112 protein-coding genes, 1 tRNA gene and 1 pseudogene (2 of these 114 cut by a window edge) are annotated in these 114,048 nt (G+C 56.2%); 31 read left to right on the plus strand and 83 right to left on the minus strand.

All coding sequences use genetic code 11. From position 1 onward, the window contains the following. The 3 genes in view from Q1B21_RS01960 to Q1B21_RS01970 are tightly spaced (at most 39 nt apart) and all read left to right on the plus strand, a layout consistent with a single transcriptional unit that may run on beyond the window. Positions 1–30, plus strand: the 3' portion of a protein-coding gene (locus tag Q1B21_RS01960; protein ID WP_299885236.1) for a glycosyltransferase. The gene continues 1,059 nt to the left of window position 1, outside the view; 30 of the gene's 1,089 nt are visible here — the last part of the coding sequence; the start codon falls outside the window, past its left edge; the stop codon is at positions 28–30. Positions 31–62: 32 nt separating this feature from the next. Further along, on the plus strand, positions 63–1,253 hold the full coding sequence (locus tag Q1B21_RS01965) for a glycosyltransferase (RefSeq protein WP_299885239.1): 1,191 nt from the start codon (positions 63–65) through the stop codon (positions 1,251–1,253). 39 nt (positions 1,254–1,292) lie between these two features. Further along, a complete protein-coding gene (locus Q1B21_RS01970) occupies positions 1,293–2,234 on the plus strand; it encodes a sulfotransferase (protein ID WP_299885242.1) in 942 nt (313 codons plus the stop codon). Positions 2,235–2,391: 157 nt separating this feature from the next. Here the strand turns inward: Q1B21_RS01970 and Q1B21_RS01975 are convergent, their stop codons facing one another. Genes Q1B21_RS01975 through Q1B21_RS01985 form a run of 3 tightly spaced genes read right to left on the minus strand, consistent with a single transcriptional unit; the run spans position 2,392 to position 4,486 of the window. Beyond that, complete coding sequence (locus Q1B21_RS01975; RefSeq protein WP_299885245.1) at positions 2,392–3,105, minus strand: hypothetical protein; 714 nt, start codon at positions 3,103–3,105, stop codon at positions 2,392–2,394. Between the two features lie 33 nt (positions 3,106–3,138). Continuing rightward, positions 3,139–3,921, minus strand: coding sequence for a hypothetical protein (locus Q1B21_RS01980; protein ID WP_299885248.1), 783 nt, complete (start codon positions 3,919–3,921; stop codon positions 3,139–3,141). Between the two features lie 7 nt (positions 3,922–3,928). Beyond that, positions 3,929–4,486, minus strand: a complete 558-nt coding sequence (locus Q1B21_RS01985) for a hypothetical protein (protein ID WP_299885251.1) — start codon at positions 4,484–4,486, stop codon at positions 3,929–3,931. A gap of 244 nt (positions 4,487–4,730) precedes the next feature. Here Q1B21_RS01985 and Q1B21_RS01990 point away from each other — a divergent pair, with 244 nt between their 5' ends. Then, a complete protein-coding gene (locus Q1B21_RS01990; protein ID WP_299885254.1) occupies positions 4,731–5,513 on the plus strand; it encodes an alpha/beta fold hydrolase in 783 nt (260 codons plus the stop codon). After that, entirely contained in the window at positions 5,479–10,770 is a 5,292-nt protein-coding gene (locus Q1B21_RS01995; RefSeq protein WP_299885257.1) for a type I polyketide synthase, read from the plus strand. The genes Q1B21_RS01990 and Q1B21_RS01995 overlap by 35 nt, the downstream gene beginning before the upstream one ends. Here the strand turns inward: Q1B21_RS01995 and Q1B21_RS02000 are convergent. The 7 genes from Q1B21_RS02000 to Q1B21_RS02030 all read right to left on the minus strand — a co-directional run bounded on the left by Q1B21_RS02000 (position 10,763) and on the right by Q1B21_RS02030 (position 18,507). Next, entirely contained in the window at positions 10,763–11,389 is a 627-nt protein-coding gene (locus Q1B21_RS02000; protein WP_298932815.1) for a hypothetical protein, read from the minus strand. The two genes, Q1B21_RS01995 and Q1B21_RS02000, sit on opposite strands and share 8 nt — an antisense overlap. A 219-nt stretch (positions 11,390–11,608) precedes the next feature. Further along, a complete protein-coding gene (locus Q1B21_RS02005) occupies positions 11,609–12,730 on the minus strand; it encodes a radical SAM protein (RefSeq protein WP_299885262.1) in 1,122 nt (373 codons plus the stop codon). 446 nt (positions 12,731–13,176) lie between these two features. Next, positions 13,177–14,490, minus strand: a complete 1,314-nt coding sequence (locus tag Q1B21_RS02010) for a TRAP transporter large permease (RefSeq protein ID WP_299885265.1) — start codon at positions 14,488–14,490, stop codon at positions 13,177–13,179. 4 nt (positions 14,491–14,494) lie between these two features. Further along, positions 14,495–15,028 (minus strand): TRAP transporter small permease, encoded by a 534-nt coding sequence (locus tag Q1B21_RS02015; RefSeq protein WP_299885268.1) that lies wholly within the window; start codon positions 15,026–15,028, stop codon positions 14,495–14,497. Positions 15,029–15,097: 69 nt separating this feature from the next. Continuing rightward, complete coding sequence (locus Q1B21_RS02020; RefSeq protein WP_299885271.1) at positions 15,098–16,075, minus strand: TRAP transporter substrate-binding protein; 978 nt, start codon at positions 16,073–16,075, stop codon at positions 15,098–15,100. A 51-nt stretch (positions 16,076–16,126) separates the two neighbouring features. Next, positions 16,127–17,377: an FAD-binding oxidoreductase gene (locus tag Q1B21_RS02025; protein WP_299885275.1), complete on the minus strand. Its 1,251-nt coding sequence runs from the start codon at positions 17,375–17,377 to the stop codon at positions 16,127–16,129. Further along, entirely contained in the window at positions 17,374–18,507 is a 1,134-nt protein-coding gene (locus Q1B21_RS02030; RefSeq protein WP_299885278.1) for an enolase C-terminal domain-like protein, read from the minus strand. Before Q1B21_RS02030 ends, Q1B21_RS02025 begins: the two co-directional genes overlap by 4 nt. A 98-nt stretch (positions 18,508–18,605) precedes the next feature. Here Q1B21_RS02030 and Q1B21_RS02035 point away from each other — a divergent pair, with 98 nt between their 5' ends. Next, entirely contained in the window at positions 18,606–19,526 is a 921-nt protein-coding gene (locus tag Q1B21_RS02035; RefSeq protein ID WP_299885281.1) for a LysR family transcriptional regulator, read from the plus strand. On the opposite strand, the gene Q1B21_RS02040 is transcribed toward Q1B21_RS02035, so the two are convergent. Beyond that, positions 19,487–21,181, minus strand: a complete 1,695-nt coding sequence (locus tag Q1B21_RS02040) for a thiamine pyrophosphate-binding protein (protein WP_299885284.1) — start codon at positions 21,179–21,181, stop codon at positions 19,487–19,489. The genes Q1B21_RS02035 and Q1B21_RS02040 overlap by 40 nt on opposite strands. 110 nt (positions 21,182–21,291) lie before the next feature. Between Q1B21_RS02040 and Q1B21_RS02045 the strand changes: the two genes are divergently transcribed. The 4 genes from Q1B21_RS02045 to Q1B21_RS02060 all read left to right on the plus strand — a co-directional run bounded on the left by Q1B21_RS02045 (position 21,292) and on the right by Q1B21_RS02060 (position 26,450). Then, positions 21,292–21,990, plus strand: coding sequence for a GntR family transcriptional regulator (locus tag Q1B21_RS02045; RefSeq protein WP_299885287.1), 699 nt, complete (start codon positions 21,292–21,294; stop codon positions 21,988–21,990). 3 nt (positions 21,991–21,993) lie between these two features. Further along, positions 21,994–22,704, plus strand: coding sequence for an aspartate/glutamate racemase family protein (locus tag Q1B21_RS02050; protein ID WP_299885290.1), 711 nt, complete (start codon positions 21,994–21,996; stop codon positions 22,702–22,704). A 419-nt stretch (positions 22,705–23,123) separates the two neighbouring features. Then, positions 23,124–24,905 carry a tetratricopeptide repeat protein gene (locus Q1B21_RS02055; RefSeq protein ID WP_298932836.1) on the plus strand — a complete coding sequence of 594 codons (1,782 nt, stop codon included), beginning with the start codon at positions 23,124–23,126 and terminating at the stop codon, positions 24,903–24,905. Between the two features lie 99 nt (positions 24,906–25,004). Then, on the plus strand, positions 25,005–26,450 hold the full coding sequence (locus Q1B21_RS02060; RefSeq protein WP_299885293.1) for a phosphatidic acid phosphatase: 1,446 nt from the start codon (positions 25,005–25,007) through the stop codon (positions 26,448–26,450). Here the strand turns inward: Q1B21_RS02060 and Q1B21_RS02065 are convergent. The 5 genes from Q1B21_RS02065 to xylF all read right to left on the minus strand — a co-directional run bounded on the left by Q1B21_RS02065 (position 26,447) and on the right by xylF (position 34,528). Beyond that, positions 26,447–29,272, minus strand: coding sequence for a hypothetical protein (locus tag Q1B21_RS02065; protein ID WP_299885296.1), 2,826 nt, complete (start codon positions 29,270–29,272; stop codon positions 26,447–26,449). The genes Q1B21_RS02060 and Q1B21_RS02065 overlap by 4 nt on opposite strands. Before the next feature lie 755 nt (positions 29,273–30,027). After that, entirely contained in the window at positions 30,028–31,335 is a 1,308-nt protein-coding gene (gene xylA, locus Q1B21_RS02070) for a xylose isomerase (RefSeq protein ID WP_299885299.1), read from the minus strand. Between the two features lie 9 nt (positions 31,336–31,344). Further along, positions 31,345–32,148: an ATP-binding cassette domain-containing protein gene (locus tag Q1B21_RS02075; RefSeq protein WP_298932844.1), complete on the minus strand. Its 804-nt coding sequence runs from the start codon at positions 32,146–32,148 to the stop codon at positions 31,345–31,347. Continuing rightward, complete coding sequence (locus tag Q1B21_RS02080; RefSeq protein WP_299885303.1) at positions 32,148–33,446, minus strand: sugar ABC transporter permease; 1,299 nt, start codon at positions 33,444–33,446, stop codon at positions 32,148–32,150. Before Q1B21_RS02080 ends, Q1B21_RS02075 begins: the two co-directional genes overlap by 1 nt. 62 nt (positions 33,447–33,508) lie before the next feature. Continuing rightward, a complete protein-coding gene (gene xylF, locus Q1B21_RS02085; protein ID WP_298932848.1) occupies positions 33,509–34,528 on the minus strand; it encodes a D-xylose ABC transporter substrate-binding protein in 1,020 nt (339 codons plus the stop codon). A gap of 152 nt (positions 34,529–34,680) precedes the next feature. Between xylF and Q1B21_RS02090 the strand changes: the two genes are divergently transcribed. After that, positions 34,681–35,898: an ROK family transcriptional regulator gene (locus tag Q1B21_RS02090; protein WP_299885306.1), complete on the plus strand. Its 1,218-nt coding sequence runs from the start codon at positions 34,681–34,683 to the stop codon at positions 35,896–35,898. Continuing rightward, the gene (locus Q1B21_RS02095) at positions 35,888–37,399 is read left to right on the plus strand and encodes a CRTAC1 family protein (protein ID WP_299885309.1); all 1,512 of its coding nucleotides are present in this window, start codon (positions 35,888–35,890) and stop codon (positions 37,397–37,399) included. Before Q1B21_RS02090 ends, Q1B21_RS02095 begins: the two co-directional genes overlap by 11 nt. Here the strand turns inward: Q1B21_RS02095 and Q1B21_RS02100 are convergent, their stop codons facing one another. The 13 genes from Q1B21_RS02100 to Q1B21_RS02160 all read right to left on the minus strand — a co-directional run bounded on the left by Q1B21_RS02100 (position 37,400) and on the right by Q1B21_RS02160 (position 51,686). Beyond that, positions 37,400–38,698: a cytochrome c peroxidase gene (locus Q1B21_RS02100; protein WP_299885311.1), complete on the minus strand. Its 1,299-nt coding sequence runs from the start codon at positions 38,696–38,698 to the stop codon at positions 37,400–37,402. It abuts the gene before it with no gap. After that, positions 38,695–39,624, minus strand: a complete 930-nt coding sequence (locus tag Q1B21_RS02105; RefSeq protein WP_299885314.1) for an aldose epimerase family protein — start codon at positions 39,622–39,624, stop codon at positions 38,695–38,697. The genes Q1B21_RS02100 and Q1B21_RS02105 overlap by 4 nt, the downstream gene beginning before the upstream one ends. Positions 39,625–39,644: 20 nt before the next feature. Further along, positions 39,645–41,102: a xylulokinase gene (gene xylB / locus Q1B21_RS02110; protein WP_299885316.1), complete on the minus strand. Its 1,458-nt coding sequence runs from the start codon at positions 41,100–41,102 to the stop codon at positions 39,645–39,647. 93 nt (positions 41,103–41,195) lie between these two features. Continuing rightward, on the minus strand, positions 41,196–42,350 hold the full coding sequence (locus Q1B21_RS02115; protein WP_299885319.1) for a Gfo/Idh/MocA family oxidoreductase: 1,155 nt from the start codon (positions 42,348–42,350) through the stop codon (positions 41,196–41,198). After that, positions 42,350–43,405, minus strand: a complete 1,056-nt coding sequence (locus tag Q1B21_RS02120; protein WP_299885322.1) for a sugar phosphate isomerase/epimerase — start codon at positions 43,403–43,405, stop codon at positions 42,350–42,352. The genes Q1B21_RS02115 and Q1B21_RS02120 overlap by 1 nt, the downstream gene beginning before the upstream one ends. Before the next feature lie 27 nt (positions 43,406–43,432). Beyond that, complete coding sequence (locus Q1B21_RS02125; protein WP_298932863.1) at positions 43,433–44,491, minus strand: LacI family DNA-binding transcriptional regulator; 1,059 nt, start codon at positions 44,489–44,491, stop codon at positions 43,433–43,435. Between the two features lie 7 nt (positions 44,492–44,498). Beyond that, positions 44,499–46,121, minus strand: a complete 1,623-nt coding sequence (locus Q1B21_RS02130; protein ID WP_299885325.1) for a dihydroxyacetone kinase subunit DhaK — start codon at positions 46,119–46,121, stop codon at positions 44,499–44,501. A gap of 11 nt (positions 46,122–46,132) precedes the next feature. Continuing rightward, entirely contained in the window at positions 46,133–47,125 is a 993-nt protein-coding gene (locus Q1B21_RS02135) for an ABC transporter ATP-binding protein (RefSeq protein ID WP_299885328.1), read from the minus strand. Further along, positions 47,118–48,215 (minus strand): ABC transporter ATP-binding protein, encoded by a 1,098-nt coding sequence (locus tag Q1B21_RS02140; protein ID WP_299885331.1) that lies wholly within the window; start codon positions 48,213–48,215, stop codon positions 47,118–47,120. Before Q1B21_RS02140 ends, Q1B21_RS02135 begins: the two co-directional genes overlap by 8 nt. Before the next feature lie 2 nt (positions 48,216–48,217). Continuing rightward, entirely contained in the window at positions 48,218–48,406 is a 189-nt protein-coding gene (locus Q1B21_RS02145; protein WP_298932870.1) for a hypothetical protein, read from the minus strand. After that, the gene (locus Q1B21_RS02150) at positions 48,403–49,341 is read right to left on the minus strand and encodes a carbohydrate ABC transporter permease (RefSeq protein ID WP_299885335.1); all 939 of its coding nucleotides are present in this window, start codon (positions 49,339–49,341) and stop codon (positions 48,403–48,405) included. Before Q1B21_RS02150 ends, Q1B21_RS02145 begins: the two co-directional genes overlap by 4 nt. Beyond that, on the minus strand, positions 49,338–50,285 hold the full coding sequence (locus Q1B21_RS02155; RefSeq protein WP_298932874.1) for a carbohydrate ABC transporter permease: 948 nt from the start codon (positions 50,283–50,285) through the stop codon (positions 49,338–49,340). The genes Q1B21_RS02150 and Q1B21_RS02155 overlap by 4 nt, the downstream gene beginning before the upstream one ends. Before the next feature lie 81 nt (positions 50,286–50,366). After that, positions 50,367–51,686 carry an ABC transporter substrate-binding protein gene (locus tag Q1B21_RS02160; RefSeq protein WP_299885340.1) on the minus strand — a complete coding sequence of 440 codons (1,320 nt, stop codon included), beginning with the start codon at positions 51,684–51,686 and terminating at the stop codon, positions 50,367–50,369. A 358-nt stretch (positions 51,687–52,044) separates the two neighbouring features. Here Q1B21_RS02160 and Q1B21_RS02165 point away from each other — a divergent pair, with 358 nt between their 5' ends. Both Q1B21_RS02165 and Q1B21_RS02170 read left to right on the plus strand, forming a co-directional pair. Beyond that, on the plus strand, positions 52,045–52,824 hold the full coding sequence (locus Q1B21_RS02165) for an MOSC domain-containing protein (protein ID WP_299885343.1): 780 nt from the start codon (positions 52,045–52,047) through the stop codon (positions 52,822–52,824). 165 nt (positions 52,825–52,989) lie between these two features. Continuing rightward, positions 52,990–53,271 (plus strand): annotated as a pseudogene (locus Q1B21_RS02170) (IS3 family transposase); the annotation flags it as partial. Between the two features lie 206 nt (positions 53,272–53,477). On the opposite strand, the gene ureG reads toward Q1B21_RS02170, so the two are convergent. From ureG to Q1B21_RS02210, 8 genes are all read right to left on the minus strand, one after another. Beyond that, the gene (ureG, locus tag Q1B21_RS02175; protein WP_299077956.1) at positions 53,478–54,149 is read right to left on the minus strand and encodes an urease accessory protein UreG; all 672 of its coding nucleotides are present in this window, start codon (positions 54,147–54,149) and stop codon (positions 53,478–53,480) included. After that, entirely contained in the window at positions 54,146–54,793 is a 648-nt protein-coding gene (locus Q1B21_RS02180) for an urease accessory protein UreF (RefSeq protein WP_299885346.1), read from the minus strand. The genes ureG and Q1B21_RS02180 overlap by 4 nt, the downstream gene beginning before the upstream one ends. After that, a complete protein-coding gene (ureE, locus tag Q1B21_RS02185; RefSeq protein WP_299077951.1) occupies positions 54,783–55,235 on the minus strand; it encodes an urease accessory protein UreE in 453 nt (150 codons plus the stop codon). Before ureE ends, Q1B21_RS02180 begins: the two co-directional genes overlap by 11 nt. A gap of 355 nt (positions 55,236–55,590) precedes the next feature. Further along, a complete protein-coding gene (ureC, locus tag Q1B21_RS02190) occupies positions 55,591–57,351 on the minus strand; it encodes an urease subunit alpha (protein WP_299885351.1) in 1,761 nt (586 codons plus the stop codon). Next, a complete protein-coding gene (locus Q1B21_RS02195; protein ID WP_299078795.1) occupies positions 57,351–57,656 on the minus strand; it encodes an urease subunit beta in 306 nt (101 codons plus the stop codon). Before Q1B21_RS02195 ends, ureC begins: the two co-directional genes overlap by 1 nt. Continuing rightward, positions 57,653–57,814, minus strand: a complete 162-nt coding sequence (locus tag Q1B21_RS02200; protein WP_299077945.1) for a hypothetical protein — start codon at positions 57,812–57,814, stop codon at positions 57,653–57,655. The genes Q1B21_RS02195 and Q1B21_RS02200 overlap by 4 nt, the downstream gene beginning before the upstream one ends. A 17-nt stretch (positions 57,815–57,831) precedes the next feature. Then, positions 57,832–58,134, minus strand: a complete 303-nt coding sequence (locus Q1B21_RS02205) for an urease subunit gamma (RefSeq protein ID WP_298932890.1) — start codon at positions 58,132–58,134, stop codon at positions 57,832–57,834. Position 58,135: 1 nt separating this feature from the next. Beyond that, positions 58,136–59,002: an urease accessory protein UreD gene (locus Q1B21_RS02210; RefSeq protein ID WP_299885356.1), complete on the minus strand. Its 867-nt coding sequence runs from the start codon at positions 59,000–59,002 to the stop codon at positions 58,136–58,138. Positions 59,003–59,348: 346 nt separating this feature from the next. On the opposite strand from Q1B21_RS02210, the gene urtA reads away from it, so the two are divergent. Genes urtA through urtE form a run of 5 tightly spaced genes read left to right on the plus strand, consistent with a single transcriptional unit; the run spans position 59,349 to position 65,314 of the window. After that, positions 59,349–60,629 (plus strand): urea ABC transporter substrate-binding protein, encoded by a 1,281-nt coding sequence (gene urtA / locus Q1B21_RS02215; RefSeq protein WP_299885359.1) that lies wholly within the window; start codon positions 59,349–59,351, stop codon positions 60,627–60,629. A gap of 60 nt (positions 60,630–60,689) precedes the next feature. Next, entirely contained in the window at positions 60,690–62,642 is a 1,953-nt protein-coding gene (gene urtB / locus Q1B21_RS02220; RefSeq protein ID WP_299885361.1) for an urea ABC transporter permease subunit UrtB, read from the plus strand. A 3-nt stretch (positions 62,643–62,645) separates the two neighbouring features. Continuing rightward, on the plus strand, positions 62,646–63,875 hold the full coding sequence (urtC, locus tag Q1B21_RS02225) for an urea ABC transporter permease subunit UrtC (protein ID WP_299885363.1): 1,230 nt from the start codon (positions 62,646–62,648) through the stop codon (positions 63,873–63,875). Beyond that, positions 63,872–64,612: an urea ABC transporter ATP-binding protein UrtD gene (gene urtD / locus Q1B21_RS02230; protein ID WP_299885366.1), complete on the plus strand. Its 741-nt coding sequence runs from the start codon at positions 63,872–63,874 to the stop codon at positions 64,610–64,612. Before urtC ends, urtD begins: the two co-directional genes overlap by 4 nt. 3 nt (positions 64,613–64,615) lie before the next feature. After that, positions 64,616–65,314: an urea ABC transporter ATP-binding subunit UrtE gene (gene urtE, locus Q1B21_RS02235; protein WP_299885368.1), complete on the plus strand. Its 699-nt coding sequence runs from the start codon at positions 64,616–64,618 to the stop codon at positions 65,312–65,314. 296 nt (positions 65,315–65,610) lie between these two features. On the opposite strand, the gene Q1B21_RS02240 is transcribed toward urtE, so the two are convergent. Then, positions 65,611–65,700: transfer RNA gene (locus tag Q1B21_RS02240), tRNA-Ser, on the minus strand. Between the two features lie 202 nt (positions 65,701–65,902). Between Q1B21_RS02240 and Q1B21_RS02245 the strand changes: the two genes are divergently transcribed. From Q1B21_RS02245 to Q1B21_RS02280, 8 genes are all read left to right on the plus strand, one after another. Next, the gene (locus Q1B21_RS02245; protein WP_299080083.1) at positions 65,903–67,018 is read left to right on the plus strand and encodes an SPOR domain-containing protein; all 1,116 of its coding nucleotides are present in this window, start codon (positions 65,903–65,905) and stop codon (positions 67,016–67,018) included. Positions 67,019–67,033: 15 nt separating this feature from the next. Continuing rightward, the gene (locus Q1B21_RS02250) at positions 67,034–68,200 is read left to right on the plus strand and encodes a D-alanyl-D-alanine carboxypeptidase family protein (protein WP_299885371.1); all 1,167 of its coding nucleotides are present in this window, start codon (positions 67,034–67,036) and stop codon (positions 68,198–68,200) included. After that, complete coding sequence (tmk, locus tag Q1B21_RS02255) at positions 68,197–68,823, plus strand: dTMP kinase (RefSeq protein ID WP_299885374.1); 627 nt, start codon at positions 68,197–68,199, stop codon at positions 68,821–68,823. The genes Q1B21_RS02250 and tmk overlap by 4 nt, the downstream gene beginning before the upstream one ends. Positions 68,824–68,826: 3 nt before the next feature. Continuing rightward, positions 68,827–69,948, plus strand: a complete 1,122-nt coding sequence (locus tag Q1B21_RS02260; protein WP_299885379.1) for a DNA polymerase III subunit delta' — start codon at positions 68,827–68,829, stop codon at positions 69,946–69,948. Beyond that, positions 69,945–70,751, plus strand: coding sequence for a TatD family hydrolase (locus Q1B21_RS02265; RefSeq protein WP_299885382.1), 807 nt, complete (start codon positions 69,945–69,947; stop codon positions 70,749–70,751). The genes Q1B21_RS02260 and Q1B21_RS02265 overlap by 4 nt, the downstream gene beginning before the upstream one ends. After that, on the plus strand, positions 70,748–71,545 hold the full coding sequence (locus tag Q1B21_RS02270; protein WP_299885384.1) for an MBL fold metallo-hydrolase: 798 nt from the start codon (positions 70,748–70,750) through the stop codon (positions 71,543–71,545). Before Q1B21_RS02265 ends, Q1B21_RS02270 begins: the two co-directional genes overlap by 4 nt. Positions 71,546–71,602: 57 nt before the next feature. Continuing rightward, positions 71,603–72,535: an AEC family transporter gene (locus Q1B21_RS02275; protein ID WP_299885387.1), complete on the plus strand. Its 933-nt coding sequence runs from the start codon at positions 71,603–71,605 to the stop codon at positions 72,533–72,535. 72 nt (positions 72,536–72,607) lie between these two features. After that, on the plus strand, positions 72,608–73,306 hold the full coding sequence (locus Q1B21_RS02280; protein ID WP_299885390.1) for a CbiX/SirB N-terminal domain-containing protein: 699 nt from the start codon (positions 72,608–72,610) through the stop codon (positions 73,304–73,306). Positions 73,307–73,349: 43 nt separating this feature from the next. On the opposite strand, the gene Q1B21_RS02285 is transcribed toward Q1B21_RS02280, so the two are convergent. The 5 genes from Q1B21_RS02285 to Q1B21_RS02305 all read right to left on the minus strand — a co-directional run bounded on the left by Q1B21_RS02285 (position 73,350) and on the right by Q1B21_RS02305 (position 77,734). Next, positions 73,350–74,339, minus strand: a complete 990-nt coding sequence (locus Q1B21_RS02285; protein ID WP_299885393.1) for a diguanylate cyclase — start codon at positions 74,337–74,339, stop codon at positions 73,350–73,352. After that, entirely contained in the window at positions 74,339–74,926 is a 588-nt protein-coding gene (locus tag Q1B21_RS02290; RefSeq protein ID WP_299885397.1) for a heme NO-binding domain-containing protein, read from the minus strand. Before Q1B21_RS02290 ends, Q1B21_RS02285 begins: the two co-directional genes overlap by 1 nt. Before the next feature lie 121 nt (positions 74,927–75,047). Further along, a complete protein-coding gene (locus tag Q1B21_RS02295) occupies positions 75,048–76,607 on the minus strand; it encodes a trimethylamine methyltransferase family protein (protein ID WP_299885400.1) in 1,560 nt (519 codons plus the stop codon). A gap of 105 nt (positions 76,608–76,712) precedes the next feature. After that, positions 76,713–77,420 (minus strand): HAD family hydrolase, encoded by a 708-nt coding sequence (locus Q1B21_RS02300; RefSeq protein ID WP_299885403.1) that lies wholly within the window; start codon positions 77,418–77,420, stop codon positions 76,713–76,715. Positions 77,421–77,449: 29 nt separating this feature from the next. Then, positions 77,450–77,734 (minus strand): DUF3572 domain-containing protein, encoded by a 285-nt coding sequence (locus Q1B21_RS02305; protein ID WP_299885406.1) that lies wholly within the window; start codon positions 77,732–77,734, stop codon positions 77,450–77,452. A gap of 88 nt (positions 77,735–77,822) precedes the next feature. On the opposite strand from Q1B21_RS02305, the gene Q1B21_RS02310 reads away from it, so the two are divergent. Beyond that, positions 77,823–79,226 carry a diguanylate cyclase gene (locus Q1B21_RS02310; protein ID WP_299885408.1) on the plus strand — a complete coding sequence of 468 codons (1,404 nt, stop codon included), beginning with the start codon at positions 77,823–77,825 and terminating at the stop codon, positions 79,224–79,226. Here the strand turns inward: Q1B21_RS02310 and Q1B21_RS02315 are convergent. The 4 genes from Q1B21_RS02315 to Q1B21_RS02330 are packed head-to-tail and all read right to left on the minus strand — an operon-like array spanning position 79,223 to position 81,127. Beyond that, positions 79,223–79,696 (minus strand): periplasmic heavy metal sensor, encoded by a 474-nt coding sequence (locus Q1B21_RS02315; RefSeq protein WP_299885410.1) that lies wholly within the window; start codon positions 79,694–79,696, stop codon positions 79,223–79,225. The genes Q1B21_RS02310 and Q1B21_RS02315 overlap by 4 nt on opposite strands. Continuing rightward, entirely contained in the window at positions 79,693–80,046 is a 354-nt protein-coding gene (locus Q1B21_RS02320; RefSeq protein WP_299885412.1) for a hypothetical protein, read from the minus strand. Before Q1B21_RS02320 ends, Q1B21_RS02315 begins: the two co-directional genes overlap by 4 nt. After that, entirely contained in the window at positions 80,039–80,653 is a 615-nt protein-coding gene (locus Q1B21_RS02325) for an RNA polymerase sigma factor (protein WP_299885415.1), read from the minus strand. Before Q1B21_RS02325 ends, Q1B21_RS02320 begins: the two co-directional genes overlap by 8 nt. Positions 80,654–80,659: 6 nt before the next feature. Further along, positions 80,660–81,127 (minus strand): EF-hand domain-containing protein, encoded by a 468-nt coding sequence (locus Q1B21_RS02330; RefSeq protein ID WP_298932941.1) that lies wholly within the window; start codon positions 81,125–81,127, stop codon positions 80,660–80,662. Positions 81,128–81,352: 225 nt separating this feature from the next. On the opposite strand from Q1B21_RS02330, the gene Q1B21_RS02335 reads away from it, so the two are divergent. Next, entirely contained in the window at positions 81,353–81,748 is a 396-nt protein-coding gene (locus Q1B21_RS02335) for a DUF983 domain-containing protein (RefSeq protein ID WP_299885418.1), read from the plus strand. 25 nt (positions 81,749–81,773) lie between these two features. Next, a complete protein-coding gene (locus Q1B21_RS02340) occupies positions 81,774–82,475 on the plus strand; it encodes an NUDIX hydrolase (protein ID WP_298932945.1) in 702 nt (233 codons plus the stop codon). Between the two features lie 10 nt (positions 82,476–82,485). Here Q1B21_RS02340 and Q1B21_RS02345 read toward each other — a convergent pair whose 3' ends face one another. The 36 genes from Q1B21_RS02345 to Q1B21_RS02520 all read right to left on the minus strand — a co-directional run bounded on the left by Q1B21_RS02345 (position 82,486) and on the right by Q1B21_RS02520 (position 113,738). Then, positions 82,486–84,153, minus strand: coding sequence for a ribonuclease J (locus Q1B21_RS02345; RefSeq protein ID WP_299885422.1), 1,668 nt, complete (start codon positions 84,151–84,153; stop codon positions 82,486–82,488). Continuing rightward, complete coding sequence (locus Q1B21_RS02350; protein ID WP_298932948.1) at positions 84,150–84,929, minus strand: type III pantothenate kinase; 780 nt, start codon at positions 84,927–84,929, stop codon at positions 84,150–84,152. Before Q1B21_RS02350 ends, Q1B21_RS02345 begins: the two co-directional genes overlap by 4 nt. Before the next feature lie 11 nt (positions 84,930–84,940). Continuing rightward, positions 84,941–85,690 (minus strand): biotin--[acetyl-CoA-carboxylase] ligase, encoded by a 750-nt coding sequence (locus tag Q1B21_RS02355; RefSeq protein ID WP_299885426.1) that lies wholly within the window; start codon positions 85,688–85,690, stop codon positions 84,941–84,943. A 54-nt stretch (positions 85,691–85,744) separates the two neighbouring features. Then, entirely contained in the window at positions 85,745–87,187 is a 1,443-nt protein-coding gene (gene nuoN, locus Q1B21_RS02360; protein WP_299885429.1) for an NADH-quinone oxidoreductase subunit NuoN, read from the minus strand. A gap of 15 nt (positions 87,188–87,202) precedes the next feature. Beyond that, positions 87,203–88,747: an NADH-quinone oxidoreductase subunit M gene (locus Q1B21_RS02365; RefSeq protein ID WP_299885432.1), complete on the minus strand. Its 1,545-nt coding sequence runs from the start codon at positions 88,745–88,747 to the stop codon at positions 87,203–87,205. After that, complete coding sequence (nuoL, locus tag Q1B21_RS02370) at positions 88,747–90,900, minus strand: NADH-quinone oxidoreductase subunit L (RefSeq protein ID WP_299885435.1); 2,154 nt, start codon at positions 90,898–90,900, stop codon at positions 88,747–88,749. The genes Q1B21_RS02365 and nuoL overlap by 1 nt, the downstream gene beginning before the upstream one ends. A 7-nt stretch (positions 90,901–90,907) precedes the next feature. Next, a complete protein-coding gene (gene nuoK / locus Q1B21_RS02375) occupies positions 90,908–91,213 on the minus strand; it encodes an NADH-quinone oxidoreductase subunit NuoK (RefSeq protein ID WP_005984024.1) in 306 nt (101 codons plus the stop codon). 250 nt (positions 91,214–91,463) lie between these two features. After that, complete coding sequence (locus Q1B21_RS02380) at positions 91,464–92,066, minus strand: NADH-quinone oxidoreductase subunit J (protein WP_299885439.1); 603 nt, start codon at positions 92,064–92,066, stop codon at positions 91,464–91,466. Next, complete coding sequence (locus tag Q1B21_RS02385) at positions 92,063–92,473, minus strand: carboxymuconolactone decarboxylase family protein (protein ID WP_299885442.1); 411 nt, start codon at positions 92,471–92,473, stop codon at positions 92,063–92,065. The genes Q1B21_RS02380 and Q1B21_RS02385 overlap by 4 nt, the downstream gene beginning before the upstream one ends. After that, positions 92,470–92,964 (minus strand): NADH-quinone oxidoreductase subunit NuoI, encoded by a 495-nt coding sequence (gene nuoI, locus Q1B21_RS02390; RefSeq protein ID WP_050602762.1) that lies wholly within the window; start codon positions 92,962–92,964, stop codon positions 92,470–92,472. Before nuoI ends, Q1B21_RS02385 begins: the two co-directional genes overlap by 4 nt. A 1-nt stretch (position 92,965) precedes the next feature. Next, complete coding sequence (nuoH, locus tag Q1B21_RS02395; protein ID WP_298932966.1) at positions 92,966–94,003, minus strand: NADH-quinone oxidoreductase subunit NuoH; 1,038 nt, start codon at positions 94,001–94,003, stop codon at positions 92,966–92,968. Further along, a complete protein-coding gene (locus tag Q1B21_RS02400; RefSeq protein ID WP_299885447.1) occupies positions 93,996–94,220 on the minus strand; it encodes a hypothetical protein in 225 nt (74 codons plus the stop codon). The genes nuoH and Q1B21_RS02400 overlap by 8 nt, the downstream gene beginning before the upstream one ends. After that, positions 94,217–96,238 carry an NADH-quinone oxidoreductase subunit NuoG gene (gene nuoG, locus Q1B21_RS02405; protein WP_299885449.1) on the minus strand — a complete coding sequence of 674 codons (2,022 nt, stop codon included), beginning with the start codon at positions 96,236–96,238 and terminating at the stop codon, positions 94,217–94,219. Before nuoG ends, Q1B21_RS02400 begins: the two co-directional genes overlap by 4 nt. A 3-nt stretch (positions 96,239–96,241) precedes the next feature. Next, positions 96,242–96,646, minus strand: a complete 405-nt coding sequence (locus Q1B21_RS02410; protein ID WP_298932972.1) for a DUF5333 domain-containing protein — start codon at positions 96,644–96,646, stop codon at positions 96,242–96,244. Positions 96,647–96,744: 98 nt separating this feature from the next. Further along, a complete protein-coding gene (locus Q1B21_RS02415; RefSeq protein WP_299080004.1) occupies positions 96,745–97,101 on the minus strand; it encodes a hypothetical protein in 357 nt (118 codons plus the stop codon). Positions 97,102–97,180: 79 nt separating this feature from the next. Next, positions 97,181–97,684, minus strand: coding sequence for a DUF3291 domain-containing protein (locus Q1B21_RS02420; RefSeq protein ID WP_299885453.1), 504 nt, complete (start codon positions 97,682–97,684; stop codon positions 97,181–97,183). Further along, a complete protein-coding gene (locus tag Q1B21_RS02425) occupies positions 97,681–98,100 on the minus strand; it encodes an MAPEG family protein (RefSeq protein WP_299885456.1) in 420 nt (139 codons plus the stop codon). Before Q1B21_RS02425 ends, Q1B21_RS02420 begins: the two co-directional genes overlap by 4 nt. A gap of 12 nt (positions 98,101–98,112) precedes the next feature. Continuing rightward, positions 98,113–98,610 carry a DUF3291 domain-containing protein gene (locus Q1B21_RS02430; RefSeq protein ID WP_299886735.1) on the minus strand — a complete coding sequence of 166 codons (498 nt, stop codon included), beginning with the start codon at positions 98,608–98,610 and terminating at the stop codon, positions 98,113–98,115. Between the two features lie 2 nt (positions 98,611–98,612). Continuing rightward, positions 98,613–99,911 carry an NADH-quinone oxidoreductase subunit NuoF gene (gene nuoF, locus Q1B21_RS02435; protein ID WP_299885459.1) on the minus strand — a complete coding sequence of 433 codons (1,299 nt, stop codon included), beginning with the start codon at positions 99,909–99,911 and terminating at the stop codon, positions 98,613–98,615. Between the two features lie 7 nt (positions 99,912–99,918). After that, entirely contained in the window at positions 99,919–100,143 is a 225-nt protein-coding gene (locus tag Q1B21_RS02440) for a DUF5337 domain-containing protein (protein ID WP_298932980.1), read from the minus strand. Positions 100,144–100,184: 41 nt separating this feature from the next. Then, positions 100,185–101,327 carry an NADH-quinone oxidoreductase subunit E gene (locus tag Q1B21_RS02445; protein WP_299885463.1) on the minus strand — a complete coding sequence of 381 codons (1,143 nt, stop codon included), beginning with the start codon at positions 101,325–101,327 and terminating at the stop codon, positions 100,185–100,187. Positions 101,328–101,654: 327 nt separating this feature from the next. Further along, positions 101,655–102,878 (minus strand): NADH-quinone oxidoreductase subunit D, encoded by a 1,224-nt coding sequence (locus Q1B21_RS02450; RefSeq protein ID WP_299885466.1) that lies wholly within the window; start codon positions 102,876–102,878, stop codon positions 101,655–101,657. Beyond that, on the minus strand, positions 102,878–103,009 hold the full coding sequence (locus Q1B21_RS02455) for a hypothetical protein (RefSeq protein ID WP_299885469.1): 132 nt from the start codon (positions 103,007–103,009) through the stop codon (positions 102,878–102,880). The genes Q1B21_RS02450 and Q1B21_RS02455 overlap by 1 nt, the downstream gene beginning before the upstream one ends. A gap of 7 nt (positions 103,010–103,016) precedes the next feature. Further along, entirely contained in the window at positions 103,017–103,190 is a 174-nt protein-coding gene (locus Q1B21_RS02460; RefSeq protein WP_010442775.1) for a hypothetical protein, read from the minus strand. Beyond that, complete coding sequence (locus tag Q1B21_RS02465) at positions 103,190–103,795, minus strand: NADH-quinone oxidoreductase subunit C (protein WP_298933012.1); 606 nt, start codon at positions 103,793–103,795, stop codon at positions 103,190–103,192. Before Q1B21_RS02465 ends, Q1B21_RS02460 begins: the two co-directional genes overlap by 1 nt. After that, the gene (locus Q1B21_RS02470) at positions 103,792–104,217 is read right to left on the minus strand and encodes a ribonuclease E inhibitor RraB (RefSeq protein WP_299079977.1); all 426 of its coding nucleotides are present in this window, start codon (positions 104,215–104,217) and stop codon (positions 103,792–103,794) included. Before Q1B21_RS02470 ends, Q1B21_RS02465 begins: the two co-directional genes overlap by 4 nt. Beyond that, positions 104,214–104,747 carry an NADH-quinone oxidoreductase subunit B family protein gene (locus Q1B21_RS02475; protein ID WP_037307875.1) on the minus strand — a complete coding sequence of 178 codons (534 nt, stop codon included), beginning with the start codon at positions 104,745–104,747 and terminating at the stop codon, positions 104,214–104,216. Before Q1B21_RS02475 ends, Q1B21_RS02470 begins: the two co-directional genes overlap by 4 nt. Beyond that, a complete protein-coding gene (locus Q1B21_RS02480) occupies positions 104,738–105,103 on the minus strand; it encodes an NADH-quinone oxidoreductase subunit A (protein WP_120635912.1) in 366 nt (121 codons plus the stop codon). The genes Q1B21_RS02475 and Q1B21_RS02480 overlap by 10 nt, the downstream gene beginning before the upstream one ends. 187 nt (positions 105,104–105,290) lie before the next feature. Beyond that, complete coding sequence (locus tag Q1B21_RS02485) at positions 105,291–106,079, minus strand: crotonase/enoyl-CoA hydratase family protein (RefSeq protein ID WP_299885475.1); 789 nt, start codon at positions 106,077–106,079, stop codon at positions 105,291–105,293. Between the two features lies 1 nt (position 106,080). Next, positions 106,081–106,932, minus strand: coding sequence for a hydroxymethylglutaryl-CoA lyase (locus tag Q1B21_RS02490; RefSeq protein WP_299885478.1), 852 nt, complete (start codon positions 106,930–106,932; stop codon positions 106,081–106,083). 48 nt (positions 106,933–106,980) lie between these two features. Continuing rightward, entirely contained in the window at positions 106,981–107,604 is a 624-nt protein-coding gene (locus Q1B21_RS02495; RefSeq protein WP_299885481.1) for a glutathione S-transferase family protein, read from the minus strand. Next, on the minus strand, positions 107,601–109,535 hold the full coding sequence (locus tag Q1B21_RS02500) for an acetyl/propionyl/methylcrotonyl-CoA carboxylase subunit alpha (protein ID WP_299885484.1): 1,935 nt from the start codon (positions 109,533–109,535) through the stop codon (positions 107,601–107,603). The genes Q1B21_RS02495 and Q1B21_RS02500 overlap by 4 nt, the downstream gene beginning before the upstream one ends. A gap of 4 nt (positions 109,536–109,539) precedes the next feature. Beyond that, positions 109,540–109,965 (minus strand): ASCH domain-containing protein, encoded by a 426-nt coding sequence (locus Q1B21_RS02505; RefSeq protein ID WP_298933056.1) that lies wholly within the window; start codon positions 109,963–109,965, stop codon positions 109,540–109,542. Position 109,966: 1 nt separating this feature from the next. Continuing rightward, positions 109,967–111,571 (minus strand): carboxyl transferase domain-containing protein, encoded by a 1,605-nt coding sequence (locus Q1B21_RS02510; RefSeq protein WP_299885488.1) that lies wholly within the window; start codon positions 111,569–111,571, stop codon positions 109,967–109,969. Beyond that, entirely contained in the window at positions 111,568–112,218 is a 651-nt protein-coding gene (locus Q1B21_RS02515; RefSeq protein ID WP_299885492.1) for a lysozyme inhibitor LprI family protein, read from the minus strand. The genes Q1B21_RS02510 and Q1B21_RS02515 overlap by 4 nt, the downstream gene beginning before the upstream one ends. Further along, positions 112,215–113,738, minus strand: coding sequence for an AMP-binding protein (locus tag Q1B21_RS02520; RefSeq protein ID WP_299885496.1), 1,524 nt, complete (start codon positions 113,736–113,738; stop codon positions 112,215–112,217). Before Q1B21_RS02520 ends, Q1B21_RS02515 begins: the two co-directional genes overlap by 4 nt. A gap of 136 nt (positions 113,739–113,874) precedes the next feature. On the opposite strand from Q1B21_RS02520, the gene Q1B21_RS02525 reads away from it, so the two are divergent. Next, on the plus strand, positions 113,875–114,048 hold the beginning of the coding sequence (locus Q1B21_RS02525) for an OmpW family outer membrane protein (protein ID WP_298933064.1). 432 nt of this gene lie beyond the right edge of the window; the window shows 174 of its 606 coding nt (coding positions 1–174); the start codon lies at positions 113,875–113,877; the stop codon falls past the right edge of the window.

Raw genomic sequence — 114,048 nt, forward strand, 5'->3', positions numbered from 1 at the left:
TCGCAACAAAGTGTCCGCTGCTCAGCCTGAATTGGCAAATCCAACGAAATCGGAGCCGACCCGTGAACATCTGCTTTTGTGTCTCGAGCTTTCCAACGGTGTCACAGACGTTTGTCACCTCACAGGTGATGTATGCCGTGGCACGGGGACATCAAGTGACGGTGGCCTGCAAAACGTTCGAAGCCGAGACACCACTTTCGGATGAAGAAAAGGCGTTGCTGACCGATGTTCGAATTGTTGTTTGGCCCCCGACAAGACCAAGCCTGTTGCAGGCCATCCCAAGACATTTGGCGGACCGAATGGCCGCGCGGTTGGATCGATCTGCATGGCGGCGACAGATTGATGCAGAAGTTGTCATTGCACATTTCGGGTATCGCGGCGCTGCGGTGGCACGCGCGCAAAAGGGCTGGAAACATCGCCCACCCTTGGTGACGGTTTTTCACGGTCGGGATGTGAGTGTCGAGCATCAGCGCGATAGGTTGGCGCGATACCGGGATCTCTTCACGCAGGGCGATCTCCATGTCACCGTCAACGAACAATTCGCAAAGCGTCTCGTTGAGTGTGGCGCCCCCGACGCGCGCGTCGAAACCCGGCACCTTGGCATTCCAGTGGCTCGATACGCTTATTCGGCACCCAAAGTCGACACGACTTTGCGCCTGTTTAGCCTGTGCCGGTTGGTGGAGAAAAAGGGGTTGAAGACCGCAATTGACGCATTGGTGTTGCTGCACCAGCACCACCCCGAGATCGGCTGGCGTTACGACATTGGCGGCGACGGCCCGCTGACATCGGAACTGCAAGATCAGGTGACGCGTAACGGATTGCAAGATCGCGTTCGTTTTCTCGGTGCCCTGCCTCATCAAGATGCCCTGAAACGGATTACTAATGCGGATGTCTTGCTCGCCCCAAGCTGCACGGCAAAGGATGGTGACCAGGAAGGCATACCAGTTACCTTGATGGAGGCGATGGCGCTTGGAACCCCGGTATGCACAACGCGCCATTCCGGCATACCCGAACTGGTCACCCATCATGAGACCGGGCTACTGTCTGATGAACACAACGCAGAAGAGCTGTGTCAGAATATCCTGTTCCTTGCGCAAAACCCCCAAAACGTAGGGGCTTTGGCCACGGCCGCCCGCAAGAAAGTCGAGCATGACTACAACGAAGATTTGCAAAACGCCGAGTTTCTGGAGCGGTGTCGAGCCCTGCAATCAGCGCCCCGAACCGAATTGGTAAGCCAGATTGCTGCGTTTTAGCTTTCAACCCTCTTCCGCCCGATGATCGAATAGGAGGCAATGACCTTGGCAATACCGGACTTCATCATCGGAGGAGCTCCGAAATGCGGCACAACCTCACTGCATCAAGTTTTGGATCAACACCCCGACGTCTGGATGGCCAAAAACGAGTTGTACTTCTTTGATGCCGACGATCCCATTGCACACGGTGATTTCCTGGGGATCGAGGGTGACGATCTGGTTGCACGTTCTCCCGACGACCCGGCGCTGAAGGACTGGTATCAAAACCGCTTTTCTGATGCGCCCGATGGATGCCTTACGGGCGAGGATTCAACAACCTACCTGATGTCCGATGTCGCAGCGTTTCGCATCAAAGCAATGAACCCGGGTGCAAAAGTAGTTTTCATGCTGCGAGATCCGGTCCGGCGCGCTTTTTCGCAATACTGGCATCTTCTGCGCAGCGGACGCACCTGTGTGTCTTTTGAAAAAGCGCTCAGCAGCGAACCTTCAATCGTGTTGGGTTCAACCTATGCCCCCTCCCTACGGCAATTCCATGCGGCGCTTGGGAAGGACGGGGTGCATGTTGTCTTGTTCGAGGAATTCAAGGACGATCAGCAGGCCGCGATGGATGCTGTTACCACATTTCTCGGGCTTTCACCGATGCCGGTCGCAAAGGTGGAAACCTGGCACAATCGAACAAAGTATCCGACCCGAACAAGTACGCTGCTTCGCCTGAATCGCGTGGGCAAGATTTTGGTGCGCTATCGCTACGCCCGCCATTTCGATGGCTTCGGTGGCGCCATGTCTGCCATCGGTCACAAAGCGTACCGTCGTTGGTATCATTTCGTCGAAAAGCGGGTTCTAACGCAGGATCGACCGCCGTCGGACATGCGGCCCAAAACGTGCGACTACCTGCGCCAGCATCTATCGGACCGAAATGCCGGGCTTTCAGATCTTTTGGGCAAAAGCCTGGGCGATTATTGGCCGGGATTCTCCCAATAGCCAACGACGGCCTTGGTTCGCACGCACCTTCCTGGCCACCTGGACCTTGCTCGCACCAGCAACAATATCACGCGGGGTGACACACGTTTCTAGTAGGATACCGCCTATCGAAAATGGGGCGCAAATACGGGCTCCGATCTGTTAGCTTGGTCTCAGGTCAGCAGCAATCGCACTTACAGGTGGAAATATGGCTGTCGCACTGATTTGGCAGAACGGCGACTGCGACAAGAACGGGCCGGTTGATGCACCCATCCGCGTTAATGCGCGCATAAGCGACTTCACAGCGGTCCACATCGTGACGACGTTGATCGTCTTTCTCTTCGCGATCTTTCGAGGATTTGCCCGTGCCATGGTCTTTGTGGAACACAGAACAATCGATATTGACAGCGAGCGAAATAACTTTTTCCTCGCAAGGCCCCAATGTGAATTTGGTTTCAGACAAAGAAGCATTCCACCCAAGATCGCGCCCGCTTGCCGTTGTGAAACTGCTTAGTGAAAGTGTCACGTCGCGTGTTCGCCGGCCGTCGTTGGAAAACGTAATCGAGATGACGCGCCGTTCAGAACACCTAGCCTCGATCAATACGTCTCCATCACAAATACAGCACTCGCAGCAGCTGTCGTAAACGCTCGGGCTGTCACAGCAATCACACCCGTAGTCGCATCCACACTGTTTTGGAGAATACTGCACGCCCGGCACCCCATAAAGTGCGGTGGAGTAGTAGGCCTGCAGCTGCGTGTACCCTTCCCGGAGACTGCAGAGGTAGTCGTCAATATCCATCATCCGCATGCTCTGCGTGCGATAGCAATATGCATAGAACACCTCGGGTTTTCGGGCATAGCTGCCACCGGGGGGTGTCATCGTTTTTTGCATGTTCTTGCCTCCTAAGCGCGGATAGAGGAACCTTCAGACAGCCAAAATGCGTGCCGTCACAGTTTCCGAAAGAATCCGTATGAATGCAGTGGTCTCGACGCGGACTGGAATCTTGCTCGGGATCTGAAAGGTCCAGATTTGTGATGCTGCCTGACCCGCTTCCAGTGTAATGGCTTCGTTGGTGACCTTAAGCGGCGCGAAACTCGCCAGCTCAGCCTCATAACTGAGCGACATGGCGCGCATCACATCGTCCAGCGTACGTTCCGTATCTTCGAGCTTTTTTAGCGTTGCCCGCTGTGCCCGGCAGTGTATCTCGTCAAGATCAAGTTGCACGGCTCCGATTGCCGGAATGGTGACAGGAACGTTGCCATGGTTTTGAAAGGCCATCAGCTTTTCGACCTTTGCACCTTTCTTTCCCACCACAAACACTTCGGGGGGTGAAACCTCAAAATCGACGACCTCGGTTACGATGACTTGGGCCTGATGGTCCGCGCCGTCTAAGGGAAATGACATCGTGTATATGCCGGGTGGCGTCGACGGTTTCAGGGCAACCGTCAAAGGGACAGCTTTTCTGGTGCCGGCTCGAATTTTGACGCGTGGCAAATCAACGGCCAAGGCCGGTTCAGATACCTTGGCTTTTGTACCCCTTCCCCCCTTTGCTGGCACTTGGGTCAACTTAAGATCGCGCAGTGCCTTTCGTTCAGCACCCGCGTTCTCAAGGCTCAGAGTGCCGCACAACGCACCCGGTTCGCCAATCAAAACAAGCGGCTCAGCAAGTTTGACGTCTGAGGTTGTTTTCTTTGATGCCGTTGCCATGTCGCGCCTACTTGATATGGATTTTCACACCACCAGAACTGGGTTGCTTACCGGCAGTAGCATGCCCCGACGACGGTGCCGAACTTTGCGCCGGTAACTGGACCGAAGGACGGAAAGGCAACTCTTCGTAGATCTGCTTGCTTTCACCGCTATAGGTCACGCCGTAATACTCGACACCCATATAGGTCACGCCGATATGGTGGTGGTACGGTTGGCAGATGATGCCGGTGGGCAGCTTGCCGTAGTTAACCGTGGTGCAGAAATCCAATGCCACCGGTTTCACATCGATCGACAGCGGCTTAATCTCGAGCGTCAGATCGCTTGAGCTTTCGGTGACTATCGGCTCAGAAATCTTGATGTCCTGAAGGCTTTCCGTTTTGATCGGATCCCCGCCCTCAAGCTTGGTCTCAGACTTGACCGGGTTCGCTCCACCATTGAGCGTAACACCTATATCATCGAGACCGTTTACCGTGACATCCGCATCGGTATCTGAATCGATTGAAATAGGTCCGTTGTTGACGTTTACGGTGCTTCTGCCACCTCCGCCTTTGCCGCCGCCTGGCATCGTCACCTCCGAATGCAATCGGTGCAGTGCCTATGACATGCACCTCAATATGAATAAGTGTTTGGCACGTAAAACATGCAAATGGTGAGCTAAGAGTAGCATATTTGGCGTCTTTGATCACGTTTGATGATCAGCCGCACACGAGCTGGCGCGCCAAAAGGACCAATTTGTGTTATGGTACAGGCAGATCAGTGGTTGGGTGCGCAGCGCGTGCCGATAATCATCGCCAGAGGTGACAGACGCTGTGAGTGTTGAAATCGCATTGAATCCGCATGACGCTACCTGTGCAGGTCTGTCCGGTCGCCTGCTCTGTTTTCCGCATGCAGGCGGCGCGGGAGAGCGCTTTCAAGATTGGATAAGCGGTTTTGCGCCGGTTTTGGACGTCAGATCCATAACATTGCCAGGTCGAGGAGCGCTATTGAACCACAACCCTGTTGAATCGTGGCCGTCCCTCCTCGCTGCCGTCGTCACAAAAATACTGCCGCTCACGGATCGGCCCTACGCCCTGTTTGGGCACAGTTTCGGGGCACTTTTGGCCTATGAAACAGCCCGAGCATTGGGGGCAAAGGGTCGCGTGCCCAATTTGCTCGTCGTCGCGGGGCGCGCGCCACAAATGGCCACCCATGAGGTCGCGATATCCGGCTTGCCGCGCATCGCGTTTCTGAAAGAGCTGGAAGCGATTGATGGGACGCCGGCGGACGTTCTCGCCAACGCTAACTTGATGGACCGGGTGTTGCCTGCTGTGCGCGCCGATTTCACCTTGCTGGAACGTTACGACGCGGATGACGCAGAAAACCATCCGCCGCTTGATTGCCCGATCCTCGCCGTAGGCTCTGATAACGACCCGCGGGTTCCATTTGATGCCGTTCTCGGCTGGCGCCATCGGACGCGCCTTCGGTTCGAGTGTCGTCTTTTTGCGGGCGATCACTTCTTTCCCTTTTCTAACCCGGATTTCGCCGACTCATTGTTTGACTATGTTGATGGCTCTCTGAATGAACACTCAAAGGACTTCCATCGCGCCGGATGAAAACTCCATCGCGATCATCGGAATGCAGGGCCGCTTTCCCGGCGCTGCGACTGTCGACGAGCTGTGGCAAAACCTTATGGCCGGGCGCGAAGCTGTAACAACGCTGACAACCGAACAAATGGAAGGAGCAAGTGTTCCCAAAGACATCCATGAACTGCCCAACTACGTCAACAAAGCCACCCTACTCGAGGATGTCGACAAGTTCGACGCCGAGTTCTTTGGGTTCAGCCCCCGTGACGCCGAACTGACCGATCCTCAACACCGCCTGTTTCTGGAATGCGCCTGGCACAGTCTGGAAGATGCCGGGTACGTCCCCAACCGCTACAAGGGTGATATCGGCGTGTTTGGCGGGTGCGAATTGTCCGGATACCTCTATCTGATCAATCGCAATCTTGATCGTCTGGGATTTTTGGACGGCATGCAATTGATGATAACAAACGATAAAGACTACATGGCCACTCAGGTGGCTTATAAGCTGAACCTGACCGGTCCAGCTATCACCGTTCAGACGTCGTGTTCGACATCGCTGGTTGCTACGTGTCTTGCCTGCCAAAGCCTACTGGAAGAGAGCTGCGATATTGCCTTGGCCGGCGGAGTGACGGTGAAAGTTCCCCAGCGGCGCGGTTATCTGTTTGCAGCGGGTGGAATCTTGTCACCCGACGGGCAATGCCGCCCGTTCGATGCCGCCGCTCAGGGCACTATCGTCGGCAGCGGCGTCGGGCTTGTTGTTTTAAAGCGCCTGGACAAGGCGATCCGCGACGGAGACCGCATACGGGCCGTGATCAGAGGTTTCGGGCATAACAACGATGGAGCAAACAAGGTCAGCTATGCCGCGCCAAGTGCAGAAGGACAGGCGCGCGCGATTGAGACTGCCTTTGAGATGGCAGGCATTGCACCGCGTTCTGTCGGATACATCGAGGCCCATGGAACAGCGACGATGCTCGGCGACCCCATCGAGGTTTCGGCCCTGACGCGTGTCTTTCGCAAATCAACGGATGACACGCAGTTCTGTTCAATTGGTTCGGTCAAAGCCAATCTGGGACATCTCAGCTGCGCCGCTGGGGTCACCGGTCTGATCAAGGCTGCACTGGTGACCGAAACCGGCAAAGTGCCACCCAACCCCCATTTCAGTGTTCCCGCCCCGGGGATCGATTTTCCGACAAGCCCGTTCTACGTGAATCGCGACGCTGCCACGATACAGGCAAAAGACGGGCCTCGGCGCGCGGGTGTCAGTTCATTTGGGGTGGGCGGAACAAATGCGCATGTCCTTCTGGAAGAACCGCCAAAGCAGACCAGCTCAGGACCAGGACGCAAGCGGCAGTTGGTGGTCATGTCCGCCCGAAGTGAGACAGCGCTGAATCGGCTGGCTTTGGCACAGGCCCGCCAAATCATGACGGCAACTTCATCTGAACTCGCCGACATTGCCTATACCGCAAAAACCGGCCGGACCCGTTTCGTGCATCGGCGCTATGTGCGTGTTGACTCCGACAATCCGGCCGGCAGCGCGCTCGCGCTTCTGTCTCACAATACCGAAAAAGTGCGCACGTTTCAGTCCAACGGCGAAGACCGCCCCGTCGTGTTCATGTTTTCCGGCCAAGGCTCACAATATCCGGATATGGGCAGAGGTCTGCACCGGGCCGAACCCGTTTTTCGCCGCGCATTCGACCGGTGTTGCCGCGCGTTCCGGGCAGCAACCGATCTGGATCTGAAACCTATTGTGTTTCCAAAGAAAGAGGATCGAAAACGCGCAGCTGATAAGTTGAAGCAGACCCAGTTCACACAACCCGCTTTGTTTGCGGTCGAATATGCGCTCGCCCAGCTTTGGATGTCGTGGGGCGTTCGCCCACGCGCCATGATTGGTCACAGCATTGGCGAATACGTGGCGGCGACACTCGCAGGGGTCATGACCTTGAGGGATGCGGCGAAGCTTGTGGCGCGGCGCGGTGCTTTGATGGCGTCCTGCAAACCCGGCGCAATGCTGTCGATCCCGAAAGACGAGAGTTACGTACGGCCTATGTTACCGGACGATATTGCGGTGGCGACCGTCAATGCGCCTAGCATGACAGTGGTGGCGGGTCCGACACCAGCTATAAAACGACTGGCCAAACGGCTTGAAAACCAGAAGATCACTCCGACGTTGCTGCGAACGTCTCATGCGTTCCATTCCGCCATGATGGATCCGATCCTCGATGCATTCATTGAGGCGTTCAAGGATGTACGTTTGCGGCCGCCAAGTGTCGACACCTACTCGAACCTCACTGGCAACGTGCTGACGGCAACGGCCGCAACTGACCCCGCCTATTGGGCCATGCATATCAGAAGCACGGTTCGTTTTGCCAACTGTGTGCAAGGTGGTCTGGCGTTGCAAGATGCGATCTTCCTTGAGATCGGACCGGGCCGCTCGCTGACCAACCTTGCCGGACTTCAGCTTGTGGGCAACAACTCTGTTGCACTGTCGTCGATGGACAGCAAGGCGGGGCCTTCGGAAGAGGTCGATCTTGTGACGGACGCGCTCGGTCAGTTGTGGGCGCAAGGTGCGGATATTGACTGGCATACATATTACAGGGGCGAAGTTCGGCGAAAGGTGGCGCTGCCACCCTACCCGTTCGAACGCGACAGTTACTGGGTCGGTGGCGGCGAAGACCCAAGCATGCAGGCTGCCGCCTCACGCAAGGCCATGGTTGATTGGGCCTATGTGCCTGACTGGATTGAAACATCAATCGAGAACTTATCCACCTTTCCCGATGAAGCACGCGTGCTGATCTTCAGCGACAAACGCAGCGCTGCGAACAGCTTACAGAACTCACTACAAGAGCAAGGCGTAACAACCATCAAGGCCAGGGCGGGGAAACGGTTCATGCAGCGAAAAGACGGATCTTTTGTTGTGAATCCCCATGACCCGGAACACATGAGACAACTGGCCGCCAAACTCAATCTTGAGGCCAGCCCGATCACCCATGTCGTTTCCTTTTGGCCTCTGATGCTTAAAGATGCTGAAACCTGCATAAGCACAATGCAAAATGCGGCCATCGAACTTGCCAAAACGAATGGGATGGCGAAGTTTCAGATGATTTCGCTGACAGCGCAGGCACAATCAGCCCGGCCCGATGGAACATGTTCCATTGCAGCGTCAGCCACCCTCGCCTTGGCGAAGACATTGGGGCAGGAAGTTTCATCACTGCAGATCACAACTGTGGATGTCGCTAAAGACGATCAATCTACGGCCGCCGCGGACCAGCTTGCGCGCTGGGTGCTGGACGAACTACAGGCGTCTGAATTCACGCCCAGCGTCGCGTATATTGGCGGCAAAAGACACGTTCTGAGCTGCACTGCGCAGCCGTTGGAGCCCATTGATCCCTCGCCGCTTTTCAAAACAAACGGCGTCTATGTGATTACTGGAGGTCTCGGAAATATCGGATTGTCGATCGCACGGATGCTAGCCGAAAAATATCAGGCGAAACTGGTTCTCATTTCTCGAAACGGCGCACCACCCAAGGCCAATTGGAAGGCCTTGACCGCCGGGTCGGACGAATTTGACAAGACCGCGACCCTTGCACGCACGCTGATGAATTTGGACCGCAAGGGCCATGTACTTGCTCTGAAGGCTGATGCGACAGACCAAAAGGCGCTTGAACAAGCCCTGTCCGATGGCCGAGAACTGTTTGGCGAAATTGATGGTGTTTTTCATATGGCGGGAAACGTGAAAGACGGGTTCGGAAAGCTGAAGAAGCTGAAATCCTACGATCTGGCGCGCCAGCTTAATCCGAAGATCGGCGGTGCACAAACGCTGGCCAAGGCACTACAAGGTCATACCCCGGATTTTGTTATTCTTGGATCGTCGCTTTCTGCGGTTCTTGGCGGAGTTAATCTGGGGTATTATGCGGCTGCCAATCAGATGCTCGACAGCTTTGCCGCGTCCCGGCCCACGGACGCCCGGTGGATTTCGGTCAATTGGGATCAATGGGCTTTTGCAGATCAGATCCACGGAGAAGATGCCATTTCGCCCGAAGATGGGGCCGAGGCGCTTTTGCGGCTGGCAGCGCTTGATGCCAACCAGATTGCCATTTCCACTACACCATTGAAGACGAGACTAGCCGAATGGGTCGACTTCACCGCCGCGCCACACACGGCGGAAGCTTCAACAGGTGGCCATAACCGTCCGAACCTGACCAATCCCTTTGAGGCACCAAAGACCGACATGGAGACTATCCTCGCGGGGATTTGGGAAGAACTTCTCGGGTTAAGCCCCGTCGGTATCCACGATAAGTTCTTTGAATTGGGCGGCCATTCGCTGCTTGCCATTGAGATGACAATGCGGATCGAAGAGCGGTTTGGTTACACCCCAGAGGTCGGTCAGATTTTTGACGCGCCAACGATTGCAGGGCTAGCCCCGTTAATTGAGCAAAACATAGGGAAGGAACGGGAGCCGCCCCAACCAGCCGAGGCCAATCACACTTCTGCGACAACCGATCCGGACCTAAGCTTGGAGGGTGCTAAGAAAAGCTTTCAGGACATGTATGACGGTGTGACCAAACAACTGGATGGGTCCGCTTTCGGTTCCTTCGCACATTTTCTGAACTATGGCTACGTATCAAACGGTGCGACAGAGGCATCAAAAGCAGAACTTGGCGCCAAGATGATGAACCGAAACTCGGTCAAACTGGCGCTGGAAGTGATCGGAACCTACCCTGTTGATGGCAAAACCCTATTGGATGTGGGATGCGGACGGGGTGGAACAGCCAGAACCTTGGTTGAGTTCTTCGAACCTGCCGCGGTCACCGGCGTGGATCTCTCAGGCGCGGCGATCGATTTTTGCCGAAAGACACACACTGACGGCAGGCTGACATTTCTGCAGGGCGACGCCGAGGACTTGCCTTTCAAGGATGCGCAGTTCGACGCTGTGACCAACATCGAAAGCTCTCATACCTACCCTGCCATACAGCGCTTCTACGCATCGGTCATGCGGGTTCTGAGACCGGGTGGTGCGTTTCTGTACACCGATCTCTTGCCGGTCGGAAAACTGCATCAATGCCTCGAACTACTGAAAGATCTGGGCTTTGTGATTGAAGATGAACGAGACATCACACCTAATGTGCTGCTGTCATGTGACGAAATCGCGGCGTCGCGCCTTGGTGCCTTTGGAGGCGATCAGGACATGAGCAACTTTCTGGCCGCCCCTGGATCGGCTGTCTATGAATCGATGAAGTCGGGTGAGTGGAGTTACCGTATCTGGCGATTGATGCGGCCAATTACGTGACGTCTATCTGACAAGAAATCAATTGGTTGCGCGCCTGACCTAATCCAACAATCACAAGGGCAGTCGAATAGCATACCCCTTCGCGGTAGAGGTCAGCATCAAGCGGTATCATAACCTTTACCGTTTGCTTTTGACCGGGCGCGAGGTTGATAAGCTCTGGGACGACATCGATCATCGCACCTTCAAGAGCCGTACCAGAGTCATCCAGAACCGGCGTCGTTGAAACACGGGGGCTGACACTGGTGGCTGTGCTATTCTCAACATCAAAACTAGCGGACAGGGTTGTGCCCGCAGCACCAGACAGCGAAATCGATGCCGCCTGAGGGTCTGGTGCCGGGTCGGTCAAATAGCCGTTCATTCCGCGTGTATTCAGGAAATGAAAAAGTTCATCAGTATATCGTTTGGACAAAACTTGCGCCGATGCAGCATATCGAATGGCAAGCTGAAGACCCTCCTGCGCGATCTCAGCACCGCGCGTTTCGGTGAATTCTTTGTAAAGGTCAGCCAACTCAGGCGCATATCCTTGTTCCGACAGCTTTTGATACTGTGTCCCAGCGTCGGTGTATTGCTGGGTGAAGGCCGTATAGATCGACTGTAGCTGACGGTAGCTTTCCTCCATCGCGGCCTGCAGGTCGGCTTGCCCATCTTTCCGCGAGCGGGCCGGCTGCAGGCTCGGATTGTCATTCTCAATTTCCGTTGGTTTCTTAGAAGACTCCGTTGGCGCGGGCTTAGGTTTGGGCGCGCTCCGCTTTGCCTTCCTCGTTGGTTTTTTTGCTGGTTGTTTTCTGGTAGTTTTGGCCATTTCAGCCCCTATCGTAGCCGTGCTGACCCGCCCAACTTACACCAAAGCAGCGTTTTGCGCCAATTTGCCCTCGGTCTCGCGCCGAATTGCAGCCTGATACCATGTGCTCAAAAGCGCGACGTAGCCCGCCAAATTGGTCGAGGTCAGCGTTGCTGCAGCGTGCGTTGGGCCACGGAGGCCACGTTCAACCGCAAGCGTGCCATAAAGCTCAATCACTCTCTGGATCAATGTTGGCGCGGCATAAGCAAGCGACAGATGCTCCGGCTCCCAGACCGTATTGAAGTATAGGACCGCGCCAAGTTCATCGGCAAACTCCAACAGATCAACCAGCTCCTGCCAGTTGACGGTCATAATGCAGGCCGAAATCCCGATTGGTCGGTTGTTTTGGTGCGAATAGTCGGCTAGCCAGCGTGTGTTTGCCATCACAGTGTCAAAGTCGGCATTGCGACGGATCGAGCAATAAGTGTCGCGCCGAACACTGTCGAGCGAGATGCCGATATGCACGTTGCCGCGTTCCAAAACTGAACGGGCTTGATCCGGAAGGATTGACGCATTGGTCTGTATAGTGATTTCGCAATCCGGGTTCAGGGCGATGAGCCGTTCCCAGATCAGGTAATACAGCCGCATGACGAAAGGTTCGCCGCCATAAAATGTCGTGCCCTCAAGATGGGGGATGAACTCTTCCAGTTCGTCGACAAAAGACTGGCCATAAGCTTGCGGCAAGGCGGGGCGTCTTTCGCGGAACCGGCGGATCCGCGAAGAAAGCTCTCCGTTGCACATGATGCATTCCAGATTGCAGGCATTATGCAACTCGAAAGACAGCGAAGTTGGATGATCCGGATTTGGCGTCCAGCGGTCGAAATGCTGTGCGACAACGGCTCCGAAATTTCCGGTTTCGATTTGCGACCCGCACCCGTTGCACGCGCCGCCAAGATCGTCCGCCGCGATGCGTTTGCACAGGGTTTGGCGCGCACGGCCCTCCCAAATCTCGCGGATTGATTGGGTCGGGTAATACCCTAGAGATTCGCGATTGTAGCAGCAGCTTGATACGTTGCCGTCAGTGCCGAAATACAGGCTTGTTGACGGGCTGTAACACAGCAGAGGCCGAGGTCCAGAGCGGCGCTGCTGGTTATAAAGATAGTTCTGGATCGGGTTCACGACGTCCCCCCGCAAAACTCTTTCTTGGTCATATCTTATCACAAATCTTGTTCGGTGAGTCTGAAATGAGCGAAAGCTCGCGGCGTCTGCATTTCTGCTTGGGCGCTACGCCCACCCCGTATGACGACCTTTAGCCCTGACACATCCGTCCCAACGACAAGAACACCGGCATCTGATGTTTTTTTTCGTATGTTTTCGTGAGAACTAGTTCGTACGCCACTCCTTGCCATTCGTTGGGTTCTATTTGCGCCGAATTTGAACTCCGATTTATGCTCTTTCGGCTTTTACAGATATGTCACGCCCAGATACTCCAACGCGCAGCAAATGTCGGAAAGCAACGAGTTCGCGTTGACATCTGTTCGCTCTAAAACAACAGCAGCAGAACTTTTTACCCTAGTTCAATGCGCTCTTTGTCTGTTTGCGGAACAAGTGCCAGGCGTGTGACGTCAACCTCCGGGCCCCTGACGTAAGTTGTCAGGCAACCACGTGGCCAGTTCCGGGAACCAGATCAGCACGAATACCATCAAAACCATGATCAGGAACATCGGGATGGCAGCGCGCGCGATGTAACTCATTTCGTGGTTCGTCATACCTTGCATCACGAACAGGTTGAACCCGATCGGCGGCGTGATCTGCGCCATCTCGACGACAACCACGATGAAGATGCCAAACCATATCAGGTCAATCCCGGCGTCACGGATCATCGGCTCGACAACTGCCATGGTCAGCACAACCGAGGATATCCCGTCAAGAAAACAGCCCAGAATGATGTAGAAGACCAGAAGCACCATCAACAGTTCGAACCGGGTCAACTCCCAGCCAGCGATCAGATCCGCCAGCCCGCGTGGCAGACCGGTAAATCCCATGGACAACGACAAGAACGCGGCCCCGGCCAAGATCAATGCAATCATGGCGCTGGTGCGTGTCGCTCCCATCAGGCTTTCGGTGAACGTTTTCCAGTTCAACGATCCTTGACCTGTCGCCAGTAACAACCCCCCGATCACACCAAAAGCAGCCGCTTCGGTTGCGGTGGCATAGCCCAGGTACATCGATCCAATAACCACTGTGATCAGCAAAATCACAGGCAACAGAAAACGGGAATTCCTGACCTTTTCTGAAAAACTTAGTTTGCTTTCATCGTTCGGGTTCCAGTCTTTACCCACCTTCGAATAGATCGCGACATAGCCCATGAACATGGTTGCCAGCACAAGCCCCGGCAGAATGCCTGCAAAGAACAGTTTGGTGATCGATTCATTGATCGTCACACCATAAACGATCAGCGTCAGCGAAGGCGGGATCATAAGCCCCAAAGTCGCCGCCCCAGTCAGCGTCCCGATGATCATCTTCTCGGGGTAATTGCGCTTTCTCAGCTCTGGGATCGACATTTTCCCAACTGTGGTCAAAGTGGCAGCAGAGGACCCCGAAACAGCGGCAAAGACCGTACAGCCCACGATATTGGTGTGCACCAACCCACCGGGCATAGGGGCCATCCAAGGGGACAGCCCTTTGAACATATCTTCGGATAATCGTGTTCGGTACAGGATCTCGCCCATCCAGATGAACATTGGCAGCGCTGTCAGCGTCCACGAGGACGAGGCGGACCAAATGGTGGTGATCATCACGTCACCAACCGGTCGGGTAGTGAACAGCTCCATTCCGACCCACGCGACGCCCATCAGAGCAAGTCCAACCCATACGCCGGACCCAAGCAGCGTAAAAAGGACAAAAAGAAACAGGATGATGACAGATACGTTCTCCATATCCCTATTCTCCGTGGCTTTGATCGGCCAGATCACGGACGATGCGGTGATCGCCCCGGAACAGCACATGGATCAGATGATCTGTCAGGGCGATGGCGAGGATGATCGCCCCGATCAGCATGGTTGACTGCGGTATCCACAGCGCAGTTTTGTCCTGACCCTGACTGATATCGTTGAACTTCCAGCTCCAGTAGACAAAGCGATAGGCGTACCAGCAAAAGTACCACATCACTGCTGCGCCGATGGTAAAGCACCAGATTTCAAGGAGACGGCGCACCCCGTCCGGGACAGAGTTCAACAGGATTGACACCCGAATATGGCTGCCGCGATTCAACGCATTGGCGAAGGCAAGGAACGACGCCGCCGCCATCGCATATCCGGCATAATCCGGAGCGCCTGGAAATACTTCCCCGGTCCAGCGGGCTAACATCTGAACGACGATGAGCAACAATATGGCAATCAGGCTGAGCGCTGCCAGCACACCCGCCGCCAAATAGATGAAATCCAGTACGGACCGAAGCCCTCGCAATACCGCCATACCGTCCCCGCTGTGGTTCGTTTTGAGTGACAGCGGGCAGAGGGTTGGCCCCCGCCCGCCTTATGATGATTACTGCGACGAGCTGAATGCATCGACGATGGCTTTGCCCTCGTCCCCTGCCGCTTCAAGCCATTCGTTTGTCATCGTCACGCCGATTTCTTTCAGCTCTCCCACCATCTGGTCAGAAGCCGGACCAACGGTCATTCCGCCATCGCGTAGACCTTGCAGAGTAAACCCTGTGTATTCTTTGGCACGCCAGTTACCGGCGTATTCAGCCAGCGACGCACAAGCCTGAATGACGTTTTTATTGGCGTCAGACACGCCGGCCCAAACTTCCGAGTTAACCATGACGTAGTTTCGCGGCAACCACGCGTCTACTTCATAAAAATAACTCAGGCTCTCCCAAACCTTACGGTCATAACCGGTCGATCCGGATGACACCATGGACTCAGCAACGCCAGTCGCAAAAGCCTGACTGATTTCGGCAGCTTCGATGGTAACCGGCAGCATTCCCGTCAGTTCGGCCAGTCGGGATGTGGCGTTGTTGTACGAGCGGAATTTGATGCCTGCCATATCCGCGACCGAGTTTACCTCGTTCTTGAAATACAGACCCTGTGGTGGCCACGGCACGGCGTAAAGCAGTGTCAGGTTCTGCTCGGCCAAAAGCTTTTCGATAGACGGCTTGGCAGCGTCCCAGAGTTTCGCGCTGTCGTCAAACGAAGTGGCGAGGAACGGAATAGAATCGAACCCAAACAGCGCATTTTCATTTTGGTGGCCGGAAAGAAGACGTTCGCCGATTGGCGCCTGCCCGGTTTGGATTGCGCGCTTGATGTCACCACCTTTGAACAGCGATCCCGAGGGGTGGGTGACGATTTCGATCTCACCGCCTGTCCCGGTAGTGACGCATTTGGCGAATTCCGCACCTGTTGCCGAATGGAAATTCGATGCCGAATAAGCCATCGGCATGTCCCATTTCTCGGCCAGTGCTGGTGCCACGGTGGCGGCGGTCAAAGCAGTCGCTGCCAGTAGGTTGGTTAGATTTTTCATCGTTTTCTCCCTATTGAGTACTAAAGTGTCGGTGTTTTTCACCGGTCTGTCTTATGTTGTGAAACGCGAAGGCGCATAGACGCTCATATCCGTGTTCGGGGTTCTGCCCGCAATCATTTGCGCCAACAGGCGTCCAGTCTTTGGCCCGCCCGTCAGGCCAACATGATGATGTCCAAAGCCCATATAGGCCCCTTTGATACCCGGTACGTCGCCAATGATCGGGATCGAGTCAGCCGGAGCGGGTCTGTGCCCCATCCATTCCACTTCCTCCTTCCATGTCACGCCGGGAAACGCGGCCCGGGCATTTTTTCGCATCAGGTCAAACGGTGCGCGTGATGGCGCCGCATCTAGACCGCCGAATTCAACGATTCCTGCCAGCCGAATGCGTCCGTCCATTGGCGTCGCCACAAACTTGCCCGCGGCCACCATAACCGGACTACGCGGCATGGCAGAAGGCTCTACCAATTCAATATGATAACCGCGTTCGCTTTCCAGAGGAACTGAAACTCCTAGTCGCTTGGCCAGTGGGCCAGACCAGACCCCCGCCGTCACGATGGCCGTGTCACACGCGATCGTTTCCCCACCGGCTCGCACGCCAGCGACTTGTCCGTTTTCACGAACGACGTCTTCGACATTGGCCCGCATGATCTTGCCACCGTTTGCTTCCACATGCGCGGCGAGATCTTTAACGTAGCGCCCCGGATCGGTGATGTGTCCGTGATCCGCCAGCTTTGCGGCGAAACCGATATCTTCGCTAAAGACAGGATCGTAGGCTTGAAAGGCCTTGCCCTCCAGCTCTTCCCAGTGGAAGCCATGCTTGCGCCGGATTTCCCATCCAAAGGCATCGCCTTCGAAATGGGCCCGGTTTTCATACAAGAACAGATAGTCCGACGGAACGATCCACCTTTCGGCGATCGTGCCTTCGGCCAGCGCTTTGTGGTCGTTCAGGCTGTCTCCGATGATGGGCGTCAGGGCGGATGCGATGCGGTCAACGTCTGAAGCGTTGGCATGGCGCAGGTAGCGCATTAACCAAGGGACCAGCTTCGGCAAATACCCCCATTTCAGAAACAATGGCTGCGACGGGCTGAGGAGCATTTTCGGGGCTTTCTTCAAAAGACCCGGAACAGTCACCGGCACGATCGAACACGACGCCAACACCCCGCCATTCCCGTGCGAGGTACCCTCGCCCGGGCCTTCCTTGTCGATCAGGACTACATCATGGCCATCCCGTTGCAGCCAAACGGCAGCAGAAACACCGACAATTCCTGCGCCGATGATAGCGATTGTTTTGGATTCACTCATGCCGCCACCGCCTTGGCCACGGCATAGTGGTCAAGCTTTGTGACGTCTGGCTTGCCCCCCAGCCCTGGCCCATCAGGGACAACGACATGACCATTTCTTACATCGAATGGTTCCTCCAGAATATCCTCTCTCAGAAAGTACGAAGCCTGATAGAACTCACAGCCCAGTGTGATTTCAGGCGTTGCGGCGATCATGTGAGTGCCGGCCAAATGCGCCAATCCAGCCTCGAACATATCGCCACCATAGGCGCTAAGACCATGCGCCGCGGCGATGCGGGCAACTGTTTGACCACGTGTCAGACCTGCGGATTTCATTATCTTGACAGAGACACCGTCACAAATGCCGTCTCGGGATGCACGTTCCATGTCTTCAGGACCAAAGACGCTTTCGTCAGCCAACAGAGGCACGTCGATCATCTGACGTAGCTTTGCCATCAGGTCATAGTGATGAGCCCGTACAGGTTGCTCGATGAAATCGGGATGGAACTGCGCAACGTCCCGCACTTGTGCTGGTGCGTCTTCAATGGCAAGCCCTTGGTTATAGTCCACGCGGACAGAAAAATCAGGATAGTTTCGGGCCAGGTTTTCTAGGCGCATGATGTCAAAGGCATGATCTTTGAACCCGGTCTTTAGCTTGACGATCCGGACGCCATCGTCCCGCAACCGTGCCAACAGTTCGATGTCCTGAGTAAAGTCAGGATTGGCGATCGAACAGCTTAGCGGGATGGTTCCACGGTACTTGCCACCCAGAAGCGACCAGACCGGCACCGCGCTGATCCTACCAGCTAAATCCAGCAAAGCAGTTTCCAAAGCGGCTTTGGCCTCGGTGCAATGGGCGACCACATAGGCGGCACGCGCCATGATCGCCGCCCGATCCCCGACTTTCGCACCGACGACAAAAGGCCGCAGATACCGGTCGAGTGCGGCATAAGTTGCTTCTGGCGTGCCTGTGAACACCGACCAGGGCGAGGCCTCGCCAAATCCTTCACTGCCATCTTCCGACCTCAGGCGCAGGATCACGACCTCACAAACACCTTCGACAGACCCGATACCGTGATCTCGGCGGGACGTTACTGGAAGTTCCAGATGCCACAGGTCGTATCCGGTTATTGTTTGCGTCAGATCGCCCATTCTTCCTCCCAGCGGTAGAAAGCAGCCTGCCTTGACGTCCATATCATTTCAAATACTATATTTTTGATACTTCATCAGAAAAAGTGATGGGATAAACAGTGTCTCTAAGGTTTCGGCAGCTGCAGGCTTTTCACGCGATCATGGAAACCGGAACCGTGACCGGTGCGGCGTCTGTGCTGGGCATCTCGCAGCCGGGCATCAGCAACCTGCTTGCACAGCTGGAACGCGAAGCCCGCCTGCCCTTGTTTGAGCGGAACAAGGGGCGTCTATTGCCGACCCCCGAGGCAGAACTATTATACCGGGAAGTAGATACGGTCGTTCGGGGTCTCGATCATGTGGCACAAGCCGTGTCAGACTTGCAGAACAAACACCCCGGACAGTTGCAGGTCGCCTCACCACATCTTCTGTCCTTCGGTTTCATGCCGCGAGAGATTGCCCGCTTTGCCAAATCACGGCCGAACCTGTCCGTCAGTTTCCAATCTCAGTATTCCTCGAAAATTCAGGAATGGGTGACCTCTGGTCTGTTCGAGATCGGCATAATCGAAATGCCTGTTCTTCACGACACCCTGAACTATCAGGTTTTTCAATTCGAAACCCTTGCGACCTTTCCGGAAGACAGTCCCTTGGCCGCCTATGATATCCTGACCCCTGAAACACTCGAGGACGAGCCCTTTATCGTCATGGGTCCCGAACATCAGACCCACCTCAAAACACGCGACATCTTTACGACGGCAGGGCGCACGTGGCGGACACAGATACACACGCATCTGTCCGAAAACCTCCTGAGCTTTGTCAAGCAAGGCATGGGTGTCGCGATGATTGATCCATTTACCGTCGCGTTCGACGGCGAAAGCGGGTATCAAACCCGACCGTTCCGACCGGCCGTGATGCTGGATCTGGCGATAATCACGGCAAAAGGACGCCCGTTGTCCGCCATCGCTCAGGAATTTCTGGCACAGTTGGTCCCGTCAATCGAGTCTTATGCTACCCATTCCGAAACCGGCGCCGCCGCTTCGTGAAGCGGTTGAGAATGGATGTCGACCAGTGTCGGCCCGTCATGTTCCAGCGCCTGCTTCAGAACACCGCGTAAGTCTTCGGGGTCTTTCACCGTCCAGGATTTGACACCAAAGGCCGATGCAACTGCCGCATGATCGGTTCGATTGAAATCAACGTTGTAATAGCGCTGACCAAAGCCGGCATTCTGACCGGCCTTGATCCAGCCAAACACCGAGTTTGAGAAGACGATCGAGGTGATTGGCATGTTGTGCCGCACCATCGTTTCAAACTCACCGCAGGCGAAGCCAAAGGATCCATCACCCATCACCGCCAACGTTTTGACCGAAGGCCGTCCGACATGCGCGCCCATCGCAGCCCCCAACGAATAGCCTAGCGCGCCATGCGCGCGATTGGTGATGAAATGCCTCCCCGGCCTCTGCCAGCGATAATGCGCACTGAAGTAAGGGCACGGTGTTCCGGGATCGGCGACGACAATCGCATCATCATCCAATACTTCCATTAGATCCGCCATTACGCGTTCGGGCCGGATGGGTGTATCCCGACTGGCTGCGAGTGGGGCAAAAGCCGCCATCTTGGCCTTCCACGCAGCAGAGGCTTTGGCTGCTCCGCCCAAACCGGACAGATCCTTGCGCACTTCCAAAGCGCGTGCCAAAGCCTCCAACGCCAGTCGTGCGTCGGCGCAGATCGCAACCTCGGTCTGATAATTCGCCCCGATCACCATCGGATCGCTATCTATATGAATGATTGTGGCGCCCCGCCCCGGGCTTCTCCAACGCTCGGTGGTGACAGATCCGGCGCGGCAGCCGATGAACAACACGACATCGGCTTGATCAACAACTTCGCGGGTTGCGGCCACGCCACCGTTTGATCCAACGACGCCCAAGGCCAGTGGATCGGTTTCGGCAATTGACCCCTGCCCCGACACCGTCGTGGCAACAGGCATGTCTAACAGGCTCGCAACACGGCGCAGTGCGTCCTCCGCACCGGACAGAACCGGCCCGCCGCCGCATATCGCGACCGCAGATTTGGCCCGCGCCAGGATATCAGCTGCCGCCTCAACAGCGTCTGGGTCAGGCCCCGCACGCTCGGCTGGGTAGCTGCGATGGCGCGCATCTGCCCAGATATCGGCCTCGTCCACTGGGGCTTTCTGTGTGTCAAACGGCAAAGCCAAATGTGTCGCGCCAGGTGTTCCGGTTGTCATCGCCCGAAATGCAGTCCGCACCATCGCAGGCAGACGCGCGGCATCGTCCAATGACGCATTCCACTTTGCCAGCGGCTTGAATAGCGCGGCCTGGTCAAGTTCGGTCAAAGGGTATTTCCCGCGGCTGGTTGTCGCCACATCAGAGGTAATCGCAAGAATTGGCACCGAGCTTTCATTGGCTTCGATAACCCCCGGAAGGATATAAGTCGCCCCACCTCCTGACGGCCCTTCGCAAACGCCTGGCTTGCCGGTAACGCGGGCATATCCATCTGCCATATAGGCAGCATGGCGTTCATCCCGGGTCAGAATGTGTTGAATTCCATGATCAATCTGTGCCAGCGCATCATAGAACGGCAATGTCGTATCACCGCAAAGACCAAACATATGTTCCACGCCGTGCGCTTCCAGCATGCGCACCAAAGCCTCAGCACCCGTCAGATAGTTGGTCCCCGTCATAGCCTGCGATTCCCTTTGCAATAATTGCACGCAGATCTGTATACAGTTTTGTATATTGATTTCAAGCTTGAGCTGTGGCACCTGTACTTTGACTGAAACAGGCGGGTTCTATGGCAGGTCCACGAGTTGATGATATCTATGATCAGGTAAAGGCGATGGCGGTTTCATTTCGTCTGCGACCAGGTGATCGCCTAAACGAAGTTGCCTTATCAAAAGAACTGGGCGTTAGCAGAACGCCGCTGCGTGAAGCGCTGAACCGATTGGTTGCGGAGCGACTGTTCGACTTTCGCCCCGGACAGGGTTTTTTCTGCCGCCCGTTGAATGCCCAAACCGTTTTCGATCTATTCGAGCTGCGCGAAATCATCGAAACGGCCGCTGTTCGCGCAGCCTGCTTGAAAGCCACCGATGATCAACTGACGGACCTGAGAGATGAGCTTTATGCGACCGGTATCGACATCACAGGCCTGACGGTTCAAGAGGCCGTCAGCCGGGACGAAGCATTTCACCTTGGGATCGCCCGGTTGTCTGGCAATGCCGAGCTATTGCAGACCCTGACGCGGATCAACGAACGCATCCGCTATATCCGCTGGATCTCGATGAGCCTTGATAGGGTCCAGCGTTCGAAGGACGAACATAAGCGGGTGATGCAGGCCCTTCTGGACCGCAATGCTGAAGAAGCCGCACACGTCTTGGGGGCGCATATCACCAAGCGAATGGATCAAGTACAGGAGGCCGTGCGGTACGGTATCTCTAGCATCTACATGGAAGGGTCCGACGACATCTCGGGCCGTATCATCGAGGAAGCATAGGATATGATCGCAAAAGGTGGCAAATCGATCTATGGAGCGTCTGTTGGCATTCTTATGCTCGACGCCCAGTTTCCACGCATTCCCGGGGACATGGGCAATGCGCTGACATGGCCGTTTCCGGTGCTGTATCGTATCGTTCGAGATGCCTCGCCCGATTTGGTGGTCCGTCACCGGGCCGAAGGCATGCTGGACGCTTTCATCGAAGCGGCTCAGGATCTGGTCAAGGATGGCGTGGACGGTATCACCACCAATTGCGGCTTCCTGTCTCTGTTCCAGAACGAGCTGGCCGAGGCAGTGCCTGTGCCTGTTGCCACGTCATCGCTTATGCAGGTTGAAACGGTGAACCGCGTCCTTCCAGCCGGAAAACGCGCCGGAATTCTTACCATTTCAGCCAGTGCGCTGACCAAGGATCATCTCCAAATCGCTCGGGTCCCCGACAACACACCAATTGGGTCAACCGAAGGCGGATACGAATTCACCCGTGCGATCCTAGGCAACGAATTCGCACTAGACGTGGACAAGGCGCGCGCTGACAATGTCGACGCTGCGCTGGCCCTGAAATCAGACAATCCAGACCTTGGCGCGATAGTTTTGGAATGCACAAATATGTGCCCCTATGCTGCAGATATTCAACACGCAACGGGGTTGCCGGTGTTTTCCATTGTGACATTCGTAACCTGGTTTCAGGCCGGGCTTGTTCCGATCAAGTACTGAATCTCTTCGCCCTTGCCGATACTAAGCAATGTATTCCAAGAAGTTGGGTGAATTGAGTTTCAAAATACGATTTCGTGCCCGTTTTGAATGGTCATGAGTTGCTTCTAGAAGCCCACTGTTTTCCGACGGGAACACCCTCATCTGTTCAGAAATACTCGGAGTTTGGCGCGCTCTGGGACTGTTTCTGAGCAGAACCGCAGCTCAGATTTCTCATTGAAAAGTGGCGGACGACTTGATTCTGTCAATCAAGGCTGCTTTGGTACAGCCTTAATTTTATATTTATTTATTAACTTCAATGCCGCCTTATCGTTCACGCCTCCAGCACGGGCAAAAACCCCAACATGGTTGGGACTCAGCCACTATGCTAGTCTGAGCGCGCAGTTATGGTAAACCGGAAGTCTCAAAAGGTTATTTTTTGAATGGTAGGGTCTAAAGACAACGAACTCAGATTGCGAATTGCCGTTATTGCCTTTGCCGATGTGGCCAACTACTCGCGTCGCATTCGCGAAGATTTGGAGGGGACTGTGCACGCGTGGACGACGCTTCGCCAACAAGTCATTTACCCTACCGTGGCAACCGCCTCCGGCCGCGTTATCAACGAAGCTGGAGACGCGGCGCTGATTGAATTCCCAAGTGTGCGCACCGCAATCAACTGGGCGCTTGATGTTCAACGCTCAATGCGGGGCAAACGCAAATCCCACGCTGGTATGCGGTTGCGTATAAGCATCAATGTCGACGATGTATTGGATGACGGTGAAACAATCCAGTCAGACGGGGTTGTTGTCACGTCACGAATTCACCAATTGGCGGCACCGGGTTCGGTTGTGGTTACGCAATCGGTGCGCGATATTATCCGAACCCAACCCGGCCTGACTTTCCGTGGGCTCGGCGCGCCTCAACTGAAGAACATCGACTTTCCTATTCGTGTCTACGCGGTGGAAGAACAGGCCGACAAACGCGGCTTGGTGCGCCCGCATGCGAATTGGTCAACTAGGCCTACTCTGGCTGTTCTCCCGTTTGAAGTGTCCGGCGATGATAACCAACGTTATTTTGGCGAAGGCATTACCGAGGATATAATCACCGGTGTGTCACGCAGCCGTGCCATGTTTGTTGTCGCTCGCAATTCTACCCTACAGTTTTCCAAAGGTGATAAAAACTCCAAAGAAATCGCATCGGCACTCGGAGTGAAATATCTACTCAACGGCTCAATTCGTCGACAGGGCGCGGTATTGCGCATCAACACCGAACTGGTTGACGTTGACCGCGACCGCGCCATTTGGCGCGAACGATTTGACGGCGTTTCCGAAGATATTTTTTCGTTCCAGGATCAAATCGTGTCCAGCATTGTCGCGACGCTGGAACCCAAGGTGCTCAACGCAGAAACGTCTAATCTGGGCACGCGCGCTACAGAAAACCTCGATGCGTATGACTGTGTACTTCGTGCATTGTCAGAGCTCTATCTGGCGAACGGCGAAAGCTATTTGCGTGCCCGAGATTATCTATCGCAGGCAGTGCAGCTTGATCCCGGATATGCCCAGGCGCATGCTTATCTAGCCTGGTGCCTTAACTTTATCATGGCAGAAGGTGCGTCCAAGAACATTGCCGACGATCGGAACCTAGCCATCCAATGCGCCCGCCAGGCGCTCAACCTTGATCCGGAGGATGCGCTTAATCTTGCGGTTCGTGCACACATACTTGGCCTCCATGAACAATCCCCAAAAGACGCCGTGGAATTGCTGGATGAGGCGTTGCAGTTGAACGAGAACTTGCCTGTTGCCTGGGGTCTCAGCGCTACAAATCTTGCGTATTTGGGAAATTGCGAAGAAGCGCGGGATCGATTGTTGAATGTCTGGCGGCTGACACCCTACGATCCCCTGAACTTTTTCTATCAGACGGCAGCAGGCCTAATTGAGTTTGTTGCCGGAGACTACGAACAGGCGATTACGCAGCTCAAGCGGGCCAATAGAAGAAAACCAAATTTTGTGGCTGGATTGCGCTTACTCGCCGCCTCGTTGGGAAACAACGGGAACCTGGTCGAAGCGCGAGAGGTCGCTCAGAAACTTATAGAACAGGATCCTGGTTTCTCGGTTCGGGATTTTGTGGCATGGTATCCCATACAAGCACCGGCCGCATTGGAGCAATTGGAACACGGTTTGATAGCAGCCGGATTACCACCGGCCCATGTTCGAGAAGGCTGCTAATTGGTGCGACTCAATACAAGCTATCGTTTCTAAGAAGGGGTTTGATTTAACAATTTATCGGCTGACATGCCGAAAAGCCGACAGAGGGGGTTACTGATCATGACATCTAGTGGTTCGCGTTCAGGTGCTGCAAACGGCCTTGGGGCCAGCCAAGGGCTGGGCCTGGGTTTGGGCTCGTCTCAAGGTCTGGGACTTGGGCTTGGCCTTGGACTTGGTAACGGACTGGGTCTCGGCAATGGTCTAGGACTGGGCAATGGGCTTGGTCTCGGCAATGGTTTGGGATTGGGCAACGGGCTTGGTTTAGGTAACGGGCTCGGGCTTGGCTTGGGTAATGGGCTTGGCTTGGGTAATGGGCTTGGCTTGGGACTGGGGAATGGCGAAGGGGCAATACCCGTCGGAGCAGATGGCGGCATAGGCTTTGTAAGAAGCTACTACGCCACGCCAATTGAGCTGGCATTGCTGCCCTGGTCGCTGAACTTCACGCCCGATAACGCGGGCGTCCCGCCCTTCCCGCTGGATTTCATGATTAGCCCCTATCAGGACGAGGGCAAGGCACCCGTTCTGGCCTGGACCACCGAGGACTGGGATCCTGCGCTACGGTTCTGGACGCTACCCTTTGATGACCACCTGAATGAATGGCTTCGCGCGGCGGACCGGTCTGAACCAGCCACACTTGCAGCGCTTGAATTCGCCGGGCAATGGGAAAAATGGCATCCTGACTTCTTCAATGATCAGGCTGGAGGCGGAGAAGGCCCTGGCGCTGAGACATGGGTAACAAGCGCTGATCTGGCCTGGCGTTACGTCTTGAATAGCGGCGATACGAATGCAGAGAAAAAAGCAAAGTCCGAAGCCGCTTTTGCAGCCATTCAAGTCGAACTTGAAACGCTTAAATACTACATGGAGGATGATCGCGCGAGCTACCTCGTGGAATGCGATGTGCAGGCTGATGGTCTGCCCGCCTATCTGATACATTTCCTTGGCGCGAACTCTTTCGATCACCCCTATACCCTCAAACTGATCGATCTTGGACTGGCGGTCGGGAACGTCGCCTATATGTCCTACAAAGCTTACTATAAACGTGTGCGCCCATCTATATTGATGCCTGGCCTGACAGTTCCGTTTGGGCCGCCAGCGCATCCGGCATTCCCCAGCGGACACTCTTTCCTGGCATACTTCATCTCATTACTTTTGCTTGAGATCCCGGGAATTGCATTCCGCTACGGTGTGCAGGTCGGCCCTAATCCGGGCAATGGAGATCTGCTTGGCAAGCCAGATCTTAGCTACATGATGCAAGCGGTAAATGACATTCACTCTCCGTTGCTTCAAATTGCGAACAGAATTGCGGTCAACCGCGAACGCATCGGCGTGCACTATCCCACTGACTCGTCTGCCTCGCGCCACCTTGCGTCTAATATCTGGTCGGACATCATGGCGAATGACATCATCTGTCCGACGGTTCACACGATCCTGTCGCACGCAAAAAGCGAGTGGCCAGCTGGTTGGGCCGATGCCGATGTTCAGGTCGTTCCAGCGCCCGGGCCCTAGCCGCGCCACAGACCTAGATTGTTGTCCGTGGCCACCAGATCGGTCAGCGCTCGGGGCGTCCCTGGCAAGTTGGGTGTGACGTCACCCGCCTCCACCTCAAGCGCGACCGGAAGTGCTTTCGCAGGGTCGGTGTTGGCATGATCATCTGCGCAGCTGATTTCGAACAACAATACCGCGTTGTTTGTGGCCATCGCATCTTGCACTTCTTGGTCCAAGTCGCCAGCGTCCGTTTGAGTTGATACTCCGGAAGCGATGTCTCCCAGTGGCAGCGAAAACACCCGATCTTCCCATTTCAAGCTACTCGGATCCTCATCCCAACCTGGTGTTGACGGATCGCCGCTCAGCTTGCCAATCCAAATCCTCAGCTCGACGTTTTCGGCAGCCACACTGCCGCGATTGCCAAAAACCACAGCATTGGTCATCAACCACAACGGATCGACGCCCCAATCCAACGAAACCGGACGATAGCTGCCTGGCCCGTATTCAACCGGTCCAACAGAGGTGTCTTCCGTTTCGGGACGCCTATCGGCGACATAGATGTCCACCTCGGGTGGCACGCCTATACCATTATGTGGTTTGGCAGGATCGGGCGGAAACATGCCTTGTGCTTCAAACGACCAGCGCACAACCTTATTTGCCAACCCGCCGTGCCATTCCACAGGCTGAATGCCGCCAAAGCGGTAGTCGACGATTGGCAACGGTGACAGCGTTCCCACATCAGATTCTTGCATACCTGTTTGGAGGAATTCCGCCATCGACGGCGATTGAGCAAATCCATCAATCGCCCGAACCAGCAGGTACAACGTTACGAACGAGGCGCGTTCACGCACCTTCTGGTCCGTCCCCTGCTCTGGGTTCCCCATTACATAGGTGTCGCCGCCCAAGGCGCGATACAGGCGAAACAGCGTCGATGACAAGATTTGCTCTGTCAAATAAGACTTAAACCGAAATCCTACTGAAGGCTCCGTCTCTAGCACGGAACGATTTAAGGTCCCATACCATGCCCACCCCAACAGCGGTGTTCGATCATGGCGGCGTGTCGAAAACACAAAGGGATAAGTCACGCCACGAAACGAACTTGCAACGCCGTCGCGTGTATCGGCAAGGCGAGAGATAGGATCGAAAGCGACCGCAGCCATGCCATCGCCTGGGCTGTGGCAAAAATCAAATTCCAGTTGCCCTATTCGAGCGGCCAACAGGTAATGTGAAAACTCGTGGAGCATCCAACGTCCGCTTGACGCTATACCAAGTGGTTCTGCCCATTTTCGGCGGCCATCAGGCTGTACCGGCCTGTCCCAACGGTTCAGGTTGGCCAACGCCAGATTCATCTCGATTGCTGGTTTCTCTGCCCCAATTTCAGGCTGTTGCGGCGGATCATATTTGACTTGAGCGTTTATCGTACGACCGCCGCCTCCTGGTCCGGGCGTAATGCCTGCTCGATAGAATATCCCGATATCCTTTTGTGCATGAATAACGAAACTGTCTGGAACAATGCCAAAGGCAGACAACATGCGAAAGAAATCAGCGGCGTTGCAGTAGGCGTTGAGTGCCGCAAATTCGTTACTGCGAGGTGGGATGTCACCCAATTTGGCTGACGGTATCGTTTTGACGGTTTCTCCGTTTGAAGCTGCGGGCCTGTCCTCGGGGACAAGTTTCGGACATAGGCGAATTTCAAACCCATCACCTTCCAGTTTAGCAGGCACTGGGCGATCAACGAAATACTCTACCAGCATTGCGTCATCACGCGGCGGGCGTCGCAGTGTCCAGTCGTACTGCGCCGGCGGATCACTTGCGTCATACCAACCCGACGGTGTTTGTACAAAAACACTGGCATTGTGCACGGCATGCGTTACCAACTCGTGTTTTGTTGTGCCGCTAATGATCAACTTGAGATCGGGACCCGTTGTGTCGACGCCAGAGATTTCTGATTGCACCTGAAAACCCAAAGAGGTGCCTGCCCTGGGTTTGCTTGCCCGAGCCTTTGATCGCAATGAAAACAAAGGACCCTCCCGGATCAAGGATTCCTCTGACACGATGCGGGGCCAGATTTCTTCGACAACAACAGTCTCCGCGCTTGTCCCTGACGAGGATGCAATGTCCGCGTCGAACCGCCCCAGCTTTGCGGCGCTGGTGAAACCATGGACTACTCTCGAATAGATTTCGCGATTGTCCTCTTTCAACAAAAAGAACTGTTCCGAAAAGCTTGTGTATCCCGGCAGTGGCAGTTCTGCCGTCATTGTACGTATGGTTACTTTCAGACCGTCAGGGGAGCGCTCAACCGCCATCGGTATACGAAGACCCACATTGTAGGAAAAAACGTCGAGCCTGTTTTCGTTCTGCTGTCCTTCGGCGGCAGTGAGAATAATCGTAGCGGGGAGTTCGTGCGTTTTGGTGTCGCGAGATAAGTTCCATGACCCAATGAACTCTGGCTTTTGCCCATAGTTTTTTCCAACCGCTGGCCAAACAGGCAGCCATTGAATGTAGTTTTCCAGAAATAACGAAGGGCGTGACGGGAACAGCGCGCGTTCCCACGACTCTGGAAGATCCAACCCCTTGTCGACGTGATTATAATCTTCCAAAAATTTTTGCAGATGGCGCAAATAGTTGGCCGCCACTTCGCCAAGGAGTTCCGCCGTAACCTCGGACGCTCCTTCAATAACTGCCGAATATGGAACACCGATATGCGAAGCACGTCGCGATGGGCGGCCAGTTTGCGGAAACTGTTTTTCAAACGTGAGCCAGCGCTTGTATTGGCCTTCGGGATATTTGTTGTAAGGGCCAGGTGGCCAAGCGGGATTTTCGACATCAGGATTTTTTGACAATATGGTTCTCCAGAAAATTGCAGGTATTAAAAGAACACATTGACCTCATTGTAGCTGAAATTCCTCTCGCTCGATAGAAGGCGAAGCTCTGGTCAACGTGTGACCAACCACGGCTATGGCGGAATGACAGCGTAATTGAGCCTCCGCATCGTGATTTAGGTCTCTTTAACATTCTGGAATTATTAAAAATTAGTACTCTCGCATGTGGAGCCCCGGATATCAGACCTGCTTTCCGAATTTACCCGCAGATTGCCGGTTGCCAGTCCCCAAAACGATCTCACCGAATCTCGACACTTAGACTTTCCGATCGATCTTGGCTTAAGGTGTCCGACTTGAACGGCCCATGTTTGCGACGGTCACACCAACAAAAGTGAATTGCGACACTATTCCTGGTTAGAAAACACAGCTTAAGTGAGACGTGCATAAGTGGCAGCACTGTCAGGCAATTCGAACCAGTTTCAGCCAGGCCAGTGGGGCTGCACGATTGTCGCCTAAAGGCCGCAAAACCTGACCAATGCAGAACATGTCAGCTTGAAGGTGGGGCTGGTTGTGAAGTACCTGAGAAGCGGTCGTTTGTTCATGGACGGAGGTTTAGAAAGTCCGGGCGGCCTCTAGCAAAGTGCTTCTGACAAAATCCCTTAACGCATCCCTTGATCGTGAACGCAATATAGTGCCCACCGCACAACGACTCTTTCCAACTCCGCGCAAGTCGGCTTCTACCGACGACGTTTGGACATGAACTTAGTACGTTTTGGTCAGACGAACCTGTTTACGTAGTTTTCCAAGTATTCTTGCCGTCCCGAACGAGGCTCGGGCTTGATCGCTTCAATCAGAACACGAGAAGCAACTTCTTCTAGGCTGGACCCCAGCATGACCTGAGCTTCGGGACTTTGCCAACCTGAGTATCTATTCGCCAGCGCTGAATCGAGGCCACCGTCCTCAATCATTGCGGCGGCGGCCTTCAGGCCTCTGGCGCAAACATCCATTCCACCGACATGCGCCGCAACAAGATCTTCAGCATCTATCGATTGCCGACGGATTTTCGCATCAAAGTTTGTACCGCCCGTCGAAAACCCACCAGCTTTCAGGATGTAGTAATAGGCCAAAGCGACTTCGGGGGTGTTGTTCGGGAATTGATCCGTGTCCCAGCCCGACTGGTAGTCGTTTCGGTTCATATCGATAGAGCCCAGCATTCCCTCTGCTGCGGCTACGGCGATTTCGTGTTCAAAACTGTGGCCCGCAAGAATTGCGTGCCCCTGCTCGAGGTTCAGCTTCACCTCATCCTCGAGCCCGTATTTTCTTAGGAACCCGATACACGTCGCCGCATCATAGTCATACTGATGCTTTGACGGTTCCTGCGGTTTGGGTTCGACCAGAATGGCGCCTTTGAATCCAATCTTGTGCTTGTAATCCACTACCATATTCAGAAAGCGGCCCATGTGATCCAGTTCGGCTTTCAAATCGGTGTTCAGCAAAGTCTCGTATCCTTCACGCCCCCCCCACAGAACATAGTTTTCACCGCCAAGCTTATGCGTAGCGTCAATACAGGATTTCACAGTGGCGGCGGCAAATGCGAAAACGTCGGGGTCTGGGTTGGTGCTGGCACCTGACATCCAGCGGCGATGGCTGAACATATTGGCGGTACCCCAGAGGAGTTTGGTTCCAACCGCCCGCATCTTTTCGCCGATATAGTCGGTGATTTCCTCGAGGGTTCTCAGGTTGTCCGCAAAGTTCCCTTGTTCGGGCCGGATGTCTGCGTCGTGCCAGCAAAAATATGGCTGCCCCAGAATGTCGAACATCTCAAAGGCAATGTCTGCCTTCATACGGGCGCGACCCATATCATCCTGCGGATGCCATGGACGTTCAAGAGTCGGGCCACCAAATGGATCGCCGCCTTCCCACGCAAAGGAGTGCCACCAGGCCACAGCAAACCGCAGGTGATCTTCCATACGTTTGCCCATGACAACCTCGTCCGGGTTGTAATGGCGGAAGGCCATAGGATTGCTGCTGTCAACGCCTTCATACCGGATCTTTTCGATCCCTTCAAAGAAACGGCTTGTCACACCTGCCCCCTATTCAGCTGTTTGTCCTGGCTGTTTGCCAAGAATGATCATCGACAACAGGTCGTCGTCGGTTACGTCGGCAATGTTCACTGTTCCGACCAGTTTTCCGTTCTTCATGACCGATGCGCGATCACACAGTTCCATCACCGCGTGAACGTCATGATCAATCAGGAATATCCCTATTCCTTGAGCCTTTAGTTGGTGGATCAGGTCTGCCACCATCTGCGTCTCATGCGGACCCAAAGCCGCGGTGGGTTCGTCCATAATCAAAATACGGGCGTTGAAGTACACGGCACGCGCGATCGCGACGGATTGGCGTTGCCCACCAGACAACGCGGAAACCGGATCGTTGAACTTTTGAAAGTTCGGGTTCAATTGCGCCATGATCTTGCGGCACTCGGACTCCATCGCTGCGTCATTGACCAGTCCGAACGGCGTGGTCATTTCGCGCCCCAGGAAAAGGTTCGACGTTGCATCCAGATTGTCTGCAAGGGCGAGAGTCTGGTAGATCGTTTCGATGTTGTTGGCCCGTGCATCGCGGGGGTTGTTGATCTCAACCGGTTTGCCATCGATCAGGGTCTCTCCGTGATCCATCTGATAGGCCCCGGACAAGGCCTTGATCAAAGTGGATTTCCCGGCTCCGTTATGCCCGAGCAAGCCTACGACCTCACCTGGGTAGAGGTCGACCGATACGCCGTCCACCGCTTTGATTCCACCGAAAGACACCGAGATATCGCGCATTTCGACCAGTGGCGGTGCGCCTGAGCCGCGACCAGATGCCGAAGGCGTTTGCTGCGTTTCCTGAGCTTGCATCACTTTGCCCCCAATCGTTTGCGGTAGACGATATCTATATAGACAGCGAGCACCAGAACGCTGCCAACGACGATGTTCTGAAACGGTGCATCAACGCCAACCATCGCCATCCCGGACTGAAGTGCTTGCATGATTAAGGCGCCAAGGATCGCGCCATAAATGGTCCCGATGCCGCCAGACAGTGCAGTACCGCCTATGACGGCTGCGGCAATCACCCTCAACTCGTCCAGAGTGCCTATGTCATTGGAATGGTTGGCCAGCCGAGCCGATGCAACCACAGCCGAAACAGCACAGAGGAATCCCATCAACGCAAATATCTTGACCGTTAGCATTCGCGTATTGATTCCCGAAAGCTCAGCCGCGTCCGGGTTGCCGCCGGTCGCAAAGATATAGCGACCGAAACGGGTTTTGCGAGCCACTATGGTCAGAGTGACCGCAACGATAATTAGTATGAGAACGGAAATCGGTATGCCATATCCTACAACCAGCCCCTCTGGCATCGTTTCTCCACGGGCCTCAAACATACGTTGCAGCCTACGTGTCGGAATGGCGTAGCTGTTTACGATGTAGACATACCCAAGGATCGCAATCGCAATGATCCCGGCCAGAGTGGTTTCGGCCCAAACAGGTTTCACAGGGAAGCCATGCGCAGCCTTGGCGCGCCTCCCGCTCCACAAAACCCAGATTGCGATTGCGGCTGCAAACAGACCGAACATCCAGCTTGTCGTTGAACCCAAAGTTCCGTTGGTTCCTCCGAACATCAGGAACGTGCTATCCAATGGGCCAATTGTCTGCCCGCTGGTCAAATACCAGGCCACGTTCCGCCAGACCAGAAATCCGCCTAGGGTCACAATGAAAGCGGGTATAGTTAGATAGCCTACCATCCATCCGTGAAAAGCCCCGATCAAGGTGCCGACGAACAACCCGACCACGATCGTGATGGCCCATGTCGCGGGATTGTTAAGCCCCATTCCCAGCATACTAGGTAGCAGCTCGGTTTGTGTCATTGCCATCACGGCTGATGTGGTCGCCAGCAACGCACCAACCGACAGGTCGATGTGGCGCGTGACGATGATAAAGACCATTCCGCAGGCCATGATGGCTACTGAAACCGTCTGGATCGAAAGGTTAAACAGGTTGCGAGGGGTCAGAAAGCGCCCGTCCGTAACGATATTGAACCCTATGCACAAGATGACAAACGCGCCGATCATTCCCAAAAGCCGCATGTCCAGTTCCAGTTGTTGGAACAGGTTTGGCTTTGCTTTTTCAGGTATCGGCTGAGACGAAGTTTCGGTCATTTCCGATCTTTCATATTCAGCAATGGTCCCTGGCCCTGAATGCGGGCCAGGGACTGACAAGTTTAGCTACACGGGGCCGGGCCGTTTTCTACGCCCTGGCATAGGTCCTCTAGCGGGATCCAACCGGCATCGACAACAACGGACAGGTTGTCCTTGGTGATCGGAACCGGCGCCAAGAAGACCGAGTTCATCTCGGTACCACCTGGTGATGTCCAGCGTACCGCCTCTTCGACCTCAGCAGGGCTTGTTCCACCGCTGAGAGCGACCGCGATTTCACCGGCCGCTTTGCCGAGCTCGCGCGCATCTTTCCAAACCGAAACGGTTTGCGTACCCAGCGCCACTCTGTTCAGGGCCGCATGGTCCCCATCCTGACCAGAAACGGGGATACCCTCCATACCCTGCGCAGTCAGAGCTGCGACGACACCACCGGCAGTTCCGTCATTCGAAGCAACTACCGCGTCCACGTTGTTTTCATTCGCGGTCAGGATCTGCTCCATGTTCCGTTGCGCATTCGCCGGGAGCCAGCCGTCGGTATATGCCTCGCCCACAATCACTATGTCACCACTGTCTACTGCGGCGCCAATAATCTCTTGCTGACCACCGCGCAGAAAGTCGGCGTTCGGGTCAGTCGGAGACCCCTTGATCATCACGTAGTTACCCTTGGGCATCGCGCCAAAAACCGCCCGCGCCTGCATCCGTCCGACTTCAACGTTGTCGAAAGTCAGATAAAAAGCGCGTTCATCTTCGATAAGACGGTCATAGGCGATGACCGGAATGCCTTCGTCGGCGGCCGCCTGCACGGCCGGACCGATCGCTTGCGCATCTTGCGCAAGAATAATCAGTGCGTCCACGCCTTGCGCGATCAGACTTTCAATGTCGGAAAGCTGTTTTGCCGAAGACGATTGTGCGTCCGCTGAAAGGTATTCGGCGCCACCGGCTTCAAGCGCAGACTTGATGGCCGCTTCGTCCGTTTTCCAGCGTTCTTCCTGAAAGTTTGACCAGCTTACGCCAACCACTGGTTCTGCAAACGCCGCAGATGCCAGCAATGTAAACGCAGCCGAGAAGCTGAGAATTCGTTTCATGATTTCCTCCCATTTGCTGAGCCATCGCATCTCGATTCGTGGCCCTCACCTGTATTGAGTAGCATATTTATTTCAGTCGGTAAAATATTTACTCTATTCGAAATGCAGAAATCCAAATAGATTGAAGCCATGACAAGATTCGTGAGGACAAGATGCTGAAAAGCAAAGATTCTCCCAATTCTCTGGATCAAAGAAACGCGACCCGCCTTCGGGTCCTTGAGCATATCAGAACGCGCGGATCGATCTCGCGAACTGATATCGCTTCGGCGTTGGAGACCAGCCCGGCAACAGTCACCGCAGCAACCGCCGATCTGATTGCTGCCGGCCTGATCAAAGAGATTGAAGGCGAAACGTCCTCCAAATCCGCGAAACGCGGCAGACCGAGGGTCCTGCTGCAGTTGGATGGGCGATCCCATCTGGTGGCGGGCCTGAAAGTGGCGCGTCATGTCATCTCGGTCCTGCTAGTCGATTTCGAAGGCAATGAGGTCACGTCACATATACACAAGCTGCATGAGGTCCAGATGACACCGGTTGGATTTGTGGCAACCGTTCGACTGGCTCTGGAGGAGGCCTGCAGGAAGATCGACGGGTCGATCGAAAAATTGGCAGGCGTCTCAATCGGAATTGCAGGGCTGGTCGATGCCAACCGGAACTTCGTGCATTGGTCATCCTCGATCACCGAGCGAAACGTCGATTTCAACCGTCTGTTTGCAGAAGGCCTGCCCTGCCCTACTTTTGTTGAAAACGACGCCAATCTTGTCGCAAAGGCCGAGCAGTTGTTTGGGCAAGGCAAAGGCCTGAAGAACTTTCTGGTGGTAACGATCGAACACGGCGTTGGGCTTGGTATTGTGCTGGATGGCAAGCTCTATCGTGGAGAGCGCGGCTGCGGCGCTGAGTTTGGGCATGCCAAGGTTCAGCTTGATGGCGCCTTGTGCCAGTGCGGCCAACGTGGCTGTCTTGAGGCCTATGTCGGGGACTACGCCTTGCTGCGCGAAATGACGGTCACGGGCCACAGCTCAGAGATGGCTAACGTCTCAGACATTCATGTTCAGGCCAATGCAGGCGATCAGCGCGCGACCTCGGTTCTGGCACGCGCAGGTCAGATGTTCGGTCTGGGAGTGTCCAACCTGATCAATCTATTTGACCCCGAATGCATCATTTTATCCGGCGCTCAGATGAGCATGGAACACCTTTGTTCCGACGACGTCATGAACCGCATCAAAAATGGTGTCGTAAATGTTGATACCCCCTTGCCTGAGATTAAGATTCATCACTGGGGCGATCTGATGTGGTCCAAAGGCGCGGCGGCGTATGGGATTGAACAGGTCTCAATTCTCAAGGTCAAGGAGCTTGCGGCGAATGCGTCCTAAGTTTGCTGTCTTTCTAACCCTCGCGACAGTCGCCAACGCAGAGACCGAAATCCCCCGGTTCGAACGCGTTGATGTTCCGGCACATATCTACGATGGCGGTTGGGAGCATTTCGTTGGTGGCGGCGTGGCTGTTTTTGATTGTGACGGAGACACTTTACCCGAACTGTTTGTCGCGGGCGGATCAAATCAATCACAATTGTTCAAAAACACTTCGCAAGAGAAGCTCTCTTTTCGCGCCGAAACTCCTGATGAACTGTCCCTGACCGGCGTGACAGGTGCCTACCCCTTGGACGTTGATAGTGATGGATTCATGGACCTGATTGTCTTGCGCGTGGGTGATGACGTTCTGCTACGAGGCGCGCCGAATTGCGAGTTTGCTCCTTTTGACGCGCTAGGTTTTCAATCCGACGACTATTGGAGCACGGGTTTTTCCGCGACCTGGGAACAAGGTCAGAATCTCCCGACCCTCGCCTTTGGAACTTATGTGGATCGGCACGATCCTGATGGCCCATTTGAAACCTGTGGACCAACGCTGCTGTATCGGCCGAGTAAAGACAATTACGGACAGCCGCAGCACCTAGAACCCGGTTACTGTTCGCTTTCCATTCTGTTTTCAGACTGGGCTCGTACAGGGCGCGCAGACCTACGTGTCAGCAACGACCGGCACTACTATGTGCGCGGCGGTCAAGAGCAGCTTTGGGCCATGGAGACTCAGCCGCGTTTGTACTCAAGTGATGATGGCTGGCTGCCCTATTCGATCTGGGGAATGGGGATCGCATCTCGGGATCTGACCGGCGACGGATTTCCCGAAGTCTACCTGACATCGATGGGAGATCAGAAGCTTCAAGTTTTTGATCGCGAGGCCTCCGGCCCGACCTGGCGCGATGCCACCTATGAAAAAGGAACGACTGCGCACAGGCCGCATGTGGGGGGCGATGGCCGCCCATCGACAGGTTGGCATGCACAGTTTGGGGATGTGAATAACGATGGTCTGGACGACATTTTTGTCGCCAAAGGAAACGTCGAGCAAATGCCCGATGCCGCGCTGGACGACCCCAACAATATGCTTTTGCAACGCGCAGATGGCCAGTTTACTGAATCCTCGACCCAATCCGGCACTGCGTCGATGGCCAAGTCCCGCGGGGCGGCATTGACTGACCTGAACAACGACGGCCTGTTGGATCTGGTGGTGGTGAACCGCGGTGCTGAAATGGAAGTCTACCAGAACCAGTCCGCACCCGGAAAATGGCTATTGGTGGATGTAAGCCAGAACCGCACCAACCGCTGGGCCATCGGCGGCTTTATCGAGGTGAAAACCAACCTTGGGTCGCAAACGCGTGAAATCATACTTGGCGGAGGACATGCGGGCGGGAGTATCGGTCTGCATCACTTTGGCCTCGACGATGCGAACCAGATCGACATCCGAGTGATCTGGCCCGACGGCGAGACGAGCGATTGGCAACGCGCCAGCTCCGGCCAGACGGCCAGATTGACGCGCTGATCAATTCTCGATCGGTAGCCCGCTCGGGACGCTTTCGGGAACACCCAGACGCAATGCCGGATCTTCGAGGCTGGCGAGAAAGCTCAGTATCGCGTTGATTTCAGCATCTGTTAGGCTTGATGGAGCCAATCCATTGGCATCGCCTATTGCCTCAACACTATTCATATCAAGCATTGCGCTTTGATCTTCCGCTCCGGGGAATTCGGGCAACATGGCTTTGTCCACCAAGTAAGTCTGCAAGGACGCCGCCGGGTTTAAGTGGTGCCGCAGCACGTCCTCGAGCGCGGCATAGGCCCCAGAGTGGCCGTAGGGCGCGGTCAGTGTCACATTTCTCAATGACGGCGTACGGAAAGCATAGGCATCCCTCTGGTCACCCGTTACACGCATTCGCCCTTCGTCGCGTGTATGATTCTCAAACCTCGCCGCTTTTCCAGGGCCGATCTGCGGCATCGCAATGGCGTGGAATGCATGATCGGTTTGAAACCAGCCAGAGTGGCAGGTGCTGCAGCCCGCCTCGCCGTAAAAAAGCTGCATCCCTGCCTGCGCCTGTTCTGATAACGTGTCTTCCCCGCGCATCGCACGGTCGAACGGGCTGTTGTCCGCGCGCCACTCAAAGGCGATAAAGTCGGCAACAACGTTTGCGATGGCCGTGAAGGTGACCTCCTCCCCCGGCATAACTTCTTCGAAAAGCCGCTTGTATTCCGGAATCGCCGCCACGCGTGCGGCTATCAAATCCCACGCGCCACCGTCCTGAGTCAGAAGCCCAAGACGTACGGCTTTGCTGACCTCGTTTTCCGAGTAATGACCGGCCATCTCATCAGGCGATAAGACCGGGAACATCGCCTGCGCGGCCAAGGCAGATTGGAACCCCGGTCTCATATGCGTGCCCAAAGGCGTACGGATGCCGTTGGGCTGATGTGGATCAGCTTCCAGACGCCCATCATGGAAAAAGGTCGTGAATTCAGCGGCACCAAGATTCCACAGCCCGGGCGAGTTACGGGGAATGCGCTGTTCAGGCGGATTGTTCGGGTCGATCTTGCGATCAGGCCCAAGCCCCACACCACCTTCGCCAATGCCAAGCGAAAGGCCATCCGAGGTGCCGAGATCGGGATGATGGCAGGTTGCACAGCTGATGTTTTTGTTGCCCGACAGGATCGGGTCATAGAACAATAGTTGACCAAGCTGGACATTTGCAAAGTCGGGCTCGGCAAACTCTGGTCTGGGTCCGAGGTCTTGCGCGTTGGCGCCTGTGGAGATCAGGCAAGCGCCCAGCGCCATAGCAACTACACAATGCTTCATGCTCGCATCCCTGAAATTTCTAAGTCTAGTGTCTGGCGATAGGGGTTATCTGGCGAGTAGATGATTGGCGGAAACGAAGCAACGTTGATCGCGTTGGGATAGCCTGAGGGTTCGATACAGACCCCGCCCTCCCGATTGAAAGGTGCAGACAGATGCGCCACAGAATACACCTGCGCGCCGGGCTGGTCAGAATACACGCTGAGCTTGAGGCCACTGCCTGCCTCGACCTCGGCAATTGGGTTCTGCGGTGACCTTTGGGGATCAAAAACAAAGAAATGATCTATGGCCCGTAAGGCGCTGCCGATCGGTTTCGAAAGGGTGAAATCCAATCCAACATCATGCACTTGTCGAAGCTGTCCCGTAGGTACCCCGTGCTCATCGGTGTCGAGCAATCGATCTGACGCCAACTGCAGACAGGTATCAACGATGCCACTAGCGCTGCCCAGTGTGTAGTAGTTGTGCTGCGCAACGCTAATAGGCGTCGGTCGATCTGGTCTCGCGGAAATCGCATAAGTGAGGCGAGGGTAGTTCAGGGACACTCTGACTTCGAACTGCACTTCACCCGGGAACCCATTGTCACCGTCTGGCGATACGAAGCCCAGCACAGCCTCGTTTTCTGCGGCTTGACTAAGTGTCCAATTTTGTCGAGACAGACCTGTTGTCCCTCCATGCAGCGTATTCGCCCCTTCGTTCGCGCTTAACGGATACCGGATTCCGTCGAGCTGCATGTCTGCACCACCTATCCGATTGGCAACCCGCCCGACAATCGCACCCAGATAATAGGGATCCGTCAGATAATCCCGCGGGTCTTCATAGCCCAGGATCAAAGGCGTGTCGTTGATCCACCACCCCTGAGTAATCGCCCCGTAACTCAGCAGAGACACGGACATCGTGTGGTCATTCAGCAATACACGATCAATATGCACTGGTGTTCCCTGATCTGCCTTCATCGCGCCGCGAGCGGCGCGAGCGCTTTGTAGGATTGGCTGTAGAGCTGATACTTGCTTTCGTAAGCGTCAAACAGGTCCGCACGCGGGTCAACAACGACTGAGGTTTGAGGGGGCACCATGACATCGCCGGGGTTAGCACCGCTGACCGCGCAGGCAGCCAGACGGGCGGCACCAATGGCGGCCCCGAACTCGCTGCCATCGGGCAGCGCAAGCGGCACCTTCAATACGGTTGCAAGCGTTTCCAGCCAGAACCGAGAGCGCACGCCGCCGCCCACAGCCAGCAAGCAGTCGGGTTCCGTACCGGTGCTTTTCAACGCCTCCAGACAGTCTCGCATCGCAAAGGCAACTCCGTCCATGACAGATTGCGTCAGATCGACAGGCCCTGCCGACACATCAATACCCAGAAATGCACCCCGGATATCGCTGTTGTTGTGGGGCGTCCTCTCTCCGGACAGGTAGGGCAGAAAGGTAATGGCTGAGGGTCCGGTCAGTGTTTCCGGTAACGCCGCCGCCAGTGATCCAACCGATTGACCAAGATTTCGTGACAACCAGTTCATGCTGTTTGTGGCCGACAATATGACTCCCATTTGGATCCACCGCTCGGGAACCGCGTGACAAAAGCAATGAACAGCGGTTTCAGGGTCCGGCGCGTACGAGTTTTTTGCAACAAGCAGAACACCGGATGTGCCCAGCGAGACAAATCCCGACCCCTCATCAATACTGCCAATTCCGCAGGCCGCAGCGGCGTTATCACCAGCGCCCCCTGCGACTACAACTGGCCCGGACAGGCCCCATTCCTGCAGCAACCCGGTTCTAAGCTCTCCCCCGTGTGCGCTGCCTTCCACCAACCGGGGCATCTGATCGACGCTCATGTGGCTTAGATCAAGGGCGGTTTCCGACCACACCCGTTGTCCGACATCCAGCCAAGAGGTCCCGGCACTGTCGGACATCTCGCTGATGTAGTCTCCGGTTAGCCAGAAACGCAGATAATCTTTCGGCAGCAACACTTTTGCGGTCTTGGCGAACACATCAGGTTCGTGGTTCCGCACCCAGTCAAGTTTGGGGGCGGTGAACCCGGGAAAAACGATGTTGCCGGTAATGGTGCGCATCTCGGGCTCTTGGTCCAGCGCGGCCGCTTCTTGGGCGGATCTGGTGTCGTTCCACAGGATACATGGCCGCAGCACTTTGCCTTCGGCGTCCAGCAGTGTTGCACCGTGCATATGACCGCTTAGGCCGATGCCTCGAACCGCGGACAAAGCGCTGGCATCCACAGCACGCAATGACGCGATCACCTGTTTGCAGGCTTCAATCCAATCCTCGGGCGCTTGTTCGGACCAGCCGGGTTTTGGCGTTGAGGTCTCGATACCTGCTTCAGCCTCAGCAACAACTTTCCACTCGTCGTTCACCAGAATTCCGCGAAGACCTGATGTCCCCAAATCCAGACCTAGATACACTCGAAACTCCTTCTTTCACCGCGCATTTCAGGCCGCGCGCGACCCTGTTGTTTTGGCCCACCGCACCCAGCGCTGACGGGCCAACTGGTTACCCTAGCCGAGCTTTACCCACGCCGCGTTTCGTGCCGAGCTTTGTACACAAGCCGTGACAAATTTCACGCCATTTAAGCCATCCTGAACAGTTGGATACATAACCGCAGTATCGGATGATTTCCCTGTTCTGAAGGCCTGAATCGCTTCTGCAGCTTCGCTGTAGATATTCGCAAACCCTTCCAGATACCCCTCCGGATGGCCGGGCGGCACGCGGCTTAGTCGGTTGGCAGCTTCACCTGCACCGGGCCCATTGCGGGTGATCAGGCGCTTGGATTCACCGTAGGGCGAAAACCACAAATAGTTCGGATCTTCCTGCGCCCATTCCAAGCCACCCTTTTCCCCATAAACACGCAGACGCAGGGCGTTTTCATTTCCCGGTGCGACCTGCGAGGACCATAGCATACCGCGCGCGCCGCCATCGAACCGCAGCAAGACATGGGCGTTGTCATCAACTTTGCGACCAGGAACGAAGGCTTGCAAATCGGCGGCGAGGCTTTCGGCCTGCAGCCCGGTGACGAAACAGGCAAGGTTGTAGGCATGAGTTCCGATATCTCCGGTCGAGCCACCCGCACCCGAGCGTTCGGGGTCGGTTCGCCACTCTGCCTGCTTGAAATCCTGCTGTTCTGTCAGCCAATCCTGCGGATACTCAACCTGAACCACGCGGGTTTTCCCGATCTCACCATTGGCTATCATCTCGCGCGCTTGCCGAACCATCGGATAACCCGTGTAGTTATGGGTCAGGATGAACAAGGCGTCCGCGCTTTCGGCCGCTTTGACCAGTTTCTTTGCATCGCTCAGCGTCGATGTCAGCGGCTTGTCGCAAATGACATGGATACCGCGTTTCAGAAATTCGCGCGCTGCAGTGTAATGCACGTGATTGGGGGTAACGATTGAGACCGCCTCGATTCCGGATTTTAGCCGCGCCTCGCGTATCGCCATCTGCTTGAAGTCGTCATAGACCCGCGCAATCCCCAGTGCCTCTCCGCTTTCGCGGGACTTTTCAGGTGTCGAGGACAAGGCCCCAGCGACCAGTTCAAACTTGTCGTCCAGCCGCGCCGCGATGCGATGCACGCCCCCGATGAAGGCGTCATTTCCACCGCCGACCATACCTAGGCGAATACGTCCCGAACTATCTTCACTGCGTCCCGTAACCATCAGTCAATCCCCAGCATTTTTCGGTTGGCTGCTTCGTCGGTGCCACCGTCCGCAAAGTCATCAAAGGCCCTTTCCGTCACGCGAATGATGTGGTCCGACACGAATTGAGCGCCCTCGCGCGCGCCATCCTCTGGATGCTTCAGACAGCATTCCCACTCAACCACAGCCCAGCCGTCGAAATTGTTGGCCGCCATTTTCGAGAAGACTGCCCCGAAATCCACCTGACCATCCCCAAGTGACCGGAACCGCCCAGCCCGATCCACCCAGCTTTGGTATCCGGAGTACACGCCCTGTCGACCGGTTGGATTGAACTCGGCATCTTTAACATGGAACATTCGAATCCGATCCTTGTAGATGTCGATATTGTCCAGATAATCGAGGCATTGCAGCACGTAGTGTGACGGATCGTATAGCATGCAGGCACGCGCGTGGTTACCGGTCCGTGCAAGGAACATCTCATAGGTCACACCATCATGCAGATCCTCGCCCGGATGGATCTCGTAACAGACATCCACACCGCAATCTTCCGCGTGATCCAGAATGGGTCTCCAGCGACGCGCAAGCTCATCAAACGCCGTTTCGATCAGACCAGCGGGGCGTTGCGGCCATGGGTAAACATATGGCCAGGCCAGCGCCCCTGAGAAGGTCGCATGCGCCGAAATCCCCATATTCCGTGACGCCGACAGGGCTTTTTTGACCTGATCGACAGCCCATTCCTGCCGGGCCTTGGGGTTCCCCCGCACGCTTTCGGCTGCAAACCCGTCGAACGCCGTGTCATAGGCCGGATGTACGGCTACCAACTGCCCCTGCAGGTGGGTCGACAGCTCGGTTACCTCAACACCATTTTCCATGGCTTTGCCTTTGAATTCATCGCAGTAGTCGACACTGGATGCAGCGGTTTCAAGATCGAATAGCCTGTCATCCCAGCTGGGCACCTGAACGCCCTTGTATCCGCAATCGGCAGCCCATCGCGTGATGGCATCCCACGAGTTGAACGGAGCGTCGTCCCCGGCGAACTGCGCCAAAAACAATGCTGGGCCCTTGATCATCTTCATAATGTTTCCTCCCCATAACCTAAGCCGCTATGGCGGCAAATTTTCCTTAAGGTAGATGTCGATGCGAATGCGCTCCTGCGCCCTGTTGAACGGAACCTTGTCGGTTGTCGCGCGCAGCAGACGCACGGCAGAGCGGACGATATGCCCGGAATCCTGTGAAATCAGCGCGTCGAACGTGCCACGGCAGAGCGCCTCGCGGCTCAGCGGTGTCAGCTCGTGGGCGATGATCGCCATATCCTTTCCGACCTTGCTTTCCGACAGGAACTGGACCAGCCCCGCGTTGCCTGCGGCTGAAGAATAGATTCCAACCAGATCAGGATAGGTCTCAAAAATCTCGGGCATCATCTTGTAAATCAGATCCGGGTCATCCCGACCTTCCACGGATGCAACGACTTCGAGATGCGGAAAATCTTCAGCAACCACCAGATCAAAGCCCTGACGCCGCTCCAAATGGTCACGCGCCAAGCGTGAACCGGTCAGAACCAGAACCTTCCCAGGCCGATGCACAAACCGCCCCATCAACTGAGCCGCAGTACGCCCGGCAGATACGTTGTCAATTCCAACGAAATGATCCCGGTCCGAGCTGGGAAGGTCAGAGACCAGCGCCACAACCGGCACACCCTTGTCCCTAACCCGTTTTACCGCGTCCCTAACTGATGGTGTTTCCGGGCCAAAAACGGCCACGCCATCGACATCTCGCCCATCGACCCCATCCAGGATTTCAACAATATCTTGCGGGTCAAACGGAGCGACCCTTTTGATCGTCATCCGCGTCCGCTCAATGAACTGGTCCCGCGATTGCTCGCCGATCTGAGTGCTGAGCGCCTCAACAAATTCGTTATCCGCGTCCGGTAAAACGAAGAGGAAGTTATAGACCCGATTGCGCGCTAGGTTCGCGGCGGCGGTGTCGCGGACATAGCCCAACTCATCGATGGCCTTGTGCACTTTCTGGACCGTCACCGCCCTAACACCAGGTCGTCTGTTCAACACACGATCAACCGTAGCCAAGCTTACGCCGGCTACCCGCGCGATGTCGTTCACCGTTGGTTTCTTCACCAATTCTAGCTTTTGTTTTTGGTCTTCCACTGTTCTGCTATTCCTCAATCTCCTGCGCCAACCCTTCGAATAGCAATGCGACGGCTTCGGCGCCGGGATCATTGTGCCCAATCAGGTTTTCCTCGGGAACATAAGCTGCGCGACCTGCCTTCGCACGATGAATATTAGCTGTTCGGTCAGCGCCTTGCCGTGCGGCTTTCGCAGCTTGGGGTAAGCCTGCCGGTAGCGCGTCTAGCGCGGGTTCAAGTGCGTCGATCATGGTCCGATCGCCCAGTTTTGCACCGCCCACCTGACGGACCCTGTTCAAGCCTTCGACCAAGGATTTAGCCACCGACGCGCCGCTTGCGCAGGCATCCCCCGCCGCGTTGAAGAAGATCGCCAGGATCACACCAGACGAGCCGCCCATGGTCTGGCTCAACTCATTGCCCAGGGCGGGAAATAGCTGCGTCAGATCGGCAAGAGGCATCCGGTCCAGACTGGCCTGCAAAGCCCGGGCCGCGGTAGCCAACGTACTGCCCGTATCACCGTCCCCCGATTTGGCATCCAGCGCATTCAGGTCTTGTTCTGCGCCAATCAACAGCGCGGACAATCGGGTGATCGTGTCCCTGGTGGCTGGGTTATTCGACGGGATCGGATCGATCGGCGTCAAACCATCCGGCAAAGGCGCGATCTTTACCGGAGCAATGGAATTGACGCCCGGCCACGCGACAATATCGACCGGGCCTTTAAGGGCCGCCAACTCATCAGAACCTACGGGCAAGACCGACACGGAAAACCCATGCATGTCCAGCGAGGTCATCATCGGCGCGGGCCCGATGATATGGCGCGCAATACCGGTTTCAGAAAGCGCATGCGTCAGAACCGCCATTTCCAGTGGCGTTGTCGAGCCGAGGTTATTCACCAGCGCCACGCAATCGCCCGCCCCTACCCGCTGTTTAAGTTTTTCAACGACCGTAGACATGGCCGTAACCGCATCTGAAAAATCCACTTGCTGCACACCGGGCTCGCCGTGGATGCCCAATCCCAGTTCCGCTTTTCCCGGAGCTATCCTGTCTTCTTTCGGTGATCCCGGAACGGTGCACGTATCCAAGCTCATGCCAATGCTGACGACTTTTTCGATGACCGTCTTGGCCGCATTGGTCACAATGCCAAGATTCGCCCCACCCTCGGCCAACGCACCTGCAATCTTGTGAACAAACAACGTGCCCGCCACGCCACGGGGTTGCGGAAGGTCAGGCAGGGCAATGTCGTCATCGACCACAACCATTTCCACCTGCCGACCCAGCGCGCGGGCGCGTTCAGCGGCGAGCCCAAAGTTCAGCCGGTCCCCGGTATAATTCTTGACGATCAGCAAACAGCCCGCTTCACCCGTCACCGCCAGAATTCCGGCCAACACGGCCTCGACCGAAGGAGAGGCAAAGACCTCGCCGCACACCGCGGCGGTCAGCATTCCAGCGCCGACAAACCCCGCATGCGCAGGTTCGTGGCCGGATCCACCCCCGGACACCAATGCGACCTTGGACTTGTCCCAATCCGATCGGTAGACCACCTTGATATGAGGATACCCGTCCAACCGTGTCAGTGTGCCACCCGAGGAGGACAAAAGGCCGTCAATCGCATCTGTCACAAGGGTTTCTTTGGTGTTGAGGAACTGGGCCATGCTTTTGCTCCTTAAGTCACACGCGCGCCGGACGCGTCAAAATACAGCGGGTTGTTGGGTCTGATTTTTATTGTCTTTCCGGCGGGGTAATCCTGATGAACATCAATTAGAGTCACGATCGGGTGCCCGTGCAGATCAAGATGCAGCCTTGTCTGGTCGCCCAGATGTTCGGCGCGGATCACGCGGGCCTCGATGCCTTCGCCTTCAACGATGTTCTCGGGGCGCAGACCGATCTGCGGAGCCTTGTGATCGCCGCCAAACAGCTCGGACGGCAGGATGTTGATCCGCGGCAGGCCGAGACGGCTGGCGACATATACACTGTCTGGATTTTCGTAGATGTCGCGGGGAGTGCCATATTGGACAAGCTTACCGTCTTCCAAAACACCAATATGCGTCGCCATGGTCATCGCCTCGACCTGATCATGCGTCACGTATAAAAGCGTGGAACCCAAATCCGCCTGAATTCTCTTCAATTCAACCCGCAAATCCGCCCGCAGCTTTGCGTCCAAAGAGCTGAGCGGTTCGTCCATAAGGAAAATCTGAGGATCCCGAACCAGCGCCCGCCCGATTGAAACACGTTGCATCTCGCCGCCCGACAGTTCGGTTGCCTTGTTGTCCAGCTTGTGCGGGATCTGAAGGATTTCAGCGACCTCATCCACTTTGCGTGTGATCTCGTCTTCAGGCGTTTTTAGGATCGGGGATCGCAGCGGGAAGGACAGGTTTTCGCGCACCGTCATATGTGGGTAAAGCGAGTATTGCTGAAACACCATGGCCACATCACGTTGGGCCGGCGTTTCAAACCCGACATCGCGACCGTCAATACGAACCGATCCCGAATCCAGCTTCTCCAGCCCCGAGATCAACCGCAACGTTGTTGTTTTCCCCGCCCCAGTTGGCCCCAGCAACACCACAAAGGCCCCGTCAGGGATGGTCATCGAGATATTGTCGACCGCCTTCAGACTGCCAAAGGATTTTGAGATTTGGTCCAATACGACTTCAGCCATTGGTCAGCACCTCATTGTTCAGGACAGATCGCAATGCCCGGCCCGTGGACTGTTCGAACAATGTCACCATCGCGGACCGGAACTCCAACCCGACTGTTTCGCCGGGGCTGACGGTATCGCGAGCGTCAATACGAGCCTTCAGCTCTCCGTTTGGGCTTTGAAGCGTCACGATCTGGGTGGTTCCCAGATATTCTGCGGCCAGTACCTTGGCGCGGTAGCTGCTGTTGTCGGACAGAAACACATGCTCGGGGCGGACACCGAACACCAGCTCGCCCTCGGCGGCCTCAAGCGACTGCGGCACTGCCTCATCATGACCGTTCAAACGCACCATGTCCGATCCGGGTTCGACATTGCCTTGAAACGACAAAAAGTTCATTGACGGCGACCCGATGAAATCCGCAACAAACATGGTCGCGGGCTTGTCATAGATTTCCTGCGGGGTTCCGAATTGTTCGATCACCGCATTGTTCATCACGACGATCTTGTCACCCATTTGCATGGCTTCCAACTGATCATGCGTGACGTAAACTGTCGTGGCCCCCATACGGTCATGCAGCCCGCGCAGTTCTTCAGCCATGTGTTCGCGAAACTCGGCATCTAACGCACCCAGCGGTTCATCCATCATGAAAGCCTTGGGTTCACGCACGATGGCCCGTCCCAATGCTACACGCTGCCGATCACCGCCTGACAGACCACCCACCGGGCTGTCTAGAATATCGTGGATACCCAGAATTCCGGCGACCTCGTTCACCTTGGCTTTTACCTCCGCACGCGGCATGCCCTGAGAGATCAGCGGATAGCTAATGTTCTTGCGCACGTTCATATGCGGATAAAGCGCAAACATTTGAAAGACAAAGGCAATATCACGCTCGGACGGGGGTCTTTGGCTGATCTCTTCTCCGTCTAGATAAATCTCGCCCGAGGTCGGAAGCTCAAGCCCTGCGATCATCCGCAAGGTCGTGGTTTTCCCACATCCCGAAGGCCCCAGGAGCATGAAGAACTCACCATCTTCGATCGTGAACGAGCTTTCGCGGACTGCCGTGAAATCGCCGAACATCTTCTTGACGTTTTTGACTACGATCTGGGCCATTTCTACTCCGGAAAATGGCTGACGACGATGAACATAACCGTTCCGATCAGCGTGACGATGAATGAGTATGTGAAGGCCCAAAGAACAAAGGGTTGCATCAACATGAAGACCCCAAGCGCGATCAGGATGGTTGCGACCATCTCCCATGGGCCACGGCGGAATCGCATCAGACCTGACAGAAAATCACTCATTTGCGTACCGCTCCAAAGGTAATCCCGCGCAGCAGGTGCTTGCGCATCAGGATAGTGAAAACCATTACGGGGATCAGGAAGATCGTCGCCCCGGCCGCAACTGCGGGCCAATCCAACCCGCCAACTCCGATGATGGTGGGGATGAAAGGCGGTGCGGTCTGAGCGGTAGCCGAAGTCAGCAGCACAGCAAACGCGTATTCATTCCATGCGAAGATAAGGCAAAAGATCGCCGTCGATGCGATGCCCGTCGCGGCCTGTGGCAAGACCACTTTGTAGAAAGCCTGAAACCTTGTGTAGCCGTCGATCAGCGCCGCCTCTTCGTATTCGCGCGGGATTTCATCGATGAAGCCTTTCAGCAGCCAGACCGCGAGTGAGATATTCACGCCCGTGTACAGTAGGATCATCCCCAGATGCGTATCGCTAAGCCCCAGGTTCCTGAACATCAGGAATATGGGAATGGCCACGGCCACCGGCGGCATCATCCGCGTGCTGAGGATAAAGAACAGCAGATCATCCTTAAGCGGAACCTTGAACCGGCTGAATGCATAAGCCGCCAGTGTGCCCAGGAAGATGCTCAGGAAGGTTGATCCAAACCCAATGATTACGGAGTTCATAAAGCGCTCGCCAAACTTGGACGGCCCGACGATCACCATGTCATATTGCCTGACGATGTCATCCGCCCAGTTCTGTGGTGGGTTCGCGTCTAGAAACTCCTGCGTTTGCCGGGTTCGGGTGGTGAATAGGTTTACGTATCCCTCCAGCGTCGGGTCGAACACGACTTTGGGGGGATAACTGATGGCATCGGCCGGGGATTTGAACCCGGTCAGCAAGATCCAGACCAACGGAATCATGGTTATCAGCGCATAGGTGATGACCAAAGTCCCTGCGACCCACTTGGACCGTTTTGAAGGTTCGGTAACCGAAAAGCTGCTCATCGTTGTTTCACCTTGTTCAAGGCTTTCACGTATATGGACGCCAGGCCAAACACCGTTACAAACAGGATGATTGCGTAGGCCGAGGCATAGCCAGTGCGCCATTTCTCAAACGCTTCGCGCTTCAGATTGATTGACGTCAGCTCGGTCGTTGAACCTGGCCCGCCACCTGTCAGCTGGACCACAAGATCGAACATCTTGAAGTTCTCGATCCCGCGGAATAGGACCGCTAGCATCAGGAACGGCAGCACCATCGGGATGGTTATCGTAAAGAACTGCCGCAGCTTGCTGGCCCGGTCGACCTCTGCGGCCTCATAGATGTAATCGGGAATACTGCGCAGCCCGGCCAGACAGATCAGCATCACAAACGGCGTCCACATCCAGGTGTCCACGATGACAATCGCCCAAGGTGCCAACTGAACCGATCCCAGCATCTCAAAGCTGGATGGATCCTTGCCGGAGAACCAGGACACGATGTAGTTGAACAGACCTATCTGTGGCTGATACAGAAACTTCCAGAAATTCCCGACCACCGCAGGAGACAGCATCATCGGCAACACGATGATCGTCGTCCAAAGGTCATTACCCTTGAATTTCTTGTTCAGCAGCCAGGCCAGCGTGAATCCGATCAGCACCTGAAAGAAGATCGTCCAGAACAGAAAATGTGCCGTCGCCTGCATGTTCAGCCAGGTGTCGGAATCCGTCAGAATGCGTTCATAATTCCGGAACCCGACATCTTTGACCTCACGCCCGATCCGGTTGGCTTTGAAATTGGTAAAGCTCAGTTGGATGGTCCAGATCAGTGGAAAGATATTGATCGCCAGCAGCAAAAAGATCGTGGGGGAGATAAAGATCCAAGCGATCGCCCGATCTGACAATCCCCGAATTTTTCGCGCAACTCGAACGGGCGTTGCCTTCGCAACGCGATCTACGGTCCTGTCAGACATCTCTTTGCCAGTTCTTGTCGGTTTCGGACTCTGAGAGAAATGCAGGAGCGGGTCTGATCCCGCTCCTGTCCGGTTTCCGGATTACAACTTGCCTTCGTCTTCGAAGGTCTCGGTCCAATCCTCGATCAAAAGATCCAGCGCTTCCTGTGCCGTGCCCTGATCGGCAACAACGTAATCATGAATGCGCTTTTGCATCGCCAGCAGCAGCTCGGCATAGGCCGGCTCTTGCCAGAAATCCTGAACATCATTCATGGCCAAAAGGAAATCGCCGGCAAACGGGGCACTGTCGACAAACCCGGGGTCCTGCAGCACCGAGTTGTGTGCGGAATATCCACCCAGTTCCCACCACTTGGCCTGAACCGCAGGCTGCGCGAACCATTTGATGTATTCCAGGGCCGCATCCTGCTTGTCAGAATAGCTGACAACGGAAATACCCTGCCCACCCAATGTCGAACCAGCCTGATTTTGCGGTGGATTCACAAAGAAGTCGATCTTATCACCGCCCGTACTTGGATCTGCGTAAAGACCTGGGAAGAACGCAAACCAGTTCATCGCCATGGCGACCTGACCAGACTTAAAGGCGTCCAGGCTCTCACCCATGTATGAATTGGTGTATCCCGGAGGTGTCGCGGTCTTGTAGAACTCTTTGTAGAATTCCAGTGCTTCGACGGCCTCGGGCGAATTTACGGCCCCCTCCATATCATAGGACCCCGGAGTGTTTTCATATTTGAACCCCCATGGGTAAAGCGCACCGGTCACACCCATTGTGATGCCTTCCGAGCCACGCTCGGTGAAGATCGCAGCACCGTAAACGGTCTTGCCCTCAATCTCGCGTCCCTGGAAAAACTGTGCGATCTGCAGCAGTTCTTTCTGGGATTCCGGTTCGCGCAGATCTTGCCCGGTGGCTTCTTTGTAAGCAGCCTGAATCTCAGGATCTTCAAACCAGTCTTTGCGATAAAACCATCCGTTGGCATCGCCCATCGCTGGCAGCGCATAATAGTTCGGCGTGCCTTTGGGCCAAGTCGAATAGGCGTAGACGGTGGCTGGGGCAAAATCATCCATACTGATGCTTTCAGCATCAAAAAACTCGTTCAGCTGGACATAATGGCCGTTTTCCGCGCCACCCCCGATCCACTGGCTGTCGCCAATCAGCAGATCACAAAGCTTACCGCCCGAGTTCAATTCGTTCAGCATCCGGTCCGCAAAGTTCGGCCAAGGCACGAACTCAAAATTCATCGTATGGCCGGATTCGGCTTCGAATTCCTTGGACAGTTCGACAAGCGCGTTGGCCGGATCCCAGGCTGCCCAGCATAACGTCAAATCTTCAGCATTTGCCTTGGTAGAAAGAGTAGTAGCGGCAAGGACTATTGCGCTGGCCGAGGCCAGTTTTGAGTAAGTCATCCATTCCTCCCTTTTTTGCGCCGTCAATCGAGGATGTGCGAATCGCGGCATGTTTCCAAGGCTATTTGAGGTACGCACCTCAAGTCCAGATATTTTTGAGGTTCGTACCTCATCGCGCCGCCATCGACCGTCTGATGTATTGCTAATTATTTGTTTTTATTTGCTTTCTAAAAGAACCAGAATCTGCACGCCGGCCCATAACAATATCTGTGATTTGAAATCCCGAACAAAGCCCAACTATGTTCCTCGCGTTGGCGGTAACCGCCAACGACATCCAAATTAACTCTGGTATTGCTCAAGCGAACGCCGCACCATTCTGAGCAAACGGCATTTGAACTATTGCGTAAGGCGCGATTTCATGACCACTCTTTCGATCTCCCGGTTGAACAGATTTCCAGTCAAAGGACTGAGCGCAGAGCCAATAACTTCAGTCGCCCTGCGCCCAGCCGAGGGTATCCCCGGCGACCGCCTTTTCGGCTTTGCACGGTATAATTCGGGCTTCGATCCAAGCGACCCACAACCCTTGCCCAAGGACCGGTTTGTGGTTCTGTTGAAAGAGGCCGAGTTGGCAAGTCTGCAGACAGAGTTCTCCGCTGACAACCAAATCCTTGAAGTCTCGCGCAACAGTGAGTTTTTCAGGTTCAATATGCGGACATCACAAGGGCGCAAGGACGCGGCCGCTTTCCTGCATAGGGAGCTCGCCTTGGCTGATCCTGAACCGCCTGTATTTGTGTCGTCCGAACCGCACCGGTTCACCGATGTTTCTGTCGTCTCCCCTGTCATGATGAATGCAATATCCGTGCTGAACCTCGCTTCGGTTAAGGCGCTGAGCCGCCATCTGGGTGAAAATGTCCACCCCGCTAGGTTTCGCGCCAATATCGAAATAGATGGCCTGCCACCTTTCGCTGAGTTGGATGCCATCGGATCCACATTGGTATTTGGGGACGTTGAGCTACGACTTCTGCAGCGCACCAAAAGATGCGCCGCGACCGAAGTTAACCCGGAAACGGCCGAGCGCGACCTCAAACTCCCTTACCTATTGCGGAAGCACTTGGGTCACACAGATATGGGCGTTTACGTTGAGGTGGTTAAACCCGGTGAATTGCGTTTGGGACAATCAGGTCACTTGCTGGCTTGATCGCAAAGACCCCGAGTCCTGGAATGAGGGGGCGCGTAAGTCGATGTCTTCGACCGGGCAGCCCACTTTGATCAACCCCCCGAACCACTCTGACCTAAATACCCGTGAAATGGGTTGGGGTCAGGATACATTGGTTTCGGTTCGCCAGCATAACTCGGCATCGGAAAAAGAGCGGGACTCAAAGTGTCAATGAAGTAACCCAAGAGCAGGAGGCTCTGGCAAAACGACGGGTCATGTGTGCAGCTGCTGCCAGGGTCCCGCGACGACGTCAGGTCTCATGGCTTCGTCCATCTTCGCACAAACGATGGCAGAGCGTTCCGGACATTAAACATACTGAATGAACACAGCCGGGGATGCCTTGCGATCCGGGTGAAGCGGAAGCTGAAGTCAACCGAGGTCATCAATGCCCTCACAGATCTGTTCATCTTGCGAGACGTACCGTCCTACAAACGAACGATCTCTGGGCTGCTTTTGAAGTCCCTGAATGGCGACCGACTATTCATGAACCAAGGCTACGAAAGCCACCTGCGGGCCTCAAGCCAAGTTTTTCCGGCAAAACCAGTTCATCATCTAAAAACGAAGATTCTGCAGGTCGGTGCGAACCAAGATACTGGCGGTTGCTCTAACTAACCCTCGAATTCATTCCTTGATGCCTATAGTTTTACTTGCCGCCTAGAGGGGATGTGCCGCGCAGAGGCTTTCTCTTCCGGGATCCTTAAACCTCCCACTTGCAGCAGAAGATCCACTACCGCGTCGATCCCTTTCCTATAGCGAAGCGACGTGAATAGATGGGGTCGTCCGTTGCGCATTCTTAGTGCGTCTCGGTCCATAACTTCTAACGAAGCGCCAACATGTGGTGCCAGGTCGGTTTTGTTGATAACCAGAATATCTGATTTGGTAATAGCCGGGCCACCCTTGCGGGGGATCTCCTCACCTGCTGCAACATCAATCACATACAGCGTCACATCTGCCAATTCAGGGCTGAAAGTGGCCGATAGGTTGTCACCACCGCTTTCGATCAAAACAACATCCAGATCAGGATGGCGCGCTTGCATCTCGGCCACGGCTGCCAAATTGATCGACGCATCCTCGCGGATCGCGGTGTGCGGGCAGCCTCCAGTTTCAACACCGATAATCCGGTCCTGAGGCAGGATCTGCATCCGCATCAACGCTTCGGCGTCTTCTTGGGTATAGATGTCGTTGGTGATGACACCGACCGAACACGCATCGCGCAGGACTTCGGACATGGCCGCGGTCAGAGTGGTTTTTCCTGCTCCAACCGGGCCACCGATGCCCACGCGAAGGGGACCGTTCATATTGCTCATGTTCGGAATATCCTTGAGTATTGTGTTTCGTGTTTCATGGACGCGACGTCTGCCAAGAACGCCGTTGAGCTAACGTCATCCAAGCCACCCTGTTGCGCCCCGTCGGCGATGTGAGCACACAGCGGCGTCAGATTTCGGATCAATCTTTGGGCATCAGTCTGACCCAAAGGCACAAGGCGCGTTGCACATGCGACAAGGTTGCTTGCGAATGCTTGCAGAAACATCTTTGTCATCAACAAAACGGGAAGGTTCTGCAATCGTGCAGCATGGCCGACAGAGACCGGGTAAGTGAACTGCTTAAGGTCCAACTCCCAAGTGTTTCCTGTGACAGTCGCGAACGCCTGTCCGAGCAATTGCGTTTCCTTCAACCTTTCCGATGACGCGCAAAAGGCGCGTGAGGTTGCATCGATGCCGACCAATTCATCGATATCCTGCGCGTTGTAGGCCGCCACAGCGAACAAAGCGTCATTCAGCCCTGAGCCGTGTTCCAGCACATCCGAAATCCAGGCCTCGGTGTCCTGCGGACCTGTGACCGTTCCCTCTTCTATCGCTGCCGCCAGCCCATGCGAATACGCAAACGCCCCCACGGGATAGGACGGAGATAACCATTGGCACAGCGTCAGGATATCGGCATCAGTGTGCATGCCCATGCGTCCTGCCGTGCCCATAGGCCCCGCCTTCGGGGGTGAACGGTTCGTGTACTTCTCGAATTGAGGCACCAATTTTCAGAAGCATGTCTCTGATAACGTGATCGACTTGGATCAACAGCCGATCCTTCTCGATCTGGCAAGGCGTGTGGCGATTGCCAATATGCCACGCGATGCGCGTCAGGTCAGGGGCTGTTACCTGCAGAAGCGCTTCGGGTGCAGCCTGTATTTCCACCTCGCGACCGTCATCAAGAACCAAAACGCCGCCGTGGTTCAAAGAGGTCGTTTGCGCCAGGTCGATAAGTATTTGTTCACCGCTCTCGCAGGTCAGAACCTTGCGGCGCAAAAAACGGTCATCATAGGTCAGCGACAGGCAATCTGCTGGCTTGCTGTGCGTATGTTCCAAGTACTGGCGCGCGGTACAGAGAATGACGGTCATGCGATCGCCCTCACTGTAACAGGATTGGTTAGCGCCAGATTAAGTCGGCAAGCACGCGATGAACGATTCGATCGCGCCTCAGATCCCTTTTTTTCAGCTCTTCGTCGCTGAGCGATTACAGGAAGTCGGCTCGCAGAACACGCGATTGAGCTTCGGTCACGCTGCTCAGAGCTGAGTAGATTGACGTAATCAGACTGGGCAGCGAAAAGCGTGTGCGTGTTGTAGAATGTGCCAGTTGGACCTTTGTAAACGTTGATCCTCCCATGGGCTCTAATTTTTGTCATTTCTGCCTCGCTGAGTAGTGCGTGTTTGCTAATGCTTCGGTTGCTTACGCAGCAACGCAGCAAAATCTTGGTCAAAACATAAAGTATCGCTGCGCCATCGGCAGAACCTCGGCCGGTTGGCAGGTCAGCAATTCACCATCTGCGCGGACCTCGTAGGTTTCTGGGTCAACCTCGATATTGGGCGTTGCATCGTTCAGCAGCAGGTCACGCTTGCCGATGTTGCGGGTGTTCTGCACGGCCACAGTTTGCTTAGCTAGCCCTAGTGTATCTCCGATCCCCTCTGCTTGGGCGGCCGCAGAGACGAATGTGATCGCCGAATTTTCGACCGAGCGGCCGTAGGCGCCAAACATCGGTCGGCTATAAACTGGCTGTGGTGTGGGGATTGAGGCATTGGGGTCCCCCATCTGCGCGCAGGCAATGGTGCCGCCCAGCAGAACCATCTCGGGCTTCACACCAAAGAAAGCAGGGTTCCAAAGGACCAAATCGGCACGTTTGCCTTCTTCTATGCTGCCGATTTGATGGCTGAGACCATGTGCGATGGCCGGGTTGATCGTGCATTTGGCGATATAGCGCCGGACGCGTAGGTTGTCGTTCTGGCCGGTTTCCTCAGCTAGGCGGCCCCGCTGTTTCTTCATCTTGTCGGCGGTTTGCCACGTCCGGATCAGGACCTCCCCGACGCGACCCATCGCCTGACTGTCCGAGGCGATGATGCTGAACGCACCCATGTCATGCAGGATGTCTTCGGCCGCGATGGTCTCGCGCCGAATGCGGCTTTCAGCAAAGGCCACGTCTTCGGGGATGGATTTGTCGAGGTGATGGCAGACCATCAGCATATCCAGATGCTCTTCCAACGTGTTCACTGTGAAAGGCCGTGTCGGGTTGGTGGACGAGGGTAGAACGTGGTTTTCGCCGCAGATCTTGATGATGTCAGGGGCGTGTCCTCCGCCCGCACCTTCGGTGTGGAAGGCGTGGATCGTACGGCCCTTCATGGCGGCAACGGTGTTTTCCACGAACCCGGACTCGTTCAAAGTGTCAGTGTGAATCATCACCTGCACGTCCATCGCATCCGCCACGGACAGGCAGCAATCGATGGCAGCGGGTGTCGTTCCCCAGTCTTCGTGCAGTTTCAGGGCGCAGGCCCCAGCTTTGACCTGTTCTTCTAACGCAGCAGGCAGGGAAGCATTGCCTTTGCCTGCAAAAGCCAGGTTCATCGGAAAGGCATCAGCCGCCTGCAACATTCGCCCGATATGCCAAGGGCCGGGGGTGCAGGTTGTCGCCAATGTTCCATGGGCCGGGCCGGTGCCACCGCCCAGCATGGTGGTTAGGCCGGAATGCAGCGCGTCCTCAATCTGTTGAGGGCAGATGAAGTGAATATGACTGTCGAAGCCACCGGCGGTCAGGATGCGCCCTTCGCCCGCGATGATTTCGGTGCCTGGCCCAATGATGATGTCTACACCCGGCTGCGTATCGGGATTTCCGGCCTTACCGATTTTAGCGATGCGTCCGTCTTTCAGACCCACGTCCGCCTTGTAGATACCTGAGTGATCTACAATTACCGCGTTGGTGATGACCGTATCCACTGCCCCGTCGGCGCGTGTGACCTGAGACTGACCCATTCCGTCGCGGATCACCTTTCCGCCGCCGAACTTGACCTCTTCGCCATAGAGCAATGCATTATCGCCGGTTCCACCGGTTGCGGCGCCCCCCGCACGCTCGGCCGTCAGGTCACGTTCAACTTCGATCACCAGATCAGTATCCGCGAGTCGCAGCTTGTCTCCGATGGTGGGGCCGAACATGGCGGCATAATCCGCGCGTTTGATTTGCGTCGGCATCAGAGCGACCCCATGACCTTTTGATTGAACCCATAGACTTTTCGTGCCCCGCCGATGGGGATCAGTGAAACTTCGCGGGCTTGCCCAGGTTCGAACCGAACCGCAGTGCCAGGCGCGATGTCTAACCGCAGGCCATGGGCTTCTTTACGATCAAAATCGAGCGCAGGATTGGTCTCGGCAAAATGATAGTGCGAGCCAACCTGTACGGGGCGATCTCCGGTGTTTGCGACCATCAATGTAATCGCCGTCAAACCGGAATTCAGTGTGATTTCACCTTCGGCCGGGAAAAGCTCGCCGGGGATCATTTCGGCAGCATCCATAACAGCGTGATCGCAACAACGGCAATCAAGGCCAGACCGACGCCCAACGTGGCATAGTCTGCGCCATGGGCGTGAAGATGAGTATCCGTATGGGCCATGGCCGGACCGGACAAAACAAGAGCGGGGAACAGCATGCGGTGCATGGGATTTTCCTCTATATTTAGCGAATGGGGTTGTGGACGGTGACCAGCTTGGTCCCATCCCGAAAAGTGGCTTCGACCTGAACCTCGTGAATCATCTCGGGCACGCCTTCCATGCAGTGGCTACGGGTGATGACCTGGGCCCCGGCCTGCATCAGGTCAGCAACCGAACGCCCGTCACGCGCACCTTCGACCACCGCGTCAGTTATCAGCGCTATCGCCTCGGGGTGGTTCAGCTTGACGCCGCGCACCAAACGCTTTCGGGCGACTTCGGCGGCCATCGCCACCATCAGTTTGTCTTTTTCTCGGGGTGTCAGGTTCATGTCAGAGCATCCAGCATCGTGGGAGGGTGTCGTTGTTCAGTCTTCGCAGAACCGGCATCAGCGCACGGCGAAGCGCGAAGCTGGTTTTCGCCAGCATTCGGATTACCAGCATATCGTTTTGGATGAGGCTCGCCCCAGCAGTGTCTGGCAGCAGATGTCGAACGGGGTCCAACTGGCCCTCGGCCGTAGCCGAGGCAAAGACTACCAGCGCCATCGCGCCGGCACCGTTGGCAATATGCGGTCTGCAAAGATGCGCCTGCAGATCACCGGAGAACCGCATAGCGTCCAGGAAAGCAGGCGCCCCATCACGCAATATCTCGATCCGGTCACGAAGACGGATGTCGGTCAATGTCTCTCCCATGGCCGCGCGGCCAAAAACCAATGGCTCGACCAATAACATGGTCGCATCCGGTTCCATCTCGATCTGCAGTCGACGGTCCAACGCGCTGCCGTTGAACAGAATGGTCTCTTGAGGCAGCCAGTTCAATCGCGCACCCGAGCTGACAGTCAGGTGGTTGGATATCTGTGCGTATGGCCCCGGCTGCGCTTTGTAGGCGCGCTCGCAAGCCTGCGTTGTCAGGGTCAGCGTGGTGCCCTCAGCAGCGTTGGCGGTGAAGCGGAATGAGTCACCGCCAGTTACGCCTCCGGCTGTGTTAAGCAGAACTGCATCAAGCCCCTGTGCCGATGCGCGGGGAAACAGGCACTTAGAAGACCCCGACTGGAGAAGCGTGTCCAAAACCGAGTTTTCGCCCAGTTTTTTTGTGCTCAGGTTGACGACACCCTTCGCACGCGGCGGGTTCGCACCTTGCTGAGGCAATATGGAGGCAAATTGAGTAATGGGGCACCCGCGGAACCTAATTCGTGCCACTTGTTTCTCCGCTGGCGCCTCGGAACGCTATTGCGCGGGACATAATGTAGGCAAAAACCAACTCGTGCGATCAATTTTTAACCACGAGCCTGCGCGGTAGATTAAAAATTAAGCAGATACTGCCGTTTTCCCGAAATGCAGCTCAGGCTGGTTGCTTACTTTGCTGCGATGCAGAAACCGTATGGGTGCCCACAGTGGGGAAAACTCCCGGGGTGTGTGACGGCTGCGCGAATTGGACATCGGACACAACCGCCACACGGAACGCAACAACAGTTGCGGGGATCAGGTAGAAGAAGACAGCACTGTTGTGCAAGTCCTCTTGCTGTGAACCCGCCAGGAGGATTACATGAAATCTCTCAAATCCACGCTCGCCGGATCGGTTGTATTTGCGACCATGGCCACCATCGCGCTATCGGCCGAAGACACGATCAAGGTTGGAGTGCTGCATTCGCTGTCAGGCACGATGGCAATCTCGGAAACCACGCTGAAAGACACCATGCTGATGCTGATCGACCAGCAAAACGCCAAGGGTGGCCTGTTGGGCAAGCAGCTTGAGGCCGTTGTGGTCGATCCTGCCTCGGACTGGCCCCTCTTTGCAGAGAAAGCGCGTGAGCTGCTGACCGTACATGAGGTGGATGTGATCTTCGGCAATTGGACCTCGGTGAGCCGCAAATCGGTTCTGCCGGTGATCGAAGAACTGAACGGCCTACTGTTCTATCCGGTTCAGTACGAGGGCGAAGAGTCTTCGAAAAACGTTTTCTACACTGGGGCCGCACCGAACCAGCAAGCCATCCCGGCCACCGACTATTTTCTGGACGAACTGGGAGTAGAGAAATTCGCACTGCTGGGAACCGACTACGTCTATCCCCGCACAACCAACAACATCCTTGAAAGCTATCTGAAGCAAAAGGGTATTTCGGATGAGGACATATTCGTCAATTACACGCCCTTCGGCCATTCCGATTGGTCCAAGATCGTGTCTGACGTCGTCGCACTCGGCGCCGACGGCAAGAAGGTTGGCGTGATCTCGACCATCAACGGCGATGCAAATATCGGCTTCTACAAAGAACTGGCAGCGGCCGGTGTGTCGGCGGATGACATCCCTGTCGTGGCTTTCTCGGTCGGTGAAGAAGAGCTGTCAGGCCTCGACACCACGAACCTTGTCGGCCATCTGGCGGCCTGGAACTACTTCCAGTCGGCAGACACCGATGCCAATGCTGAATTCATCGAAACATGGAAAACCGCCATGGGCGATGAGCGCGTGACCAATGACCCGATGGAAGCACACTATATTGGCTTCAACATGTGGGTGAACGCCGCGACCACGGCCGGTTCGACCGATGTCGACGCAGTACGCACCGCCATGTACGGGCAGGAATTCCCGAACCTGACCGGTGGTACTGCAGTGATGCTGCCGAACCACCACCTGGCCAAGCCGGTATTGATCGGTGAGATTCAGGAAGACGGCCAGTTCGACATCATCAGCGAAACGGACGTTGTTCCAGGCGACGCCTGGACCGACTTCCTGCCGGAATCGGCGGTTCTGGTATCGGATTGGAAAGATCTGGGCTGTGGGATGTATAACACCGAGACCGAGACCTGCGTTCAGACCCTGTCGAACTACTAAACGATCCTGCAAGGCGGGCGCGATCGCCCGCCTTGCCTCAAGATATTCGGGTTTCACCACATGTTACGACTTTTCCTTGCGGGCCTCGCAATCCTGTGCGCCTGCCTGACCGCCAACGCTCAAGAGGTTGGTCTGCAGCCGATCCTGCAAGAGCATCAGGAAACCATCGCCAAAAGCTCACGCAAGACCATCAAGCCCGCCATTGACGCAATCGCGGCCAGCGGGTTGCCGCAGGCACAAGTGATGCTCGAGACTTGGGGTGCCAAGGATATGTGGATGCGTAAGTCCGACGGGCTGTTCTTTTCTGCTGAACAGGCCGAGGGGCAGTCCTATGTGCTAACTGATTTCGACACGGGCAAGGTCGTCGGTACCATTAAGAAATCCGATTTAAAACAATTGAAACCCAACAGCGGCGTACGTGCTATGATCGGGACTGCTCTGGTACAGTTCCAACTGACCGACCCGGACCGAAAGAAGCGCCTGGCCGCTCTGCAATCCATTCAACGTGACCCCGAAGGCGCTCTGCTCGAACCTCTGCGCGCCTCGATCGAGGACGAAGCCGATGCGGATTTGAGGGCGCGGAAGCAGCGGCTCGAACGGCTGCTGACTATTGGGTATGACACAGACACGGCGGCCCGCGTGGCTGCAATTGAAGACATGTCGGACGATTTGAGCGTCGACGTTCGCGCAGCGTTGAACCCGTTGGTCGTTACCTCACGAAAGGCTGCTGCGGACCTTCCGTTGAATGTTAATGTCGCCGTCATTCTGGAACCCGGATCAGACTCATTGTCGCGGGACGAAGCGTATGACCTGTTGGTCGCCAGCGATCTGGCAGCGCCGCCTGTGTCTCCGGACAACATCCGCACAGCTCTGGCTGGGAATATCGACGGTGGCCGCGTGGGTGGCGTCCCGGTCGCGCAACTGAACACCACCACCGCGCGCGCGCGCGCGTACGCCACTCTGGCCGAAGCCGGAATAGTCCCCGCTTTGGTAACCGAGGCCGATATCGACACGGCACTGGGTGCGCATACGTTCTTTGAAACCTATGCCGAAGCCTCTCCGGAAGTGACCGCCGCCGCCGAAAAGGCGCTGGAACAGATCGAACTTAAGGTTGGCCTGAACCAGTCGCTCGACCTGATGCTGGATGCGATCTCGCTGGCGTCGATCTACTTCCTGGCCGCCATTGGCTTGGCTATCACTTTCGGCGTGATGGGTGTGATCAACATGGCCCATGGCGAATTCATCATGATGGGTGCCTACACTGGCTACGTCGTTCAGCAATTCATCCCCGATCATACGCTCTCTATCATTGTCGCCATCCCGATGGCCTTTGCCGTGACATTTGCCATGGGCGTCGCGATGGAGCGGCTGGTGATCCGCTGGCTCTATTCGCGCCCGTTGGAGACGCTGCTGGCGACGTTCGGCATCTCGATTGCCCTCCAACAGCTGGCCAAGAATATCTTTGGCACGCAGGCTCGACCACTTACTGCACCCGGTTGGCTGGACGGGGCATGGGTGTTGAATGATGTAGTCTCGATCAGCTATATCCGCATCGCGATCTTCGTTCTGGCGCTGATCTTTCTGGGTTTGTTCCTCTACATTATGAAACGCACGCGGCTTGGGCTTGAGATGCGCGCCGTGACGCAAAACCCGCGCATGGCTGGGTCGATCGGGATCAATCCGGGCCGGGTGAACATGCTGACTTTCGGGCTGGGCTCGGGCATCGCCGGGATTGCCGGCGTTGCGATTGGCCTGTTCGCTAAAGTGACCTCGGATCTGGGCAGCGATTACATCGTCCAAAGCTTCATGACCGTGGTCGTTGGCGGTGTCGGCAACATCTGGGGGGCACTGGCAGGCGCCGGGATGATCGGCTTCCTGCAGAAAGGGATCGAGTGGATGAACCCGTCGAACACCCTCGCGGCGCAAACCTACATGATCGTTTTCATCATCATTTTCATCCAGTTCCGGCCGAGGGGCATCGTCGCCCTAAAAGGCCGCGCAGCGGGGGATTGAGCCATGGAACGTAGTTTTGTTGCCAAGAACCCATCGGTGCTGGTCTTTCTGGCCATCCTGTCGCTGTTCACTTTGAGTGTGACCGTCCTGTCGGAAGGGTTCGGGATCGGCGTGATCTCGACCAGTTTCGTCAAGACGCTGGGCAAGACCCTGTGCCTGTGTCTGATCGCAGTGGCGATGGATTTGGTCTGGGGTTTCACCGGCATCCTCTCACTGGGCCACTTCGCGTTCTTCGGGTTAGGCGGCTATATGATAGGTCTGTGGCTGATGTATGAGCGCACACGCCTCATCGTCGTCGAGTCCCTATCGCAAACCGAAATCCCGCCCACCCCATCCGAGATCGCAGATGCCATCGGCAACCAGATTTTCGGTGTCGTTGGATCATCTGAATTCCCGCTGATCTGGGCGTTCTCAGACAGCCTGTTTTTGCAACTGGCTCTGGTGGTGCTGATTCCAGGTCTGTTGGCGCTGGTTTTTGGTTGGTTGGCGTTCCGTAGCCGGGTCACCGGCGTATACCTGTCGATCCTAACCCAAGCGATGACGCTGGCTCTGGCGTTATATCTGTTCCAGAATGACAGCGGATTGCGCGGAAACAACGGGCTGTCGGGCTTGCAGAACTTGCCCGGCGTCACCGCTTCGCAGGACGTGGTGTCGATCTGGTTCCTCTGGGCGTCTGCGCTGGCGCTCGGTCTTGGATACATGCTGGCCGCATGGGTTGTCTCTGGCAAGTTCGGTTCAGTTATACGCGGTATCCGCGACAACGAAGCCCGTGTGCGCTTCCTTGGCTATTCAGTCGAAGCCTATAAACTCGCCGTCTTTGCCCTAACCGCCTGCATCGCAGCCATCGCGGGTGCGCTATATTACCCGCAGGCAGGCATCATCAACCCCGAAGAAATGGCCCCGATCGCCTCGATCTATTTGGCTGTTTGGGTTGCCATTGGCGGACGCGGCCGTCTGTATGGCGCGGTCATCGGCGCGGCGTTTGTCAGCCTTCTTAGCACGTGGTTCACCGGTGGACAGGCTCCGGATATCCCTTTGGGCGTTTACACGATCAAATGGGTCGATTGGTGGCAGGTTCTGCTGGGCGTGTCCTTCGTTCTGGTCACGCTGTTCGCCCCGCAAGGTATCGGTGGGCTGTTCGATCTGCTGGCCAATCGTCGCCCGTTGGATCGTCATGGCGCTAATCTTGGCCCGGATGACGGGGCTCTTCGCGAAAAGGAGGCCACCGAGTGAGCACTTTGTTAGAAGTCAGCGGCGTCTCGGTTACCTTTGACGGGTTTCGCGCCATCAACAACCTGTCGTTCCAGATCGGCAATGCCGAACTGCGCGCCGTGATCGGACCAAACGGTGCAGGCAAAACAACGTTCATGGATATTGTCACTGGCAAAACCCGACCCAATGAAGGCCGGGTCATCTGGGGCGAAAAATCCGTATCCCTGCTGCGTAAGAGCGAGGCCAAGATCGCGCAGATGGGGATCGGGCGGAAGTTCCAGAAACCCACGGTGTTCGAGGATCAGACCGTTCAGGAAAACCTGCTGATGGCCTTGAAGAACAAGCGCGGGTGGTTTGGCGTTTTGTTTTATCGCCCCTCGCCTACGGATTTAGACGGGGTCGAGCAGCTGGCTTTTGAGATCGGCCTAAAAGACGAACTGCCCCGCAAGTCAGGCGAGCTGAGCCACGGACAAAAGCAATGGCTGGAAATCGGGATGCTACTGGCACAGGAACCGCGCCTGTTGCTCGTGGACGAACCCGCCGCTGGGATGACCCCGCACGAACGAGAACACACGACCGAGCTCCTGGTGCAGGCCGCCAAGACCCGTGCGGTGGTCGTTGTTGAACATGACATGGAGTTCGTCCGCCGCCTGAACTGCAAGGTCACTGTGCTGCACGAGGGGTCGGTTCTGGCAGAAGGCAGCCTTGATCACGTGACATCGAATCAGGACGTTATTGATGTCTATTTGGGGCGCTAGACGATGCTGAAACTAACAGATCTGACTTTGCACTACGGGCACTCCCGAATCCTTAACGGCATCTCAATGGAGGCCATGCAAGGCGAAGTGACCTGCGTGATGGGGGCCAATGGCGTTGGGAAAACCAGCCTGCTTAAGGCAATCTCGGGTACGCATCCGCGCTCGGGTGGTGAAGTGGAGCTAGACGGAGATCAACTGCCGATCTTGCCCGCCCATCGTATGGCTTGGAAAGGTGTGGCCTATGTCCCCCAGGGTCGCGAGATTTTCCAATTGCTCACCGTTCGTGAAAACCTTGAAGCGGGGTTCTCTTGCCTTCCCAGCAGCGAACATTTCATTCCGGACGAGATTTTCGATCTGTTCCCGGTGCTCAAACAAATGCAGAGCCGGCGCGGAGGCGACCTTTCAGGTGGTCAGCAACAACAATTGGCGATTGCGCGCGCTTTGATAACAAAACCTAGGCTATTGCTTCTGGACGAGCCTACTGAAGGTATTCAACCGAACATAATCCAGCAAATTGGTGAAGCCATTCGGCACCTCAGAACTACCAGGGGGATGGCAATTGTCTTGGTGGAGCAGTACTTCGATTTTGCCTATGACCTTGCTGACAGGCTTGTCGTGCTGCGACGCGGAGAAGTCATGATCAAAGGAGCAAAAGGGGATCTAATGCGCGAACAAGTATTGCAAGCCGTAACAGTCAAGTAACAATCGTAGACTTAGGCTTCGAGATAGGCCGCGTCCAAGTGGTTGAAAATCATCAACTACTCACGCTCCATACTCAACAACTTTGAGCTATTTCCGATCTTTCCCTGTGAATTGCCGGATATCAGGGAAAACTCCTCGAAGCAAACCCGCTAAAACAAGGCACCGAGACTTTGGCTCGAATTACACTTGTGGAGTGTGACGCGAACGGTTTTTGCCCTGGAACAGGCAAAGCAACCAGCGGGAATTGCGGCGCAAGTCCGAGGCAGAAACCACAATTGAAGTAAGACGGGCTTTGGTGGCGGGGAGACAGGGATTCGAACCCTGGGAACGCTCTCACGTTCAACGGTTTTCAAGACCGCCGCATTCGACCACTCTGCCACCTCCCCGCGTGAGGCAGGGTCTAAGGCGAACTTAATTCAGAGGCAAGTCGAAATCGGGAAATCTTGCCGAAGCAAGTGCAGCAGTCTTTCCATGACACATCACCCGCGTTATGATCCGGGCGAAAGACCGTAGCAGGCTGGCACGCAGAACCAGCCGACCGGCGGCGGGGCTCGGAAAACGAGGTCCCATCAGGCAAGGGATGAAAAGATGAAGCGAGCGACCGAGACACGCGCAGGGCCGAAGAGGCTGGCGTATCTGGCTTTGACTTTTGCAGTGCTATCTGGATGTGAGGAAACTCTGGGATCAGCAGAGAAACCAGAAGAAAACACAGGAAAGATTGAGCTTTTGCCGGAGGTATCAAGCGGTTCCCAGCGTGATGTTGAAGCCCCTGATGTCTTTGAGGTAACCGAAGCCGGACTGTGGGATGGCAGACCGTCCCTGGGGGGAATCTGGGTTGCACATCCCGATGTCACCCAGCCCGAACGCGTTGTTATCAAGAACACGTCCAACAACAAGACAACAACAGGCGCTTTGTTCCGGCGCGAGCGCAACTTGCCCGGCCCTGCACTTCAAGTATCATCTGCCGCAGCTGAAAAGCTGGGAATGCTGGCTGGCGCTCCAACCAAAGTGAACGTTGTTGCTTTGCGTCGTGAGGCCGTTGAAGAAACCCCGCCCCCGGCCGAAAAAGCGCCGGAAGCCGACAATGCCACCGAAGAACCTGAGGCATCGGCGGAAACCGTGTCAGCAGAGGACACAGGTCAGGACGCGACGCCGGAAAAGCCTGCCAAGCGGAAGTGGTGGCAAAAGAAAGAGCCTGCGGTTGCCGCGTCTGCCGGTGCAGTCGTTGCAGCAACGGATGAGACCACCGAGGCGGCAACTGAAGCGGCCACCGAGGCCGCGACATCGCCAGGGCTGTCGGATGCACCGGTCGCAGCACCAGCCGAACAACCTGCCAAGCGGAAGTGGTGGCAAAAGAAGCAACCAAACGAAATCACTGAAACGCCCCTTGATCCGATCGAGGGTGCGGCGGCTGCAATCGATGCCGCCGAACCGACCCCGGCGGCAGCCGCTACAGCAACCGGATCAACGCTTACGAAACCATATGTGCAGGTTGGTACTTTTGGCGTAGAGACCAATGCAAACAGCGCAGCTGAAAAGATCCGCAAAGGCGGTTTGTCTGCTGAGGTGCGCGAGCTAAAGACTGAAGACAAGACGGTCTGGCGGGTTCTGGTCGGACCTGCCACCACCCGTACAGAGCGCAAAGCCATTCAGAGCAGTGTTAAGTCTCTTGGCTTTAACGACGCTTTCACCGTGTCCAACTGAAACAGGAGGCTTAGCGTGCTATCCTCATTGCGAACATCCGTTTTGACGCTCGGGTTGGCCATTTTGGCCTTGCCCGCACATGCGTTCGATACCTCGGCCCGTGCGGCCTATGTGATTGACCAGACAACAGGCACGGTTCTGCTGTCGAAAGAGGCCGATCAGCCTTTGCCGCCTGCATCAATGTCCAAGCTCATGACGCTCTACGTTGCGTTCGAGGCGTTGCGGGATGGGCGTCTGACGTTGAGCGAGACGCTGCCAGTGTCTGAACACGCAATGAGCTATGGCGGCTCAACGATGTTTTTGAACACTCAAGACAGGGTCAGTGTCGAAGATCTGCTGCGCGGGATCATCGTCTTGTCAGGCAATGATGCCTGCGTCGTTATCGCAGAAGCGCTCAGCCCTGACGGGACTGAGGCTGGTTTTGCGCGCTACATGACCCAGCGTGCCAAGCAAATGGGTATGAACAATTCGAATTTTGCCAATTCAAACGGCTGGCCCGCGGCAGGGCATATGATGTCCGTGCACGATCTTGCCGTCTTGGCCAATGCTTTGATCACCGATTTTCCGGAATACTACCCGTTGTTTGCCGAAGAGGTCTTTGAGTTCGATGGAAGGGCCCCGTCCAACGCACGAAACCGCAATCCCTTGCTGCGTCTCGATATCGGCGCAGACGGCTTAAAGACCGGACATACGCAAGAAGCGGGGTACGGCCTCGTCGGCTCGGCTAAACAAGGCGACCGTCGCGTGATCTTCGTACTGACCGGCATCGACAGCACCGGCCAGCGCGCAGAGGAGGCTGAGGCCGTGGTTAACTGGTCGTTTCGAAATTTTGTCGAGAGGACAGTTGCCGACGCGGAAGCGCCAATAGCGGAAGCAAGGCTGTGGATGGGCGAAAAGAAGACAGTTAGCCTGGTGCCCGAAGGCGACTTGACGGTTCTGTTCCCGGTTCTGGGCACGCAAGACGTCGAAGCCGAGGTGGTCTATGAGGGGCCCATCAACGCCCCAGTTTCAAAAGGTCAGCAACTGGCTGAGCTTGTGATCAAACCCGAAGGCTTGCCCGAAATCCGCCGCCCCCTTGTCGCGGCCGAGGACGTGGCAATCGGTGGTTTCCTTGTGCGCATGCTGACCGTTGGGGGCATTGTTCTGAAGGATGTTATCAACAAACCGCTGGAGTCGATGTGACACAGCGCGGGTTGTTTCTGACCTTTGAAGGCATTGATGGATCAGGAAAGTCAACGCAGGCAAGGATGCTTGCCGAGCATCTGCGCGAAACTGGCCGCGACGTGATATTGACCCGCGAGCCCGGCGGATCTGCCGGAGCCGAAGAAATTCGCAGCCTCGTGCTGGAGGGTGATCCCGACAGATGGTCAGCAGAAACGGAAATCCTGCTGTTCACCGCCGCCCGTCGTGACCATCTTGAACGCACGATCGAGCCTGCATTGACTGCAGGCAAAGTCGTGATCTGTGACCGCTTTGCAGACAGTACTCGCATGTATCAGGGCCTGTCTCGTGGCGACTTGCGCGGCTTGGTGGACCAGTTACACAGCCTGATGATCAAGCGCGAGCCAGACATGACGGTTTTGATAGACATGGACCCTGACACTGGCCTGTCCCGCGCCAAAGGTCGGCAAGGCGCCGAAGAACGGTTCGAAGATTTTGGCCCCGCTTTACAACGTAAGATGCGCGCTGGTTTTCTGGCGCTGGCAGAAGAGTTTTCTGACAGATTCCGTATCGTGGATGGGAATCGGGACATGGACAGCGTCGCCCGCGATGTGACAAAGATCGTTACAGCAGCTTTGCGATAGAAGATGAGCGACGACACCCCAACCCCAGATCAGGCGCCCGGCGCCCCACACCCGCGCGAAACACCCCGCATCTTCGGACAGGACGCGGCCGAGCAAGCCTTTTTGGCCGCCTACAATTCGGATCGGCTGCACCACGGCTGGCTACTGACCGGTCCGCGCGGCGTGGGCAAGGCAACACTTGCGTGGCGCATCGCGAGGTTTCTTCTCGCCACAGCTCCGACGGATGACGGCGGGTTGTTTGGCGCGCCGCCACCGCCTGAGACGCTGGATATCGACCCCGATCATCCGGTTTGCCATCGCATGTTGGCGGGCGCAGAGCCCGGACTGGCGGCGATTACCCGTTCGTTGAACGATCAGGGCCGCCGGAGAGCTGAAATTGTTGTGGATGACGTCCGCAAGCTCGGGCGGTTTTTTGGCTTGTCATCCGCCGATGGCGGGCGCCGGGTTGTGATCGTCGATGCGGCCGATGAAATGAACGTCAGTGCGGCCAATGCGCTTTTGAAGATGCTCGAAGAACCGCCGGCGCGCACGACACTGTTGCTGGTATCTCATCAACCCTCGCGCCTGCTGCCAACTATCCGGTCGCGGTGCCGCACTCTACGCCTGTCCCCGCTTGGGCCAGAGGACATGCAAGCCGCCCTTGCGCAAACAGGGGCAGATGTCCCCGCGCAACCAGATCATCTGGCGGCCTTGGCGGCAGGATCAGTCGGGGACGCCGTACGCCTGATCAATCTTGGCGGGCTCGAGACTTATGCCGAATTGATCGCCATTCTGGGCACCCTGCCCCGCATGGACAGACAGCGCGCGCTGGCGTTGGCCATGGCTGCAGCCCAGCGTGGGGCGGCAGAACGGTTTGAGCTTTTGTTGACGTTGATTGACGTCGCTTTGGCGCGATTGGCTTTGACAGGGGCAACCGGCGCGCCGCCCTCACCCGAAGCTGCACCGAACGAGGCTGAAATTCTGACGCGCTTGTCTGCTTCACCGCATCAAGCGCGCCGTTGGGCCGAGGTTGCCGCCGTTGTGACAGCGCGCGGTCGACACGGTCAGGCGGTGAACCTTGACCCTGCGGCTTTGGTCCTAGATACGGTGTTCAACATACAGGAAGCCGCCGGTCAGAACAGATGAGCGTTACCCCCCAAATCACGGACAGCCATTGCCATCTGGATTTCCCGGATTTCGACGGGCAACTGGATGAGATTGTCACCCACGCCGCGCAGGCTGGTGTGACCCGTATGGTGACAATCTGCACGCGGCTTCGAAACGAACCAACCGTTCGTGCCATTGCTGAAACCTACGCGCCGGTGTTTTACGCTGCCGGCACCCACCCGATGAGCGCCGCCGAGGAACCACTGGCGACCGCCGATGAATTGGTGGCGCTGGCACAGCATCCGAAATTCGTTGGCATCGGCGAAAGCGGGTTAGATTATCACTACACAGCGGACAGCGCCGCACTGCAAAAGCAATCATTGCGCGTTCACATCGAGGCAGCGCAACGCACGGGCCTGCCTCTGATTATCCACGCCCGCGCAGCAGATGACGATATGGCCCGCATTTTGTCCGAAGAGTTCCGCAATGCGCCCTACGGCTGCGTGATGCACTGCTTTTCCTCTTCTGCAGAGCTTGCCAAGGCAGCGCTGGATTTGGGTTTTTATCTGTCCATGTCGGGTATCGCGGCTTTCCCCAAAAGCCAGGAATTGCGCGATATTTTTTCAAGCGCGCCTGTAGATCGGATTCTGGTCGAAACTGACGCGCCTTATCTGGCCCCGCCGCCCTATCGCGGGAAACGCAATGAACCAGCCTATACTGCGCATACGGCGCAAAAAGGGGCAGAGATTTTCGAAATGGATTACGCTGCCTTTGCGGCCCAGACACAGGCGAATTTCGATCGGCTTTTTACTAAGGTCGCCGCGTTCAAGGCGGCTGCATGACCCAGCTAAGATGCACCATTCTGGGCTGCGGGTCATCCGGCGGCGTCCCCCGTTTGGGTGGACACTGGGGTGATTGTGATCCTGCAAACCCCAGGAACATTCGCCGGCGATGCTCAATGCTGGTTGAACGTGACGGTCCAGAGGGGACAACCTCTGTCCTGATCGACACCACACCGGATATGCGCGGTCAACTTTTGGATTCGGGGACCGGTCGATTGGACGGTGTGGTCTATACGCATTCGCACGCCGATCACGTCCATGGAATCGATGATTTGCGGATGATCGTGTTCAACATGAAATCCCGCGTCCCAGTCTGGGCCGATGGGGATACACAAAATGCCTTGTTGGGACGCTTCGGATACGCGTTTATTCAGCCCGAAGGCTCGCCCTACCCGCCTATTCTGGACCTAAAAACCATTGATGGCCCTTTTGAAATTGATGGTCCTGGCGGACCCATCCCGTTTCGCCCATTCAAAGTAAACCACGGCTCGATCGACTCGTTAGGATTTCGGATGGGGAAACTTGTGTACCTGCCTGATGTGGCGGAAATCTATGACGATGCATGGCCGGAGCTTGAGGGCTTGGACTGCCTTGTCATCGACGCCCTCCGCCGCTCACCACACCCGACCCACACACATCTGGAAAAGACGCTTGGTTGGATTGCAAAACTGGAGCCCAAACAGGCGGTTCTAACCAATATGCATATCGATCTCGATTTCGCGACCGTCGAGGCGGAAACTCCCGATCATATCACCCCCGCCTATGACGGTATGGTGATCCATCAGGCGCTGTAAGGCTCTGCCCGGAACACCGCGGATATCACCGTCTGTGGCACAGCCAATGGAGGTGAAATGCTCCAGAGTCTGATCGACGTCATCCTTCCGGTGTTTCTGGTTATCGGTGCTGGTTATGCGGCAACCCGCTCGGGGTACTTCAACGAAGTTCACGTCGATGGGTTGATGAAATTCACCCAGGGCTTCGCCATCCCTTGCCTGCTGTTTTTGGCAATCGCGCATCTCGACCTGAGCGCCAGTTTCGATCCACGGCTACTGGCCAGCTTCTATTCCGCTGCCGCGCTTTGTTTTATGACTGGCCTGTTTGGCGCACGCATCATCTTTGGTCGTGACTGGGAAGACTGCGTTGCCATTGGGTTCTGCTGCTTGTTCTCAAACTCAGTCTTGTTAGGTCTACCAATCACCGAACGTGCGTATGGCCCCGAGAACCTCACAGGCAACTATGCGATCATCGCGTTCCATTCCCCGTTTTGCTACTGCGTTGGAATCACCGTCATGGAAGTGGTGCGCAACCGGGGACATGGCGGGGTGCGTATGGCACGGTCCGTATTGTCCGCGATGTTTAAAAATGCACTGATCCTTGGGATCGCGTTGGGGTTTCTAGTCAATCTGTCAGGTTTTGCCATTCCGGCCGTTGTTGACGAGGCCCTTGGCTTGGTAACCCGCGCCGCCCTGCCCGGCGCTTTGTTTGCGCTGGGGGGCGTGCTGGTCAAATACAAACCCGAAGGTGATCTGCGTACCATTGCCTATGTGTGTGCAATCTCTTTGATGTTGCATCCTAGCCTGGTTTGGATGTTCGGAAAATCCACTGGGCTGCCGCAGGATTTGTTTCGATCAGGTGTCTTGAACGCAGCAATGGCGCCAGGGTTCAACGCGTACATCTTTGCCAATATGTATGGCCGCGCCAAACGTGTCGCGGCCTCGTCCGTACTGATTGGGACGGCTGCATCAATTCTAAGCGTCTGGCTTTGGTTGACCCTCTTGGGCTAAGCCCACGCGACGCACGGATTGACAATTTGTGGCGGCGGTACATCTATCGCACAATTGGACAGGAGCCTTCGCATGCCGCATGCCATCATCGTCGCCCATGGTCAGCCCTCTGACCCCGAGCCCGCCGAGGCGGCGCTTGCAGATTTTGCTGCCAAGGTTGACGCTTTGACAACAGATGTATCCGTTCATTCCGCTACCTTAGCTGCGCCAGGCACGTTCGAGGGTCGGATGGACGGCCTACCCGAAGATACCGTGATCTATCCGCTTTTCATGGCGAAAGGCTGGTTCGTGACCAGCGCATTGCCGAAACGCGTAGGAGACCGGAACTTGCGCATTCTAGATCCGCTGGGCATCGATCCTGAACTACCCAAACTTACTGCGCGCGCGCTGCACACCACACTATCTGACAAGCGATGGGAGGCCGCCTCAACCGATCTGGTCGTCGCTGCGCATGGCTCCGGTCGCAGCCGCAACCCGTCCGCCGTTGCGGCGGAATTCGCATCGAAACTAGGACAATTGGTTTCTTTCAACTCAATCCGAGTTGGGTTTGTTGAAGAAGCCCCACCCATCGCCACAGCTGCTAGCGGATTAGGCGTGCAGGCCCTGTGTCTTCCATTCTTTGCCTGCACCGGCGGGCATGTTTTGGAGGACGTTCCGGAAGAGCTGGGCCGGGCGGAGTTTAAGGGGGTCGTTTTGCCAGTGGTCGGAGAACTACCGCCAATCCAGCTGCAAATCGCAAAGAAATTAAGTCTTGCGCATCAATCAGCTTAGACCTTGCGGCGCAAACGCCCTTCTGTTGATGCATCAAGCAAAGCTACTGCTGGGCCTTTGACAAGGTCGAATAAAGGCGATGGCAGGATCGCCCGTCTCGTTTAGCCTGATAAAGGGCAAGGTCGGCAGCATGAAGAAGTTCTTCCGCTTCTGGTGCCCTAAACTGTGTTGATAAGGCGGTCCCAATGCTTGCAGATACGTGGCAAGTCTGCTGCTGGAACGTCATCGGTTCATTCAACCTGAGGATAAGTCGTTCAGCAATCGACGCGAGCGTTTCTTCACGTGTCAGGCCTTTAAAAATAATGACAAACTCATCGCCTCCGACCCTCGCCACTGTGTCATCGCCACGCGTTTCTTCGACCATGATACGCGCCGCTTGCTGCAGGACAAAATCGCCTGCCGCATGGCCCAACCTGTCATTCACGGATTTGAAGAAATCAAGATCCAGATGCATCAGGGCAAAACTGGAATTGGAAAAAGTCAGGTGGTCAAGCATATGGTCCATTGCCCGCCGGTTTTTCAATCCTGTCAACGTGTCCGTATAGGCCTTTTCCTCGGCGGCGAGCATGGCCCCCTGAAGCCTGAGGTTCAGAGACCGTGAGGCCTCCATCGCTGCAGACTTGGCCTCGACAAGATACAGAAGTTCGATTGCCAAATCAGTGCCCGAGAAGTCCGCGCTTGTCAGAGCATAGTCGCGTACGGCATCCAAGATCGAGATACCAAAGGACAGGTTGATGACAGCCCCTTCGCCATGCTGCAAAGGGGCGACCAATCCTTTTAGGGCAGTGCGCGGTTCATCATGGAACTTAAGGTGCAGCTTTGCACCAGCCATCGACATGAGCGCAGGAATCGTTGTGACCGTTCGGGGACGGATCAGCTCGAAGATATCCAGAAAGCTGGAACCCACTAACGGGATATTGGGGCGCAGTTTTTGTAGGGTTGGTCCTGCCTGCCGAATGTCCCCCTTCTCGTCTATCAGCAGGAACATCGGGCACAAGGTTTCGAGAAGGCTCGCCAGGTCTTGGGTGTTCATTACTCCGCACGCGCCCCCAAATCAAAGTGGCGACCTTCGGAAAAAGCACTCTCTACCAGCGTTACTGTGATCACCTCAGCGGTTTCGTGCTGCCCGTCATGCGACAGTATAACCAGCGCACCATAGTCGTCAGCCATTGCGCGCAACACGCCAACCATGACGCTCGAGTAACCTGGCAAACCCGGATCGCAGAGCAGTTGGTACCCTGTCATGGATAGTTCTCTCAGTTCGAGCGCTGGCAGGGCGAGGTCGGAGACAGCCAATCTGACACGATCAGACAAATCGTCGAGGGAATGCAGAAACTCCACATAGGTTCCGCCGCCAAACCGCAGCAAACGGCGCAGCCCCTCCATGTTTGGGTGAGACACAAGATAGGTGCCGACATCCTCCAGGATTTCCGCTTTCGGGCGGCCAATTTCTGCGCTCAACACGTCCATAACACGAATGGAGACATCATCATCGTAGATGAGCATTGCCTCGAACTCGACAAAACCCAGCTCCGCAGCCTCGGTAACGCGCAGCCAGCACGACCGACCATAGGTTGCGCGTACAAAAGACTGAATCGCCCGATTGATCAGACCATGCATGAGATGCCTCAGATTAATTGCTTCTCAATTTTGGTCCGACAAACCTTAACAAACAGCCAAAATCACCTCCAAGATACCGCGAATGCAACCGAGTATCAGAGCGACACCAGTCCAGTAGTCACTAGAAATCCGTAGGCGCACCGCCTTCTGCTTTTCGGCGCGCGACGAAATCGGCAAGCTCGTCTCGTATCCCATCATCAATGGCAGGCGGTTCAAAGCTTGAGATAATCTCTTTGAACATGTGATGCGCGCGTTCGGCGGTCCAGATACCACCGGCAACGTCCCATCCTTCGTAGTTTTTCCAATCGCTAAGGAAGGGTTGGTAAAAGGCTGTGGTGTAGCGGTCCTGTGTGTGCTGAATTCCAAAGAAATGGCCATCGTTTCCGACCGAACGAATAGCATCCAACGCAATTTCATCTGGCCCCGTTGCCGTCAGTGCGGGATCCATATAGCGCTGAATTTGCTGAAGGATTTCGCAATCCATGATAAACTTTTCCGGGCTTGCTATCAGCCCGCCTTCGAGCCAGCCTGCGGCGTGATAAACCATATTCGTGCCCGACTGCACCGCAGCCCAAAGCGAATTTGAAGTTTCCCACACTGACTGCCCATCCGGTACATTCGCCGCGCAAACACCAGAGGATCGCATAGGCAACCCATAATACCGCGCCATCTGCCCCGTCATCTGGGTAGAGCGCATGTATTCGGGTGTGCCAAAAGCGGGTGCGCCGGATTTCATATCCACATTCGACGTAAAGGTCCCAATCACGCAAGGAATGCCGGGGCGTACATATTGGAACAACGCAATCGCGCATAACGCTTCGGCCAAAGATTGAGCAACCGCACCCGCCATTGTAACCGGCGCCATAGCACCGGCCAATGTAAACGGAGTCACGACTATGGCCTGCCCACGGCGCGCCAAACGCAGGCAGCCGTCAATCATCGGATGGTCGTGTTTCAGCGGTGAGGTCGAGTTGATGTTGGTGTACATCCGAGGTGTCGCCTCAAACTCTTCATGGCTGTGACCGCCTGCGATGCGCACCATCTCCATGACATCTTCAACGCGTTCTTTCCCTAGCGAGTATGCATGCATCGCTTTGTCCGTCAGGGTCAGCTTGTCATACAGCACATCAAGGTGGCGAACACTTGCATGTATATCCACCGGTTCGACCGGATACCCACCCGCAAAATGGATACAGTTAAAATACTGCGTCAGTTTCAACAGATTCCGGCACATCTCACGATTGCCGGGAACCTTGGTTCCAATTTCCATGTCCCAATAGTTCGGCGGCGACGAAACATTTCCAAACAGCAGGTTTTTACCGCCAATCTCGATCTTTCGACTCGGATTTCTTGGCGTGATCGAAAACTGGCTTGGCGCCTTCGCCACCATTTCCATCACAAAATCACGCCCCATGCGGACGTTATCGCCTTCTATGGTACAGCCCGCTTCTCGCAGGATACCGATGGCCTCTTCATTGTAGAACTCGATGCCGATTTCTTCGAGGATACGCATCGCCCCGTCATGGATCGCCTCAATCCCGTCCTGATCCAAAGGCTCGGTCGGTTGATCCGTGTTGATCGGTGGGTTCCATGGCATTTGATCAATGGCCGCGCTGCCTCGGCGAGCAGCCGCCCCTGCGCGTCCACCGCCCCGACGTTTGCGTGTTTTCGTGTCGGCCATCGTCGCCTCCTGCGTTTGCTTTTGTCCAAGCAAGCCCCGAAGACGGGCATCAAGCCGCTCTGTCTGCGACAGAGTGTGTCGGTTTTTACGATCCGATTGCTGAATTCAAAGTTTGGCGTGTTGGTTTTCCAGCAGCCAGCCGGGAATGTGTCCGATGTCCGGCAGGACAACATCCGCCATCGGCGCCAATGCTTCGGCCGAGGCCAACCCAGTCAAAACACCGATTGTTGTCATGCCTGCAGCACGCCCGGCCTGCAAATCGTGCAAGCTGTCGCCCACCATCGCGATACGCGCCGGCTCAACACCGACATGCGCCGCAAATGCCAGCAATTGGCCAGGGCCAGGTTTGAAACCATGACCGCTGTCATAGCCCGCGACAAAGTCGAAATGCTGTCTGACCCCGGCAGATACCAAGTGTTCAAGCGCGGGGTGTTCACTGTCGTTTGTCGCGATCCCCAACTTGATTCCCGAGTTCTGAAGCCGCTCCAGCAATGGAGCCAAAGGGGTAGCCGGTGCCTGTGGAACCGCCGCTGCTTCGGCATTCATCAGTTCAACCAGTTCACCGAATGACATGTCTTCGACGTGTGGAACCAGAACCTCGGCGATTTCGTCCACGGTTGCGGCAATCACGATACTGTCTTCGGCATAACGCTGCTGCTGAAAATCGAACCCGATGATTTGCCCAAGTTCCGTCGCGCGCGTTTCATCTTGGTTGCTCAAACGCAGCAGCATGGAGCGTCCGAACACCCCCCATGTGTTAGCAAAGTCGAACAAAGTACCGTCCTTGTCGAAGACGATGGCGTCAATTGGCATTGAGTGAGTGCTCCTGCAAAGTCTATCGTTCAGGTCCAGTGCGTGTCAGCATTGCCTGACAATGCCGCGCGCGCCTGAGCGGGGCGGTCGTAGGGGATCGAATTGGTGTCACAAAACGCCATGACCCAGGAATCGTCAAGCATCAGAAAATCCAGAACAGACACCGCAAAATCCGGATCCCCCGCTCTGTCACGCAGGTCTTCTGTTGCAGCGCCTGTAGATCCCAGGAAAACGGGCAGCAACTCGTCATTGCCGACAAGCCACGCAAGGGCCCTCAGCGCCAGTGTTTCGGCGGAATCGGTAGAGATCGGCATAAACGAGCCTCAGGATCGGTTTTGGAAAGGGTTTATTAACCAGACTCATAAACACTTTGTTCACGCATGCAATCAATGGTGAGCAACTATGTCCGTGCAGGGAACCATCCTTGTCCTCGACGGGGTATCAACCAACCGCATTATGCTGAAGGTTCAGCTGACCGCGGCATGGTACCACGTGGTTCAGGGTGAAAAACTCAAAGGGTTGACGTCGCTGGTGCGCCGAACCCGGCCAGACTTGGTGCTGACAGCGCAGACATTGCCCGATGGTACTGCGGCAGACGTAAAAAAGCTGATCACAACACAACCAGATCTCGTCGACGTTCCCGTTGTCGCGATTGCACCACAGAACGATAATGAGGCGCGTCTGCGTGCATTGGCGGATGGGCTGGATGATGTCCTGACGCATCCTTACAAAGACGCGCTGCTGTTGGCCCGTATCCGAAGCTTACTGCGCGTGCATGCAGACACACAGGAGTTACAGGTCGACAACGGGGGCCAATCAATCGGGTTTGCGGAATCAGCCACCGCTTTGATCACACCCCCCCAAACGGCCCGTGTAGACATTCTGGCACAGACAGCGCGAACGGGCTCAGCCTGGCAAAAGGCGTTATCCGATCAAAGTCGACATCAGATTTCCTGGCACACTCGGTCAAACTTCAACGGTGTGTTGTCCGGATCAATTCCGGACGCAATAGTGGTTGAATTGGATGCAAGCCCCTACGGGTTGAACGTCCTGGCCGATCTCAGATCGCGCAGCGCCACGCGGCACACTGTTTTGATTGGTGTGCTGAAGGACAACAATGCCTCCATGGCCTCCGAAATTCTGGACCGCGGCGCCGACGCCGTATGTTTGGGCGGGTTTTGTGCAGAAGAAATTGAGCTACGCCTGAAAAATCAGATAGCCCGCAAAGCGCGGATAGACCAGATGCGTGCATCGTTGCGACAGGGTATTGCAGAATCCTGGATTGATCCGCTGACCGGCCTGCACAATCGTCGCTACGCGATGCGTGCTATGGACCAGATTACTCGGCAGTCGATGCAATCCAACCAAGGCTTCGCCGTCATGCTCGCGGATCTCGATCATTTCAAAACAATCAACGACCGTTATGGGCATGCAAACGGCGATTTCGTTCTGTCTCAGGCTGCCGAGCGTATGCAGAGTATCCTGGGATCAAATGGTTTTATCGCCCGGATCGGCGGGGAAGAATTCATGATCGGCACGTCAGATCTGTCCCGAGATGCGGCATTGAGGCTTGCAGAATCGCTTTGCAACTGCATATGCGATGAACCCTTTCATCTGCCCGATCAACAAGAACCGATCTCTGTCACGATCAGTGTTGGCCTGAAACTGTCGAACCCGTCGAAACCAACAGAAGATCCCCAGTCTTTCGAAAAAGTAATAAGATGCGCGGACAAAGCGCTCTATGCCGCTAAACGAGCCGGACGCAATCGGGTATGGGTCAGGCCAAGCGCGGCATTATCCAACTAGTCTTTTTTCTTGCGTGAATGCGGACCTTTCTGGATCACCTCTTGCAGGCGTTCGGCATAGGTCTGACGCTCTTCATCGCTCATGGCAGTGACCCGAGCCATCCATTGCGCCTGCAACTCAGATTGCAGATCTGCCGTTGCCTGAGCCTGTTGCTGCAGCAATCCTTCAACCGCAACCGGATCGAACGGAACAGCGCGCAGAGCCGCACTGATGGCTTCAAACCCCTGAGTTCGCGCGTTTGACCCTTCTTTGTGCAGTCCGGACAATTCACCCCGCATTGCTTTGCGATCTTCTTTCGGCAACGCACGATAAAGTGCCGGTCCAAACCCCGGCGGCGCCTTGGCATGATCGCTGCCCTTCACACGCAGCACCGTTCCGACGGCAACACCGACTATCAACAAATTCAGGGCCAGCGACACGATCAGTACCACTGACATCCATCGCCGCTTTGTTTTGGGTTCAGCGTTCATTCCGTATTCTCCAGAAAACTCGTATCAAATCCGAGGTCGGCCACCAGATAGCTTGTATCCTGCGCCGTCAGCAGGTTGGCCGGATCGGGTAAGAATGTCGGGGCCGCAAAGCCGATCCAGACGCCAGCTGCGCTGGCTGCAACCAAACCGCCAAAGCCTTGCCAACCGCCAATAGTTTCAAAAAGCCGCGTCCAGGCCCCGCGTTTCGGGCGGGCCGTGGGCGCCAAACGCTCCAACCGAATCGCTTCGGCGTCCGTTTGGATGCGCACAACCAGATCATCAGCCAACGTTAGCCGATCTCGCCTTGCGTCGGCGAACAGATGATCCAGTTTCAGGTCTTCATCAGCCATTGTCATACCCCAATTCATCTCGTCGGTCGGCCAGTATAGCAGCCAAAGATCGTTTTCCACGCGCCGTCAGGCTTTCAACTGCTTCTACTGAAATACCCATGACCCCTGCGATCTCGGGGTTGGGCAGCTCTTCGATATGGCGCAAGACCACCGCCTGCCGCTGCCGTTCCGGCAATTCCGATAAAGCAAGCTGTAGCGCATCTTTGCGGGCCTCGTCCTGCAATCGGTCAACCACGCTGGCCTTGCCGTCTTCGGGCTCGGGCACGTCGGACAATCTGTCAGGCCTTTTTTTGCGCCTGATGTCCACGCACAGATTCAACGTCACCCGATACAGCCATGTTGACACTTTGGCGGTTCCTGGCACCCAATCTGGCGCCATCTGCCAAAGCCGCATCATCGCGTCCTGTGTCACATCTTCGGCCTCGGCACGGTTCCCTAGCATACGCAAAGCAACCGAAAAACTGCGTGGTCCCAAACGATCTGTCAAAACACGCGCCGCCCCGGCGTCACCATCGGCAAAGCGCCTCAGCAACGCATCGTCGCTGAGGTCGTTCGCGGCGAAATCAACGCCGCGAACATCTTGCGGATGGGAGGTCAGGTCCTCCATCCTGCATCAGTTATTGTCAGAGTCAGCCGCATCACGTTTCTTTTTGTGACGGCCCATCTTGTCCTTGGCATCGGCAAATTCCTGTTCCGAGATCCCACCGCTGTTATCCGCATCGATCCGGTCAAACATCTTGTCAGCCCGGCGCTGTTTCGGCAACTCGTCTTCGCTCAGATATCCGTCGTTGTTGGCGTCATGCTTTTCGAACATCTTCGCGACGCGATCGTTGGTGCGCTGCTGTCTGGCAGCCTGCACTTCCTCAACGCTTAACTGTCCGTCGCCGTCAGTGTCGGCATTTGTGAAACGCTGGCTGCGCTGGGCCTGCATCTCTTCTTGTGTCACTTGGCCATCACCATTGGCGTCAAGTTCTTCGAAAGACACGGGTTCGCGGTCTTTTGGACCGGCCGCCAAAACGGATGTGCCTGTGATTGCGACCGCCGAAAGAACTATGGCCGGGATGAATTTTGCGTTTTTCATATCGGTTTTCCCTTGCTGGCGCGACCTTATTGCCGCTGCTCATATCTATTCAAACGCAGCACCGTTGGGTTTCCGTCGCCAAAAAAAGAAAATCTTTTCGGCTGCCCGGAAACACACCCTGACTACTTTCCCTCAACCAGGCGGCACAAAGCGACGCACCCCCCTTTATTGTGGACTCAAACAGGCGCACTATCTGTCAAATATGAATGCGCGAGTTTTACTAAGATGGATCAAACGATCGACACGACGACAGAGAATGAGCGTCCGACATGGCCCGCTCTGGTCAAAGGGTTTCGGTGCAAATGCCCAAACTGTGGCGAAGGCAAGATTTTGCACAGCTACCTGAAAGTCAACGACACCTGCGCGATCTGTGGAGAAGAGCTGTTCCATCATCGTGCGGATGACGGACCGGCCTATCTGACGATCCTTCTGGTCGGGCACCTGCTGGCACCTGCCTTACACGTGTCATATGTGCATTGGCGCCCGGATCCATGGACCATGGCCATAAGCCTGTCGATCGCGTGTGTTGCGCTGTCCCTCTTCCTTCTTCCGCGACTGAAGGGGGCTGTCGTTGCCTATCAATGGGCGCGACGCATGAACGGGTTTGAAAAACCCTCGTGACCCAGGCAGGCAGGTTAGACAGGGCATGACCACCGATAAAACCGCAATCCGAAACGCAGCCACTGTCATTGTGCTGCGGGACCGCATGACTAACCCTTCGATCCTGATGGGTCAGCGCGGTGCAAAAGCGGCCTTTATGCCAAACAAATTTGTCTTCCCAGGTGGAGCCGTCGATCCTGCGGATGCAGACGTGCCCTTGGCCACAGCGCTTCCCGATCTGTGTCATGAACGCCTGTCGGAAAAGTCCGAAAACGGCATGCAAGCGGCATTAGCTGCCGCTGCTATTCGGGAGCTATGGGAAGAAACAGGTCTGATCCTGGGGCAGCCGGGTGTATGGCCTCAGAATGCTCCAGCCGATTGGCAGAGCTTTGCCCAAAAAGGGTTCATGCCATCCGCAGCTGCGTTGCAGTTCGTGTTTCGCGCGGTCACGCCGCCGGGTCGCCCACGCCGGTTCGACGCCCGTTTTTTTCTTGTCGACGCTGCTGCAATACAAGGCGACCTGGACGATTTCAGTCACGCCTCGGACGAGCTTTCTCATTTGCAATGGGTCGAGCTGGATCGGGCACGGGATCTGGACCTGCCATTCATTACCGAGGTTGTTCTGGCCGAGATTGCGGGTCGCATTTCGGACCCGGAACCACCCGAATCCGTCCCGTTTTACCTAAACAAAGAAGAACAAAGCCTGTTTCTGCGGCTCAGAGGATACCCCATGCCCGAGATTGACTGAGGCCGTCGGATTACTTCATCCGGCTTACAACTACAGTCACTTCGGGCTTTTTGCCGATTTCGGATTTCGCAGTTTGGCGCGCGATCCGGCGCATTTCTTCTTCCAGCCTGTCGTCATCTCGCAACGTCTTGGCTTCGGCGCGCATCAGAAACTGGTTAAGGTCTTCCTCCAGAACTTCAACCAGTGCCGCACGCGATGTCCCAATCTCAGGCAGGCCCATCGTATCGCACCATGGCTCACCCAACGGTTCATCCTCTTCATCCAGAATAACCGTGACCGTGATGTGCCCGTTCAGTGCCATGCGAATACGATCCCGCACAACCCCGTCCAGTGCGCCGACCTTGACGGACCCATCCAGATAGGTCCGACCGGTCTCGACGAAATCCACGACCTTGGGCGCATTTCCGGTCAAATCCAGCATGGTTCCGTTCACCGCCAGCACCCCGGTGCGGCCACCCGCTTCTGCCAGTTTGGCATGTTCACGCAGATGCCTGTGTTCACCATGCATCGGAATGACCATCTGTGGATCGACCAAACCATGAACCTGTTCCAGATCGGGGCGGTTGGCATGGCCCGAGACGTGATACAAGCCCGCGCCGTCATCCACCACATCCACACCCTTTTCGCTGAGCTGGTTCATGATGAAAATCACACCACGCTCGTTCCCAGGAATGGTTTTGGACGAGAACAAGAACAGGTCGCCCTCTTTCAGCTCCAACCCACGATACTTGCCACGCGCCAGCTGTGCGCTGGCAGCCCGGCGCTCGCCCTGGCTGCCTGTGACGATCAGCATCAGGTTCTGGCGCGGCAGGTCCAGGGCTTCTTCGGCGCTTATCACGCGTGGGAAATCGGACAAGATGCCGGTTTCGGTCGCAGCCTCGATCATTCTGCGCATGGCGCGACCCAGCAACACAACCGAACGCCCGGCTCTTTCGCCTGCCTCGGCCAGCGTTTTGACCCGCGCAACGTTGGATGCAAACGTGGTTGCAACCACCATGCTTTCCGCGTTTTCGACCAGTTTGGTGATCTCAGGGCCGACCTCCGACTCCGAACGACCGGCATGAGTTGAAAACACATTGGTACTGTCACAAACCAACGCCTTGACACCTGGCCTGGCCACTTCGCCCCACAGGTTTTGGTCAAAGGGCTCGCCCACAACGGGGTTCGCATCCAGTTTGAAATCACCGGTATGCACGATCCGGCCAGCGGGCGTATCGATCACCAGCGCAGCGCTTTCCGGGATCGAGTGCGAAACCGGCAAAAAACCCACTTTGAAGGGACCAACCGAGATTTGTTCCGGCCATGCAGACGCCGTATGAACTGCGTCTTCCGGATGGCCATGTTCTTCCATCTTGCGACGCGCGATGTTGGCCGTAAACGCTCGTGCATAAACCGGCGCCTTCAAAGCATCATAGCAATGCGCAACAGCGCCCACGTGGTCTTCATGCGCATGCGTAACAAATACAGCTTCCAACTGGTCCGCTCGTTCCCGCAGCCACGAGATATCGGCATGAATCAGATTCACCCCGGGCGTTGTGTCCATATCCGGGAATGTCACGCCCAAATCCACAAGGATCAGACGCTCCTGACCGGGTTTTCCATAACCATAAACGTAAGCGTTCATGCCAATTTCACCTGCGCCGCCCAGCGGCAGGTAGATCAGTCTTTCGCTGCTCATGTCGACCCGTTTTCCTTGTTATAGCGATGGATCACGGTCAGGCCGTGCATCGTCAAATCATCTTCGATTGCGTCGAACCCTACGTCGGCCTGATCGAACAAGGGCGCGAGACCACCGGTTCCAACGACTTTCATCGGCATTCCGTATTCCGTCTTTATGCGGGCAATAAGCCCCTCGATCAGCCCGGAATAGCCCCAATACACGCCAGACTGGATGCAGCCAACCGTATTCGTGCCGATAACTTTTTCTGGGCGGGTAATGTCGATATGCGGCAACGCTGCGGCCCCCTGATGCAAGGCCTCAAGGCTGAGGTTGACACCGGGTGCAATGATCCCACCGACATATGCACCATCCGCCGCCACCACATCGAAATTGGTCGCTGTGCCAAAGTCAACAACAACGATATTGCCGCCATGGCGGTCAAAAGCCGCGGCCGCATTGGCCAGTCGGTCCGGGCCCGGAACAGTTCCTTCGTCGATACGAGGGTTCACAGGCAGCAGGCATTCGGGTTTACCGACCACCAAGGGTCGGCAGCCAAAAAAACGGTCTGCAAAAACACGCAGGTTGAACACGACACGCGGGACGGTTGATGCGATTATCACGTCACTAATGTCCGCCTCGATCCCGTAGTGTTTCACCAGCGTCGAGTACCACGTGAAATAGGCATCCGCCGTTCGTGCGTGGTGGGTCGAAGTACGCAAGGTGCATAGGAACTTCTCACCATCCCAAATCGAGAAGACGGTATTGGTGTTGCCGCAATCAATGGCCAGAAGCATCTGAGCCCCTTTCAGAAAAACACATCCGCCGCCGGAATGCTGACACGGCCTTTTGCGGTGTTTAGGACAAGGTTACCCCCCGCGTCCACCGTTTCAAAGGTTCCTACGGTCTCGGACGTTGCGGTACGTGCGGTGATGACTTCGCCCAACCGCGCGGCACTGGACAACCACGCTATGCGGATCGGATCAAACCCATATGTGACAAACTGCGTTTCGTACCGCGCGTAAGCAGCCGCCAGTTCGGTCAGGAAATCATCGGGCGAGACAAGCGCCCCGGTTTCCGATAGCAATGAGACCGGGCGCAAAGCTTGGGGTTCCACCATTTCAACACCGGGGGCTTCGGCCAAATTCACACCAATGCCGATGGCCAGATGTGAGACGCCGCGCCCCTGCCCCATGCTCTCAAGCAGAATGCCCGCCAGTTTGCCCCCGTTCAAAAGAACGTCGTTCGGCCATTTCAAGGATAACCCCGCGGCGCGTCCCGTCACGGCGACACAGGCATCGAACAGCGCCAAAGCCGCCACAAAGCTGCGCAGCGCAATCTGATCTGGCGTCCCTTGCGGGTGCAGCAACAACGTAGCCGCCAGATTACCTTTCGGATTGGTCCAGGCCCGGCCACGCCGACCGCGTGCAACGGTTTGATGATGTGCCATGATCCAAACAGGCCCCTGAGCTGTTGGGGCAATGCGCGCAGCCTCGTTCAATGTGCTGTCGACCTCCTGCAGCACGTGAAGCCCGTATCCCTGCGGCCAGTCGCTCATGTCAAAAAGGCTCGATCCACAGACCGAGCCCCTTGTGTAGGAAGCATTCGAAGATCAGTTGACAAGTGTTGCCGCCGCAGCAGCCGCTGCGCCCTCGATACCGAACTGATAGAACACGCCGATCAACATCAAAGCCGCAGATCCCATCAAGGCCACCCACAAAACGGGCGTCGATCGGGTTTCGATCGGTTCCTCGTTTTCATCCCCAAAATACATGTAGAACACGATCCGGAGATAATAGAACGCGCCAATCACCGAAGCGATCGCCGAGACGACGACCAGCCCGGTCAGCCCGGCGCTGACACCGGCCTGCCAAACACCGAACTTGGCAAAAAAGCCCAACATTGGTGGAACGCCCGCAAGGCTGAACATCAGGATCAGAACGGCCAGTGCCTTACCCGGGTCACGTTTCGAATACTGGCGCAGCGCGTCAATATCAGTGACGGGTTTGCCATCACGTTCCATCATCAAAATGAACGCGAACGTGCCGATATTCATCGTCACATAGATCGCCAGATACATCAGCATGGCCTTGATACCCAACTCGGTACCTGCAGCGAGGCCGATCAGGGCATAGCCCATATGAGCGATCGACGAAAACGCCATCAGGCGTTTGATGTTGCGTTGCCCGATTGCAGCCACAGCACCCAACAGCATCGACAAGACGGACAATAGGACGATGACCTGCTGCCAGTCTTTCACCACACCACCGAACGCATCGTGTAGCACTCGGGCAAATAACGCCATCGCGGCCACTTTGGGTGCGGTTGCAAAGAAGGCTGTAATAGGTGTTGGAGAACCCTCGTAAACATCCGGGGTCCACATATGGAAGGGCACGGCCGAAACCTTGAAGGCCAGGCCCGAAATCAGGAAGATAAGGCCGAATAACAAACCAACCGAAACATCTCCGTGATGCACGGTCTGTATGATGCCCGAGAATAGTGTTGTTCCGGTGAAGCCATATACCAACGATGCACCGTAAAGCAGTAGGCCCGAGCTGAGCGCGCCTAGAACGAAGTACTTCAGACCGGCTTCGGTCGATTTTGCGCTGTCCCGGCGCAACGCTGCCACGACATAGAGCGCCAATGACTGCAGTTCCAGACCCATATAAAGCGACATCAGATCGCCGGCACTGACCATCATCATCATGCCTACGGCTGCGAGCGCCACCAACAGGGGGTATTCGAAGCGCAACAGATCCCGGCGCGCCATGTAGTCTTGACTCATCACCAAAACAGAGGCAGCCGACAACAGGATCGCAACCTTGGCAAAGCGTGAAAATCCGTCATCGACGAACATGCCGTTGAAGGCCACATTCGTGCCGTCGCCATTGGTGGCAATCCAAAACGCCAACAGCGCCATCAGACCCGCTGTCGCCCAGATCAGGACCGGAGCCAGCGCATCCTTTGTGGTATAGACAGCCCCGATCAGCGCCGCCATCGCATAGATCGCAAGAATGATTTCCGGCAGGATAATTGTCAGATCAGCCTGGATCATGTTTCCAAAGCTCCCTTAATGCGATGCGGCCGTCTGGGTCACGGCCTCTGCCGCGGCCAGAGCCGTGTCATAGTTCGAGATCAGCGCAGCGGTCGAGTTGCCGATCACATCGGTCACCAGCGACGGATAGACCCCCAGCAGGATCGTCATGATGATCAGTGGTGCAAAGATCAGACGCTCTCGCGAAGTCATGTCTGTCATGGCCTTCAGGCTTTCCTTGATCAGGTCGCCAAAGACCACCCGACGATAAAGCCACAGCGCATATCCAGCAGAAAAGATCACACCCGTTGCCGCCACAGCCGTCACCCAGGTATTGACTTGGAATGCGCCCATCATTGTCAGGAATTCGCCGATGAAGCCACTTGTGCCCGGCAGGCCAACATTCGCCATCGTGAACAGCATGAAGACCAATGCATAGGCAGGCATGCGAATGACCAGACCGCCATACGCATCGATCTCGCGCGTGTGCATCCGGTCATAGATCACGCCGACGCACAGGAATAACGCTGCTGAGATGAACCCGTGGCTGAGCATCTGGAAGATAGCTCCGTCGATGCCCTGCTGGTTCGCTGCAAAAATTCCCATGGTCACAAAGCCCATATGTGCAACCGAAGAATAAGCGATCAGCTTTTTCATGTCCTCCTGCACCAGCGCCACCAGTGATGTGTAAACAACCGCAATCGCAGACATCCACAGCACAACATCGGTCATCACCGCAGAGCCCACTGGGAACATAGGCAAGCTGAACCGTAAGAAGCCATAGCCGCCCATCTTCAACAAGATCGCCGCCAGCACGACCGACCCCGCCGTCGGGGCCTGAACGTGCGCATCCGGCAGCCAGGTGTGAACGGGCCACATCGGCATCTTCACCGCAAAGCTGGCGAAGAAGGCCAGGAACATCAGCGTTTGCAATCCACCCACGACATATACGCCCAGAACACTGAACCCTTCGGACGAGAACTGATGTGTCATCAGCGCCTCGATATCCGTGGTGCCCGCATCCGCATACATCGCAACCATTGCCACCAGCATCAGAACTGAGCCGAGGAAGGTATACAGGAAGAACTTGAAGCTGGCGTATATCCGGTTCGCCCCGCCCCAAATCCCGATGATCAGGAACATCGGGATCAGGCCTGCCTCAAAGAACAGGTAGAACAACACCAGATCGAGCGCCATGAAGACGCCCAGCATCAGGGTTTCAAGCAGCAAGAAGGCGACCATGTATTCCTTGACACGGGTCGTCACGTTCCAGCTGGCCAGAATGGTCAGGGGCATAATGAAGGTGGTCAGCAGTACAAACAGCACGCTGATCCCATCAACGCCCATCTTGTATTTTAGGCCCATCAGCCATTCACCCTCTTCCACCATCTGGAAGCCGGTGTTGGATGGATCAAAGCCTGTATAGATGCCAATCGAAACCAGGAAAGTGACCGTGGTTGCCAACAGCGCGATCCACTTTGCATTGCGCTGTGCTGCCGCGTCGTCCCCGTGCAAGAACAGGGCCAAGATGCCTGCCGCAATGGCGGGGATGAAGGTGACGATCGAGAGGATGTTGTCCATTATTGCGCCCCTCCGCCGATCGACATCCAGGTGACAAGGGCTGCGATGCCCAGTACCATCCAGAACGCATAGGTAAAGATATACCCGGTCTGCGCCTTACCCGCGAGACGCGTGAAGAAGGGTACCACGCCCATGGCCACTCCGTTCAGGAAACCGTCGATTGTATTGCCGTCCCCGCGTTTCCACAGGAACCGGCCAATTGCCAAAGTCGGTTTGACGAAGACCGCATCGTAGATTTCATCAAAGTACCATTTGTTCAGCAGGAACAAATACAGCGGACGCTGGTTCGCGGCCAGACGTGCGGGCAGCGACGTGTTCACTATGTAGAACCAATAGGCAACTATAAACCCAAGTGCCATGGCCACAAAAGGTGAGACCTTGACCCATTTCGGAGCCGCATGCGCATCGTCCAGCACATGATTGTCCGGCGCAATGTACAAGGCGCCCTCGCCCGGCTCACCCGCAAATACATAGTGGTGATCGCCGCCAATGGCCGCTTTGTCATCATGCGCAGCTTGGTCGCCATGGCTTTCGTCCGCTTGCGCCTCATCGGCATGTGTGTCGTCACCATGGGTCTCATCAGCAGTGCCGTGGTCGCCGGCCGCGGCATGTTCTGATGCCTCAGCCACCGGAATGCCATAGAACTTGCCGACCTTGTCCGCGTGGCCAAAGAAGTTTCCGTACCAGATCATCCCGGCAAACACCGCGCCCAGCGACAGAACGCCCAGCGGTATCAGCATGGTCATCGGACTTTCATGCGCGTGCTCATGCGTATGCTTGTCGCCGCGTTGCTCCCCGTAGAATGTCAGGAAGATCAGGCGCCAGCTATAGAACGACGTGAACGCAGCCGCGATCACCAGCATCCAGAACGCGTAACCAGTGCCGCCGGCAAAGGCGCTTTCGATGATGGCATCCTTGGACAGAAATCCAGCAAATCCGATATGGGTCAGTGGAATGCCAACGCCGGTGATGGCAAGCGTTCCCATCATCATCGCCCAGAAGGTGTAGGGGATTCTCTTACGCAACCCGCCGTATTCCGTCATTTCCTGCTCGTGATGCATCGCGTGAATGACCGAACCCGCCCCAAGGAACAACAGCGCCTTGAAGAACGCGTGCGTCAGCAGGTGGAACATCGCAGCCGAGTACATCCCGACGCCAGCCGCCACGAACATATAACCCAGCTGAGAACAGGTCGAATAGGCAATGACGCGCTTGATGTCGGTCTGAACCAGACCCACGGTCGCGGCAAAGAACGCGGTGGACGCGCCAAGGAAGGTGATGAACCCGGTTGCACCCGGCGCGAACTCCATCAGCGGTGACATACGGCAGACAAGAAAGACACCAGCCGTCACCATGGTGGCCGCGTGGATCAGCGCGGACACAGGTGTCGGGCCTTCCATCGCGTCCGGCAACCATGTGTGCAGGATCAACTGTGCCGATTTGCCCATCGCGCCGATGAACAACAGAACACAAATCACTTCAATTGCGCTCCATTCGCCCCACAGGAAATGCAACTGCGTTTCAGCCAGTTTCGGGGCCGACGCGAAAACGTCGGAGAGGTTGATGCTGTCGGTCAGGAAGAACAGTGCAAAAATTCCTAGCGCAAATCCAAAGTCACCCACTCGGTTAACGACGAACGCTTTAATCGCGGCAGCGTTCGCCGTCGGCTTGCGATAGTAGAACCCGATCAGCAGGTAAGACGCGACACCCACACCTTCCCAGCCAAAGAACATCTGAACCAGATTGTCCGATGTCACCAGCATCAGCATGGCGAAGGTAAAGAACGACAGATAGGCAAAGAACCGTGGCTTATAGCTTTCGCCCTCGCGCCATTGCGGGTCGTTGTCCATGTAGCCAAAGGAGTACAGATGCACGAGCGCCGAGACGGTCGTCACCACGATCAGCATGATTGCGGTCAGCCGGTCCAGACGCACCGCCCAGCTTGTCGACAGCGAGCCGCTCTCGATCCAGCGCATGATCTCGATCTGTTGGGTGACACCGTCGAAGGTCAGGAAAACGATCCAGGACAGCAAACAGGCCAGAAACAGCAGGCCTGTGGCTGTCCACATGGCGGCTTTCTCGCCGATGAAGCGCCAGCCGAAGCCGCAAAGCAGCGCGCCCACGAGAGGGGCAAAGAGGATGGTGGTTTCCATAGTTCTCTTAGCCCTTCATCATATTGACGTCTTCAACCGCGATGGTGCCACGGTTGCGGAAGAAGCAGACCAGAATGGCCAGACCAATCGCCGCCTCGGCCGCCGCCACTGTCAGTACGAACAGCGTAAACACCTGTCCGACCAGATCGCCAAGGAAGCTTGAGAACGCCACGAGGTTGATATTCACCGCCAGTAGCATCAGTTCGATGCTCATAAGCAGAATAATGACGTTCTTGCGGTTCAGGAAGAGACCGAAGATGCCGATGACGAACAGCGTCGCCGCGACCGTAAGATAGTGTTCAAGTCCGATCATTGGTCCCCGTTCCCAAAGTAGTCGCGCGCCCACATCGCAATACAAACCGGCTGTAAGAACTTCATGCTATTGAAGCAAACATCCGTTCCGTTTCTGTTGGAACGCCAAATGCCATAAACGTGCGGATGGAGGCCCGGAATATCTGGGCCTTGCATCTCTCCGGGCCACTGCGGCAAACCATCAACGTCCGTGGTCGCAAGAGCGGCGCTCGAAAATGCAGCCAGCATTATGGCAAGAGTTAAGCGTCGCATCACAACCCCTGCCCCGGTTTCACGTCCTTCAATTCCATCGCCTTGGCCGGGTCGCGCATCATCTGGCCGATGATGTCCTGACGTTTGATGTCTTGACGGTGGCGCAGGGTCAGCACGATGGCGCCGATCATGGCCACCAGCAGGATCAGGCCCGCCAGTTGGAACAAAAGGAAATATTGATCGTAAAGGATGACACCCAGCGCTTCGGTGTTGTGGCGGTCCACGGGGATCGGTTGCGCCAGATTGGCGGCAGCACCCTGCGCGCTATCCCAGGCCCCAAAGGCCATTACGAACTGCATCAGGATGACCAGACCAATCAGCAGGGCCAGCGGCATATAGCGCGCCATCTCGGCCTTCAGCTCGGCAAAGTCCACGTCCAGCATCATCACCACAAAGAGGAACAGCACCGCGACCGCGCCGACATAGACGATGATCAGCAGCATTGCCACAAACTCGGCCCCCAGCAGCACGAACAGTCCCGCCGACGACAGGAAAGACAGGATCAGCCACAGCACCGAGTGCACCGGCTGGCGGCTGATCACCGTGAACAGCCCGCCGGTGATGGCACTGATGGCAAACAGGTAGAAGGCAAAGACGGTCATTGATCCTCATCCTTTTTGTCGCCCATGACCTCTTGCGCCAGTTCCAGCGCGCGGGTCATGGCCGGGATGCCGGCAAACACCGACATCTGACCGATCGTTTCCACGATCTCTTGTTTCCTGGCACCGGCCTCCAGCGCATGGCGCACGGTTTGACGCACCGCTGCATCGGCCTGCGCCCCCTGACAGGTCAGCCCTGCCAACGTCAGCAGCAGGCGGGTTTTGGCGTCCAACCCGTCGGTGTTGACGGTATTGCCGAACATCATCTCCATGACCTCTTTGGGCATGGTCGGCCACAGCGCCTCGAACCCTTTAGGCGAAAAGCTCTCCATCGCCGGGTTCATCGCCTTGGCCATGTCCTGAGCCTGCTTCATCATCAGCTCGAACGGATTTGTCGGCGTGTCACTCATCTGTACGGCGCGTCCATTTCCAGATTGCGGGCAATCTCGGCTTCCCAGCGTTCGCCGTTGTCGAGCAGTTTTTCCTTGTCGTAGAACAGCTCTTCGCGGGTTTCGGTAGCGAATTCGAAGTTCGGACCTTCGACGATGGCATCGACCGGGCAGGCCTCCTGACAGAAACCGCAATAGATGCACTTGGTCATGTCGATGTCGTACCGCGTGGTGCGGCGGCTGCCATCTTCGCGCGGTTCGGCGTCGATGGTGATGGCCTGCGCCGGACAGATCGCTTCGCACAGCTTGCAGGCGATGCAGCGTTCTTCACCATTCGGATACCGGCGCAGAGCGTGCTCACCCCGGAACCGTGGCGACAGGGGCCCCTTTTCGTGCGGGTAGTTGATGGTGGCCTTGGGGGCAAAGAAGTACTTCAGCCCCAGCTTCATGCCGACCCAGAAGTCTTGCAGCAAAAAGTACTTGGCGGCGCGGGTGTAGTCGATTTGAGTCATATCAGCCTCCTACGCTCCAGCGGGCGAACGCGCCCCAGAACCAGTCGAATTTCGCTGCAAAGGCCACAAAGACCACCCATGCCAATGAGAACGGCAGGAAGACTTTCCAGCCCAGCCGCATCAGTTGGTCATAGCGGTAGCGGGGCGTGATTGCCTTGACCATTGCAAACAGGAAGAAGAAGAAAGCCATCTTGGCGATCATCCACAATACGCCATCCGGCAAGCCAGGGATCGGTGACAGCCAGCCGCCGAAGAACAGCAGCGTGGTCAGCGCGCACATCAGGAAGATGGCGATGTATTCACCGGCCATGAACAGCAGGAAAGGCGTGGCCGAGTATTCGACCTGATAGCCTGCGACCAGTTCGGATTCCGCCTCGGGCAGATCAAACGGGGGGCGATTGGTTTCGGCAAGCGCCGAGATGAAGAACAGGAACACCATCGGGAAATGCGGTAGCCAGTACCAGTTGAACAGGCCTAGATTGCCGTCCTGTGCCTGTACGATGGCCCCGAAATTCATCGATCCGGTCGAGATTATCACGCCGATGATGATCAGGCCGATGGAGACCTCATAAGAGATCATCTGCGCTGCCGAGCGCAGCGAACCCAGGAACGGGTACTTTGAGTTTGATGCCCAACCGCCCATAATCACGCCATAAACTTCCAACGAAGACACAGCAAAGACGTACAGAATGGCCACGTTGATATCGGACAGGACCCAGCCGTCGTTGAACGGGATCACCGCCCAGGCGATCATCGCCAAGACAAAGGATGTCAAAGGGGCGAGGATAAATACTGTGCGGTCGGCCCCGGCGGGTATGACCACCTCTTTGACCACATATTTCAGAGCGTCTGCTACGGTTTGCAGCAAGCCGTAGACGCCAACCACGTTGGGCCCCCGGCGCATCTGAACAGCCGCCCAAATCTTGCGGTCGCCATAGACAAGGAACAACAGTGAGATCATCACAAAGGCAACAACCGCAAGCACTTGCGCCAGAATGATGATGGCTATTCCGCCTGGGGTGTTAAAGAATTCAGCCATTGGTCCTCACACCGTGGGTATTCCGTTTTCCGCGTGCGATGCAAAGGCCATGTGCCTGCGCATATTGCGGCTGGGTCGGCGTGTTGGTGTAAACAGCATCTGCCGCTATTGCGCCACCCTTTTTGTTCAGCGTCATATCCAAATCGCACGCGGCCGCCCGCCACCTTGTGTCACGTGCAGGCGCGCTTGAACGCGATATGACGAAAGTCTGCTTCATTCCGCGGCAATCTGCTCGGATTTGCGGGCCTGTGCCTGCGCCGACAGTTCTGCCATCAACTCTGAGGCGCGCGCGATCGGGTTGGTCAGATAGAAGTCTTTGATTGCATTGCGGAAAGTTGCCTTGCCCAGAGCGGCCGGGTCCAATGCCTGAACTTCGTTCTCAATCACTTCGTCGAGGCGCGCCAGATGCGGCACTGCTTCGATCAACGTGCTGCGCAGCTGGGCCAGCGAGTCAAAGGGCAACGTGGCACCCAATTCCGCCGACAAAGCCCGCAAGATAGCCCAGTTTTCCTTAGCTTCACCCGGCGCAAAGCCTGCGCGCATCGCCAGCTGAGGGCGACCTTCTGTGTTCACGAACAGACCGTTTTCTTCGGTATAGGCGGCACCCGGCAAGATTACGTCAGCGCGGTGGGCACCGCGATCGCCATGGCTGCCCTGATAGATCACAAAAGCGCCGTCGCTGATCTCGACCTCGTCCGCCCCGAGGTTATAGATCACATCGGCAGCGCCGACGGCATCCATACCGCCTTCGTTGGTCGCATCCACATCCATCGCACCAACACGCGAAGCTGCGGTATGCAGGATGAGCAGACCGCTTTCGGTATCTGTCGCAACGCTTTGCGCAGCGGCCAGAACGGCAGCACCGTCCGCTTCTTGCAACGCGCCCTGCCCAACAATAACCAGTGAACGTTTATCCTTGATTTCGTCGTCGCCACTCATGTCGACGACCTTTTGCAGCGCCGCCCGGTCATCCCCCATATGGTGATAGCCGTAGGTCAGATCCACCGCCTGCCCGACCAACGCCACCTCGGCCCCGTGTATCCAAGCCTTGCGGATACGCGCGTTCAGAACCGGTGCTTCGTCGCGCGGATTTGTTCCAATCAGCAGAATGCGCTCGGCAGTATCGATGTCTTCAATCGCAGCCGTTCCAGCATAAGCACCTCGATTGCCCGCAGGCAGCTTGGCCCCATCGGTGCGGCATTCAACAACGCCACCCTGCCCGTCAATCACCTGTTTTAGCGCAAAGGCTGCCTCGACCGGCACCAAATCACCCACGATTCCAGCTGGTTTTTTGGCTCCTTTGAACGCTTCGGCCACTTTGGCAAGTGCCTCTGGCCATGTCGCAGCACGCAGTTTGCCGTTTTCACGCACGTAAGGCCGGTCCAACCGCTGACGACGCAAACCGTCCCAGACAAAGCGGGTCTTGTCGCTGATCCATTCCTCATTTACGCCGTCATGATTGCGCGGCAGGAACCGCATCACTTCGCGGCCTTTGGTGTCGACGCGAATGTTCGAACCCAAAGCATCCATCACATCAACAGATTCCGTCTTGGTCAGCTCCCAAGGCCGCGCGGTAAATGCGTAAGGCTTTGACGTCAGCGCTCCAACCGGGCAGAGATCAATGATATTGCCTTGCAAATTGGAGTCGAGCGTTTCGTTTAGATACGCCGTGATTTCGGCATCCTCTCCGCGGCCGGTTTGGCCCATCTGGGTGATCCCGGCCACCTCGGTGGTGAACCGAACGCAGCGCGTGCAGCTGATGCATCGGGTCATCGCGGTGCCGACAAGTGGTCCGAGGTTCAGATCGTCGACCGCGCGTTTGGCCTCTTTAAACCGTGACCCAGCCATACCGTAGGCCATTGCCTGATCCTGGAGGTCACACTCGCCGCCCTGATCACAGATCGGACAGTCCAGCGGGTGATTGATCAGCAGGAATTCCATCACCCCTTCGCGGGCCTTCTTGACCATAGGCGAGTTCGTCTTGACCACCGGCGCCTGCCCTTCCGGACCGGGGCGCAGATCGCGCACCTGCATCGCACAGGAGGCCGCCGGTTTCGGCGGGCCGCCAACAACTTCGACCAGGCACATCCGGCAGTTCCCGGCAATCGACAAGCGCTCGTGGTAACAAAAGCGCGGCACTTCGACCCCAGCCTGTTCGCAGGCCTGGATTAGGGTCATCGCACCATCGACTTCGATTTCCTGCCCGTCGATATTGACTTTGCGGAGGTCAGACATGGTCTAGTTCGCCCTCAAATAAACGCCGATGGCGCTGTTTCTTTCGATTTCCGTACGACCCAACGTACAGAAGGAATTCGGATTGTCGTAAGAGACGCCATGCTGGGCCAAATAGGCCTCACCTTTGGATCGCATCCGGTCTTTTTCGGAATCAGAGTCCACGTAGGCGCGGATTTCCTTGTCTGAATACCCCAGTTTGTTCGCCTTGGACCGCAACCCCCATATCACCCCGATCGCCTTCATCCGGCGCCCGCTTATCGACGGGCAATAGTCCGAAATTTCGTTTGCAATGGCGATGTAGTAGAGTTCATTGTCGATCTCTTTGACATCTCTCAAGGGCGGTTTTGCGTCTGCTGCCGCCGGGATTGTCATGAGGGCCGCCAAAGCGATTGTTTTTGCAAAAGACATGGTTTTTCCTTTCGTCTTGGGTTCCCCAAGACGACGTGCGACCCGGTTGCTATGCAATAACGGCCCAGGGATCGTGTTGTGATATGCAAAAACACGGCTCATGGTCTTTGGCACGTCCCCGCAAATGTCAGCTTGTCGTCACTGATCTGCAATTGCTGTGGCTCGGTATCCGGGCCAACCTTCCACTCGATCCGCGACGAGCCAAAATTTTCTATGCAGAACTTTGTACCCTCATAACGCCCTGCCTCGCGGGCGCCATCCAACGATGCGGATACGCCATTTACGACCACCGAGAAATCGGCTGGCGAGACTTTTTTGTCCACCACTTTAGCCTTGGCCCGAAAAGCCTGACCATCGAACAGAATCCGATCATCCGATGGCCTGAGCAATCCACAAGCTGATACAAGAAGACACGCAGAAACAAGTGTAGCGCGCTTAAGAACGACTTTTACCAAGGTAACCACCCCCGTTTAGCGGCCGGCCTGAGCGGCATGTCGACAACGACCGAGACCGTTAACTGTGTCTGCATCGCAATCACTCCGCTGCAACCTGGGCGCACCGATTGTCGCGCCACTTGCTTGCCTGTTTCAATTCATCCCAGCCAAAGGCCTGGGTGTCGGGACCATTTGTCCGCAGGTGGTCCAACCTCTCCAACCCTTCTTCAAGGGTCGGTTTGTGCCCTTCAGGCACCCACCACATCACAAAGTGCGGCTCGCCCAGCACTTCAAACCAGTCATGCCGGCGCTCGTAGAACTGTTTGTGGATCGTGCCCCAAACAAAACGCTCAAGACTTTCGACATTTTTCCAAACAGTCATGTTAGCAACGAATTGTGGATCACCGTCGATGTTGTTTTCGGTATTGCCGGTTCCCGGCTCGCCTGATCCCTCCATCATCCAGACAAAGCCCGGCATGCGCTTGCCAAGCCCGTTGATACGGTCGAGATTGTTCATGAATTCCGCCACTCGCGGATCATCAGTCGGGGTCAGCAAACGCCCGATGTTTAATTCCGCCAGGTGATGTCCGTCAGGTTGGATCAAAACGCCGCCCCCAATGCCAGAACGCCCAGAATGACCATACAGGCCCATCCGACGACATAAGAAATCGACCGCAACCCGCTGTTTTGCTTCCCAATTCCGCGCAAATGGATCACCAGCATGACGATCCGCGCCACCAACGCAACCGACGCCAACAGGTTCACCCAAAACGGGCTTGCCCCCAAAAGGATCGCCGCAATGGTCACGGCAAGATACGCTGGCAGTGTCTCGGTTCCGTTCAGGTAAGCGCGATTCAGGCGATAAGCGTTATCGGAATAGTCCTGCTCTGGCGTTGCGCCCGGGGCCAGTCCCTTGCCCTGTTTTGCCAGAGCAGTAAACGGTGACATGAACAGGACGATCAAGGTAAAGATCACCAGCGAGGCAATTGCGTGTGAATACTCAGCGAATACATCCAACATACCGTCTCTCCTTCACCCGACCTGTTCGCATTGAGCGGCTTTCCAAAGCGCCGCTTCTTTGGCACCAGCCCACCCAAAGGAAAACTCGGTCTCCCCGTGTTCTTCAAGATGACGATACCGTTCGGCCGCCTCCGCAATGGTCGGTCGATGCCCAGCCGGAACCCACCATAAAACCAACCGCAAGGCGTCACTGGGCGCATACCATTCGTGTTTTCGGTCATAGAACTGTTTGTGAACGGTGTTCCAGACGAAATTCTCCAAACTGGTAATATCTTCCCATACCGACAATGTCGAAGCCGTTCGCGGATTGCCCCCCAACGGGCCTGTCAGATCGCATTGCGCGTCTTCCATCGCATCATCCGACATGCGCCATACAAAACCGGGGGCACGCATAGCAACCGCGTATACCCGGTCGAGGTTATCCGCAAAGTCTTTGACGCGCGGATCTTCCCAGTCGTAGCGCAACGTGCCGATATTGAACTCGGCGATATGATGACCCGATGGCTGCATTTTCACTCGGCCGCCATCGCGCGCATGCGACCCGATTTCTGGGCTCTGATACGGTCTTCGATTTCTTCGCGGAAGTTGCGGATAAGGCCCTGGATCGGCCAAGCAGCCGCATCCCCAAGGGCGCAGATCGTGTGGCCTTCGACCTGTTTGGTCACATCGAACAACATGTCGATCTCTTCCAGCTCCGCTTCACCGCGCACCAGACGGTCCATAACACGCATCATCCAACCCGTGCCTTCTCGGCAGGGCGTGCACTGGCCGCAGCTTTCGTGCTTGTAGAATTTTGACAGACGCCAGATCGCTTTAATGATGTCCGTGGACTTGTCCATCACGATCACGGCAGCGGTCCCGAGGCCCGAGCCCAGATCGTTACGCAGATGGTCAAAATCCATGATCGCATCGCGCATGTTCTCGCCGCGAACACATGGCACCGAGGACCCACCCGGGATTACTGCCAACAGGTTGTCCCAACCACCGCGAATGCCGCCGCAATGGGTTTCGATCAGCTGTTCAAACGGGATCGACATCGCCTCTTCGACAACACAAGGATTGTTGACGTGACCAGAGATCGCAAACAGTTTGGTGCCTGCGTTGTTCTGACGGCCAAAGCCAGCAAACCAGTCAGCTCCGCGCCGCAGAATGGTTGGCACAACAGCGATGGATTCCACGTTGTTCACTGTGGTCGGGCAACCATAAAGACCCGCGCCCGCTGGGAACGGAGGTTTCATCCGCGGCATGCCCTTTTTGCCTTCAAGGCTTTCAATCAGCGCGGTTTCTTCACCGCAAATATAAGCCCCGGCCCCGTGATGCAGGAACAGATCGAAATCCCATCCCGATCCGGCGGCGTTTTTACCCAGCAGACCGGCATCATAAGCCTCATCAATCGCGGCCTGCAGCGCCTCGCGTTCGCGAATATATTCGCCGCGCAGGTAGATATAACAAGTGTTTGCGTTCATCGCGAAGGACGCGATCAGGCAGCCTTCGATCAAGGTATGCGGATCATGGCGCATAATCTCGCGGTCTTTGCAGGTGCCGGGTTCGGATTCGTCGGCATTCACCACCAGATAGGCCGGGCGACCATCGCTTTCCTTGGGCATGAACGACCATTTCAGACCCGTTGGAAAACCCGCACCGCCCCGACCGCGCAAGCCTGAATCTTTCATCGTTTGAATAATCCAGTCGCGCCCATTGCCAATCAGGCCAGCGGTTCCGTCCCAATGCCCCCGAGCTTGCGCGCCTTTCAGCGTCCGATCGTGCATCCCGTAGATGTTGGTAAAGATCCGGTCCTGATCCTTCAGCATCGCTCGCTTACCTTTGGTTGTCCTGACGCATGCGCCAGAGTTGAAATATGTTGATCACCGCGTAGATGAATCCGCCCAATGCGGCGAAATCAAACAGCAGCGCATAGCGCCCGGGCATTTCCAAAGCCGGGCCGATGAACAGCGACACAGCAAGCCACAACAGCATGGTCACAGCAATGACCACCCCGATATGCCGGCCCTTGCGGGCTATTGCTTGTTCCTTATCGTCCATCTTATCCCGGCACCCAATTGGTGGCGCCGCTCATCCCTGTGTCAGTCTTCGTAAAGCCCGTCTTTTTTTGCGCGTTTGGCGAATTCCGTCTCTTCACCCGCTGCCAGTTTCGACGCTTGTTCGATCCAGCCATCCCGTTCAATCCGACCTTTGAACTTCAATCGCGCATCAACCCACGCCACATGCCCATCTGTCCAGGCTGCGATCTGGTCAAAGTGATAGAAGCCCAACTCGTTGAGCGTCTGCTCCAGCTTCGGTCCCACGCCTTTCAACAGCTTCAGGTCATCTGGCGCACCACCCCGAGCGCCAGTCAGCGTTTCGGGCTGCTCTTCTTTGAGCTCGGCCGGTTTTGCTTCGGCTTTCTTGGCCTTGGCAGGTTTGGATTTAGCCTCTGCCGCCTGCTTTGCCGCAGGTTTGCCAGTTGCAGGTGCCTTGGGTGGCTTCGGAGCCGACTTCGTCGCAGCGGCTTTGCCATCCTTGCCCAACCATGGCGTCAGGATCGGAACCTCGGTTCCGTCGATCCGTCTTACGGTGTCGCCCAGATCACTGGCCAAGGCGACACTGGCATTGTATTGCGGCTTGCCTGCGTCATATTCGGTCAGGCTGGACAGACCACTCAGAGGTTCTGCGGCATAGCGCCCGTTTTGCGGGCCCGGCAGCGGCACTTTGCCCGCTGCCAGATCGTCGATGATCTTACCAAAACTCTCGGCCGTCAGATCTTCGTAGTAATCCTTGCCGATCTGCGCCATCGGCGCATTGGTGCAGGAGCCCAGACATTCGACCTCTTCCCAACTCAGCTTACCATCGGCGGACAAAGCATGCGGTTTCTCGGCGATCTTGTCCTTGCAGACCGCGATCAGGTCTTCGGCCCCGCAGATCATGCAGGAAGTCGTGCCACAAACCTGAATATGCGCAACCGACCCAACCGGCTGCAATTGAAACATAAAGTAGAAAGAGGCGACTTCAAGAACCCGGATATAAGCCATGCCCAGCATGTCGGCGACGGATTCAATCGCCGGACGGCTCAGCCAGCCCTCCTGCTCCTGCGCGCGCCACAAAAGCGGGATGACCGCGCTGGCCTGACGGCCCTCGGGGTATTTGGTGATCTGCGCTTCGGCCCATTGCTGATTGGCAGCGGTGAAGGCGAAGCTGTCGGGTTGTTCGGGATGAAGACGGCGGAGCATCAGCGGTTCTCCCGCAGAAAAATTGAGTGATTGGGAGGGCAAAGCGTCAGCATAGATAGATCACCATCAAGTATCCGTCACTTTGACGGGCTCGCCTGTCGGTTATCAGAACGTCAATCAGATCAGGTATCTCTGCTACGGCGAAACCTGCAGGTATCAGTTTGTTCGCAACGTCCTCTATCTCGATCCGGCAACCGTTCCTAAGAACGAAGTCGTACAATGCATCGGCACGGCGCTCGATACTATCTGAGGTAGAAACACTCGTCTCAGCGGCAAGGCTAGTCGCGAAAAAAACCGCGCCTAATGTAATTGAACGAGCGCAAATCATTACCGATCAATCTCCCCAAACACCACGTCCATGGTGCCGATGATGGCGGCAACGTCGGCCAGTTGGTGACCCCCGGCGATGTAGTCCATGGCTTGCAGGTGCAGGAAGCCCGGCGCGCGCAGTTTGGCGCGGTAGGGTTTGTTGGTACCATCGGCGACCAGGTAGACGCCGAATTCGCCCTTGGGGGCCTCGACGGCGGCATAAACCTCGCCCACCGGAACGTGGAAGCCTTCGGTGTACAGCTTGAAGTGATGGATCAGGCTTTCCATCGAGGTCTTCATGTCCGACCGGCTTGGCGGAGTGATCTTGCCGCGCGCTAGAATATCCCCCGGACACTCGCGGATTTTGGCGATAGCCTGACGGATGATCAGCAGCGACTGGCGCATCTCTTCCATGCGCACCAGATAGCGGTCATAGCAGTCGCCGTTCTTGCCTACAGGGATCTGAAATTCGAACTCGTCGTAGCATTCATAGGGCTGTGCACGGCGCAGATCCCAGGCTAGGCCAGACCCGCGCACCATGACGCCCGAGAAACCGTATTTCTGGATGTCATCCTCGGTCACGACGCCGATATCGGCGTTACGTTGCTTGAAGATGCGGTTTTCGGTCAGCAGACCGTCGATATCGTCCATAACCGCAGGGAATTCATGGCTCCATGCCTCGATATCGTCCAACAGTTCCGGCGGCAGGTCCTGATGCACACCGCCGGGTCGGAAATAGGCCGCGTGCAGGCGGGCACCGCAGGCACGCTCATAAAACACCATCAGCTTTTCGCGTTCTTCAAAGCCCCAGAGCGGCGGGGTCAGCGCGCCGACGTCCATCGCCTGGGTGGTCACGTTCAGCAGATGGTTCAGGATGCGCCCAATCTCAGAATACAGGACCCGGATCAGAGAGGCCCGGCGGGGCACTTCAACGCCGGTCAGCTTTTCAATAGCCAGACACCAAGCGTGTTCCTGATTCATCGGCGCCACATAGTCGAGACGATCGAAATACGGCAGGTTTTGCAGATAGGTTCGGCTTTCCATCAGCTTTTCGGTGCCACGGTGCAGCAGGCCGATATGCGGGTCACAGCGCTCGACGATTTCGCCGTCCAGCTCAAGCACTAGACGCAAAACCCCATGCGCGGCAGGGTGCTGCGGGCCAAAGTTAATGTTAAAGTTGCGGATCTTCTGCTCGCCGCTCAGCGCGTCCGAACTGCCGTCATCATATCTGGAGCCGTCCATCAACGCCGTCCCCTCTTATTCTTCTTTGCCGCGGCCCGCACTCGAACCTTTTCGGCCTCGGCCGCTTTGGCTGCAGCGCCCGCAAGCAGGATGCCCAGCGCGCCCAAAGCGATCAGTTCCCCCAGCAGCATCAGCATCTCAGCGGCGCTCCAATTCCTGAAGTTTCAAACCGACCCACCACAGCAGCGCGATAGTGCCAAATGGGACCAAGCACAGCAGACACCAGTATTTGTTGATCCCGAAAAACGGCAGAATTTTCACCATCGGGATGATGGTCAGCGCAGAAAGGATCAGCCACCAGATACCACCCATTATTCGGCCTCCTGCTTTTCATCGCCAGGCAGAATGTACTCCGCACCTTCCCACGGGGACATGAAGTCAAACTGACGGTACTCTTGCACCAGCGAGACCGGCTCGTACACGACACGCTTTTGCGCCTCGTCATACCGAACTTCGGTATAGCCGGTGGTCGGGAAATCCTTGCGCAATGGATGGCCACGGAACCCATAGTCGGTCAGGATGCGCCGCAGGTCCGGATGACCCGAGAACAAGATGCCGAACATATCGAACACCTCCCGCTCGAACCAGTTGGCCGAGGGGTGTACATCGACGATCGAGGGCACCATGTCTTCCTCTCGGATCGAGACCCGCAGGCGGATGCGCTGGTTCTGATACATCGACAGGAAGTGGTAGACCACGTCGAACCGCTTGGCCCGCTCGGGGTAGTCCACAGCAGTGATATCCACCAAAGTCGAGAACTTGCAGTTCTGATCAGATTTCAGAAATTCGATAAACTCAACCAGGTTAGACGGGGCCACATCGACGTTCAGCTCACCGTGGGTAACGTCCCAGGACAGAACGCAATCGGTTCGCTTGAGTTCCAGCTGGGCGCCGAGTTCTTTGAGTGCTTCGCTCACCGCTTCAACTCCTCAACAGAATTGACGGAAAGTTCGGCATTCGCCGGGTCAGGAAACTCCCAGAAACACTCACTTCCACCATGATCTGCTGCCAGATTTCCCAGTGTCTGTTCAATCATAGAAATCAAGCGCACCTCTGCCTTCGCAGAGACAGAATAAGTCACATCGACCGATTCCTCATCCTCATCGCAAAACAAGGTGGCATCTGATTTTCCTAGCCGATGGTCAGCCTCAATCGACCGCATCAAAGCACGTGCTTGATCAACAAAGGCTTCAGCGTCTTGCTTGCTTGGGAATTCGATTGTGAACTCAAAAGATAGCTTTTGACGCAGATCAACACCGTTTTCTTCGAAGCGCTGAAAAATAATGGCATTCTCCGCGATCAGCGCCTCAGATGGTTCTGTGTACGTCTCTGATTTCATCGAACAATCGTCCCAGTACGGCGGATTTTGCGTTGCAATTGCATCAATCCGTATAGCAACGCTTCGGCTGTTGGAGGGCAGCCAGGGACGTAAATATCCACCGGAACGATACGATCACAACCACGCACAACCGAATATGAATAGTGATAATATCCGCCACCATTGGCGCAGGATCCCATAGAGATCACATAGCGCGGCTCGGGCATCTGGTCATAAACCTTGCGCAGCGCAGGGGCCATCTTGTTGGTCAGCGTTCCGGCCACGATCATCACATCCGACTGACGCGGAGACGCGCGGGGCGCAATGCCAAACCGTTCCGCATCATACCGCGGCATCGAGGTGTGCATCATCTCAACCGCGCAGCAGGCCAGACCAAAGGTCATCCAGTGCAGCGAGCCAGTACGGGCCCAATTGATGATGTCCTCGGTCGAGGTCAGCAGAAATCCTTTGTCCTGCAGCTCGGCGTTCAGGGCCTGGGTGGCGACTTCTTTGTCGACGCCCGCGGTGTTTGCGCCCGTCATCACTCCCATTCCAAGGCTCCCTTCTTCCACTCATAGGCAAAGCCGATGGTCAGAACGCCTAGGAACACCATCATCGACCAGAAGCCTACATCGCTGATGTCTTTGAACCCAACGGCCCAAGGGAACAGGAACGCAATCTCCAGATCAAAGATGATGAAGAGAATCGCAACCAGATAGAACCGCACATCGAATTTCATCCGCGCATCATCAAAAGCATTGAAACCGCATTCATAGGCGCTGACTTTTTCCGGGTCAGGATTGCGGACGGCCAGCACGACGGCGGCAAGAATCAAAACGATTCCAAGACCGACCGCCACGGCCAGAAACACCAGGATCGGGAGGTATTCCCGCAGCAGGTCTTCCACTAGTAGCTCCTTTCCTGCGCATCCTCTATTGGAATGCGCCGTCAATTGGCGTGTTGACTGGACATTCTCTATCCCTGCGGGGTCAGAGGGTCAACCGAACACAAGCGCACACCGCATCAATCCTGCGCTTGACAACGTCAGGAAGAATCGCAACCGGTGAACCCCAGGTTGCCTTGTACGGTAAGCGTTAAACTTTGTTGTTCCACGCGGGGTTACGCTTGTCAAAAAACGCACCAATCCCCTCTTGGGCTTCAGATGTCTCCCAGCGGGAGACCAGTTTTTGGATGGTGTGATCAATCACGCTGTCATCGATACGAGGACCCAGTTCCCGGACAAGTTCCTTTGCGGAGGCAACCGCACCGGGGGCGCAGCTCAGGTAAGGTTGAACCTCTGCCTCGATCGCCGCGTCGAGCTCATCGGCGGGCGCCACCTTGGCCAATAACCCCAGATCCACGGCTTCGTACGCATCGAACAACCGCGCAGACATGAACACCCTCCGGGCTTTCGCCTCACCCATCCGGGCAATCACATAAGGTCCGATGGTGGCCGGGATCAGCCCCAACCGGGTTTCGGTCAGCCCCATCTTCAGGCTGTCGACGCCAATGGCTACATCACAGACTGAGGCTAAACCGACGCCGCCGCCAAAGGCATTGCCCTGCAACGCGCCAATCAACGGTTTGTTTAGCATGTTCAAAGCCTGCAGCATTTCCGCAAGTTTGCGTGCTTCGACAAAACGTGTCGCCGAATCTGCCACCATCTGTTCTTTCATCCAGCCCAGATCACCGCCGGCGCAAAAGGTTTTGCCTGCGCCGGTCAAAACGACCACACGCACATCTTGATCGTTCCCCAGATCAGCCGCCGCATGCGTCAGTTCCGCGATCATAATGGCCGACATTGCATTGTGCTTTTCGGCACGGTTCAGGGTCAGCGTTGCGACGCCCCGGTCATCTGAGGTGAGCGTGATCGCTTCGTACATGTCAGCCTCTCATCGCCTGAGCCATCTGAGCGGCCTCTTCCAGCACCGCAGCGTCCAGACCGGTTTCATATCCCAGCCGTTCTAGATGTGCGGCAACGGCTTCGGTTGCGACGTTCCCGGCCGCCCCAGGCGCATAGGGGCATCCACCCAATCCACCAATCGCCGCATCGAAGACCCGAACCCCAAGCGCAATTGAAGCATCAATATTGTCCATCGCACGACCGTTCGTGTCATGGAAATGCCCAGCCAATCGGGTGACCGGGACCCTTTCACGCACAGCCAGCAACATATGGGCAATCTTGTCCGGTGTGCCCTGCCCAATCGTATCGCCTAACGACACTTCATAGCAGCCGTGCGAGAACAGAATATCAGCAACTTCCGCCACTTTTTCAGGCGGGGTCGGCCCGTCATAGGGGCAATCCGTCACGCAAGACACATAACCCCTGACCGGCAAGTCGATGTGGCGGGCGGCTTCCAAAATCGGAACAAAACGTTCGATGGATTCGGCGATTGATGCGTTGATATTCGCCTTAGAAAAACCTTCGGAGGCCGAGGCAAAGATTGCAATCTCATCCGCACCGGCGGCCATCGCATCTTCGTATCCGCGCAAATTCGGGGTCAGCGCTGCGTATCGAACCCCTTTGGCCCTAGTGATACCGGCAAGAACATCGGCGCTGCCAGCCATTTGCGGCACCCATTTCGGAGAGACAAAGCTTGCCATTTCGATCCGGCTGAACCCGGCGCGCGACAAGCAGTCAACCAGCGCCACTTTCTCGGCCACCGGGATCTCGCGTTTCTCGTTCTGAAGCCCGTCCCGTGGACCTACTTCAAAGATTTCTATCCGCTCACCCATCCTAACCTCCATTGACGGCGCATCGTTTGCCGACGCGCCACTGTGTTCTCACGCCTCGGGTCCCAACCTGCAGAAGGTTTCGGCAACTTTGTCCCGATTGTTCATCCGTGCCCACCATGAGTTCAATGCGGGGTAATGGGCAAGCAATTCCGCAGCTGCCGGATATCTCCGGAACGCATCGATCATCGGAAACAGGATACAATCCTCGGGCTCACACCCTGAACCAAGCACGAGGTTCTCAGCGGCTATGTCCTCCAATGCGCTCAGAACGGAACCCGCTTGTTCAAGGCCGTCCTGTATTTTCGACATATCGTATTCAAGGTCAAAAGCCGGCCTGAAAACGCCATGGGAGTAAACCTGCCGGACCAAAGGCCAATAGGCGTAAGAGGTCACGATTCCGGCAATCTGTGCCGCGCGCGCTTCGACAAGCGGGGCGCGGATGCGGTTGCGGTCGCTGATCCGATAGAGGTAACTAAGGATCGCCCAGCTTTCGTACACACGTGTCTGACCATCAAACAAAACCGGCACCCGCCCGAACGGATGATCGTCGGATGCTTCACCGAACGGGTCGACCTCTTCCCAACTGTAGGGATGAGATAATTCAGCCAGCGCGATGCGAACTGATCGGGAAAAGACGCTGTGGCTGTAACCTATGACTCGCAGCGCTTTCAATCATTGTCCTCCAACCGCACCAACGCGGCGCCAGCCTCGACTTGTGCCCCGGCATCGACAAGCACTTCGGCGACCTCGCCATCACGTGCCGCCAACAGCGAATGCTCCATCTTCATTGCCTCAAGAATGGCCAGCCGGTCACCTTCCGAAACGGTCTGGCCCGCAGTCGCGAACACAGCTTTGACCAAACCGGGCATTGGCGCTTCGATTACGTTGGTATCACCTGCTGCGCTGACGTCGCGATCCAACGGGTCAACATTCTCAAAGACCTGCCCATAGTCCTCAAAAACGGTGATCTCGCCGCCTGAGATTGCAACGTTCGGCATTGGCCTTCCGCCGACATTCCACCGCCCGTCATGACGTTCAGCGATCACCTGGGCCTCACCAACCTGCCAAACTTGCTGGCCGGGCCCTTCGACCTGAACGTCCAGATCCACAACTTCCCCGTCCTGCACCAACTGCACGGCCCGGTGCAGCGGAGACCACAAGGTGAACCCGGTTTCATCATTGGGCTCGACCAGATCAAGCGCGTGCATCGCTGCCGCAACAAAAGCTGACGAAGTGACTTCGGCCTGTTGAACCAGCGCGTCAATATCCCGACCGATCAGCCCCGTGTCGACGTCGCCCGACGCAAAGCCCGAATGTCGTGTCAAAGCGCCCAAGAACGCGAGATTGGTGACCGTCCCGCCAACCTCGGTCCCGCGCAAGGCACGATGCAAAGTTTCAAGAGCGACGGCACGTGTTGGCCCATGGACGACAACTTTCGAAATCATCGGGTCGTACCAAGGGCTAATCGTATCGCCGGCGCGCACGCCGCTATCGGCGCGGCACCCGTCCGGGAACCGCAGATGCGTCAACAGCCCTGTCGCTGGCAAGAAGCCCTTCGGAACATCCTCGGCATAGAGCCGCGCCTCGAACGCATGCCCGTTGATCGACAGATCCTCTTGCTGCATCGGCAAGCTCTCACCTGACGCAACCCGCAATTGCCATTCGACCAGATCGACACCTGTGATCGCTTCGGTCACCGGGTGTTCGACCTGCAGGCGCGTGTTCATCTCCATGAACCAGAACCGATCCGGGCGCAGACCGTCCGAAGCGTCAACGATGAATTCGACCGTCCCGGCCCCTTTGTAGCCAATCGCCTCAGCGGCGCGCACACCTGCCCGCCCCATCGCTTCGCGCATCTCGGACGTCATGCCCGGCGCCGGAGCCTCTTCGATCACTTTCTGATGCCGACGCTGCAACGAGCAATCGCGTTCGAACAAATGCACCGCATGGGTGCCATCGCCGAACACCTGCACTTCGATATGGCGTGGCTTGGCGACGAATTTCTCAACCAGAACAGCGTCATTGCCAAAGGCGGTCTGCGCCTCTCCCATTGCACTGTCCAATGCGGCTGCGAAGTCTTCGGGATTTTCGACCAGTCGCATGCCTTTGCCACCACCGCCAGCGACTGCTTTGATCAGAACCGGATATCCGATCGTGTCGGCAGCCGCGGCCAGATGTTCCGGGTCTTGGTTGTCGCCGTGATACCCAGGCACAACGGGTACACCCGCTTGTTCCATCAGAACTTTGGCCGCGTCCTTGAGCCCCATCTTACGGATCGCATCCGCCGAGGGACCAATGAATGTCAGACCTGCGGCTTCGACTGCGTCCACAAAACCGGGATTTTCGGACAGAAACCCATATCCCGGATGGATTGCCCGCGCACCTGTGTCCAAAGCCGCCTGAATAATCACATCGGCCTTGAGGTAGCTATCCGCTGGGGCGGGACCGCCAATATGAACGACCTCATCCGCCATCTGCACATGCTTTGCTGATGCGTCCGCATCGGAATGAACAGCGACGCAAGACACGCCCATGCTCTGAGCCGTCTCCATGACCCGGCAGGCGATCTCACCCCGATTGGCAATCAGAATTTTGTTGAACATGGTTTCACCCTTCCAATGCCAGATCTTCCACAAGCCGAAACCGTTCGCACACGAGTTTCATCTCGGGATCAAAACCACCGTTTCGTTGGAAATAGCGGCGATGATCTTCCTGCCATCCTTCAAGCGTTTCATTCTCACCTTCCGCTAAAGCGAAATCCTCGGTCACATCGCAGTACCGCCGGACCGAAACATCTACGGTTTCAATGACCAGAGCCGGTGTGTCATCCCAGTTCAGAGCAATATCACGGCGGCCGGGTTTCGGCATATCAAGGCTACCATCAGGATAATTACTGAGCGCATCGCAGGTCGCCGTTTTGCGGCCGGAACGAACCAAAGCCAGGAGCTCTGCGCTTAGCACCGCGTTGTCACCGAATTTGAATGTCTGTGCACCGGGGTAGCGGGCCAAAATGTCTTTCAAACTTACGCTCATCTTACATCCTGAACACGCCGAAACGTGTCTCCTCGATCGGGGCGTTCAGTGCAGCGCTCAGCGACAGAGCCAGTACATCCCGACTTTTGCGCGGGTCGATAATGCCATCGTCCCACAGACGGGCCGAGGCATAGAGCGGGTGGGATTGTTCTTCGAACATGTCCAAGGTCGGGCGTTTGAACTCAGCCTCTTCCTCGGCGGACCATGTGCCTCCCTGCCGCTCAATCCCGTCGCGTTTGACGGTGGCCAGAACGCCTGCCGCCTGCTCACCGCCCATGACCGAGATGCGAGAGTTGGGCCAGGTCCACAGGAATCGCGGCTGATAGGCGCGCCCCGCCATGCCGTAATTTCCCGCCCCGAAAGACCCACCCACCAGCATGGTGATCTTGGGTACTGATGTCGTGGCAACAGCCGTCACCATCTTGGCACCGTGGCGCGCAATACCTTCGTTTTCGTATTTACGACCAACCATGAAGCCGGTGATGTTCTGCAAAAACACCAACGGGATTTTACGCTGCGAGCACAGCTCCACGAAATGCGCACCCTTTTGCGCGGCCTCAGAAAACAACACGCCGTTGTTGGCGATGATCCCGACGGGGCATCCTTTGACATGGGCGAACCCGGTAACCAGCGTTTCGCCAAAGCGCGGTTTGAATTCGTCGAACCGAGAGCCATCGACAAGACGAGCAATCACCTCTCGGATGTCGTAAGGCGTGCGGAGATCGGCAGGAACCACGCCAAGGATCTCCTCAGGATCATAGGCTGGATCTTCCGGGTTGGCCCAATCTACCGTCTGCGGTTTGCTCAGGTTCAAAGAGAGAACCGCCCGCCGCGCCAGGGCGAGCGCATGGGCATCGTCTTCGGCAAGGTAATCCGCCACACCGGACAGGCGCGTATGCACATCGCCACCGCCCAGATCTTCGGCACTGACCACCTCTCCTGTCGCAGCTTTCACCAGAGGTGGCCCGGCCAGAAAGATCGTCCCCTGCTCTTTCACGATGATCGTTACATCCGACATCGCAGGCACATAAGCTCCGCCGGCCGTACATGATCCCATGACGACAGCGATCTGAGGGATACCCTTCGCGCTCATCCGCGCCTGATTGTAGAAGATGCGGCCAAAGTGGTCGCGGTCGGGGAAAACTTCATCCTGATTGGGCAGGTTCGCGCCGCCACTGTCGACCAGATAGATGCAGGGCAGATTGTTTTCCTCTGCGATCTCCTGCGCGCGCAGATGTTTCTTAACCGACATCGGGTAATAGGTGCCGCCCTTCACGGTGGCGTCGTTGCAGACCACCATGACCTCGCACCCCTGCACCAGGCCAATGCCTGCAATCACCCCGGCGCAAGGCGCGGCGTCACCATACATCCCATGCGCCGCCGTTGCCCCGATTTCCAGAAACGGAGATCCCGGGTCCAATAGGTTCGCCACCCGACGCCGGGGGAGCATCTTGCCGCGGGATTCATGCCGCGCGCGGGATTTCTCACCACCACCCATCCGAGCCGCGTCGGCAGCAACAGAGATTTGGGTCAGCGCATCCAGATGAGCCGCGCGGTTTGCTTTGAAGCCCTCGGAGGCGGGCATGGCTTTGGATGTGAGTTTCATGGTTTGACCGCCTCACGTGCGTTACAGGTTTCTCGTATGTAGTCACCTTGATACCAACTGCAGATTCCTACGATCTCTCTGTCCATCATCAGAGCTTGCTCTGCGGTTCTATACATCCAACAAGACCCTCTCGTGGGACCTGAAGCAGTCCCCCGCCAGTATTTACTAGCCCGGAAATGACAATAAGCTTTGGTATATTCTTCCCACTCTGCTTTCATTTTCTCGAATGTCTGAGGTGCAGTCCATTTGAGTGCATGATCATCCGGTGAAACATCCCCATGCAGGTTCCCGGCCCATTCAGCCACAACAGTGTAGTTTTGTTCCAACTTTAACTTCCAATAAATGGACTCTGCTTCGAGGCACATGATCATTCCATAGGTCGAGTAGTTGGTTCGATCCATGCAGTCTCCAGCGGCAACGCCAATGCAATCGTAAACTGCATCTGGAATTGCTCGCTGAGGCTTCTTCTTTTTGAGAGTCTGTCGCGCCTCTACTAGGCATTCCTCGATTAATTCAGTTTCAATAGAATATCTGTCGTTTTGCTCCGAAGCGATTTCATACGCATGAGATGAATGAACCGAGAAACCTACTGCAGATATCGCGACAATTATTGGGCTGATCAGTCCCAATTGGCCTTTCAGTTTCATTTCAATTCCCCCGCCGCCCGCGCCTTCAATTCCTTGCGGATCACCTTACCCGTCACCGTCATCGGCAGTTCTTCCAGAAACGCCACCTCGCGCGGGTAGGAATACTGCGCGAGACGGTCCTTGACCCAGTCCTGCAACTCCGAGGCCGAGGCTTCGACCTCCGGCTTTAAAACGACATAAGCCTTGACGATCTCGGTCCGCAGCGGATCGGGCTTGCCGACCACTCCGACCGTCGCCACCGCAGGGTGGGTCAGCAGGCAGTCTTCGATCTCGGCCGGGCCGATGCGGTAGCCGGCGGAGGTGATCACATCATCCTCACGACCGACAAAGCGCAGATACTCGCCCTGCCACACGCCGCGATCTCCAGTGATCAGCCAATCGCCGCGGTACTTCTCTACCGTCGCCTCAGGCCGATTCCAGTATTCCAACATCATCGAGGCCGTGCCGCGCTGGATGGCCACGTCCCCCTCTTCCTCGGTCGGATTGCCATCCTTGTCGACAACTGCCACCTCATGCCCCGGCACCGGCTTGCCGATGCAGCCGGGTTGAACAGGGAAATCCTCGGCGCAGGAGGATACGACCATATTGCATTCGGTCTGCCCGTAAAATTCGTTGATCGTCAGGCCAAACGCCTGCTGTCCCCAGGCCAGCATCTCGGCCCCCAGCGGCTCACCCCCTGACGCAACCGAACGCAAACCGGGGATCGCCTGATCCGCCGCTTTGAGCATCCGCAACGCTGTCGGAGGAAAGAACACATTCCGCACACCACCACGCTCAATCACGTCGGCGCAGGCCTCAGGCGTGAATTTCTCCAACCGCGCCGCGACGACCGGAATACCCAGCGCCAGCCCGGGCATCAGCACGTCGAACAATCCACCGATCCAGGCCCAATCCGCTGGCGTCCACAGGCAGTCTCCGCCTTGCAGGTGATTGTGGCTGATCGACACGCCCGGAAGATGCCCGGTCAGCACCCGATGCCCATGGAGCGCGCCTTTGGGGCTGCCGGTTGTTCCCGATGTATAGATCAACACGGCTGGGTCATTAGGCCCAGTAGCGGCAAATGGAAGGTTCGGGCCGTGCTCGGCAGTGTTTGCGGCAATGAGAGGTTCGGCTAGATCGCCAACTAAGTCTGCGCCCTGATCATCCGTCAGAACAATTCGCACCCCGGCATCGCTGATACGCGACCGCAAAGCATCCTGTTTGAACAGCTTGAACAAGGGCACAGATATCGCACCGATTTTCCAGATCGCCAGATGTGCCGCCGCACACCACGGCGATTGACTGAGCAACACACCAACACGATCCCCCGGCTGCACCTTTGACAACAACGCGCGCGCAATACCGTCGGTCATTTGCGACAGCTGGCCGTACGTGATGTCGTCGCGAGACGACCCGGTCAAATCGATCAGGGCCACCTGATCGGCCGGGTGATTTAGGCACTGACGCGCCATGTTCAGTTGATCCGGGAGATCCCAGCTACCCTCGGGGCGCAAACCCGGTATGCGCCTAGCGTCTACCACAGCGCATTTCCTTTGTTTTGCGGGCAGTTCGCAACACAGGCGCACCCGAGAACTTCACACAGATTTGATGCAGATCAGAGTTTGCCGAACGCTTTGCTGCGAAGCCAAGGACATCAACACAACCAAAGGCAAGACAATGACAAAGAAACTCGCCGCTTTGACCCTGTCCACCGCGCTGGTGGCTTTGGCCGTTCCCGCATTTGCCCAATCGCAGGGTGACTGGACGCTTGGTATTGGTGTCGGCTATCTGGACCCGAAATCGGACAACGGTACCCTTGCGGGCCTGAACGCCGAGATCGATGCAGACACG

Origin of the sequence: uncultured Ruegeria sp., assembly GCF_947504215.1 — a bacterium.
Taxonomy (GTDB): domain Bacteria; phylum Pseudomonadota; class Alphaproteobacteria; order Rhodobacterales; family Rhodobacteraceae; genus Ruegeria.

What these genes read in the sequence shown, in the direction of transcription:
- Q1B21_RS02300 (WP_299885403.1), bottom strand. Translation starts at nt 77,420, where the DNA reads ATGCCAATTGACGCCATCGTCTTCGACAAGGACGGTACTTTGTTCGAC.
- Q1B21_RS02500 (WP_299885484.1), bottom strand. Translation starts at nt 109,535, where the DNA reads ATGTTCAACAAAATTCTGATTGCCAATCGGGGTGAGATCGCCTGCCGG.
- Q1B21_RS02470 (WP_299079977.1), bottom strand. Translation starts at nt 104,217, where the DNA reads ATGAAATCAGAGACGTACACAGAACCATCTGAGGCGCTGATCGCGGAG.
- nuoN (WP_299885429.1), bottom strand. Translation starts at nt 87,187, where the DNA reads ATGATCCAGGCTGATCTGACAATTATCCTGCCGGAAATCATTCTTGCG.
- urtB (WP_299885361.1), top strand. Translation starts at nt 60,690, where the DNA reads ATGTTACGACTTTTCCTTGCGGGCCTCGCAATCCTGTGCGCCTGCCTG.
- Q1B21_RS02425 (WP_299885456.1), bottom strand. Translation starts at nt 98,100, where the DNA reads ATGTTGGATGTATTCGCTGAGTATTCACACGCAATTGCCTCGCTGGTG.
- Q1B21_RS02445 (WP_299885463.1), bottom strand. Translation starts at nt 101,327, where the DNA reads ATGCTCCGCCGTCTTCATCCCGAACAACCCGACAGCTTCGCCTTCACC.
- urtE (WP_299885368.1), top strand. Translation starts at nt 64,616, where the DNA reads ATGCTGAAACTAACAGATCTGACTTTGCACTACGGGCACTCCCGAATC.
- Q1B21_RS02130 (WP_299885325.1), bottom strand. Translation starts at nt 46,121, where the DNA reads ATGGCCCAGTTCCTCAACACCAAAGAAACCCTTGTGACAGATGCGATT.
- Q1B21_RS02365 (WP_299885432.1), bottom strand. Translation starts at nt 88,747, where the DNA reads ATGGACAACATCCTCTCGATCGTCACCTTCATCCCCGCCATTGCGGCA.
- Q1B21_RS02325 (WP_299885415.1), bottom strand. Translation starts at nt 80,653, where the DNA reads ATGGAGGACCTGACCTCCCATCCGCAAGATGTTCGCGGCGTTGATTTC.
- Q1B21_RS02260 (WP_299885379.1), top strand. Translation starts at nt 68,827, where the DNA reads ATGAGCGACGACACCCCAACCCCAGATCAGGCGCCCGGCGCCCCACAC.
- Q1B21_RS02515 (WP_299885492.1), bottom strand. Translation starts at nt 112,218, where the DNA reads ATGAAACTGAAAGGCCAATTGGGACTGATCAGCCCAATAATTGTCGCG.
- Q1B21_RS02140 (WP_299885331.1), bottom strand. Translation starts at nt 48,215, where the DNA reads ATGGCCCAGATCGTAGTCAAAAACGTCAAGAAGATGTTCGGCGATTTC.
- Q1B21_RS02330 (WP_298932941.1), bottom strand. Translation starts at nt 81,127, where the DNA reads ATGAAAAACGCAAAATTCATCCCGGCCATAGTTCTTTCGGCGGTCGCA.
- Q1B21_RS01995 (WP_299885257.1), top strand. Translation starts at nt 5,479, where the DNA reads ATGAACACTCAAAGGACTTCCATCGCGCCGGATGAAAACTCCATCGCG.
- Q1B21_RS02275 (WP_299885387.1), top strand. Translation starts at nt 71,603, where the DNA reads ATGCTCCAGAGTCTGATCGACGTCATCCTTCCGGTGTTTCTGGTTATC.
- Q1B21_RS02490 (WP_299885478.1), bottom strand. Translation starts at nt 106,932, where the DNA reads ATGGGTGAGCGGATAGAAATCTTTGAAGTAGGTCCACGGGACGGGCTT.
- nuoF (WP_299885459.1), bottom strand. Translation starts at nt 99,911, where the DNA reads ATGCTGAAGGATCAGGACCGGATCTTTACCAACATCTACGGGATGCAC.
- xylF (WP_298932848.1), bottom strand. Translation starts at nt 34,528, where the DNA reads ATGAAACGAATTCTCAGCTTCTCGGCTGCGTTTACATTGCTGGCATCT.
- Q1B21_RS02305 (WP_299885406.1), bottom strand. Translation starts at nt 77,734, where the DNA reads ATGCCGATCTCTACCGATTCCGCCGAAACACTGGCGCTGAGGGCCCTT.
- Q1B21_RS02285 (WP_299885393.1), bottom strand. Translation starts at nt 74,339, where the DNA reads ATGAACACCCAAGACCTGGCGAGCCTTCTCGAAACCTTGTGCCCGATG.
- nuoK (WP_005984024.1), bottom strand. Translation starts at nt 91,213, where the DNA reads ATGATCGGACTTGAACACTATCTTACGGTCGCGGCGACGCTGTTCGTC.
- nuoL (WP_299885435.1), bottom strand. Translation starts at nt 90,900, where the DNA reads ATGGAAACCACCATCCTCTTTGCCCCTCTCGTGGGCGCGCTGCTTTGC.
- Q1B21_RS02115 (WP_299885319.1), bottom strand. Translation starts at nt 42,350, where the DNA reads ATGGTTACGGGACGCAGTGAAGATAGTTCGGGACGTATTCGCCTAGGT.
- Q1B21_RS02270 (WP_299885384.1), top strand. Translation starts at nt 70,748, where the DNA reads ATGACCCAGCTAAGATGCACCATTCTGGGCTGCGGGTCATCCGGCGGC.
- Q1B21_RS02385 (WP_299885442.1), bottom strand. Translation starts at nt 92,473, where the DNA reads ATGAGTGACACGCCGACAAATCCGTTCGAGCTGATGATGAAGCAGGCT.
- Q1B21_RS02195 (WP_299078795.1), bottom strand. Translation starts at nt 57,656, where the DNA reads ATGATCCCCGGCGAGCTTTTCCCGGCCGAAGGTGAAATCACACTGAAT.
- Q1B21_RS02040 (WP_299885284.1), bottom strand. Translation starts at nt 21,181, where the DNA reads ATGACGGGGACCAACTATCTGACGGGTGCTGAGGCTTTGGTGCGCATG.
- nuoG (WP_299885449.1), bottom strand. Translation starts at nt 96,238, where the DNA reads ATGTCTGACCTCCGCAAAGTCAATATCGACGGGCAGGAAATCGAAGTC.
- Q1B21_RS01980 (WP_299885248.1), bottom strand. Translation starts at nt 3,921, where the DNA reads ATGGCAACGGCATCAAAGAAAACAACCTCAGACGTCAAACTTGCTGAG.
- urtA (WP_299885359.1), top strand. Translation starts at nt 59,349, where the DNA reads ATGAAATCTCTCAAATCCACGCTCGCCGGATCGGTTGTATTTGCGACC.
- Q1B21_RS02290 (WP_299885397.1), bottom strand. Translation starts at nt 74,926, where the DNA reads ATGCATGGTCTGATCAATCGGGCGATTCAGTCTTTTGTACGCGCAACC.
- Q1B21_RS02345 (WP_299885422.1), bottom strand. Translation starts at nt 84,153, where the DNA reads ATGAGCAGCGAAAGACTGATCTACCTGCCGCTGGGCGGCGCAGGTGAA.
- Q1B21_RS02460 (WP_010442775.1), bottom strand. Translation starts at nt 103,190, where the DNA reads ATGGGTGGTATCTGGTGGCTGATCCTTTCTGCGCTGACCATCATCCCG.
- Q1B21_RS02060 (WP_299885293.1), top strand. Translation starts at nt 25,005, where the DNA reads ATGACATCTAGTGGTTCGCGTTCAGGTGCTGCAAACGGCCTTGGGGCC.
- Q1B21_RS02380 (WP_299885439.1), bottom strand. Translation starts at nt 92,066, where the DNA reads ATGACCGTCTTTGCCTTCTACCTGTTTGCCATCAGTGCCATCACCGGC.
- Q1B21_RS02315 (WP_299885410.1), bottom strand. Translation starts at nt 79,696, where the DNA reads ATGAACGCTGAACCCAAAACAAAGCGGCGATGGATGTCAGTGGTACTG.
- Q1B21_RS02045 (WP_299885287.1), top strand. Translation starts at nt 21,292, where the DNA reads ATGGCAGGTCCACGAGTTGATGATATCTATGATCAGGTAAAGGCGATG.
- Q1B21_RS02400 (WP_299885447.1), bottom strand. Translation starts at nt 94,220, where the DNA reads ATGAAGCAGACTTTCGTCATATCGCGTTCAAGCGCGCCTGCACGTGAC.
- Q1B21_RS02455 (WP_299885469.1), bottom strand. Translation starts at nt 103,009, where the DNA reads ATGCTGCTGGGGGAACTGATCGCTTTGGGCGCGCTGGGCATCCTGCTT.
- Q1B21_RS02245 (WP_299080083.1), top strand. Translation starts at nt 65,903, where the DNA reads ATGAAGCGAGCGACCGAGACACGCGCAGGGCCGAAGAGGCTGGCGTAT.
- Q1B21_RS02145 (WP_298932870.1), bottom strand. Translation starts at nt 48,406, where the DNA reads ATGAGTGATTTTCTGTCAGGTCTGATGCGATTCCGCCGTGGCCCATGG.
- Q1B21_RS02165 (WP_299885343.1), top strand. Translation starts at nt 52,045, where the DNA reads ATGACCACTCTTTCGATCTCCCGGTTGAACAGATTTCCAGTCAAAGGA.
- Q1B21_RS02075 (WP_298932844.1), bottom strand. Translation starts at nt 32,148, where the DNA reads ATGCAAGCTCAGGAAACGCAGCAAACGCCTTCGGCATCTGGTCGCGGC.
- Q1B21_RS02335 (WP_299885418.1), top strand. Translation starts at nt 81,353, where the DNA reads ATGGATCAAACGATCGACACGACGACAGAGAATGAGCGTCCGACATGG.
- Q1B21_RS02180 (WP_299885346.1), bottom strand. Translation starts at nt 54,793, where the DNA reads ATGCACACTGATGCCGATATCCTGACGCTGTGCCAATGGTTATCTCCG.
- Q1B21_RS02120 (WP_299885322.1), bottom strand. Translation starts at nt 43,405, where the DNA reads ATGAAGATGATCAAGGGCCCAGCATTGTTTTTGGCGCAGTTCGCCGGG.
- Q1B21_RS02095 (WP_299885309.1), top strand. Translation starts at nt 35,888, where the DNA reads ATGCGTCCTAAGTTTGCTGTCTTTCTAACCCTCGCGACAGTCGCCAAC.
- Q1B21_RS02355 (WP_299885426.1), bottom strand. Translation starts at nt 85,690, where the DNA reads ATGAGCGACTGGCCGCAGGGATACGGGCTTCACGTGCTGCAGGAGGTC.
- nuoI (WP_050602762.1), bottom strand. Translation starts at nt 92,964, where the DNA reads ATGACTCAAATCGACTACACCCGCGCCGCCAAGTACTTTTTGCTGCAA.
- Q1B21_RS02450 (WP_299885466.1), bottom strand. Translation starts at nt 102,878, where the DNA reads ATGGACGGCTCCAGATATGATGACGGCAGTTCGGACGCGCTGAGCGGC.
- Q1B21_RS02485 (WP_299885475.1), bottom strand. Translation starts at nt 106,079, where the DNA reads ATGTACGAAGCGATCACGCTCACCTCAGATGACCGGGGCGTCGCAACG.
- Q1B21_RS02310 (WP_299885408.1), top strand. Translation starts at nt 77,823, where the DNA reads ATGTCCGTGCAGGGAACCATCCTTGTCCTCGACGGGGTATCAACCAAC.
- Q1B21_RS02025 (WP_299885275.1), bottom strand. Translation starts at nt 17,377, where the DNA reads ATGAGTGAATCCAAAACAATCGCTATCATCGGCGCAGGAATTGTCGGT.
- ureC (WP_299885351.1), bottom strand. Translation starts at nt 57,351, where the DNA reads ATGCCGACGCAAATCAAACGCGCGGATTATGCCGCCATGTTCGGCCCC.
- ureG (WP_299077956.1), bottom strand. Translation starts at nt 54,149, where the DNA reads ATGAGCAATATGAACGGTCCCCTTCGCGTGGGCATCGGTGGCCCGGTT.
- nuoH (WP_298932966.1), bottom strand. Translation starts at nt 94,003, where the DNA reads ATGGCTGAATTCTTTAACACCCCAGGCGGAATAGCCATCATCATTCTG.
- Q1B21_RS02200 (WP_299077945.1), bottom strand. Translation starts at nt 57,814, where the DNA reads ATGCACCGCATGCTGTTCCCCGCTCTTGTTTTGTCCGGTCCGGCCATG.
- Q1B21_RS02340 (WP_298932945.1), top strand. Translation starts at nt 81,774, where the DNA reads ATGACCACCGATAAAACCGCAATCCGAAACGCAGCCACTGTCATTGTG.
- Q1B21_RS02050 (WP_299885290.1), top strand. Translation starts at nt 21,994, where the DNA reads ATGATCGCAAAAGGTGGCAAATCGATCTATGGAGCGTCTGTTGGCATT.
- Q1B21_RS02320 (WP_299885412.1), bottom strand. Translation starts at nt 80,046, where the DNA reads ATGGCTGATGAAGACCTGAAACTGGATCATCTGTTCGCCGACGCAAGG.
- Q1B21_RS01975 (WP_299885245.1), bottom strand. Translation starts at nt 3,105, where the DNA reads ATGCAAAAAACGATGACACCCCCCGGTGGCAGCTATGCCCGAAAACCC.
- Q1B21_RS02280 (WP_299885390.1), top strand. Translation starts at nt 72,608, where the DNA reads ATGCCGCATGCCATCATCGTCGCCCATGGTCAGCCCTCTGACCCCGAG.
- Q1B21_RS02135 (WP_299885328.1), bottom strand. Translation starts at nt 47,125, where the DNA reads ATGGCTGAAGTCGTATTGGACCAAATCTCAAAATCCTTTGGCAGTCTG.
- Q1B21_RS02000 (WP_298932815.1), bottom strand. Translation starts at nt 11,389, where the DNA reads ATGGAGGAAAGCTACCGTCAGCTACAGTCGATCTATACGGCCTTCACC.
- Q1B21_RS02100 (WP_299885311.1), bottom strand. Translation starts at nt 38,698, where the DNA reads ATGAAGCATTGTGTAGTTGCTATGGCGCTGGGCGCTTGCCTGATCTCC.
- ureE (WP_299077951.1), bottom strand. Translation starts at nt 55,235, where the DNA reads ATGACCGTCATTCTCTGTACCGCGCGCCAGTACTTGGAACATACGCAC.
- urtC (WP_299885363.1), top strand. Translation starts at nt 62,646, where the DNA reads ATGGAACGTAGTTTTGTTGCCAAGAACCCATCGGTGCTGGTCTTTCTG.
- Q1B21_RS02350 (WP_298932948.1), bottom strand. Translation starts at nt 84,929, where the DNA reads ATGCTTCTGGCCATTGATTGCGGCAACACCAATACCGTCTTCTCGATT.
- Q1B21_RS02410 (WP_298932972.1), bottom strand. Translation starts at nt 96,646, where the DNA reads ATGTCTTTTGCAAAAACAATCGCTTTGGCGGCCCTCATGACAATCCCG.
- Q1B21_RS02205 (WP_298932890.1), bottom strand. Translation starts at nt 58,134, where the DNA reads ATGAACCTGACACCCCGAGAAAAAGACAAACTGATGGTGGCGATGGCC.
- Q1B21_RS02155 (WP_298932874.1), bottom strand. Translation starts at nt 50,285, where the DNA reads ATGTCTGACAGGACCGTAGATCGCGTTGCGAAGGCAACGCCCGTTCGA.
- Q1B21_RS02505 (WP_298933056.1), bottom strand. Translation starts at nt 109,965, where the DNA reads ATGAGCGTAAGTTTGAAAGACATTTTGGCCCGCTACCCCGGTGCACAG.
- Q1B21_RS02265 (WP_299885382.1), top strand. Translation starts at nt 69,945, where the DNA reads ATGAGCGTTACCCCCCAAATCACGGACAGCCATTGCCATCTGGATTTC.
- Q1B21_RS02160 (WP_299885340.1), bottom strand. Translation starts at nt 51,686, where the DNA reads ATGACTTACTCAAAACTGGCCTCGGCCAGCGCAATAGTCCTTGCCGCT.
- Q1B21_RS02080 (WP_299885303.1), bottom strand. Translation starts at nt 33,446, where the DNA reads ATGACCGAAACTTCGTCTCAGCCGATACCTGAAAAAGCAAAGCCAAAC.
- Q1B21_RS02090 (WP_299885306.1), top strand. Translation starts at nt 34,681, where the DNA reads ATGCTGAAAAGCAAAGATTCTCCCAATTCTCTGGATCAAAGAAACGCG.
- Q1B21_RS02440 (WP_298932980.1), bottom strand. Translation starts at nt 100,143, where the DNA reads ATGGACGATAAGGAACAAGCAATAGCCCGCAAGGGCCGGCATATCGGG.
- Q1B21_RS02055 (WP_298932836.1), top strand. Translation starts at nt 23,124, where the DNA reads ATGGTAGGGTCTAAAGACAACGAACTCAGATTGCGAATTGCCGTTATT.
- Q1B21_RS02475 (WP_037307875.1), bottom strand. Translation starts at nt 104,747, where the DNA reads ATGGGAGTGATGACGGGCGCAAACACCGCGGGCGTCGACAAAGAAGTC.
- Q1B21_RS02430 (WP_299886735.1), bottom strand. Translation starts at nt 98,610, where the DNA reads ATGCAGCCATCGGGTCATCATATCGCCGAGTTCAATATCGGCACGTTG.
- Q1B21_RS02030 (WP_299885278.1), bottom strand. Translation starts at nt 18,507, where the DNA reads ATGGGCGATCTGACGCAAACAATAACCGGATACGACCTGTGGCATCTG.
- Q1B21_RS02015 (WP_299885268.1), bottom strand. Translation starts at nt 15,028, where the DNA reads ATGGCGGTATTGCGAGGGCTTCGGTCCGTACTGGATTTCATCTATTTG.
- Q1B21_RS02295 (WP_299885400.1), bottom strand. Translation starts at nt 76,607, where the DNA reads ATGGCCGACACGAAAACACGCAAACGTCGGGGCGGTGGACGCGCAGGG.
- Q1B21_RS02510 (WP_299885488.1), bottom strand. Translation starts at nt 111,571, where the DNA reads ATGAAACTCACATCCAAAGCCATGCCCGCCTCCGAGGGCTTCAAAGCA.
- Q1B21_RS02150 (WP_299885335.1), bottom strand. Translation starts at nt 49,341, where the DNA reads ATGAGCAGCTTTTCGGTTACCGAACCTTCAAAACGGTCCAAGTGGGTC.
- Q1B21_RS01985 (WP_299885251.1), bottom strand. Translation starts at nt 4,486, where the DNA reads ATGCCAGGCGGCGGCAAAGGCGGAGGTGGCAGAAGCACCGTAAACGTC.
- Q1B21_RS02020 (WP_299885271.1), bottom strand. Translation starts at nt 16,075, where the DNA reads ATGAAAAATCTAACCAACCTACTGGCAGCGACTGCTTTGACCGCCGCC.
- Q1B21_RS02010 (WP_299885265.1), bottom strand. Translation starts at nt 14,490, where the DNA reads ATGGAGAACGTATCTGTCATCATCCTGTTTCTTTTTGTCCTTTTTACG.
- Q1B21_RS01970 (WP_299885242.1), top strand. Translation starts at nt 1,293, where the DNA reads ATGACCTTGGCAATACCGGACTTCATCATCGGAGGAGCTCCGAAATGC.